Consider the following 115,343-nt stretch of genomic DNA (forward strand, 5'->3'; position numbering starts at 1 on the left):
TGCCGGTGTTGCGGATCGTGCGCTCACAGGCTTCGCGGATGATATCCAGCGAAAAGCCGTAAGAACTTGTCCATTTGTTGATAAAAGCAGTCTCGCGCTCGGTCAGATTACGACCGGAAATACCAAAAGCTTTCATGATCGCATAGTAAGACTGTGAATGGATATTGGTGGAATCCTTGGCTTCCTGCAAAGAGGAGATCCCACTTTCCTTCCAATTCAGGGCAACCTTGTTCATATAATGGAAGTTTGGATGTCCCTTCTCTACACAGCATTCCACAAGATACTCGATCATATCAACCGGAAAATGCAATTCTTCTGCCCAAAAGAGGATTTTTTCTACTTCGGTCAGGTTGAGCGGATGTCCGACATAACGCTCTGAGATATAGAGGAGTTCGGCAACATCATCCTGCTTTTTGAAAGCGGCGATCTGACGTGGCGAATAGTGGCGTGGCTCGTCCGGTGGGATCTGCAAAGCCTTTTCCTCTGTCTTAGGCTGATGCACATTTAGGTCTGCCGCAGACTTGTCCTGTCTGTCAGAAGGAAGCAGCATCATCTTGATGGTGGCAGAGGACTCTGTAGGCGCAGGATCCTTATGCTCATCCTGTCCCGGTTCTAAAAGACAGATGCCTGTCAGTTGATTGGCATCGTTGTATTCTAATTGCAATAAATGCATCTGTTCCCAATAGGAAAGTCCGCGGCGGATGTCATTTTCCGTGTAGTGGAACTTGTCCGCCATGGCAGAAGGATTAAAGTGTCTGTCACCGGAGGAAAGTACCCGAAGCAGGTAAAGATAGATCTTTACGAACTCGCCGCTGGCATCCGGCATAAAACAATCTATAAATGTATTTGACACACAAGTGGATTGATGACTTGTGGCAACATGTATCTGTATGTCTGTCATATCATAACCTCTCTTCATTAGCAATCAGAATTATAGCATATAAAATATGGGTTGAGAAGAAAAAAGTAATCCACAAATCCAGTAAAATCAAGGGCTGGCGGGAACTTGACTTTTGTGGATAAGTACAAAAAGAGCGGGCTTAAGGGCATAAATAATCCACAATTCTGTGGGGATAACTTACCCACAAAAATTGTGGATTATGTGGATAACTCTTATTTTAAGAGGTCTTCTCCAATATTTACAACGTTTCCGGCACCCATAGTTATCAACAAATCGCCGTTCATACATTTTTCTCTTAAAAAGTCCTCGATCTCCGCAAAAGAAGGGAAGTAATAGGCTTCTACCTGTTTTTCTTCCAGCAGGCGCAGGATATCCTTGGAACTTACGCCGTAAATGTCCTGCTCTCTTGCAGCATAGATATCAGCCAGTACGACTACATCTGCAAGGGAAAGTGCATCTGCAAAATCAGATAAGAATGCCTTGGTACGTGTATAGGTATGCGGCTGGAATACGCAGATGATACGCTCGTGCGGATAGTTCTGCGCTGCACTCAAAGATGCGCGGATCTCTGTCGGATGATGTGCATAGTCGTCAATGACGGTCGCTCCATGGAATTTGCCCTTGTACTGGAAACGACGATCAGCACCACCGAAACGATGCAGTCCTTCTGCAATCTGCTCCCAAGGAAGATCCATATCCTGACAAAGCGCGATGCAGGAAAGGGCATTGCCGACATTGTGCAGACCCGGAACGGAAAGGGCCACGCGAGGAAGATCCTCGCCCTTGTGTACTGGTGTAAAAGTGGCACAACCCAGTTCATTATAAGTAATGTCCTTTGGATAATAATCACAGGCATCGGTAAAGCCAAAGGTGATGACCTGGCAGGAAAGACCTTCTGTGATCTCCTGATAGTCCGGAATCTCACCGTTGATGATCAAAGCACCGTCTGCCTTGGTATTGCCTGCAAACTTGTGGAAAGAGGAACGCACATCTGCCAGATCTTTGAAGAAATCCAGATGTTCTGCTTCTATATTTAAAATAATGCTGTATTTCGGGAAGAAAGAGTGGTAACTGTTGGTGTACTCGCATGCCTCTGTGATAAAGAGGTCAGAGTTGCCAACATGGATGTTGCTGCCGATCGCCTTTAGGATACCGCCGACAGAGATCGTAGGATCTTCCTGTCCGCACAGGAGTACCTGACTGATCATAGAGGTCGTTGTTGTCTTGCCATGGGTTCCGGCAACCGCGATCGAGCGGGCATAGTGAGCCATGATCTGTCCGAGCAACTGCGCGCGTGTCAGCATAGGCACGTCTAATTCCTTGGCGCGGATAAACTCCGGATTGTCCGGATGGATGGCAGCCGTGTAGACGATGATCCTGGTATCGTCCGGGATATTGGCAGCCGCCTGCGGATAAGCGATCTGTGCGCCCAGTTCTGTCAGATGCTGAGTTAGAGGAGACTCCTTGCTGTCAGAACCGGATACACGAAAGCCCTCTTTTAAAAGGATCTCTGCAAGTCCGCTCATGCTGATACCGCCGATACCGATAAAGTGTACTGAAGTTGGTTTTGAAAAATCTATTGTATACATAATTTTGACCGTCCGTTTTCTTTGATTTCTTATTTATATTGCTCTTATATTATAACTTTCTCTCTTTAATTTGCAACAACCTATCATTTTTTTGACAGGATCAACATATTTTAGGAGAGATATATGGAATGATGTTCCTGTAATTGTATAAATTATCCAAAAAATTTCAGAAAATTACAAGAATTTAGGAATATTGTTGCAGAAAAAATAGTCAATATGCTATACTTTATATACAAATTACACCTGTAGTTTAGGGAAGGCTATAAAGTGAGCTGACAGACATGAGGAAAGACGTGAGGTGACAGACTATGATTCGCAAAGAGATGATTGCCATGCTTCTGGCAGGTGGACAAGGAAGCAGATTAGGAGTGCTGACTTCTGACGTGGCAAAACCTGCGGTGTCCTTTGGGGGGAAGTACCGCATAATTGATTTTCCGCTGAGTAATTGTATCAATTCGGGGATTGATACCGTTGGTGTTTTGACCCAGTACCAGCCGTTGGTGCTGAATTCACATATCGGTATCGGTATTCCGTGGGATCTGGATCGTAACAATGGTGGCGTGGCAGTGCTGCCGCCATATGAGAGGAGCGATACGAGTGAATGGTACACAGGAACGGCAAATGCCATTTACCAGAACCTCAAATACATGGAGCGTTACAATCCGGAATATGTTCTGATCTTATCCGGCGATCATATTTACAAGATGGATTATGAGGCTATGCTGGATTTCCACAAGCAAAAGAATGCGGATGTGACGATCGCAGCCATACCGGTTCCTATGGAGGAGGCAAGCCGCTTTGGAGTTGTCTTGACGGACGAGGATAAGCAGATCACAGAGTTTGAGGAAAAGCCGGAGCATCCGAGAAGCAATCTGGCATCTATGGGTATCTACATATTTAGTTGGCCGGTCTTACGGGATTCTTTGATCGCCATGAAAGATCAGTGCAACTGTGATTTTGGCAAGCACATCATTCCTTATTGTCATGAGGGCGGCAAGCGACTGTTTGCATATGAATTTAATGATTATTGGAAAGATGTCGGAACACTTGGATCTTATTGGGAAGCCAATATGGAATTGATCGATCTGATCCCGGAGTTCAACTTATATGAAGAATATTGGAAGATCTACACCAAGCAGGACATCATCGAGCCACAGTATATTGCAAAGGATGCAGTGGTGGAACGCTCGATCATCGGTGCAGGAGCGCAGATTTACGGACAGGTATCCAACTGTGTGCTTGGTGCCGGCGTTACCGTAGAAGAGGGAGCCGTGTTAAAGGATTCCATCATCATGAAAAATACCTATATCGGTAAGGACGCCTATGTGGAAAAGGCGATCATCGCAGAGAACTGTACAATCGGTGAGGGCGATGAGATCGGTGTGGGAGAAGAAGCCGAGAGCAAGTTAAATGCAAAGATCTATGCCTTTGGACTGGCGACGATCGGGGAGCATTCTGTGATTCCGCCGCATGTAAAGATCGGAAAGAATACAGCCATCAAGGGTAAGACAACAATGGACGATTATCCGGACGCAGCACTTCCAAGCGGCGGATACATCATTAAGGCAGGTGAAACATCATGAAAGCATTAGGAATTATTTTAGCGGGCGGCAATAGCAGCAGAATGCAGAACCTTTCAGAAAAGAGAGCCATTTCTGCAATGTCGGTAGCATGCAGTTATCGCTGTATTGATTTTGTACTCAGTAACATGACCAATTCCAACATTCAGACGGTGGCAGTCCTGAGCCAGTATAATGCCCGGTCTTTGAATGAGCATCTCAATTCCTCTAAGTGGTGGAATTTTGGTAGAAAACAGGGAGGGCTTTTCCTCTTTACACCGACCGTCACCTCAGACAACTCTTGGTGGTATCGCGGCACGGCAGATGCTATGTGGCAGAATATTGATTTCCTCAAGAAACGCCATGAGCCATATGTAGTCATCGCCAGCGGTGATTGTGTATCCAAGATGGATTTCAATGAGATCCTGGAATATCACATCGCAAAGCAGTCAGACATTACCGTTGTCTGTGCAAAACTGCCGGAGTGGGAAGATCCAAAGCGTTTCGGCCTGGTCAAGTTGGATATGGAAGGCAGGATCATGGAGTTTGACGAAAAGCCTATGGTTGCAGACTCCGATATCGTATCTACCGGTGTTTATGTGATCCGCCGCAGAACCCTGATCGAGTTGTTAGAGCAGAGCAATGAGGAGGGACGTTACAATTTCGTTACCGATGTCTTGATCCGCCAGAAGGGCTTGAAAAAGATCTATGGATACATGCTGGACGGTTATTGGAGCAATATCGCATCTGTGGAGAGTTACTATCGCACCAATATGGACTTTTTGAAAAAGGATATCCGCGATTACTTCTTCCATCAGGAACCGCAGATCTACTCCAAGGCATATGATCTGCCGCCAGCCAAATACAATGCAGGCTCCAAGGTCAGCAACAGTCTGATCGCGAGTGGCTGTATCATTAATAGTACAGTGGAGGATTCCGTACTGTTCAAGAAAGTCTTTGTGGGCAACAACAGTGTCATCAAGAACTCCATCATTATGAATGGAGCCTATATCGGTGACAATGTATATATTGAGAATTGTATTGTGGAGAGTTCGGAGACCCTGCTGAGTGGCAGCAAGTATGTCGGTGAAGGTCAGATCAGGATCGTTTCCGAAAAGAAAAAACGTTACGAAGCACACCAGGCAAATGGGGAGGGGTAAGATATGCAGATTACAGATGTACGAATTCGTAAGATTGAAAAAGAAGGCAAGATGAAGGCTGTGGTATCCATTACGATTGACGAGGAATTTGTGATCCATGATATCAAGATCATTGAGGGCGAAAAAGGCATGTTTATCGCCATGCCAAGCCGCAAGACAGCTGAGGGCGAGTACAAAGACATTGCCCATCCGATCAAGTCCTCTACGAGAGAACTGATCCAGAATCTGATCTTGCAAAAGTACAACGAGGAGTTGTTACATAGCGAAGCAGTATAGAAGATCCGCATAGGAATGTATATGGGGATGAACGCAGGTCGAGGGCAGCCTTGACCTGCGTTTTTGTATTTTTGTCATCTTGCAATTTTTGGCACGGTCAGCTAAATTGTATATCAGTAGAAATCACGTTATCAGGCAGGAAATGAGGATGATCGTATGTATGTAATAGTTGGATTGGGAAATCCGGGAGATAAATATGCAAGAACCAGACATAATGTTGGCTTTGATGTCATAGACTTATTGGCAGAACAGAATGGTATTTCTGTGACGGAACGAAAACACAAAGCTCTGATCGGAAAGGGCAGGATCGCAGGACAGGCGGTCATTCTGGTCAAACCGCAGACCTTTATGAATTTAAGTGGCGAGAGTGTGGGCGATATCCTGCATTTTTACAAGTTGGATCCGGCACAGGATCTGATCGTGATCTCAGATGATGTGGCACTGGATCCGGGAGCCTTGCGTATCCGCAAAAAAGGAAGTGCGGGCGGTCACAACGGCTTGAAGAATATCATCGCCCACTGTCATACCGAGGAATTTATGCGCGTGCGCATCGGTGTAGGCAAATTGCCGCCAAACGGAGATATGATCGCACATGTGCTGGGGCGTTTTGCACCGGAGGACAGACGTCTGGTGGAATTGTCCTATGAGCGCGCGGCGCAGGCGATCGACTGTATCTTGTCGGAAGACGTGGATAAGGCGATGAGCCGCTATAATGGAAAAGTGGAAGTATCATGAAAACATTTTTAAAACCTTTTGAGGAGATGCCGCAGATCGAGGAACTGCGGGAACATCTAAAAAAAGATAAACGCATCTACGAGGTATCGGGGCTGATCGACAGTCTGAAACCGCATCTGATCTATGGCATCGGTTATGATGTGCCGATCAAACTGATCGTTACCTTTGACGAGATGCGGGCAAAGCAGATCTATGAGGGTTATCAGTTTTTTGATGAAAACACTCTGTATTATCCGGCAAGAGATCTGCTCTTTTATCAGTCGGACATTCACAGCAACGCTCTTACCAGAGAGCGTCTTTCTGTCGTACAGGCACTCATTGAGCATAGACCGGTCACGGTCGTAACGACTATGGATGCCCTGATGAACCGTGTGCCGCCCCTTTCCTCTTATGAACGGGGCATTTTTACCATTGATCTGGAAGAGACGGTGGATCTGGATGAAATGCGAAAGAAACTGGTCATGCTGGGCTATGAAAATGTGACCCAGGTGGAACATCCGGGAGAGTTTGCCGTGCGTGGAGGGATCGTGGATATCTTTCCTTTGACAGAAGAACATCCCATCCGTATGGAGTTGTGGGGCGATGAGATCGATTCGCTCCGTTATTTTGATGTCGCAACGCAAAAGTCCATCGACTCCGTAGAACATGTGACGGTCTATCCGGCGATGGAACTTGTGCTGACCCAGGAGGAGATCGAGACCGGTTTAAAGCGTATGGAGGCGGATGCGGAAGAAATGTATCAGAAGTATCGCAGTCAGATGCGCACGGAAGAAGCACACCGGATCAAGACTGGTGTGGAACAACTGGCGACCGAGACCAGAGAATGGGGACTGGGGCTTGGTCTGGAGACACATCTGAATTACTTTGTCAGCCAGACGGAAAGTCTGCTTTCCTATTTTCCGCCGGAGACTCTGGTCTTTTTAGATGAACTGGTGCATCTGGACGAAAAGGGAAAGGTTATTGAACAGGAGTTTTCGGACAGTATGACCAGCCGTCTGGAAAAGGGCTACTGCCTGCCGGGACAACTGGAAATGCTGCTGACTACCAAGAGCGTCTTTGCTATGCTGCAAAAACATCCGGGTGTGGTCTTGTCAACTTTGGATAGCCGCGAGGGACTGCTTTCCATTGCAGGGCATACCGGCGTGCGTGCGGTCTCTGTGGGCGCCTACAACAATCAGTTTGAACTTCTGGTCAAAGACCTGAAAAGATTTAAAGACCGCAAATACCGTATCCTTTTGCTCAGCCCATCGCGGACCCGTGGTAATCATCTGGCAGAAAACCTCATGGATCAGGATCTGAATGCCTTTTTCTCGGAAGACTACGACCATGAAATCTATCCGGGTGAGATTATGGTATCTGTGGGAAATCTGGCGCGGGGCTATGAGTTCCCGGAGTCATCTTTTGTCATTTTGTCGGAGCAGGACATTTTTGGCAGCAGGGCACGACGGAAAAAGAAGAAAACCCGCAAATATGAGGGGGAACAGATCGCCGGTCTGTCAGATCTGACGATTGGGGACTATGTTGTTCATGAAAATCATGGCTTGGGTATCTATCAGGGATTTGAAAAGATCGAAGTGGATAAGGTCGTCAAGGATTATATCAAGATTTCTTATGCCAAGGGCGGCAATCTCTATATTCCGGCGACCCAGTTGGATGCTATTCAAAAATACGGCAGCCAGGATGGCAAAAAGCCAAAATTAAATACACTGGGAACCCAGGACTGGGTCAACACTAAAAATCGTGTGCGTGCAGCAGTCGGCGTGGTTGCCAAGGAATTGGTGGATCTTTATGCCCTGCGCGAGCAGAATCAGGGCTATGTCTATGGACCGGATACCGTCTGGCAGCAGGAATTTGAGGAAACTTTCCCTTACGAGGAGACTGACGGACAGTTGGAGGCGATCGCGGCAGTCAAGCAGGACATGATGAGCAGCAAGATCATGGACCGCCTGATCTGTGGGGACGTCGGCTATGGCAAGACGGAGATCGCTATCCGTGCAGCCTTTAAGGCAGTGCAGGACGGCAAGCAGGTCGTTTATCTGGTGCCGACGACCATCCTGGCGCAGCAGCATTACAATACCTTTTTAAAGCGTATGTCCCACTATCCGGTCAATATTGGACTGCTTTGCCGCTTTGTCGGTGCAGCAGAACAGAAAAAGACGATCGAAGGTCTAAAGACCGGACAGATCGATATTGTCATCGGAACCCACCGCCTGCTCTCCAAAGATGTTTCCTATAAGGATCTGGGACTTTTGATCATTGACGAGGAACAGCGTTTTGGTGTCAACCACAAAGAGCAGATCAAGCAGATGAAAAAGACGGTCGACGTGCTCTCCTTATCAGCGACACCGATACCGCGAACCTTGCATATGAGCCTGATCGGCATCCGGGATATGAGTGTCTTGGAAGAGGCACCTATGGAGCGCCAGCCCATCCAGACTTTTGTTTTTGAATACAATGAAGAAATGATCCGGGAAGCCATCGTCCGTGAAATGGCGCGTGGCGGGCAGGTCTACTATGTCTTTAACCGGGTAAAGCAGATCGCGGATGTTGCGGCAAAGATCGAAGAACTGGTGCCGGAAGCCAATGTGGCATATGCGCATGGCAAGATGACGGAGAGCCGTCTGGAAAAGATCATGTATGGCTTTATCAATCAGGAGATCGATGTTCTGGTATCAACGACTATCATAGAGATCGGGTTGGATATTTCCAATGTCAATACTATTATCATCCATGATGCCGACCAGTTGGGACTGTCCCAGTTGTATCAGCTGCGCGGTCGTGTGGGAAGAAGTAATCGCAGTGCCTATGCATTTTTGATGTATAAAAGGGACAAAATGTTAAAAGAAGTGGCAGAGAAACGTCTGGCTGCCATCAAGGAATTTACGGATCTGGGAAGCGGCTTCAAGATCGCTATGCGGGATCTGGAGATCCGCGGGGCAGGCAACCTTCTGGGACAGGAACAGCACGGACACATGGCGGCGGTCGGCTATGACCTCTACTGTAAGATGCTGGGCGAGGCTGTGAAAAAAGAAAAAGGCGGCATGGTGGAGGAGCACTTTGACACGACGATCGATCTGGATATCGATGCCTATCTGCCGGAGACTTATGTTGCCAGTGAGGAACAGCGCCTGGATCTTTATAAGAGGATCGCACTCATCGATTCCGAGGAAGGACGCGATGAGATGTTAGATGAGTTGATCGACCGTTTCGGAGAACCATCCCGGTCTGTGCAAAACCTTTTGTTTATTGCCATGCTCCGTATGGAGGCTCACAAGGCATTTGTCACAGACATTGTACAAAGACCGGAGGAGATCGTTTTTACCCTCTTTGAACGCGCGGCGATCGATGCCAGCGGGATCCCGGCAGTCATTGAGAAGAATAAACCTTATGTGACCTTTACGGCGGATGCCAAACATCCGGCTTTCCATTATTTTTACAAGAAAAATTCAAGGATCAAGCCCAAGGATCTGCCGGATCTGGTCATGACATTTGTAAAAGAATTGCAGGGCTTGGCATTAAATCAAAAATCGGAGAATTAGGCGACACAAAATATTCAAAGGTTTAGAGGTTGCCCCTTACCTGCAAAATGGCTATAATAGCAAGGTAAGCCGAAAACAAGGAGATAAAGTCAGTATGAAAAAAAGAAATATTCTTGTTGCTGCAATGACGTTGACGCTTGCGGGAGCGACCCTGCTTTCCGGATGCGGTCTGAATGCAGATGCAACACTTGTAAATATCAATAAAGGAGAGGACAGCATATCATTGGGTTACGGCAATTTCGTTGCCAGATATACACAGTCCTTGTATGATGCCACATATTTACAGTATATGGGTACGGATATGTGGACAAAGGAAGATGATGGCACGACGCTTGAGGATAACGTCAAGAAAAATGTCATGAAGTCCATGAAGGAAGATTACCTCTTGGAACAGCATGCCTCTGATTATGATGTGACCCTTTCCGATGATGAGAAAAAGTCCATCAAAAAGGCAGCTAAGGCATTTATCAAGAACAATTCGGAAGATACACTGGACGCTATGACGGCGACCGAGGAGATCGTAGAAAAGTATCTGACTAATCAGACGATCGCATCCAAGGTATCCGAAGCCATCAAGGAGTCGGCAGATGTGACAGTGACCGAGGAGGAGGCTGCACAGCGCACGATCACTTATGCTTATTTCGGATCCGTGACTTATAAAGATTCCTCTGGCAATACCGGATATTATACCGATGACCAGAAAAAGGAATTAAAGGCAAAGGCAGAAGCCCTTACGACTTCAACCGATCTGGAGACAGACGGTGAGGCAGCGGGCGCGACCATCAAGACAGCATCCTACGGAAAGGATGACACTTCTTTGGATGAAGCCGTGATCGCAGCCGCAGATGCTCTTTCCGAGGGACAGATCTCATCTGTTGTAGATGTAGGAAACGATGGTTACTATGTCATCCGCTTAGATAGCGCGTATGATGAAGAAGCAACCCAAAAAGCGATGACAACGCTTGAGGAGAAAAAGCGCAGTGACTATTTAGAGTCTGTCTTGAAGGGCTGGAAAAAGGAAATTACCTGGACGACCGATAAGAAGCAATGGAAGAAAGTACAGTTCGATACTTTCTTTGAAAAGGTAACGGCAGCAGACACAACGGCAGAATAATGACAGGCAAAAGCAAGGCGCAGTCCTTGCTTTTGCTTTTTTTGAAGTAAGGGATAGAAAATGAAGTTCTTGGGAAAATATTTAAAAGATTATAAAAAAGAAAGTATATTTGCACCGCTCTTTAAGATGCTGGAGGCAATTTTTGAACTCCTGGTTCCGCTGGTAATGGCATCCATTATCGACGTAGGAATCGCAAACCGGGATAGGGACTATGTGATCCATATGTGCCTGCTTTTGATCTTGTTTGCCATCTTGGGCCTGGCATTTGCCATCACGGCACAGTATTTTGCGGCAAAAGCAGCCATCTACACGGCTTCTAAGATGCGTGCAGATCTTTTTCACCGCATCATGGATATGTCAGCGGCAAGCCATGGCAGTGTGGGAACATCGGCACTTACAACACGTATCACATCGGATATCAACCAGATACAGAGTGGTATCAATATGTTCCTGCGTCTTTTCCTGCGCTCTCCGTTTATCGTGTTTGGTGCGATGATCATGGCACTGATCGTTGATGTCAAGTCGACCCTGATCTTTGTGATCGTGATCGCCCTCTTAGGGCTGGTCGTCTATGGTATCACCAAGTCGACCCTGCCGATCTTTAGCCGGATCCAAAAGAAGATGGAACGCGTCTTTTTGGCAGTCGGTGAAAACTTAGAGGGAGCCCGTGTGATCCGTGCCTTTGGTAATCAGGATCAGCAGAAGCAGGCATTTGGGACGCAGACAGAAGACCTGTATGCCGACCAGATGCGTGCCGGCAAGGTTTCTGCACTTCTGAACCCGATCACCTATGTGATCGTCAATCTTGGTGTTGTGGCAGTCATATGGTTTGGCTCTACCCAGGTCGATATGGGGATCCTTGCCAAGGGACAGGTCGTAGCACTTGTCAACTACATGTCACAGATTTTGGTAGAACTGATCAAATTGGCAAACCTGATCGTGGTACTTATGCGTGCCTACGCTTCGGTTACCAGAGTGGAGCAGATCATGGAAATGCCATATGATGAGCGGACTTATGTGACAGAGACACAAAAGGCGTCGGAGGCGGATGCAGTATCTTATGAGCAGGTATCCTTTGCTTATCCACAGGCGGGCGAGATGGCGATCCGGGATATTGATTTTAAGGTGCCGGATCATGGAACCGTTGGTATCATCGGCGGCACCGGCTCCGGTAAGTCTACCGTTTTGCACCTGCTCAACCATATGTATGATGCCAGCAAGGGAAAAGTATTGATCTACGGCAAGGATGTACGCAGTTACAAGGAAAAAGAACTGACAAAGATCGTAGGTCTGGTACCGCAGCGCGGTGTGCTTTTCCATGGAAGCATCCGGGACAATATCCGTTTCGGACGGGAGGATATTACAGATGATATGATCGCGACAGCCGTCCATGCAGCCCAGGCAGACAACGTCATCGAAAGCAAAGAGCATGGTCTGGATGAGGAGATCCTACAGGATGCCAGAAATCTTTCCGGCGGACAGAGACAGAGACTGACGATTGCCAGAGCCCTGGCGGGACAGCCGAAGATCCTGGTCCTGGACGATTCGGCTTCTGCACTGGATGTGGCAACGGACGCAGCACTGCGCAAGGCGATCCGCGGGCTGCCTTGGCATCCGACGACCTTTATCGTATCGCAGCGTGCTTCCTCTGTGATGGAAGCGGATCAGATCTTAGTCATGGAAGATGGCTGTATCGTAGGCAAGGGCAAACACGAAGACCTGCTGCGGGACAATGCCATTTATCAGGAAATATACTATTCACAGTTTCCAAAAGACGAAAAAGAGCAAAACTCGTAAGAGGAAGGGTCAGCAATCATGAGTACAAAAAATGAAATCAAACAATCTCAAGTAATCAAACGTGTTCTGGTGGAATTAAAGACCTACCGTTTACAGATCGTTCTCAGCCTGATCTGTGCGGTACTGACAGTCATCTTCACCCTGCTGGTTCCGGTACTTACGGGAAAGGCGGTCGATTGTATGATCGGCAGCGGGCAGATCCAATGGGATGGACTGTATCAGATTTTAGAAAAGATGGCACTGGCGATCGTGGGTACTTGCTTTTTCCAGTGGCTTATGAACCGTATCAATAATTACATTACCTATGACATTACAAAAAACATGCGGCAAAAGGCTTTCAAGAAGATGTTAGTCATGCCGATCAAAAATATTGATTCCCATTCCCATGGTGATTATATGAGTCGTATCGCTACGGATGCGGATGTCTTTTCCGATGGTCTTTTGATGGGATTTACCCAGTTGTTTACCGGTGTACTGACCATTCTGGGAACGATCTTTTTTATGGTGCGTGTCAGCTTGCCGATCGCATTGGTAGTTATTGTCCTGACTCCGGTATCCCTTCTGGTGGCAAAGTTTGTCGCAAGCAGGACTTATGCTATGTTCCAGTTGCAGGCGAAGCACCGCGGCGAACAGACTGCATATGCAGATGAAATGATCGAAAACCAGTCGGTTGTATCTGCTTTTTCTTATAATGAGAAGGCAAAAGAGGAATTTGATGTCTTGAATGACCGCCTGGCAGACAGTTCCTTAAAGGCGACTTTTTATTCTTCCATCACCAACCCGACAACACGTTTTGTCAACAGTCTGATCTACAGTGGTGTGGGTGTCGCAGGTGCCATTCTTGCGATCTTCGGCGGCATCACGGTCGGTGGACTGACCAGTTTCTTAGGCTATGCAAGCCAGTATGCCAAGCCTTTCAATGAAATCTCCGGCGTTGTCACGGAATTACAGAACGCCATTGCCTGCGCGGCACGTATTTTTGAGATCATTGATGCACCGGCAGTGGAGGAGAGCCGGGTAAATCATCTGTCAGATGTGGAAGGAAAGATCGTATTTGAGGATGTGGCGTTTTCCTATGATCCGAGCAAACCGCTCATTGAGCACTTAAATCTGACCGTAGAGCCGGGACAGCGTATTGCTATTGTCGGACCGACCGGAAGCGGTAAGACGACGCTTATCAACCTGCTTATGCGCTTCTATGATACGACACATGGCAAGATCACCATTGATGGTGTCGATATCCGGTCTATTCCGCGTGCCAACCTGCGTGAAAAATTCGGCATGGTTTTACAGGAGACCTGGCTGAAAGAGGGCACTATCCGGGAAAACCTTTTGTTTGCCAACCCGGATGCGACAGAAGAAGAGATGGTGCAGGCAGCCAGAACTTCCCATGCGCATGAATTTATCAAACGTTTGCCAAATGGGTATGATACTTATATCAAGGGCGATGACGGCAGTCTTTCGCAGGGAGAAAGGCAACTTCTTTGTATTGCCCGCCTGATGCTGGCATTGCCGCCTATGCTGATCTTGGATGAGGCGACATCTTCCATTGATACGCGTACGGAGATGAAGATACAGGAGGCTTTCCAGACCATGATGGAAGGCAGAACAACCTTTGTCGTAGCACACAGACTTTCCACGATCCGCGAAGCAGATGTGATCCTCTATATGCAGGACGGTAAGGTCTTAGAACAGGGAAATCATCAGGAATTGTTGGAGAAGAACGGATATTATGCGAAATTGTATCGCAGTCAGTTTGTATGTGGCAAATAGATTGACTTTTTCAAGTGACGCAAGATTTACTGGTGCATATGATGTAGTATGTGCTATAATGTCTTTTATCAATGGGTAAATATAGGCGAGAGCCTTTGGAATAAATGAGTAACGAGGTGTTATATGGAACAATTCGTAATCAAGGGGGGAAATCCGATCGTAGGGGAAGTAGAGATCGGTGGTGCCAAGAATGCAGCGCTCGCAATTCTTGCAGCGTCCATTATGACGGATGAGACAGTGACCATAGATAATCTGCCGGATGTGCGGGATATCAACATCATGCTGGATGCTTTGAGCGATATCGGCGCAGTGGTAGAGCGCGTAGACCGACACACAGCGCGCATCAACGGATCAACCATCGGACAGTTGAACGTAGATTATGAATACATCAAAAAGATCCGTGCTTCCTATTATCTTCTGGGAGCCTTACTTGGAAAATACAAAAGAGCAGAAGTAGCATTGCCGGGTGGCTGCGTGATCGGCAGCCGACCGATCGACCTGCATGTCAAAGGATTCAAGGCACTGGGCGCTGATGTGGACATCAGTTATGGCTTGATCTCTGCAAAGGCAGACCATCTGGTAGGCAGCCATATCTACATGGATAAGGTATCTGTCGGTGCTACGATCAATGTACTTATGGCAGCGGCACTTGCCGAGGGCAAGACCGTGATCGAAAATGCCGCTAAGGAGCCGCATGTCGTAGATGTTGCCAACTTCTTAAACAGCATGGGTGCCAATATACGTGGTGCAGGTACGGATGTGATCCGTATCGTAGGTGTGGAAAAGTTACACAAGACATCTTATTCTGTCATTCCGGATCAGATCGAGGCGGGAACCTTTATGTGCGCGGCAGCAGCGACCAAGGGTGATGTCCTGATCAAAAATGTTATTCCAAAGCATTTGGAAGCTACATCTGCCAAGTTGATCGAGGCAGGCTGTATGATCGAGGAATTTGATGATGCTGTTCGTATTGTTGCCAACAAGGGCTTGACTCATACCCAGATCACGACGCTTCCGTATCCGGGATTTCCGACAGATATGCAGCCGCAGATGACGGTTGTGCTTGGTATGGCGGATGGTACGTCTACCGTTACCGAGAGCATTTTTGAGAACCGCTTCAAGTACGTGGATGAACTTTCCCGCATGGGAGCAGATATCAAGGTGGAGAGCAATATTGCCATTATCCGTGGCATTAAGGAATACACAGGTGCGCGCGTGAGTGCACCGGATCTGCGTGCAGGTGCAGCCCTTGTGATCGCCGGGCTTGCAGCAGATGGCATTACCATCGTGGAAGATATTCATTTCATCCAGCGCGGTTATGAGGATTTCGAGATCAAGTTGCGCAGTCTGGGCGCACAGATCGAACGGACAAATTGCGAAAAAGAGATCCAGAAGTTTATGCTTCGGGTTTCCTAGATCAAAAGATAAAAAGACGGCTATCTTTGTCATGTATGTGATAAAGATAGCCGTTTTTGATTTTATAAGAAATGTTAAAGGATTGCCTTGATGAACAGATCCTTGTTGGCAGACTGGGATAAGTCAATCAAGCCATGCTCGACAGTGTCGACGATCGGACGGGATAAGGTATTTTTGTTGAGATACACGATCTGTCCGGCGGTGCCGTCACTTAGAAGGACACGGCTGTTGTTGTAGCAGGCTGCCACACGCTGCAAAAAGGTAAAGATGACTTTTGGGTTGTACTTCTGGAAACCGTCATCTTCAAAAGCGGCAATGACCTGAAAAGCACATTTGGGAGCACGGTAAGAGCGTGCTGCCGTCATGGCATCATATACATCAGCGATGGCAACGATGGAAGCAAAAGTATCGATTTCATCGGATTCCAGACCGCGTGGATAACCGGATCCGTCATAACGTTCGTGATGTTGTAAGGCTGCCAACTTGATACGAAGATCCAGGTCGGTGTCCTTTAAGATCTTGTGTCCCAGTTTGGCATGGGAACGGATGATGTCAAATTCCTCATCGGTCAGTTTGCCCTGTTTATTTAAGATCTCAGAAGGGATCTGGGTCTTGCCGATATCATGTAAAAGCCCTGCCAAGGTCAGGGTGTTCAAATCTTCCTTGGAGAACTGCATCCATTTACCGATGGCTCTGGAGATCAAAGCGACATTCAAAGAATGGGCGTAGACGGAATCATCGACAGAACGCATGGTATGTATCATGTCAAAAAGTTCCAAGGAAGTCTTGGAAGCAAATAAGGATGCTGCCTCGGACAGAAGATGGTCACATGCACCGTCAACCTGTCCTGCAATGATGAGATCAAAATCCTCTTTCAGAGAGATCATATTGCGTGTATAAGAGGTCTGAAATGCCTGAAACTGCGGCGTGGACTGTATGCGCTGTCTATGCGACGTTGTCTCGAGCGGATGGACCTGCGGGTGCGGAGTCTCTGTCTTTTGCTCTGTGACCGGTTTTGCGACCAGCTTTTGGGCAGGAGCCTCTGGCTTTGGCTCGGCAACTTCCAGTGTGACTGCCTGTTCGCGGATCTCCTGTGGGATCGAATTTTCATCGATCATAACGGTCTGGATCCGGTAAAAGGATAACTTGGCGATCAACTGTGATGTCAGACTGGCCCCGGCAGATGCGATGGTCTGTCCTCTTTTTGTAACGATCGGCTTGGCAACGACCATGCCGGCTTGTAATCGGTTTACGCTTACTTTTATCATATTATGTTCTTCCCCCAAAGGTGTGTAATTGCCTCGTAAATGAAAGAAAATTATACACACAGAAATATTATATATGTAATATCTCCCATCTGGCAATAGTTTTCTGACGATTTGCGTCGAAAGCCAAAGAAAAATGCCAAAATGGGCAAATATATACAGATTGCGGGGTAAGACTAGGGGACGACTACAAAATGCAGGAATTGTATAGGGGGATTTCTTGACAAATACCCATATGGGGTGTAAAGTCATCACTGATGAAAGTCACAGATTTGAAAATTCCATATCGTATTTTCTCTTATTCAGAGTGGCGGAGATACATAGGATCGATGAAACCACGGCAACCCCGGAAGATGGAAGGTGCCTACCTGAGCGAGTAACTCGAACAATAAGGGATTTGATTATCTTAGACAATTAAATCCGCTTATGGCGGATTTTTTTAATGCTTCTTTTAAGGCGTTAAAAAGGAACAAAAGGGTAATACAGAAAGGAAGAAGAAAATGGAAAAATTATTATTTACTTCAGAGTCTGTTACAGAAGGACATCCGGACAAGGTCTGTGATGCTGTATCAGATGCAATCTTAGATGCTTGTATGGAACAGGATCCGATGAGCCGTGTTGCCTGCGAGACAGCAGCATGTACCGGATTTGTACTTGTAACAGGCGAGATAACCACAAAGGCACAACTTGATATTCCTGCAATCGTTCGTAAGACGGTTCTTGATATCGGTTATGATGATGGTAAGAAGGGTATCGATGGCAATTCCTGTGCTGTTATGGTTGCATTAGACCAGCAGTCAGCAGATATTGCTATGGGTGTTGATAAGGCTTTAGAGGCAAAGAAGGGTTCTTTGACAGATGATCTGGATACCGGTGCCGGAGATCAGGGTATGATGTTTGGTTATGCTACCAACGAGACAGAAGATTACATGCCTTATCCGATTTCTTTGGCTCATAAGTTGGCACTTCAACTTACTAAGGTACGTAAAGATGGTACACTTTCTTACTTAAGACCAGACGGAAAGACACAGGTTTCTGTAGAATATGATGAGGCTGGTAAGCCAAAGAGACTTGAGGCGGTTGTCCTTTCTACACAGCATGACGAAGATGTAACACAAGAACAGATCCATGAAGACATCAAGAAATATGTCTTTGACCCGATCCTGCCGGCTGAACTGGTAGATGATGAGACAAAGTTCTTTATCAACCCGACCGGACGTTTCGTTATCGGTGGACCTCACGGTGATGCAGGTCTTACCGGACGTAAGATCATTGTAGATACCTACGGTGGAATGGCTCGTCACGGCGGCGGTGCTTTCTCCGGAAAGGACTGCACAAAGGTTGACCGTTCCGCAGCATATGCAGCACGTTACGTTGCAAAGAACATCGTTGCAGCAGGTCTGGCTGACAGGTGCGAGATCCAGTTGTCTTATGCGATCGGTGTTGCACAGCCTACATCTATCATGGTAGATACTTTCGGTACAGGCAAGTTATCTGATGAGAAGTTAGTTGAGATCGTTCGTAATCATTTCGATCTTCGTCCGGCTGGTATCATCAAGATGCTGGATTTGAGAAGACCGATCTACAAGCAGACAGCAGCATACGGTCACTTTGGACGTAATGATCTGAACCTTCCTTGGGAAGCTTTGGACAAAGTTGAAGATTTGAAAAAATATCTTTAAGATTCTAAAAAAAGTATAAAACTTTGATGGAATGCTTTTTTTGAGGGGATGAAGTGATATAATGAAGTCGTGGGATGAATGAGACATCCCACGACTTTTTTCTATATAAAGGATGGAATGGTTTATGAAGTTACGGACGCGACTTGTCATATCCTTTTGCATTATCATATTTGTACCGATTATCATGGCAGCCATAGGGCTATATGCCATCAATACGATCTTGCCAACGCTGAACATCCAATGGTCCAGTACCAGTTATGAGTATATCGCCCATTTGCCGGATTTTAAGAATCTGGTGGTCGATGTTATGATCTCTGTGATCCTGATCCTCTTTTTTACAGCGGCGATCTTAGTGATCTGGACATACAGCGGTATCATTTCCCGTCTGCGCCAACTCAATAAGGCGGCAGAGAATATCCGGGACGGCAATCTGGATTTTTCCATTGATACCAAGGGACATGATGAGATCAGTGAACTCAGTGAGAGTTTTGAGGCCATGCGCAAGCGCTTGCAGATGAATGCGCAGGAGAAACTGGATGCGGAGCAGGAACACCGTATGCTGATCTCCAATATCGCCCATGACCTAAAGACGCCGATCACGGCGATCAAGGGTTATTCGGAGGGGATCTTAGATGGGGTGGCGGACACACCGGAGAAGCAGGAACGCTATCTAAAGACCATCTACAACAAGGCAAATGAGATGAACACCCTCATCAATGAACTGACCTTATACAGCAATATCGATACCAATAAGATCCCATACAATTTCCACAAACTAAACGTCAAGGACTACTTCACCGACTGTATGGAAGAGTTGGAAATGGATCTGGAAAATCAGCACATGCAGCTGACTTTCTTTAATTATGTAGATGAAGATACCCTGATGATCGCTGACCCGGAGCAGCTTGGCAGGGTCATCCACAATATCATCGGCAATGCCATCAAGTATATGCGGGCAGAGGAGCCGTCCTTTATTAGTATGCGGATCAAGGATGTGGGCGACTTTATACAGGTCGAGATCGAGGACAACGGCAAGGGTATTTCCAACAAAGACCTGCCATATATTTTTGACCGCTTTTACCGGGCAGATGCTTCGCGCAATTCTGCGGCAGGCGGAAGCGGTATCGGACTTTCCATTGTCAAAAAGATCATTGAGGATCATGGTGGAAAAATCTGGGCAACCAGCAAAGAGAATGTAGGTACAGTCATGTACTTTGTTTTACGAAAATATCAGGAGGTACCAAATGAGTAGAGTACTTATTATCGAGGATGAACTAGCGATCGCGGAACTGGAAAAGGACTATCTGGAGTTATCGGATTTTGAGGTCGTGATCGAGGAGAATGGCGTCAAGGGATGCGAGCGTGCCCTAGCAGAAGATTTTGATATCTTTGTGCTGGATCTCATGCTGCCGGATATGGATGGCTTTGAGATCTGCCGCAGGATCCGTCAGGTCAAGAATACGCCGATCCTTATGGTTTCTGCCAAGAAAGAGGATATCGACAAGATCCGTGGATTGGGACTGGGCGCGGATGACTATATCACCAAGCCGTTTTCACCGAGCGAATTAGTTGCAAGGGTAAAGGCTCATCTGGCACGCTATGACCGTCTGGTGGGCAGCAATCAGCAGACCCAGGGCGATACCTTCCAGATCCGTGATATCAAGATCGACAAGTCGGCAAGACGTGTATGGATCCGGGGCGAGGAAACACAGTTTACGACCAAGGAGTTCGAACTTCTGGCATTTCTGGCAGAGCATCCAAATCATGTCTTTAGCAAGCAGGAATTGTTCAAGGAGATCTGGGATATGGATTCGGTCGGAGACATCGCGACGGTCACCGTTCATATCAAGAAGATCCGTGAAAAGATAGAATTGAATACCAATAAACCACAATACATCGAGACGATCTGGGGCGTGGGATATCGGTTCAAGGTATAAAGAAAGCGCAGCCGCCTATGGGGGCATAGCGGCTTGGCGCGGAAGGAGAAAGTATGGAGTTAGAGGTATTATTTGAGGATGAGGATGTGCTGGTCTGCTATAAGCCGGCAGGGGTCGCAACGCAGACCGCCAAGATGACAGAGCCGGATATGGTCAGCATGATCCGCAATTATCGTGTGGCAAAGGGCGAGAGCGACTATGTAGGGGTGATCCACCGTCTGGATCAGCCGGTCGAGGGAGTATTGGTCTTTGCAAAAAATGCGGCGGCGGCAGCCATTCTTGGCAAAGAATTAAAGGCAAGGCAGTTTGCCAAATATTATTACGCCATCGTGACCAGAGAGAATATACCGGAGACAGGCGTTTTGGAAGATTATGTTGTAAAAGATGGGAGAAAGAACCGTGCCATGGTGGTTACGGAAAGTAACCCAAGGGCAAAGAAAGCGCGCCTTTCCTATGAAGTGGTCAAGCGTCTGGATGATCGCAGCCTCTTGGATATCCATCTGGATACCGGTCGTTTCCACCAGATCCGCGTACAACTGGCAAGCCGTACGGCACCGATCTTAGGCGATGTCAAATACGGTGGCAGCCGTACCGGAGAACCGCTTTGTCTCTGCTCCTACCGCCTGCAGTTTACGCATCCGGTCAGCGAGGAGGGCATGGATTTTTCCATCAAGCCTCGTGGCAGAGAGTTCGGTGACTTTTTTGCATAAAAAGGAAGAATTTGCTACATACTGATCCTATGGAGCAGAATTATCATTTTATCAGAAATACAATTAAACTACTGGGAATCACCCTCTTGGTATATGCCTTTATGAAGTGGCTGCTGCCGATGGTGCTTCCCTTTTTTGTAGCCTTTTATCTGGCGGGCGCTTTTCGGCGGTCGGCATGCAGGAAAAAAGAGCATAAGACTCTTCTGATCCTGCGCAATCTCTTGATCGTGGGCGGTGTCTGCCTGCTGCTCTGGTATCTGGTAAAGGAATTTATGGATCTGTGGGGGCGGCGGGAAGAACTCTTGTATTGGGAGGGGGCAAAGGAGTCCGGTCTGTTCGGGGAAGCCTACGAAAAACTCATGGCAAAATTTAACACAGAACAGATGCTTGACCATTTTGTAGACAACGTGGCGTCACCTTTCGGCGGCATGCAGGATACCTTGGGCGGCATGGTGGCTCTGGCGGTGACCTTGGTGGCGACCATCCTTATGACCAAGGATTATGCCCTTTTACAGGAGCAGATTAAAAAGAATACCTTCGGGCAGGTGGTTGTGTCTCTGGCAAAAGATCTGTCCGTGGTAGGCGGCGATTATCTGCGCGCCCAGGGGATCATCATGCTGATCATCACGGCGATCTGTATTGTTGCCCTGCTCTTGACGGGCAACCCCTATGCGGTTTTGGTGGGCGTTTTTATCGGTTTTTGTGATGCCCTGCCTTTTATCGGAACATCACTGATCTTTTTGCCCTGGGCGGTCGTCATGTTCCTGCAAAAGAAGATCGGGCTTGGCATCTATTATCTTTTTTTGGCAGGGGGCACCAGCCTGCTCCGTCAGTATCTGGAACCAAAACTCATCGGCAGGAGCGTCGGTGCTGATCCTCTCATTGTTCTGGCATGTATTTATCTGGGACTGGAGATCTATGGGATCTGGGGTGTGATCTTAGGACCGGCAAGTGCATTTTTGATCTGGGAGATCTACCGTTTTACCTAAAAAATAAGGCAAAGTCCGCTGATGTCAAGCCTTGACAAGACTTGTGGATTTTTTTAGAATAAATGGTATTGATGAAAGATGAAGGAGGCCATGATGGCAAAGGATAAAAAATTAGTAGAAGCCATTACATCTATGGATGTTGACTTCGCACAGTGGTATACGGATGTTGTAAAAAAAGCAGAATTGATGGGCTATTCCAGTGTCAAGGGATGTATGATCTTCAAACCTGCCGGTTATGCGATCTGGGAGAATATCCAGCATGAACTGGATCGTAGATTTAAGGAGACGGGTGTAGAGAATGTCTACATGCCAATGTTCATCCCGGAGAGTCTGTTAGAGAGAGAAAAGGATCATGTCGAGGGATTTGCACCGGAAGTTGCATGGGTCACCTATGGAGGACTCAATCCATTACAGGAAAGACTTTGTGTCAGACCGACCTCAGAGACTTTGTTCTGCGATTTCTATAAGGATGAGATCCAGTCATACAGAGACCTGCCAAAGGTATATAACCAGTGGTGCTCTGTTGTCCGTTGGGAAAAGGAGACCAGACCTTTCCTTCGTTCCAGAGAGTTCTTGTGGCAGGAAGGTCACACAGCACATGCAACAGCAGAGGAGGCTGAGGAGCGTACACAGCAGATGCTGAACCTCTATGCAGACTTCTGTGAAGAAGTTCTGGCTATGCCGGTCATCCGCGGACGTAAGACAGACAAGGAAAAGTTCGCAGGTGCAGAGGCAACTTATACGATCGAGGCACTCATGCATGACGGCAAGGCTTTACAGTCCGGTACCAGCCACAACTTTGGGGATGGTTTTGCCAAGGCATTTGAGATCCAATATACCGATAAGGACAACCAGTTAAAGTATGTACATCAGACTTCCTGGGGTATGACCACCCGTCTGATCGGTGCTATCATCATGGTACATGGGGATGATTCCGGTCTGGTACTGCCACCAAGGATCGCTCCGGTTCAGGTGGATGTCATTCCAATCATGCAGAATAAAGAAGGCGTGCTGGATAAGGCACACGAAGTATTGGAGACCTTGCGTGCAGCAGGACTCCGTGCCAAGTTAGATGATACGGACAAGTCTCCGGGATGGAAGTTCTCTGAGCAGGAGATGCGCGGTATTCCGGTAAGAGTAGAGATGGGACCTCGTGATATCGAGGCAAATCAGGCGATCCTTGTTCGTCGTGATACCAGAGAAAAGATCACGGTATCTCTGGATACATTGGCAGAAAAGATCACAGAGATCTTGGATACCATGCAAACAGAGATGTTAGAGCGTGCAAGAGCACACAGAGATGCGCATACCTACGACGCACACAACTACGAGGAGTTCAAGGACATCGTAGCCAACAAGCCGGGATTTATCCGCGGAATGTGGTGTGGTGAGCAGGCTTGTGAAGACAAGATCAAAGAAGAGACAACAGCGACCAGCAGATGTATGCCATTTACACAGGAAAAGATTTCAGATGTCTGTGTATGTTGTGGAAAACCGGCTAAGAAGTTAGTTTATTGGGGCAAAGCATATTAATGAAGATCGTATTACCACAGGACGTAATCACAATTATAGATCGTTTGGAAAGTTGCGGACACGAAGCCTACGCGGGAGGTGGCTGTGTCCGCGACAGCATTTTAGGGAAAGAACCGGCGGATTGGGATATCACGACCTCGGCATCCCCCCAGGAAGTCAAGGACTTGTTTTCTCATACCATCGATACCGGTATTGCACACGGGACTGTGACGATCATGTGTGGAAAGACCGGCTATGAGGTGACGACCTATCGCATTGACGGCGAATACAAGGACGGCAGACACCCAGAGAGTGTCGCCTTTACCAATCTCTTATCCGAAGATCTCAAGCGGCGCGATTTTACCATCAATGCCATGGCTTACAATGACAGTCAGGGCTTGGTAGATCTCTTTGACGGCGTGGGCGATCTGAAACGTGGTCTTATACGCTGTGTGGGATGTGCGAGTGAGCGATTTTCTGAGGATGCCCTGCGGATGCTCCGTGCCGTGCGTTTTGCAGCACAGTTGGGATTTACGATCGAGCGACAGACCTACGAAGCGATCTGCACTCTGGCATCGACCATTGCCAAGGTGAGTACAGAGCGCATTATGGTAGAACTGGTCAAACTATTAACATCAGACCACCCGGAGGAGATGCGGGCTGTCTATGAGAGTGGACTCAGCCGCGTATTTCTGCCAGAGTTTGATGCAATGATGCAGACACCCCAGCATACCATCCACCATCAGTATTCGGTGGGAGAACATACCATACATGCCATCATGGGGGTTCCGCCAGACCGTATCTTACGACTGACCATGCTTTTTCATGATATCGGAAAGCCCCAGTGCCGTACGACCGATGCGGATGGCATCGATCATTTCCACGGACACCCGGAAGTGGGGGCGGAGATGACAGGGCAGATTTTGCACCGACTCAAGTTTGATAATGATACGATCCGCGCGGTCAAGCGCCTGGTCCGTTTTCATGATCTGCGTCCGGCGCTGACCAAAAAGAGCATCCGGCGCAGTATGGTAAAGATGGGGCTGGAATGTTTCCCACAGATTTTTACGGTCAAGCGTGCAGACGCTCTGGCGCAGAGTACCTATATGCGGGCGGAAAAATTAGAGGCGATCGACCGTTTTGAAGAACTCTACGAGGAGATCTTAGCAGACCATGCCTGCATACAGAAAAAGGATCTAGCTATCAACGGCAAGGAACTTTTGGCATTGGGTCTGCCCCAGGGAAAACAGATCGGTCAGGTCCTGGATAAACTCTTTGCCAAGGTGGTCGAAGACCCGGCATGTAATACCAAAGAGATCCTGCTTGCAGAGGCAAGAAAAGAGTTGGAACAGCAGGGATAGATAGGTATAATCTGAAGGATTCCTTCATAAGATGAACAGATATCGAAGCATCATGTTCGTCTTATGGAGGATTTTTTTATGTGTGAAAATATAGAGAAAACACAGGTTGTTATTCCGCGTCTGGGGCAGGGAGAAAATTTGCTGGGAGCCTATGCTCTGGAAGTTACGGGCGTGACAAAAGGAAGGGGGAGTCTTTTTATACATACGGCAGGGGCGGTCTATATGTTAAAGTCTTTTACCGGATCCATGGAAAAAGCACAAGGACTGGCGCAGGTGCTGGCAGAACTAAAGGCCTGGGATCCTGCGGTGGAGCAGATCCTGCCGACACAGGAGGGGGCATATGCGGTCCGGGAAGAAGGCGGACCGACCTATGTTTTAAAGTCTTACCAGCCCGGGCGGGAGTGTGACGTCAAAAATGCCTTTGAGGTCTTGGAGGGGGCAAGAAAACTGGCAGATCTGCACTTGCAGTTGGAAACGATAGAGACAGACAAAAAGGAGGTCTTTTTTGCGCCGCAGCATCTGCTGGCGGAGGAAGTCAGACGGCATAACCGGGAACTTAAGAACCTGCGGAATTATATCCGCAAGAAGAAAAAGAAGACGGGATTTGAAGACTTGTACGAGCAGGCATACGGGACTTTTTACGGACAGGGGGAGCAAGTGGAAGAAGAGATACTTTCCCTAAAGGAAGAATTACAGTTATGCCATGGCGATTATCACCATCACAATGTCTTGGATTGCAGCGGAACTTCGCACATACAGCATTTTGAGAGCATGCGCATGGACAGCGCCATGAGCGATCTGGCAAAATATACGAGAAAAGCCCTGGAAAAGAACCGCTGGAACGCGGAACTGGGCAGGCAGATGCTCATGACCTACCAGAGAGTCCGCCCTTTCCGCACGGGGGAATTGCAGCAACTCTATCTGCGCCTTTTGTATCCGGAAAAATTCTGGAAGATCGCCAATCATTACAATAACAACAAAAAGACATGGTCGTCCAAGCGTGACGGTGACAAATTGCGGCAGATCCTGGCGCAGGAGAAGGCACGTCAGGAATTTCTGGTCTTATTGTATAATCTGGCGGAATAGTTTATAATCGACCTATGAAAAACATAAGAAAAACAAGCGGTATTCTGCTGTGTCTGCTTGCTTGTCTTGGCGCTCTGAGTGCCTGTGGGAAAGAGGAATCGAACGAACCTTTTACCTATCGTGCGCCTGCCGCAAAGCAAGAGGAGGAGAAGGCAGACACGGAAGAAGATACGCAGGATTTTGTTATTGAACAAATGGATATGGTGGGAGAGACGATGACCCTGTATGCGCCGGAGTCTGAACGTCAGGTGCGCTATGCTTATACGCTGGGAACCCGTTTTATGGATAAGTATGGGGATTCTTATAGTTCGATCCATTTTACACCAGGGCAGGTTGTACAAATCGGGGACATTACGGCGGCATCTGCCCTGAGTAGCGTGAAGATGTCTGATCAGGTCTGGAATCAGACAGATGTCACCAATTACAAGATCGACATGGAAAAAGGGATCTTTACGATCGGGCAGACCCAGTACCGGATCACTTCCAATACTATGGCTTTTTCTCAGGATGCAAGCATTAGTTTGGATATGATCGGGACGGATGACACCTTGCAGGTTATCGGCAAGGACAAAGAGGTCTGGTCCGTCATTGTGACGACTGGGCATGGGTATATCCAATTGCAGAATTCTTCCATCTTTGTGGATAGTATGATCTGTATCGGCAACCGGATCTTTACTAAGATCACTGGGGATATGCTTCTGGAGGTGCCGGAAGGAACCTATGCCATCACGGTTGCCAACAAGGGCTATGGCGGAACCGGGACATATACCGTGGCACGCGGAGAGACAACGTTAGTTGATCTTGATCAGTTAAAAGGCAGTGGACCAAAAGTATGTCAGTTGACGGTTACATCTGAAGTGGCAGGTGCATCGGTCTACATTGACGGACAGCAGATCACGGTCGGACAGGCAGTGCCGGTTACCTATGGATCTCATACCCTAAAGGTTGTGGCAGAGGGATATGATGACTGGCAAAAGACACTGATCGTCAATTCCGAAAGTGCGACGATCTCACTGGATCTGGCAGAAAGTGAGAGCACGACAGGGGATAAGCAGAGTGAAGAAGATACATCAACATCTTCCGATACCGGTAAGAGCAGCGGTTCATCAAACAGCAGTACCAATAGTAACAAGTCTACCGGATCGACCAGCAAGAGTTCATCAAGTAGGAGCAGTTCGTCCAAGACTTCGGACAGCAGTTCTTCCAGTCTTACGGATACGGACTACCTGACGACCATTTCAAAGATGTTATCTACATTGCTTGACGAAAATTAGTCTGGCAATTATCATAAAAACAGAACACATATAAGGAGGATACTATGGGTTACAAAGAGCAGTATATGCAGTGGCTGGAAAGCGACTACATGGATGAGGCTACCAAGGAAGAACTGCGTCAGATCGCAGGAGATGAGAAGGAGATCGAGGAGAGATTCTACACGGAATTGGAATTTGGCACCGCGGGTCTCCGTGGTATTATCGGTGCAGGCTGTAATCGTATGAATGAATATACCGTGCGCAAGGCAACACAGGGGCTTGCCAACTACATCTTAAAGGTCGGCGGTCAGGATCGCGGCGTAGCGATCGCCTACGATTCCAGACATATGTCACCGGAATTCGCAGATGTAGCAGCACTTTGCTTAGCAGCAAACGGCATTAAGGCATATGTGTTTGAATCCCTTCGTCCAACACCGGAATTATCTTATGCTGTACGTAAATTACATACAATTGCTGGTATTAATATTACTGCAAGTCATAATCCACCAGAGTACAATGGCTACAAAGTATATTGGGAAGATGGTGCGCAGATCACACCGCCACATGACAGCGGCATCATGAACGAGGTTAAGGCGATCTCAGACTACGCTGTATGCAAGAAGATGGACAAGGATGCAGCCATTGCAGCAGGTCTGTATCAGACGATCGGTGCGGATATCGACGATCCTTATATCGAAGAGTTAAAGAAATTAGTCGTACATCAGGATGCCATTGATGCAGTGGGATCTCAGATCAAGGTCGTTTACACACCACTGCATGGTACCGGAAACATCCCGGTGCGACGTGTCTTAAAAGAACTTGGCTTTACCAATGTCTATGTGGTACCGGAGCAGGAATTGCCGGATGGAGATTTCCCTACCGTTTCCTATCCGAACCCGGAGGCAAAGGAAGCCTTCACTTTGGGACTGGCATTGGCAAAGAAAGTGGATGCTGATCTTGTTCTTGCGACAGACCCGGATGCTGACCGACTTGGCGTATATGTCAAGGATGCCAAGACCGGCGAGTATCATCCTCTGACCGGTAATATGTCAGGCTGTCTGATCGGCGATTATCTGATCGGACAAAAGAAAGAGTTACAGGGACTGCCGGAAGATGGTGTCTTTGTGCGTTCAATCGTCTCTACCAACATGGCAGATGCGATCGCAGACTACTACGGCATCGAATTGGTTGAAGTTTTGACCGGATTTAAGTTCATCGGTCAGAAGATCTTAGAAATGGAAAAGACAGGCAAGGGAACTTACCTCTTTGGTATGGAAGAAAGTTACGGCTGTCTGACAGGCACCTATGCAAGAGATAAGGATGCGGTTGTGGCTTCTATGGCTCTTTGTGAGGCTGCCGCATATTACAAGACCAAGAATATGACCCTCTGGGATGCTATGATCGCTATGTATGAGCGTTATGGTTATTATCAGGATGGCATTACAGCCATTACCTTAAAGGGCATCGAGGGCTTGGAAAAGATCGGACAGATCATGAATACCCTGCGTGCAGAGGCACCAAAGGAGATCGGTGCTTATCAGGTGACAGCCGTCCGCGATTATAAGAACGATACGATCACTGATATTGCTACCGGTGCCGTACGCCCGACCGGACTTCCAAGTTCCAATGTGCTTTATTATGAACTGACGGATGATGCATGGGTATGCGTCCGTCCTTCCGGTACAGAGCCAAAGGTTAAATTCTATTTTGGTATCAAGGGAAGTTCCCTGGCGGATGCAGATGCTAAGGCAGAGGCTATGAAAGCGGCTGTCAATGCCTTGGTAGAAAAGATGTTGTAGTATTCTTACACAAAGATTATTTATTATTTTGTATAATATGGCAAAACGTCGGGAAACCTTGAAAATATAAGGGCTTTGCCTTGACAAAAATAGGTAAAACCTTTATAAATATTTTTGTAGTTATTTTGGAGGCAGACCTCTGACATAATATTTTATTTTATATTCCATAGGAGGAAGTTAATATGAACAAAACAGAATTAGTTGCAGCTATGGCTAGCAAGGCAGATCTTTCAAAAAAGGATGCAGAAGCAGCATTAAAGGCATTTACAGATGTTGTTGCAGAAGAACTCAAGAAGGGTGAGAAGATCCAGTTAGTTGGATTCGGTACTTTTGAAGTATCTGAGAGAGCTGCTAGAACAGGAAGAAATCCTCAGACTGGCGCTGAGATGAAGATCCCGGCTTCTAAGGCTCCTAAGTTCAAGGCTGGTAAGGCTTTAAAGGATATGATGAACTAATTCATATTGTTTTATGAACATCTGGCTCAAAACTTCGGTTTTGAGCCTTTTTTGTATAAGCAGGAAGGAAGTAAGGACAATGCGCTTAGATAAGTTTTTGAAGGTGTCCCGTCTGATCAAACGCCGCACTGTGGCAAACGAGGCGTGTGATGCAGGGCGTGTCATGGTCAATGGCAAAGAGGCAAAGGCTTCGGTCAAGGTCAAGGTAGGAGACATCATTGAGATCGCCTTTGGCAACAAGCCGGTCAAGGTCGAGGTGCTGGCACTCTTAGATACGACCAAAAAGGAAGAGGCAAAGGACATGTTCCGTTACCTATAGGAATTGCTGTCATAAAGTTGGATTTCTGACATAGGATAGAGATATAAGAATGTATCAGGAGGAGATCCTATGGAAGAAAAACAGGTCATGACCAACCACAAATTATTGATGACGAACCGGAAAGGGATCAGCCTTACCGGGATTTTAGATGTGATCTCCTTTGATCTGCGGGAGATCTTATTGGAAACCTCGGAGGGGATGCTTACCATCAAGGGCAATGATCTCCATATCAACCGCCTGTCTGTGGAAAAAGGCGATCTGGAAGTAGAAGGCAGGGTAGACGCCTTGCTCTATTCCGAAGTTGTCTCCGCTAAGGCGATGGGCGAGAGTTTTTTAGGACGGATGTTTAAATAATGCATTTGTATTCTTTTGTGACGGAACAGGGACATATCCTCTGGGTCATGTTTCTTCTGGGCATAAGTCTGGGATTGGGATACGATCTGATCCGCACCCTGCGACGCATCAGCAAAATTACCAAAGAGGGGGCGGCTCTGGGCGATTTTTTCTATTGGATCGTTGCAGGTCTTGTTATTTGGCAGGTACAAAATGCAGAAACGGAGGGAATTTTACGTTTTTGTCAATTATTTATAGGTGCAGCCGGGATGATTTTGTATTATGCTATAGGTAGTAAGTTGGTAAGACGGATATTGTATGTCCCACTTGCTGTCATCTGTAAATTTTTTTCAAGCCTTTACCGCTATATGGGGAAAGGCTGTGATCGTCTGTTTGCCTTTCTGGCAAAATGGACAGAACAAAAAGAAAAAAGGGACGATATATGAGTAGAAGACCGAGAAAGAAAAAGAAAAATAAAAATAGCGCAGGAAGGATCTCTTTTCTCTGCATTGGTATATTCTTAGTGCTGGTGCTCTCCGTGCAGATGGTGCGCCTATACCAGAAGAATGAGGCCTTGGTGCAGACGGAGCAGACCAAGCAGAATGAACTGAGCGAGCAAGAGGACAAGCAAAAGGAACTGGAGGAACAGGAACAGTATATCCAGTCGGATGAATACAAAGAAAAAGTTGCCAAGGATAAATTGGGCTTGGTTTATGATAATGAGACGATTTTTCGCGAAAAATAGAACATAAAGATGATAGAAAAAAGATAAGCAGGACTTCCTTTGACAAATAATGCAGGGAAGTCCTTTTATAATAGCCTCTGCAAGTGAAATAGGAGGCACATTATGAAAGACAAGATTGCAAGAACTTTGATTTATCTGCTTCTGGGGCTGTTGGCCTGCCATATTAAGATGCTGGGATGCTATCCTTTTGTGGCAGTCATATTTGGGGCGTGTTATCTGAACGAGGAGAACAGGCGATTGTGTGTGCCGTTTTCCTATTTGTGGATGGTACTCTTTTTGCCGATCGCAGCCCTCTTTCGCTACGGCGTGACATTTTTAGTCTGGATGGTGGTACTTGCGATCTTCTGGCATATGCATATATTGGTGCGTCGCATGGGGCAGACAAGCCTTTTGGGCATGATCCTGGTGGCGATCACCTATGGCGGACGCGTGATGACGGCGACACAGACCATGACCTTTCCCTATGGGATCCTGCCAGTGCTGGAGGGGCTTTTGGTGGCTGGTGGAGCCTATTTTACCTGTCGGGGGATGGATCTTTTGGAGGAGGTCTGGCACAGTATGCAAAAAAAGACCGGTACCCGTGTCCTTCCCCTCCAGGCAAGAGAATATTCCAGAGCCATGAGTGGGCTGGCACAGAGCATGGAGGCGCTGGTAAGACCGAAAGAAGGGGAAGCAGGCATGGGATTTGTCGCCATGCAGCAGGAGTTGCGGGGACGGATCTGCGGAGATTGTGGACGCTACGAGACATGTCTGGCACAGGGGAGTGCCATGTCACTTGCCATGGAGCAGTTGTTTGCCCAGGCAGAAAAAGGACAAAAGATCGATCCGGTCTTACAGGAGAAGATCGGGCGGCAGTGCGAGCGGGCGGAACTTTTGATCCGGGAAGCACTGGGAATCTTTGAGCGTACCGAGTTAAATCTGGCATGGTATCGCCGCCTGTGTGAGCATAGGGAAATGATCGCCGGACAGATCGATGCCATGGCATATGTGATGGAAGACTGTATGGAGGCGGACAGGCTTTGCGATGACAAAGAACGCTGGCTTTTGGCAAAGATCCGTTTCCATTTGCGCGAGGTCGGGCTTAGGGTATGGAGTCTGCATTTTTACCGGCGGAAAAACGGAACCTGTCGGATCCTTATGGAACTGGCGGCGCGCGCCGGTGTCTGCATGACCAGCAAGGAGGTGCTGGCGATCATAGAGACCTGTACCGGACAAACTCTTATGATGGTTGAACAGAACCGCAGTATTGTGGGGCGCGAGCGGGCAGACTATGTCTTTGTGACAAGACCGAAACTGGAGTGCACCTATGGCGTTGCCAAGATGTTACAGCGGGGGCAGACGATCTCCGGGGACAGTTTCGGCACCAGACGCTTGGAGCAGGGAGTCTTTGTTATGGCACTATCCGATGGGATGGGCAGCGGAAGACAGGCACACGAGGAGAGTGATACGGTCGTCAGCCTTTTTTTGCAGTTTGCCGAAGCCGGTTTTACCATAGATATGGCATTGCGCCTGATGAATGCGGCAATGATCTTTGGCGCGGAGGCAGAACGATTTTCGACGCTGGATGCCTGTCTGGTGGACGAATATACCGGGATCGTGGATTGTTATAAGGTGGGGGCACATGTCTCCTTTGTGCGCCATAAAAGGCGGACGGAAGTGATCGAGGCGGACAGCCTGCCTATGGGAGCCAGTGCTTCCCTGGAGGCACTGCCTTTTCGGTCCTATCTGGAAGCAGGGGACTATCTTGTACTCGTTACGGATGGTGTGTTAGAATATTTGCAGGTTGAGGACGCGGTAGAGATGCTGCGTCAGTTGATCGAAGAACTGGCAGATACAGATGCCGTGACATTTGCACGAAAGATCATAGAGCGTGTCCTGCTCTTTACCGGAGGGACAGCGGCGGATGATATGACCGTGCTGGTCTTGAAGGCGTTGGAAAGGTAAGAAATGCAGCAGGCAAAATGGGAAGAAAGTGTTTGCAGATTCATAGAGCAGGAAGACCTCATACATCCGGGTGACGGTGTCTTGGTCGGCGTGTCGGGTGGGGCAGATTCTGTGGCGCTCTTACGCTTTCTATGGCAGATGCGTGACCGTCTGGGGATCTGTCTGCGCTGTATTCATGTAGAACATGGCATCCGGGGACAGGAGAGCCTGCGGGATCAATATTTCGTAGAAGAACTGTGCCGGGATCTGGGAATAGAGGAGCGGACCATATCGGTCAAAGACCGCCTGCAGGATGCGGTTTTAGCGCAGACGGCTGTGGAGGAAGCAGCGCGGGAGGCGCGTTATGCGGTTCTTACGCAGGAAGCCGAGGCTTGGGAAAAAGAACTGGGGCACCCGGTGCGCATTGCCTTAGCCCATCATGCCGGAGACAACGGAGAGACCATGCTTTTTCATCTGGTGCGGGGTACGGGACTGGAGGGCATGCGGGGCATGCCGGTCAAAAGGGGACGTATCATCCGTCCTTTCCTATCCTCAAGCCGGGCACAAGTGGAAGCCTATCTGGCGGGTCTGGGGCAGACCTACTGCCAGGACAGCACGAATACGGATATCCATTATGACAGGAACCGCCTGCGTCATCAGGTCATGCCGGAACTGCAAAAGATCAATGCTCAGGCAGGCGATCATCTGGGCAGGGAAGCCTTATATCTGGGGCAGGTGGCAGATTATATCCGACAGGTGGCAAAAGACCTGCTTGCCCAGTCTAGGCAGGGAGATCTGCTCTTGGCAGAACCTTTGAAAGACCAGCCTTCCTTTTTGCGGTGTCAGGTCCTATACCTGTGGCTGGCGGCTTATGTAGCCGGTCTGCGGGACATCAGCACGGCACATTTGGAAGCCTTGGATCAACTCTTTGCGGCGCAGACGGGGCGCAGAGTGGAACTGCCTTATGGCTTGAGCGTTGCCCGCACATACGAAGGCTTGGAAATGCGATATGGGGACAGTGGCCTTGAAAAAGAGGATCTTTGCCATACTTTTTCGGCGGAGGAGATCCAAGAAGGAATCCGTATCCCTTTGCCGGAGACAGGAAAATATATAGAGGTATCGAGTTTTTCCTATGATCCCAAGATGGAAATTCCTAGAAAATTCTATACGAAATGGTTCGATTATGATAAGATAAAGAATGCTATTCAATTACGCTATAGGCGTAAGGGAGACTATCTGACCGTGACGGCGTCTGGTGGTCGCAAGTCATTACAGGATTATTTTGTCAACGAAAAGGTATCCAGGTGGGAACGTGATCGGGTTCCGCTTTTATGCGATGGCGACCATGTGATCTGGGCGGTTGGTTATCGGATCAGTACGTATTATAAAGTAGACGATCATACAAAAAGAATATTAAAAATACAGATTTTGGAGGAAAATGAAAATGAGTGAGACAATCAGAGAGATGATCCCTGAGGCGGATCTGGCAGCAAGAATTGCAGAGTTAGGAGCACAGATCAGCAAAGACTATGAAGGAGAGAGCGTATATGTGATCTGTATTCTGCGCGGCGCATCTTTCTTTGCCTGCGAACTGGCAAAAAGGATCACCGTTCCGGTAACGATCGATTTTATGACAACTTCCAGTTATGGTTCCGGTACCGTATCTACCGGTGAGGTCAAGATCAAGAATGATGTCGAGATTCCGGTAGATGGACGCAATGTCCTGATCGTGGAGGATATCATCGACAGCGGCAACACTCTGCACTTTTTACAGGATGTATTTAAGGAGCGCAATGCCAAGAGCGTTCGTCTGTGCACCATGTTAGATAAGCCGGATCGCCGTGAGGTAGATGTGGACGTTGATTATGTCGGATTCACGATTCCGGATGAGTTTGTTGTAGGCTATGGTCTGGATTATGACCAGAAGTATCGTAATCTGCCATATATCGGGGTTGTAGAGTTATAAAGGAGGCAATCATTGAAAAAGAATAGAGTGGGTCTGGGCTTATATGTTGTGCTGATCCTGATCGTGGTATTTATCTGGTATTCCATTTCCAATCCACAGACGGCAACTTATACTTCCAGCCAGTTTGACAAGGCATTGGCAAAGGGCGAAGTGGCATCCGCAGTCATTCACCAGAATGAACAGGTGCCGACCGGATCGGTGACGATCACAACGACTGCCGGTGGGAAATTTACCGTCTATGTGTCTGATGTAGGCGAGTTGCAGGATACCCTGGATGAGGCAGGCGTTGACTACAGTTTAAATGATGTTCCCAACAGCGGCTTCATGGAGAGCCTGCTCCCAATGCTGATCGTTGTTGCGGTCGTATTCATCCTCTTTATGATGATGATGAATGCACAGGCACAGGTGGGTGGCGGAGCCAATACCAAGATGATGAATTTTGGCAAGAGCCGTGCTACGATGACAACGCAGGACAAGATGCCGGTGCGTTTTGCACAGGTAGCAGGTCTGAGAGAAGAAAAAGAAGAGTTAGAAGAGATTGTAGATTTTCTGAAAGATCCGGCAAAATACACCAAGGTGGGTGCCCGTATTCCTAAGGGACTGATCTTAGTCGGACCTCCGGGAACCGGTAAGACTTTGCTTGCCAAGGCAGTTGCCGGAGAGGCAGGCGTGCCGTTTTTCAGTATTTCGGGATCTGATTTTGTTGAAATGTTTGTAGGTGTCGGTGCATCCCGTGTGCGTGACCTTTTTGCAGAGGCAAAGAAGAATGCGCCTTGTATCGTCTTTATCGACGAGATCGATGCCGTGGCAAGACGACGCGGAACCGGTATGGGCGGCGGACATGACGAGCGTGAGCAGACCTTGAACCAGATGCTGGTCGAGATGGATGGTTTTGGTGTCAACGAGGGTATTATCGTGATGGCAGCGACCAACCGTGTTGATATTCTGGATCCGGCGATCATGCGTCCGGGACGATTTGACCGCAAAGTCTTTGTTGGACGACCGGATGTTGGCGGACGTGAGGAGATCCTGCATGTGCATGCCAAGAATAAGCCTTTGGGGGATGATGTGGATCTCAAGCAGATCGCACAGACGACCGCAGGCTTTACCGGAGCCGATCTGGAAAATCTCTTAAATGAGGCGGCAATCTTAGCGGCAAAAGAGGGCAGAGTTTATATCTGCCAGAATGATATCAAGAGATCTTTTGTCAAAGTAGGTCTGGGTACGGAGAAAAAGAGCCGTATCATTTCCGAAAAAGAGAAGAAGATCACGGCATACCACGAGGCTGGACATGCCATTCTCTTCCATGTCCTCCCGGATGTCGGACCGGTCTATTCGGTATCCATCATTCCGACCGGACAGGGAGCAGCGGGTTATACTATGCCGCTGCCGGAAAAGGATGAAATGTTCAACACCAAGGGTAAGATGTTACAGGATATCATCGTTTCTCTGGGCGGTCGTGTGGCGGAGGAGATCATTTTTGACGACATCACGACAGGGGCATCTTCGGATATCAAGAAGGCGACCCAGACAGCCAAGGATATGGTCACCAAGTATGGTTTCTCCGCAGAAGTCGGACCGATCAACTACGATAATGATGAGGATGAAGTTTTTATCGGCAGGGACTTGGCACATACCAGAGGCTATGGTGAGCAGGTTGCATCGACCATTGATGGCGAAGTCAAGCGCATCATTCAGGAATGTTATGCCAAGGCAACTGAACTGATCAAAGAGCATGAGGATGTTTTACACAAGTGTGCAGAACTCCTTCTGGAAAAAGAAAAGATCGGACGTGCAGAGTTTGAGGCTCTCTTTGGCGGTGATCCGATCCCGCAGCCGGAAGAAGAAGGCGTGGTTGTGGAAGGAATTTAAGTTGGGAAAAGGGCTTATGATTGTTATTTGAAAGACATTTTTGTACATGTTGCACAAAAACATCTATGCAAAATTAGTAACTTTGTGAACACTTATGGGTGGACGCATTATATAATAACAATCGTAAAAACCCCCCAATACATTATATAAATATTTTTGCTAACCCCATAGTAAAAATACCTTCTCCTAAAAAGACAGCGTTCGATAGCTGTCTTTTTTACTTTCTATTTTATTTTTTCTGTATTTGAGAAAAATCTAAAAAAATCCCTAGAAAAGACAAGATAAACTGAGTATGATAAAAGAAGATAACATGCGAGATAAGAGGATAAGAGTATGAATACAGAAGCAATTTACAGCGATGAGACAGGACAGTATGTGATCCCTATGGAGGCAAATCCGGGCGACCGGGTCACCATTCGTCTGCGTGTCGCACATGGGCATGCAAGGGAGATCTATCTGCTGGCGCAGGATACGCATTACCTGATGCGCCCGGCACAGGCAGGCGAGCGTTTTGATTACTATGAGACACAGGTGCAGTTGGGAGACCAGTCATTTTCCTATTGTTTTTCAATTCGGGAGAATGAGCAGGAGCAATGCTATTTTGATAAATACGGCGTGAGTCAGGAGATCCGACCGGAGTATGCCTTTCGCATCCTGCCGGGCTTTGCGACGCCGGATTGGGCAAAGGGCGCTATCATGTATCAGATCCTGGTGGACCGTTTTGCCAACGGAGATCCGACCAATGATGTGCTGGACAATGAGTACCATTACATTAAGACTATGAGCCGACAGATCAAGGATTGGAACCAGCTGCCAAATGCCGATTTTGGTGTGGCTGAGTTCTATGGCGGAGATCTGGAAGGGGTGCGGCAGAAATTATACTATCTGAAAAGTCTGGGAGTAGAGGTTATCTACTTCAACCCGTTGTTTGTCTCTCCTTCCAACCACAAATATGATATTGCAGATTATGACCATATCGATCCCCATTATGGCAAGATTGTCTTAGACCAAGGGCAGACCCTGCCGGAAGGTGCAAGGGACAATGCCGGGGCAAGTCGTTTTATCAATCGTGTGACGGCAAAGGAAAATCTGGAGGCATCCAATCAGTTCTTTGCGGATTTTATCGCAGAGGCACATGCCAGAGGCATCCGTGTGATCCTGGATGGTGTCTTTAATCACTGCGGATCTTTTAACAAATGGCTCAACCGGGAAAAGATCTATCGTCCTGACAAGGGCTATGCACCGGGAGCCTATGAAGCAGCAGACAGCCCATATCACGATTATTTTCATTTTTATGATGAAAACCAGTGGCCGGATAATGGTACTTACGAAGGCTGGTGGGGGCATGATACACTGCCGAAACTCAATTACGAGGGCTCGGAGGATCTCTACCGCTATATCTTGGAGATCGGGAAAAAATGGGTATCTCCACCTTACAATGCAGATGGCTGGCGACTTGATGTTGCAGCAGATCTGGGGCACAGCCCAGAATTCAACCATCAGTTCTGGCGTGATTTCCGTAAAGCAGTCAAGAGTGCAAACCCGGATGCCATCATTTTGGCAGAGCATTATGGGGATGCGTCTTCATGGTTACAGGGCGATGCCTGGGATACGGTCATGAATTATGATGCTTTTATGGAGCCGATCTCTTATTTTGTGACTGGAATGGAGAAACACAGTGATGCCTATGAGCCGGGAGCACAGGGCGACAGTGAGCGGTTTGAAAATGCCATGCGTTATTATATGACCAAATTTACAGGTTCCTCTCTTTATACAGCCATGAACCAGTTGTCAAATCACGACCATTCTCGCTTTTTGACCAGAACCAATCATAAGGTGGGCAGAGCCTCTGCGCTGGGGGTGGCGGCAGCATCCGAGGATATCAATATACCGCTTTATAAGGTGGCAGTCCTGATGCAGATGACCTGGCCTGGAGCACCGACCTTATACTATGGGGACGAGGCAGGCGTGTGTGGCTTTACCGACCCGGATAACCGTCGTACCTATCCGTGGGGGAACGCTGATTATCCTCTGGTTGATTATCATCGGGATATGATCATGGTGCATAAGTGCAGCAGTGCCTTGCGGCGCGGCTCCTTTAAATTCCTAAAGCGGATGAAGAACTTTATCTCCTATGGACGTTTTAACGAGCAGGAACGCTATGTGGTGGCTGTCAATGTAGGCGCGGAGACCCTAGAGGCAGATGTACCGGTCTATCTGGCTGAGGTGGCAGATGGTTTTATGGTACAGGCGATGCTCACCAACGAAAAAGGATATTCGATCATGCCAACCAAGTATGCCGTCAAGGACGGTATGATGCATGTTAGTCTAACGGCAAACAGCGGTATGGTCTTTAAGCAGGAAGTATAGAGAAGAAAGTGCAGGTGGCGAAGTGAGGACAAGAGAAGAAGCCTTAGTCTATGGGCTGTCATTTCCGGGAACTTATCAGGAAGCACCCTTCCATGATACGAATTGGCAGTTGGTGCGGGTGCAGGGCAGTAAAAAGGCGTTTCTATGGACTTATGAAATGGATGGACTCATCCATTTGAATGTCAAGGTGGATCCCCAGTGGCGGGATTTCTGGCGGGATGCTTACGAGGCTGTCCTGCCCGGCTATCATCAGAATAAAGAGCACTGGAATACCATACGGCTGGATGGAACCATACCAGATGACGATATCAAGCGAATGATCGCTGAAAGTTATGATCTGGTGACGGACAGTCCGACCAAGCGTATATATGAAGCCGTCAAGCGGATCCCAAAGGGGCATGTGGCAACTTATGCACAGGTGGCAAAGATGGCTGGCAATGAGAAAATGTGCCGGGCGGTCGGAAATGCCCTGCACAAGAACCCGGATCCGGACCATATTCCCTGTTTTCGTGTTGTCAATGCCAAAGGACAACTCTCCGGTGCATTTGCTTTTGATGGACCAGAGGAGCAGGCAAGGAGACTTCGGGCGGATGGTATTGTGGTAGAAAATGGCAGAGTCGATCTGGAAAAATATGGGATGAAAGACCCACAAGACGAATAAAAAAATTCTTGCGTGCGTAAAAAGCCTGTGCTATAATCTTATTTTGTCAGGACATGAATTTGTTTTGAAATGGGTGGTTTCCCGAGTGGCCAAAGGGGACAGACTGTAAATCTGCTGCATCTTGCTTCGGTGGTTCGAATCCACCACCACCCATTGCACGTAAGATGCTAACTTCGTCTGACGACTCGTTACCATCTAAGTGCTCGTAACAACACTTGACTACTAAGTTCGGACTTCACTTGCGTTCGTTCTCACTAAGGGTCAAGTACGTATCGCACGTAAGATGCCAACGGCGTTTCACTTGTTGTCATCTAAGTGCTCTAACAGGCCGCAGTGGCGGAACTGGCAGACGCGCAGGACTTAAAATCCTGTGGTGGTGACATCGTACCGGTTCGATTCCGGTCTGCGGCAGTTTCTGTAAGGAGGACTTCTTTCTGAATAGAAAGAGGTCCTCTTTTGTATAATAGGCAATTTATAGCAATAGGAGGGATCGGCGCATGGCAGAAAAAGGCGCAGACAATCGGAAAGAAAAAACTTCCCATCGGATACGCTACGGAAGCCTTATCGTCATGCTGGCGGTACTGATTTTGGGCATCGTATATCTGCACGGAATGGTGCAAAGGTCGGAAGAAAAAGCACCGGCAAGTCAGAGTGAAACGCCCGGAGCGGGGCAGGAGACGACCATCTTAGAGAGCATCGAGGATCTGAAAGCAGGGCAGATTCTAGATGCGGCAAGCCTTGATCTGAATGATCCGGACAAATATTTTACTTCAAGTCAGCTTACTGAGGAACAAAAAGAAGATATGAAGGGAAAATCTTATATAGATAACCCGGATATTTCTTACGACGACCTGTCTTGCCTTAAGGTCTTACATTATAATTATGAGCATGAGATACAGGTGGGAGAGATCGTTGTGAATACAAAGGTCGCAGAGGATTGCCGACAGATCTTTTTAGAACTTTTTCAGGAGGGATATGAGATCCATTCCATGTATCGGATCGATCGGTTTTACGGAGACGATACGACGCGTGATGCCGAGCAGGCTGATATCGACTCTATCAATCAGGATAATACCTCCGCTTTTCATTATCGTAAGATCGCAGGGACAAATGTCACATCTGAGCATGCATATGGCATGGCGATCGATATCAACCCTCTGGAAAATCCTTATGTGCCTGCAAATGATGTGACGGCGGCGGGAGCCAGCCCTTACTTGCAGTATGATCTTTATAAGGATCGAAGCAATCTTCGTCCGCACATGATCACGCATGAGGATATCTGCTATCAGATTTTTACAAGGCATGGTTTTACCTGGGGCGGCGATTGGAAGGGAACAAAAGATTATCAACATTTTGAAAAGGAAATGTAGCGAATGAAACGATTGACCATAGGTATTCTGGCACATGTGGATGCCGGAAAGACAACCTTATCGGAAGCCCTTTTGTATGAGACGGGGGCGATCCGTAGCATGGGACGGGTAGATCATGGGGATGCCCATCTGGATACCGATGCCATGGAGAAAGCGCGTGGAATCACCATTTTTTCAAAAATGGCACGCTTTGCGTATGGAGATGCGGAATATGTACTTTTAGACACACCGGGACATGCGGATTTTACAGCGGAGATGGAGCGTACCCTGTCGGTACTGGACTATGCCATTCTCGTGATCAGTGGGATTGATGGTGTGCAGGGACATACGCGTACCCTGTGGAAACTTTTGCAAAATTATAATGTTCCATGCATCCTTTTTATCAATAAAATGGATGTGAGTCACAGAGGCAAGGAAGAATTACTTTCTCATTTGCAGGAAAAATTAGCGGATGCCTGCATGGACTTTGGGGCTTTTTATGGGAATGCGCCTATGAGCGATCGAGACAAGGAACATATCGCCCTGTGCAGTGAACCGCTCTTGGATGCTTTTTTAAATACCGGTGACCTGGATCAGAAACTCCTGGTGGAGGCGATCGCAAAAAGACAGATCTTTCCGGTTTTATTTGGGTCTGCCCTCAAAGTGCAGGGAGTAAAGGAACTTTTGCGCCTCATGCAGGACTATATGCGTCAGCCGTCCTGGGGGCAGGATTTTGCTGCCAGATGCTTTAAGATTGGACGGGACGAAAAGGGCAACCGTCTGACTTATCTCAAGATACTGGGCGGGGCAATGCAGATCAAAGATAACCTGTCATATACCATTCCTTTTGCGGGGACAGACGGAGATACCGAGGAAGAAGGAGCAGAGGAGAACTGTTTGGAAAAGGTAAACCAGATCCGCCTGTATTCCGGGGAACGTTACGAGTGTGTAGATCGGGTGGAGGCAGGCGAGGTTTGCGTTATTTTAGGCTTGATCCGGTCTTATGCAGGTATGACACTGGGTGACTGCGCGCGGGAAGAACATGCGATCATAGAACCGGTACTTTCCTATGAAGTGATTCCGCCGGAAGGTTGTGCGCCTCATGTCCTGCTATCTTATATGCGGCAGTTGGAGGAGGAAGATCCGACCCTTCGTGTGACCTGGCAGGAGAGGGCAAGACAGGTGCATGTGCATCTTATGGGACCGGTTCAGACGGAAGTCCTGCAGCAGCAGTTGAAAAAGAGATACGGTATTCTGGTTACCTTTGGTGCAGGAAAAGTGCGTTATAAGGAGACGATACGCGGTGCGGTAGAGGGTGTGGGGCATTTTGAACCCCTGCGTCATTATGCGGAGGCGCATATACTGATCGAGGAACTGCCGCAGGGAAGCGGCATGGAATACGCCATGGACTGCCCACCGGATGTCCTGGATCTGAACTGGCAGCGCCTGATCTATACACACCTTGCGGAGCGAACACACCGGGGCGTTTTGACCGGATCTCCTCTTACAGATGTGCGCCTGACTGTTGTGAGTGGCAAGGCACACAAAAAACACACGGAGGGCGGAGATTTTAGACAGGCAACCTATCGGGCAGTTCGACAGGGACTGCGCAAGGCGCAGAGCGTGCTCTTAGAGCCATATTACCGGGTGCGGATCGAGATGCCGCAGCAGGCGCTGGGACGTGTTATGACGGATATGAGCAGGATGTATGGCAAGTTCGACGCACCAATCTTAGAAAATGAGACAGCCGTCTTGCAGGGAATCGCGCCGGTAGCCCTCATGCGGGACTACGGTGCAGTGCTGGCGCAGGTAACCGGTGGTCTAGGGCAGATGACACTTGCTTCGGAAGGCTATTTTCCGTGCCACAATCAGGATGAGGTGGTAGCAGAGATTGCCTATGACCCGGATAAGGATCTGCGCAATACCTGTGATTCGGTATTTTGTGGTCACGGGGCAGGCTATCTGGTGCCTTGGTATGAGGTCGAGGACAAGATGCATATGCCGATGGCGTCCTATCTGTATGAGAAAAAGCAGGAAGCGAGCATGGATCAGGTCATTGCGGCAGCCAAGGCGAGGGCGGAAGCCATGCGGCAGGGACAGCCCCAGGGCTATGACGGTTACGGCGGACTGGAGTCGGATTTGGAAGAGATCTTTGTCCGTGAATTTGGGGAGATCAAGCGGCGATTGCCGGGCGCAGAGAAGCGTGTGATCGATGCAGACAAAAAAGACCGGATGCAGGAAGCACGCGAAGCCTATCAAAAGGCACACGCCAGGGACAAGAAGGTTGCGATCAGAAAGAAATATCTTCTGGTCGATGGATATAATGTCATTTTTGCATGGAAAGAGTTAGATGAGATCGCCAAGACCAGCATTGACGGAGCCAGAGGCAGACTGCTGGATATCATGTGCAATTATCAGGGGCATGTGGGACAGGAAGTGATCGTTGTTTTCGATGCCTATCGGGTGCGTGGTCATGTGGAAGAAGTGGTGGATTATCATAATATCCATGTAGTCTACACCAGGGAGGCGGAGACGGCAGATGCCTATATTGAGCGCACGACCCATGATATGGCGGATAAATACGAGGTGACGGTGGCAACATCGGATCGTCGAGAGCAGATGATCGTCATTGGCGAAGGGGCAAGGCGATTTTCGGCAAGGGATCTGGAAAAGGAAGTAGAACGCGTCAATCGGGAGGCTATGGAAGCATTCAAACCGCTGGAATGAGACAATTTTTGACAGACAAGCCATAGGAGTATGTGGTATACTAATCTACATGGTATGAGACGTTTATAAATGAGGTAGCAATATGAAAATAATTCATTGTGCAGATCTGCATCTGGATTCCAAGATGGAAAGCAATCTGGATCGGGAAGCCGCCGGCATGCGACGGGATGAATTGCTGGATACTTTTGAGCGTATGGTGGCGTATGCAGCAGAGCAGAACGTGCGTGTGATCCTGATCGCCGGAGATCTGTTTGATAAGCCCAATGTACGAAAGACGGCAAAGACCCGTGTGATCGAGCAGATCAAGGGGCATCCGCAGATCGATTTTTGCTATATCAGGGGCAACCACGATCAATTGGATTTTGTGGAGGAATTATCCGAGCAGGAGGATATCACCAACTTAAAACTCTTTGGTACGGACGAATGGACATCCTATGATTATGGGGATGTGGTCATTACCGGCATGGAACTGGTCAAGGAAAACAGTCAGACCTTGGGCATGAATCTGGTGCTGGATCAGAACCGTGTCAATATTGTCGCTTTGCATGGGCAGGAATCGGACTATCAGGGCAATGACCGGACAGAGGTCGTAAACCTATCTATGCTGCGGGGCAAGTATATCGATTATCTTGCTTTGGGACATATCCATTCCTACAAAAAGGAAAGGCTGGATGACCGCGGCGTTTATTGTTACAGTGGTTGTCTGGAAGGGCGTGGCTTTGATGAGTGCGGAGAGAAGGGCTTTGTCCTTTTGGATATCACCGAGGGCAAGATCCATACGGAATTTGTGCCAATCGCAAAAAGGATGCTGCATGAAGTCAAAGTAGAGGTCGATCCGACGATGGATATGGCGGCGATCATCCGTGCTGCCAAGGAATGTGTGAAAGATATCTCATCGGAGGATCTGATCAAGATCATCGTGACCGGTGAGACAAATATAGATACCGATATTGATTGCGAGCGCCTGCGCCGCAGTCTGGATCAGGACTTCTTTTTTATCAAGGTCTATGATCGCACATCGGTACAGATCGATTATGAAAGTTTCCGTAATGACAAGTCTCTCAAAGGAGAGTTTGTCCGTCTGATGGAAAGACAGCATATGTCGGAAGATGAGAGAGCAGCCATTATTGAGTTGGGCATGAAAGCAATTATGGGCGAGGACATAGAAGTATGAAGTTAATTTCCTGTTATATTACCGGATTTGGGACAATCAAAGAATGGTCTTACGATTTTTCTGACGGCATGAATGCCCTGTGTCAGGAAAATGGCTGGGGAAAGACGACCTTTAGTGTGTTTTTGAAAGCCATGTTCTACGGCATGGACTATTCGGCACGCACCAAGATGCTGACCGAGCGCAAGCATTATATGCCTTGGGATGGCGGTGTCTGTGGCGGTTATCTGATCTTTGAGGCAGAAGGCAAGCGCTATCGGGTCGAGCGTAGTTTTGGCAAGACGGATAAGGATGACACCTTTACTCTGATCGATACCAATACCGGGGCAGCTTGTGACGATTTTTCACAGAATTTGGGTGAGGAACTCTTTCAGGTAGATCGGGATTCTTTTGAAAAAAGTATCTTTATCCCGCAGGCATCGGTATCAACGGCGATGACGGACAGTCTGAATGCCAAGATGGGAAATCTGGCATCGGCAAAGGACGATATCAACAATTTTGATGAGGCTTTGAACCGTGTCAGTGAAGTGCGTAAAAATTATACCAGGCGGAGTAAGGTCAACAACGGCAAGATCAATGTCATCAAGGAAGAGATCAGCAGATGCAGTGAAGTGATCGATAAGAAGGCGGCGATCTTAGACGGCTACCGCAAGCAGTTTGACAAGTTAGAGGAAAAGAAAAAGTCCTTAAATTGGATGGAGGCAGAAAAGAACCGTATCACGGAAGCCATCCGCACGCAGAGCAAGCGCGAGCAGGATATGGGGGCATATCGCCAGCAAAAAGAATTTTTGGAAAAACAGCAGGAAGAAATGAATGTCCTGGATGATTTCTTTGCGACCGGATTGCCAAGTGAGGAAGAACACGCAAAACTGGAAGATGTGGAGCGTCAGTATGACATGAGCCGGCGGACAGAGAAAGACTTAGCGATCAAATTGCCGCCGGAGCAGCAGATCAAGAAGTGGGAAGACCTCTTTGGGGACCAAGTACCGGATGAGGAGGATCTTTCCAAGTGGAAGGATATGTCTGTCCGCGTGCAGGAATTGCGGATGCAGGGAGAACACTCCAAGTTGTCTGAGGAGGCAACGGCACAGTTAGATCAGTTAAAATACTTCTTTGCCAATAAGGTTCCGACGGAGGAAGAATTATCCCAGATAGAAAAGGACGTTGTGGAACTGTCGCGTCTGGATGGTCGTATCGTGGAGCAGGATGAGAATTATCGAAACATCAAGGCACGTGTGGATATGGCACAAAAGACCGGCAGGACAGCGGGCAAGACGGCAGGGGTTCTAGTGCTTTTTATTTTATTTGCAGCCTTACTCCTGGGAGGATTTTCTTTCCGGATCCTTGCCCCGGAAGCAGACGGCAGTACGATCTATCAGATTCTTTGCTTTGTCGGCGCAGCAGCGACAGGAGTAGCCGCTATTATGCAGATCGGCAGAATACGATCTTTACATCGCAACAAGCAGGAAGACTTGCAGGGACAACTCGCAGAGGCTGCGGAGGCACTGGCACAGAGCCGGGAAACAAGAGAAGTCTTAGCAATCCGTTGTAAAGCATTTTTGGCTGATTTTAAACTGACACCGGCAGACAGCATGCAGCAGATGGTTTATGAGATACGTGTTAATCTGGATCATTATGTGCGCCTGCGGGATGAGGAGCATCAGGCGACAGCGCAGACAACAGATGCCGTAGAGGAAATGGCTGATCTGCGCATGGAACTTTATACTATATTAGACCGATATGCCCAGGTATATCACATGGATCTTTACCATGAGGGCAATGAGGCAGACCTTTTAGAACAGTTGAAGAAAGATAAAAATGCCTATGAGGAATACATTCACTGCCGTAAGCAGTTGGAATTGATCCGTTTGACCATGGAGGAACAGAAGCGGCTTTTGGAAAAATATCTGGGCAGATTTCCGTTGGAAGAAGGAACTTCCCTGCAGGAACAATTGCATCTGATCCGGAGCAAACGGCAGCGTTATGGTCAGTTACAGGAAGAGATCGCTAGTTTGCAGGAAAAGATCCAGGCATTTGCCGAGGATAATCAGGTAGAGGAGATCGCGCTTTCCGTCGAGCAGTTACAGGAGAAACAGGTACAGATCGATGAGGAGATCAAGGATATGCAAAAGGGCATCACACAGGATCGAGAGTCGCTGCACCAGTTGTCAGTCGAGTTGGACGGCATTGAAGATGCGGAGAACCGTCGTGATGTACTTCTGGAGGAAAAGGCAGAGTGCGACCGCAAGGTAGACCTGCTTACCAAGACCGAAGAATATTTAAAGATCGCCAAGGAGCAATTCCTGTCTACTTATATGCGGCCTTTGCGTCAGGGCATGGAACACTATATGGCGATTCTGGATGATAAATATAAGGACTCCGTCAAGGATATGGATTTTGATATTACCATGGATCTGTCCGTGCAGGTGCTGAGTCAGGGAAGCACCCATTCCAGTGATTATTTGAGCCATGGCTATCAGGATCTGGTAGGGCTTTGTGCCAGATTTGCCCTGGTGGATGTCTTGTATCATAAGGAACAGCCGGTGATCGTACTGGATGATCCTTTTACCAATTTAGACCAGCAAAAGATTACGCATGCCTTAAAACTTCTTGCTGACATAGCAAAGGAGCGGCAGATCGTTTACTTTACCTGTCACGAAAGCCGCATGCCATCTTAGTCTGGGATGATGATTTTCCCGCCTGTCAGATACCGAAAAAGTTCTTGACAGGCAGGGGGATTTTCGATAAAATCAACTTGTTGTTGTGAAACGACGAGCCCAGTTAGCTCAGTTGGTAGAGCAGAGGACTGAAAATCCTCGTGTCTCTGGTTCGATTCCGGAACTGGGCATCTGCGGGTGTAGTTCAATGGTAGAACATCAGCCTTCCAAGCTGAATACGTGGGTTCGATTCCCATCACCCGCTCTTAAGAAAAGCCTTGATTCGATATGGATCAAGGCTTTTTACATTTATATCTTGTAGTCTGGGAAACGCAGACAGAAAAGGGGCAGATGATGGATAAAAGAGAAGCACCGATCGCGGTGTTTGACTCTGGCATGGGTGGAGTCAGTGTTTTGCGTGAACTGATCAAAACGATGCCGGAAGAAGATTTTTATTATTTTGGTGATTCTAAGAATGCACCGTATGGGACAAAGAGTACAGAAAAAGTGCGCGAACTCACCATTGCACATACAGAAGATTTTATGAAAATGGGAGCCAAGGGCGTTGTGATCGCCTGCAATACGGCTACCAGTGCGGCGGTGCGCGTCTTGCGCCTCATGTACCCGGAACTGCCGCTGGTAGGGATCGAGCCGGCAGTCAAACCGGCAGCAGAAAAGTATCCTCAGGGCAATATCCTTGTGATGGCGACACCGATCACGATCCGGGAAGAAAAACTGCATCATTTGATTGAAAAATTTGGCGGTCATGCTAACGTGATGCCGCTTGCCTGTCCGGGACTTATGGATTTTGTGGAAGCGGGCAATATTGACAGCCCGGAACTCTATGGTTTCCTGCGCGATCTGTTGGAACCCTATCAAAAGAATCTGGATGCGGTCGTTTTGGGATGCACCCACTATCCTTTTGTGCGCAAGGTCATCGAACGGATCGTTGGCGATCAGGTGGAGATCTTTGACGGCGGTGCCGGGACAGCGCGGGAAATGCGCAGACGGCTTGCTGTGGACGGTCTTTTGCGGGAAGCGACCGGAAGACAAGGAAAAATCGAATTTCACAACAGTGATCTTACCAAAGAAAGAGAAGATTTATTTGAAAAATTATTGCACTACTAGGCAGTAAGATTATGGGAATAAGAGGCGAATTCATCAAGGTGTGGAAAAACCCATAAACGCTTGCATTAGGAATATGATAGGAGTAAAATAATTGCGGTTCAAAGGAAACCATATGGTTTTACAAATATATAAAATGAAAGAAAGAAAAGGTGAGCGTTATGAATTACGAATTTTTACTTTGGATTGCTTTGATTTTAATTTCGACAAAAGTATTGGGACTGCTGTGTAAGGCAGTACATTTGCCGGAGGTTGTAGGAGCACTCTTGGCAGGTGTGATCTTAGGACCTTCTGCACTGGGACTTATGTCTATGGAGGGCGATACCGGTACACTGCTTACATATGTGGCAGAGATGGGCGTTATTTTCCTTATGTTCTCCGCAGGTCTGGATACAGACTTAAAGGAATTAAAGGCCAATATCGGAGCCTCTTTTGTTACGGCATTGATCGGTGTTATTGTACCTCTGATCGGTGGTATGATTGGTTATGCCCTTTACTTTGGAGAAGATCTGAGCAATTACGATCAGATGTTACAGAGTCTTTTCGTCGGTGTTGTACTGACGGCGACTTCCGTTAGTATCACGGTAGAAACTCTGCGAGAGATGGGCAGATTGTCCGGCAAGGTCGGTATGACGATCTTGGGTGCAGCCATTATCGATGATATCCTGGGTATGGTCGTTCTGGCTGTTGTTTCCAGCATGAAGGATACTTCCGTAAAGCCAACAACCGTATTGATCAAGATTGTATTATACTTTGTATTGATCCTGATCCTCTTTATGGTTACCAGCCGTCTGGAGTTTGCGATCGAAAAAAATGACCACAAGAGACGTGTGGCAATCTTTGCCATTGCATTCTGCTTTATCTTAGCCTATGTATCAGAGATCGGTTTTGGTATCGCGGATATTACCGGTGCATACTTTGCCGGTGTTATGTTATGCCAGTCAAAGATCAGAGATTATGTTGATGTCAAGATCCATGATGTATCAACTGTATTCTTCTCATGTATCTTCTTTGCCAGTGTAGGTTTAAAGGTTACCCTTGGTGGTATGACCTTAAAGGTATGGATGTTTGCAGTGATCCTGACACTTATCGCTATCATTTCCAAGATGGTAGGATGCGGACTTGGCGCAAAGATCTGCAAGTTTACATGGAAAGAGTCTTTGCAGACAGGTGTTGGTATGATTTCCCGAGGTGAGGTTGCCCTGATCGTTGCAGAAAAAGGACGTCAGGTCGGACTGATCAGCGAAGATCTGTTTGCACCGATCATTCTGGTCGTTATTGTCACCACACTGATCACACCAATCCTTTTGAAGGTAGTGTTTAAGGGTGATGAGCCGGCAGAAAGTGCAGTAGAGAAAGCATAAGTCTGGGGAATAAATAAGAAATGGAATCCGACAGATGTGGCATGTGATATTGCCCGGCTGTCGGATTTTTTGTATAAAAGGCACATTTTTTTTATGTATTTAAACATACAAAAACAACAAAGTGTATGATAAACACACATAAATGCTTTTTTGATGGTGGGAAGATGTCATAGAACCTATTATATTAATCCTAGAAAAAATAATTTTTAGGAGGTCAATGATGGCAAGTCAAGAAATGGAAACATTAAAAACAGGAATGAAGATGATGATGGAGAAAGGCTTTGCACCAAAATTTGACGGAAAGATGGATCCTTTGAATTTGCGTGAAGTGGTCTTCGCAGCGCAAAAACGCATGCCGGCAGAACCAGGCATAGAGTTCCTTCCGGTTACCTACGGTGGAGTGACCGGAGAGATCAATCGACCGGAGCAAAAGAAAGATGACTATATCATTATCTATATCCATGGCGGCGGGTTGATCTGTGGTAATGCCTTTTCGTCCAGAGGTTATGCCTCTATGCTGGCGGCAGAAACGAAGCGGGATGTCTATACACTGGATTACCGGCTGGCTCCGGAAAATAGATTCCCGGCGGCTGTGGATGATGCCTTTGCTTTTTATCAGGGAGTTTTGGAGGAACACAAGAATACACCGATTTTCCTGATCGGGGAATCAGGAGGTGCCTACCTATGTATTACAACCATGATGAAGTGTCGTGATGAGGAGGTTAAGAAACCTGCAGGCATTGTACCATATTCTGCACCGATTGATTTCGCTGGGCGCATTGATCGTCATTTTGAGGGCAATAAAGACTTTACAGTGACGCCGGACGGCTTGGAAACACTGAAAGATATGCTTTTGGAAGAAAAGGATCTGGATAATGTGTATGCCAACCCGTATCTGGATGATTTGCATGGCTTTTGTCCGGTGCTCTTAGCCTGGGATGAATCGGAGTCTTTGGCAGTGGATCAGAAGATAATTGTGGACAAGTTGGAAAAACAGGGCAGCCCTTGTCAGTATAAGTCTTATCCGGACTGCTTTCATGCCTTTGCAACAGCAGGACGTGGCACGGAAGAAAGCCGTGAAGTTCTGCGCGATACCATAGCTTTTTTTGAAAAATACAAAACACAGGCTTAGACAGGTTTGTCAGCTACAGAAAAGTGACGGGATGAATAGTTCTGTAAAAGATTTTGAAAGGCTTCTTCTGCCTCGGGTGACTCCAGGCGGAAGAAGTTTTTTGCCATATTATAAAAAGTCTGGAAAAAGAGATTGATAAAATCTGTGTCAAGGCTGGAATCCAGATTCAGATAGTAGAGCATATAATCTATGGTCATTCCGGCGAAGAGACTGGCTTCTAAAGGTGAAATCTGATGAAGATTTTTCCCCAACATCTCTTCCAGATATTGACGGATCCGGTCTTTGAGCGGAAGAGAACTAGACTGTATGGAAAAAATCTTTTTTAAAATGGAGCGGTTTTTTTGAAAATAGGCCTGCAGTGCGATAGCATAATCATTGAGATCCGGATTTTCCATGGCGCCGACAGACTGTGCCACAGCGACAAACTCGTCCAGGTACTTGGCCTGCAGACGCTCAACGATCTCGTATTTATCGCTGAAGTGTTGATAAAAGGTAGAACGGTTGATCCCGGCTTCTTCAATAATCTGAGCCACAGTGATTTTTTCAAAACGGTTCTTTTCCAGCAGAAGTAAGAGAGCATTGGTAATATCCCGGTCGGTGCGCTCAAATTGTTTGATTCTTTTCATATGATTCTCCTATCTTATATCTATAAAAACCATACATCCTGATTGGTGGTTGAAATAGCAGTTGCACCGGCATCGATAAGTGCGTAGACGTCTTCCTTTTCACTGATCAGACCGCTGGAGATCAGCGGCTGGTGGTTCATTTTATGGATGCGGCGGACGACACTTGGCATTGGCCCGGGCAAGACTTCTATAACGTCAGGCTTTGTGTTTTTTAATTGTTTCTCAATGCTGTCATATGCCATGGAATCGATAAAAAAGAAACGCATAATGGTACACAAGCCCAAATCCTTGGCTCTGGAAATCAGGGGGGCTTTCGTGGAAATGATGCCGTCAGCTTTGGTAAATTTTGAGATATAGTCAACGGCTGCTTCTTTGGAACTCAGCCCCTGAATCAGATCCATGTGTACAAATGCCAGTTTGCCACTGCCTTTTACCTTTTCTACGATGGAAGGGATGGTAATGATATCGCCGTAAAGAATGAAGATGATCTGGCTGTCACAGTCCAGACAGCGGGTAAGTCCTGCATCATCTTTGATGGCTGCAATGATGGGAGAGTCCTCCAATGCCTCTTTAAATTCCTTTTTCATGTGAATACTCCTTGTAAAATCAACCTACTATTGTCATGATTGTAGCACAAAACAAGTAGAAAAGCCTTATAGCCTGTCTGGACAAAGACAAATAAGTGCATCCTCCATATCCTGTGGCAGAGCTGCGGTAAAGGTCATAGGTTCCTTTGTGATCGGATGAATAAAGGACATGCGATAGGAATGGAGTGCCTGCCGCTTCATATAGCGCATATCGGGATTGTAGAGATAATCGCCGATCAGAGGATACCCGATGTATTTCATATGTACGCGGATCTGGTGTGTGCGACCGGTTTCCAGTTGCAGGGAGACTAGGGCGTGATCGTTTAGTGCCTTTTCGACTTTATAATGGGTGATGGCACGATCGCCACACGAAAAATCGACCTCTCTTGCAAGGATGGTTCCGTCTACCCGGGCAAGGGGAGCATCAATGGTGGCGGTGGTGGGATCCGGGATGCCACTGCAAATGGCAAGATATTCCCGTCGCACCTCCTTTTTTGCCACAGCATCGGACAGGATACTGGATGCTACTAAATGCTTTGCAACGATGGTAAGACCGGATGTGTCGCGATCCAGACGGTTGGTGCATCGGAAAATAAAAGGCTTGCCCTGTTTCTCATAGTAATATGCCAAAGCGTTTGCAAGTGAATTCTCGTAATTTGCCATGGAAGGATGAATGGGCATGCCGGCTGCCTTGTTGAGAACAATGATATCCTCATCCTCATAGATAATATCCAGTGGCAGGTCTACGGGAGGGATCTTTTCAGAAGAAGCCTCCTCATTGATCTGGACGCGCAAGTGGTCGCCGGCATGGACATTGTCCTTCATATAGACAAATTGGCCGTTGAGCAGGATGTTTTGAGGCATGCGCTTGATGAGTGTCAGATTCTGACCGGAGAAGCCCTGCCGCCTTAAAAATTGCTCGATGCGTATACCTTCATCTGCTCTTGTGATCTGATAGTCAATCGTTCGTTTCATGTATCTATGCCTGCCCTAAATTTTTCAATGCCTTTTTGAATTGGACGGTAAAGAGGATGATCGTAAAGGTGACGGCTAAGATGTCAGCAATCGGTTCCGCAGTGTAAACAGCCCTGGTCTTGTCGGCAAGAAAATGTGGCAGAATGTAAATGAGCGGGATCAGGAGCACAAATTTACGCATGATAGCAACAATGATGGAGCAGACTGCATTGCCGGTGGAAACAAAGGTCATCTGGCAGGCGATCTGGATACCCATCATAAAGAGTGCACCACAGTAAATGCGCAGAGCCTTAGCGGAGAAGGCTAAAAGGCTGGCATCGTTTGTAAACATACCGGCAAAAATCTGCGGAAATGCCTGCACGCAGATCCAGAGGATGACAGAGTAGGTCAGGCTGGTGATCAGCAGGAGTTGGAAACTCTTTTTGACACGGGCACTGTTCTTGGCACCGAAATTGTAACTGGTGATCGGCTGGGCACCCTGTGCGACACCCTGCAATGGCAGCATGGCAAACTGCATGACACTGGTCAGGATGGTCATGGCACCGACTGCAACGTCACCGCCGTATTTGAGCAGAGAAGAGTTAAAGCACATGGATATGATACTCTCTGTAGACTGCATGATAAAGGCAGAAAGCCCTAAGGCAACACAAGCCGGCATGAGGGAAAGTCCGCTGCGCAAGTTTGCCTTGCGGATACGTAGTAAGGTCTTTTTCCCGAGCAGAAAATAAATGCACCAGATACAGGAGCATGCCTGGGAAAGAATGGTAGCAAGGGCAGCACCGCGAACACCCATATGCAGGGCAAAAATAAAGATCGGATCCAATATGATATTGATGACGGCACCGATCAGGACAGTCATCATGCCGTCTTTGGCAAAGCCCTGTGCTGTGATAAAGGCATTTAAGCCCAGAGTCATCTGGACAAAGATAGTGCCGAGCGCATAAAGGCTCATATAAGAAGTCGCATAAGAGATCGTGTTCTCGCTGGCTCCAAAGAGTAGGAGAAGATCACGGTTCCAGATGAGGATGACGATGGTAAGTGCCAGTGAGATCATGATCTGTAGTGTAACACAACCGCCGAGGATCTTTTCTGCAGATTCGTGATCGCCTTTTCCCATGGCGATGGATGCACGCGGTGCAGCGCCGGCAGAGACAAGGCATGCAAAGGCAGATACGATCATGATGATAGGCATGCAGACACCTACGCCGGTCAGGGCAAGACTGCCTTCACCCGGGATGTGACCGATATAAATGCGGTCAACGATGTTGTAGAGCATATTTACCAACTGGGCAATGACGGTTGGGATAGCCAGTTTAAATAACAATTTACCGATAGGCTGGGTTCCTAAAAATTCTTTATCCTGATTCATAGTGTTTATCCTTTCCTGTATAAATCCATAAACGCATAAATCTTATTATAGCATAGATACACAGGACGACACCTACATTTTTTACCGGATTTGGACAGTATTTAGATAAAAAAAGGAGAAGCCGTCCCCCAACGGCTTCTCTTTTATCTCCCTTATTAAAACCCCTTACATTTTACTCCGTATCTTCTCAAAAAAGACTTCTTACTTTACGTCTACATTCTTTGTCGCTACGACATCAACACCTGTGTCACAGACATTGGCAAGAACAACATCACCAATGGCAACCGGTGCAGGAACAACTACATTTTCCAGAGCCTTGCAGATATCAAAGATCATGCCTTTTGGAATATCTTCTTTGGTCTTGCAGGAAACCATGTTGATCTTACCACCTTTGACGCGGACAGAAGATGTTACGATTCTGGTAGGATTCGTACATTCTTTTCTGGCATATTTATCGCCGTTTGGACAAGTGTTTCCGGTCACTTCTGTAACTTGACCATTTTCTAATGTAACCTTAAGGCTGCATCCCATAGGACAGCCGATACAAATCAATTCTCTTGTTTCCATCCTTATGCCTCCTCAATCTTGATTGTAATGTTCTCAATGTCAGGGTACTCTGCCAACTGTGATTTCTTCAGAACAACCTGCTCCATTTCACCCGGTGCCATAACCGGACGTTTTCTCTTGGAGATCAAGGTATCTCCAAAGTAGGTAGCGATCGCGCAGCCCTTGAAGACCTGACCTACACGGAAACGAACCGTTAAAGTGTCATCCATTACTTCCGGACGTACATATTTTGGAACGGTATAGCGGACACCGTCAACCGGCAGGATCTCGATCTGCTTTGCAGAAGTAACTTCGCCTTCCTTGATGTATTTTGCAGCATTCTTTCCGGCATTGGTTGCTTCCTGTGAAACAAAGTCAACCAGATCATGTACATGAAGTACGTTACCACAGGCGAATACGCCCGGGATGTTGGTCTCTAAACTGTCATTTACAACAGGACCGGAAGTGATAGGACTGAGGTCTACACCTGCGGTCTTGGAAAGTTCGTTTTCCGGTAAAAGTCCACAAGACAGAAGCAGGGTATCGCAATCGTAGTGGATCTCTGTGCCAGGGATCGGCTTGCGGTCCGGTCCGACCTCGGCGATGGTAATGCCTTCTACACGTTCTTTACCCTGAATGTCAACAACGGTGTGAGATAAGTAAAGCGGAATATCGAAGTCATTTAAGCACTGTACGATATTTCTCTTCAGACCACCGGAATAAGGCATCAGTTCGGCAACAGCGAGAACCTTTGCTCCCTCTAAAGTCATACGACGTGCCATGATCAGACCGATATCACCGGAGCCTAAGATGACAACGCGGCGGCCAGGCATATAGCCTTCGATATTAACAAGACGCTGGGCGGTACCTGCTGAGAAAATACCTGCCGGACGATAGCCCGGGATATTGAGCGCACCACGGGAACGCTCGCGGCATCCCATAGCAAGTACAACAGCCTTTGCCTCTACGGTAAACATACCATCGGTAGAATTCATGGCGGTAACAACCTTGTCATTTGAGATATCCATGACCATGGTGTTCAACTTGTACTCGATGCCACGTTCCTCTACCTGGGCAATGAAACGTGATGCATATTCCGGACCGGTCAATTCTTCTTTAAAAGTGTGAAGTCCGAATCCGTTATGGATACACTGGTTTAAGATACCACCTAATTCACGATCTCTTTCAATAATTAAAATACTGTCAATTCCATTATCTTTTGCAGCGATAGCAGCAGCAAGACCTGCAGGACCACCACCAACAATGACTAAATCATATTTCATTTTCGTGCTCCTCCTTATATCTTCTTGTTGTAACCAAATACGATCTTGGCATCTTTACCATTCTTAGTTACATCAAACATGCTCATTGGAACTTCGCGCTCCAAAATCTCCATTGTTTTCGGTGAGCAGAAGCCTGCCTGACAACGTCCCATGCCGGCTCTTGTTCTACGCTTTACAGCGTCTAAGGATCTGGCACCTAAGGTTCTGTGGATCGCATCTAAGATCTCACCTTCTGTGATCATTTCGCAGCGGCAAATGATGTTTCCGTACGCCGGCTGCTTTTTGATGAGTTCATTTCTTTCTTCGATAGAAAGGGTTGCCGGATTGAGGATGCCCTTGCGGTGTCCGTTGAAAGAAGGATTCTTTTCTAATCCCAACTTTTCTGCAACCTGTGTGGCTACCATTTCGCCGATGGCTGGTGCGGAAGAAAGACCAGGAGACTCAATACCGGCTGCGTTGAAGAAGCCTTCTGCATCTTCTGCTTCGCCAATAACGAAATCACCGCCAATTTCATGAGCACGAAGTCCGGCAAAGGATGTGATGACCTGACGGAGAGGGACGTTCTTGACAGACTGTGCACTGGTTGCTCCCAAAGAACCAAGTCCTTCTGCTGTCGTGTTGATACCTTCTTTATTGTCTACATCTTCTGCGGTAGGTCCGACTAAAAGGTTGCCGTGTACGGTAGGTGTAACCAGAACACCCTTGCCCATCTTGCTAGGCAACTGGAAGATGGTGTGGCTGACATGGTTGCCTGCGCTCTTGTCAAGCAGCATGTACTGACCGCGGCGGGCGATGATCTGTAACTTGTGTTCGCTTACCATATTGTTGAATTTGTCAGCGTAAACACCGGCTGCGTTGACAACGACCTTAGCCTCGATCGTGTCTTTGTCGGTCTTGATCAGGTAATGATCATCAGACTTTGTGATGTCTGTTACTTCTGTATTTAGGAAAAATTCTACGCCGTTGTCGGCTGCATTTTCTGCAAATGCCATGGTCAGATGGAACGGACAAACAATGGCACCGGTAGGAGCGAAAAGTGCTTTGACAACATCATCAGCAAGATTTGGCTCCATCTGGATGAGTTCGTCACGGTCTAAGATGCGAAGATTCGGAACACCGTTTTTCTTTCCTTTTTCTAATAATTCGTCAAGAAGAGCTGGATCCTGATCCTTGGTACAAACAACGAGAGAACCGTTTCTCTTAAATGGGAAATCCAGATCCTTGGACAACTGATCCATCATCTCGTTTCCTCTGACATTGAGTTTTGCCTTTAAGGTTCCCGGGGTAGCATCAAAACCTGCGTGAACGATAGCACTATTGGCTTTTGATGTTCCGTTGCAAACGTCTTCGTCTCTTTCAATGACACATGCGTTTACTTTGTACTTGGATAATTCTCTTGCGATGGCACTGCCGACTACGCCAGCACCAACAATTGCTACATCATACATATGTAACGACTCCTTTCTTTGCATAAAAAAAGCAAGATAAATAAAGCGAATTCTATTCGCCTATCTACCTTGCTCTCATCTCTGGTAATTTATTTATTTTGTGATATGATTATAGCACGTAAAAATGGTGGCTACAATACCCAAATGGAAAAAAATGGGTCATATCTAAAAGTTATTTTTTTAACGAGGTGTCAGATGGCAAATGTAGGAAATCAGAAGCAAAAACTTCTTTATATAATGGAGATTTTTCTGCGGGAGACGGATGAGGAACATCCGATCACGGCGGCGCAGATCATTGAGAAATTAGAGGCAAGGGAGATCGTGGCAGAGCGGAAAAGTATTTATCGCGATATCCGTGCCTTACAGGATTATGGGATGGATATTGAAAAAGCCCCGGAGCAGAATGGCTTTTATCTGGCAGAGCGGACCTTTGAACTGGCAGAATTAAAACTGCTGGTAGATGCGGTGGCGGCGTCAAAGTTCATCACAGAGAAAAAGTCGCGCGAACTGGTGCAAAAGATCGAACATCTGGGAAGCGCCTATCAGGGCAGACACCTTCACCGTCAGGTCGTTGTGTCGGATCGTGTCAAAATGGCAAACGAGCGTATCTACTACACGATCGACGAGATCTATCAGTGTATTGATAACAACCATAAAATGACCTTTCAGTATCTGGAATGGAATGATAAAAAAGAACAGACTCTGCGCCATGGAGGAAAATGGTATGAGGTCAGCCCGGCTTTTTTGCTGTGGGACAATGAATATTATTATCTTGTGGCATGGGATGAGGAGGCATCTGCGGTACGTCATTACCGTGCAGACAAGATCCTGGGCGCAAAAGAGATGGAAGATAAACGCAGCAAAGAAGTCCTGGCGATCGAAGACCAGAAAGCAGACTATGCCAAGAAGCGTTTTAGTATGTTTGCCGGAGCAGCGGAGATCGTGACCCTGCGTGCGCCAAAATACATGGCAGGCGTTATGATCGACCGCTTTGGCACAGAGGTAAGGATGCGCAGAGAGGACGAGGATATCCTGGTGCGTACCGAGGTGGAGGTCAGTCCGCAGTTTTTCGGCTGGATCACAGGTCTGGGACCGGGGGTTCAGATTCTGGGACCGGAGACAGTGCGCAGGTCTTATCAGGAGCATCTGGAACAAATTCTTTCTGCTTATAAATAAGTTATCCTTTACATCAATACTTGCTTATGATACTCTTTTAACATATTAGCACGCTAAAGTATATAGGCTGCTAGGAATAAGTATAGGAAGAAAGAGGACGCAGGTATGAAGATGAAAAAGGTTATGGCAGGACTTTTGGCAGGTTTGATGGCATTTTCTATGGTGGCATGTGGCAATAAGTCTGCAAGTGCAGAAAAAACAGATGCAAAGGACACCAACAATGATGGAAAGTTTGTTGTCGGTTTTGATCAGGATTTCCCGCCTTTTGGATATGTAGGCGATGACGGCGAATATACAGGTTTTGATCTGGAACTGGCAGCGGAGTGCGCAAAGCGTATGGGACAGGAGATCGTTTACCAGCCGATCGATTGGGACGCCAAGGATATGGAACTGGAGTCGGGAACGATCGACTGCATCTGGAATGGCTTTACCATGGATGGACGTGAGGACAAATACACATGGACAGATCCTTATATGGATAATTCACAGGTTGTCGTTGTCCGCAAGGACTCCGGTATTTCCGGTCTGGATGATCTGGCAGGCAAGATCGTGGAAGTGCAAAAAGAGTCCAGCGCACAGTCAGCTCTGGAAGAAAATACAGACTTGTCCGGTTCCTTTGCACAACTTTTGACAGTGGGCGAGTATAATACAGCCATTATGGATCTGGAAAGTGGGGCAGTGGATGCGATCGCCATGGATATTTTTGTTGCCAAGGATCAGTTGGCAGACAAAGGAGACGAACTTGTGATCCTGGATGAGCAGATCTCATCTGAAAAATATGCGGTTGGATTTTTGAAGGGCAATACAGAGTTGCGCGACCAGGTGCAAAAGACTCTGGAAGAAATGGTCGCAGACGGCACTTTTGCCGAGATCTCCAAGAAATGGTTTGACTCCGATGTTTGTATTTTGAAATAATCAGGTGATGAAATGAGTTTACAGTTGATACTATTGCAGTTGTCAGAGGGCATGTTATCGACCATCTGGATCTTCGTGCTGACACTGCTTTTTTCCCTTCCTTTGGGGCTTGTGATCGCGTTTGGACGGATGTCACGCAATGTCATCCTGCGCAATATTACAAGGATCTACATATCGATCATGCGAGGGACACCGCTGATGCTGCAACTTCTGGTGGTCTATTTTGGACCCTACTATATCTTTGGCATCAGTATCTCGTCCTCCTACCGGGCGTATGCGGTCATCATTGCATTTGCCCTAAATTATGCAGCCTATTTTGCGGAGATCTACCGCAGTGGCATTGCCTCTATGCCAAAAGGTCAGTACGAGGCTGCCAAGGTGCTGGGCTATAGCAGGACGCAGACCTTTTTTACCATCATCCTGCCACAGGTGATCAAGCGCATCCTGCCATCTGTGACCAATGAAGTGATCACCCTGGTAAAGGATACGTCACTGGCATTTTCCATTGCCTATGCGGAAATGTTTACGCAGGCAAAGGCACTGGCGGCATCGCAAAAGAGCATGGTGCCGTTTGTGGCTGCAGCCGTTTTTTATTACATTTTCAATTTTGTTGTGGCGGCGATCATGGAATTCTTCGAGAAGAAGATGGCATATTACCAATAGGATAGGAAGGATATCTGGATGAATATATTAGAATTAAAACACGCAAAAAAGTCTTTTGACGGCGTGGAAGTTTTAAAAGACATTGATCTGTCGGTATCCGAGGGACAGGTGGTTTCTATCATAGGACCTTCCGGTTCCGGCAAATCCACCCTGCTTCGCTGTGCGACTTTTCTGGAGACGCTGGATGACGGTAGTCTGTCTTATCAGGGGCAGGAAGTCGTGCACTCAGAAAATGGCAGGGCGGTCTATGGGAACAAGGCACAGATCAAACAGGCAATGGGAAGTTTTGGGTTGGTTTTCCAGAATTTCAACCTTTTTCCGCATTTTTCGGTCTTAAAAAATATCACGGATGCACCGATCCGTGTGCAAAAGCGTCCAAAAGAGCAGGTGGAGGCAGAGGCACGGGAACTGCTGAAAAAGATGGGGCTTGCGGATCGCGCAGATGCATATCCCTGCCAGTTGTCCGGCGGGCAGCAACAGCGCGTTTCCATTGCGCGTGCGCTGGCACTCAAACCGGCGATCCTCTTTTTTGATGAACCGACCAGTGCACTGGATCCGGAACTGACGCTGGAGATCTTAAAAGTCATCAAGGAATTGGCGGCGGAGAAGATGACTATGGTCATTGTGACACATGAGATGAATTTCGCCAAAGATGTCTCTGACCGGATGATCTTTATGGATAAGGGACTTATCGTTGAGGAAACGACACCGGAATTACTCTTTAAATCGGAAAATCAAAGGACGAGGGAATTTTTGGGAAAATATCACGATCTATCATAATAGGGCAAAACAAACAGGCTGCATCACAACCGGATGCAGCCTGAATTACTTGTTCCAACCTTATATATGCGCCTCTGGATCAAACTACTTGGGCTGCTTTTGGTAGTGATGCAGGATCAGTTTGATCTCATCCTTTAGGATGTCCTGTCCCTCCGGTGAAAGATTGCCGCAAGCCTGCAAGATGGCAACGGCATCATCAGACAGGTCCGGCATAGAATTTTGTGGTGGTGTGTAACCGAGCAGATAGTCGCAGGTCGTGTTGAAATAGGCTGCCATACGCATAAGAATATCATAACTTGGCTGACGTTTGCCCGAAAGATATCCGCTGAAAGTTGACGGATGGATATGTAGCGATTCACAAACCTGTTTTTTACTGGTATTTTGCAGTTCCATGAGATTGGTGATACGTTCCCCTAAAAGCATTGATGACATAAGTGCCTCTCCTATCATTTATCATTAGTAACTAAATAAATGATAGAACAGGAGAATTTGAATTTGCCCGGATTTCACATAACGCATAAGGGGAACGCAAAACGCCACGAGCGATTTAGATATATCCTCCATCCATGGAAATGACCTGCCCGGTCAGATAGGTCGGCATCTTTATCACTTGCAGTACAGCCTCGGCGACTTCTTCCGGCTGGGCAAAGCGGCCAGCTGGAATTTCTGCCTCCAGGGCGGTACGTTCTTCTACGCTTAGGAAGCCGTTCATGTCGGTATCGATGACACCGCAGGCAATGGCATTGACGGCGATCCGGGATGGCGCCAGTTCTTTTGCCAGAGCCTTTGTAAAAGCATGGATACCACCCTTGGAAGCGGAGTAAGCGATTTCACAGGAAGCCCCGACATTGCCCCACATGGAAGAAATATTTATGATCCGACCGCTCTGCTTCTGCACCATGGTGGGTACAAATGCCTTGGCAGTGTAGAAGCAGGAGGACAGATTGACGGACAGGATCTGATCCCATTCCTCGACCGACATATCGGTCAGGAGTCCGATATGGGAGATACCTGCATTATTGACAAGCACATCGATCTGCGAAAAATGAGCAAGCATTTCCTCAGCAAGAGCCTTTACAAAAGAGGGATCACCGACATCCCCGGTAAAGGTCAGGACTTCGATATGATAGACGAAGCGCAGATCCTCCGCCAGATCTTCCAGCATCTTTTGATTTTTCCGGCAGACCAGTCCCAGATGATAGCCCTCTTTGGCAAGGCTTGTGGCTATGGCGCGTCCGATCCCGCGGGAGGCACCGGATACAAATGCAACTTTATACATGATCGTTCTCCTTTTGATACTATCTAAATTTATTTTCACTATAACAAAGAGCGGAATAAAGCGCAAATATGGGGATATGTTGCAACTAACTGTATGAACAATTTATAAAATAAATTTTATTTTTTCTGAAAACTACTTGTCCTAAAAACGTAATATGTTATAATTGAACCATGATATTCACACGGTATCAAATATAATGTGAAAAGGGGATGGACATCATGAGAATTACAATCACAGGGAAAAACATTGAACTTACCGATGGACTGAAGGAGGCAGTGACAGAGAGACTCTCCAAACTGGAGAAATATTTTGCACCGGAGACTGAGGCGCATGTGACATTGAGCGTAGAGAAGGAACGCCAGAAGATAGAGGTGACCATACCGGTCAAGGGCAGCGTTATCCGTGCAGAGCAGGTTAGCAATGATATGTACGTTTCCATTGAGGTTGTTGTGGAGACGATCGAACGCCAGTTAAAGAAATACCGTAACAAGATCGTGACAAAGCAGCAGAGTGCTGAGAAGTTCTTTGCACAGGAATATCTGGAAAAAGATACGGATGACGATGATGAGATCCGTATCATCAGAACCAAAAGATTTGGTATTAAGCCAATGTATCCGGAAGATGCCTGCGTGCAGATGGAATTATTGGGACACGACTTCTTTGTATTCTTGAACGCAGAGACAGAGGAAGTAAATGTTGTTTATAAGAGAAAGGGCAATACATACGGCTTGATCGAACCGGAATTTTAAAATCTTGCGGATAGCCGTCTGCTTTTGCAAAATGCCATTAGGTCTGCAGATTCCCGGGATGCTATAATATCCCCATCAGGGGGAGGATGAGCATATGAAAGAACAGTCTATGGGACGGATTCTACGCAGGATCCGCATAGAACAGGGGATGACACAGGAAGCATTGGTGGAGGGTATTTGTACCGCCGGTTATTTATCACGCGTAGAAAATGGAAGCCAGATTCCGTCCAGACAGATCTATCAGTTATTGATGGAGCGTCTGGGGGAGTCTGGCTATTCTTATGCCTATTGGCAGGAAGAGGAGGAAAAAGAGCAGACCTGCCGCGAACTTTTGCACGCTTTGCAGACATGGCAGAAAGAGCATGTGGATGAGAAACTTCTGAAATTACAAAAAATGAAAGGGGCACAGGACATCCGGGAGCGCCAGTTCTATGGCATGGCACATGTGATCTGGCTTTATATGAATGAAGCGATCCCACAGGAAGATTACCTGGGCTGCTGCCGCACCATCTGGGAGAGTGATGCGCAGGGAAAGGCCAGAAGGCGACAGGGGATGGATAAGATAGAATTTGCGGAAATGTCGGAAGTGCAGCTCTGGATCCTTAACAATCTTGCCATCGGACATATGTGGCGTGGGGAATACCGGGAAAGTGCATCCATCTTGCTGCGTCTTTGCCGCTATGGGCAGAAGTCTGCAGAGGATGTGCGCTTGTCCTGGAGTGTGCGGGCAGCGCTCTGCCATAATATGGCGGTCTGTCTGCTGGAGATGGAAAAGCCCAAGGAGGCTCTGTATTTTTGCGACCAGGCGATTGCCATCCTGCAAAAGGAAGGCGGACTTTCTTCCGTATTATATGTGCTCCGCCTGCAGATGGAAGCCTACCGGATGTTGCAGGATATGGATGCTTATTATCGGGCGCAGACCTTGCTGCATCACCTGAACTGTCATCTGGTCAAGGAAAAGGGAAGCCGGGCACAGATCGAAAAAAGACTATGGGATAGAAGAACCTTGTTTGTGATTTTTTGAAATGCTATAATAGGGGCATCATTTTAAGAAAGCAAGGAGTTAAGATATGAATATCGTAGTTTTGGCAGGCGGACTGAGTACTGAGAGAGATGTATCCTTTAAATCAGGAGATATGGTTTGCAAGGCTTTGCGGAGTCTGGGACACAAGGTTTTGCTGTTGGATGTATTTCTGGGTTACCATGATACAGAGGAAGATATTAGTGATATTTTTGAACATACAGAGGAAGCAAGTGTGGAGGTGTCAGATATTCCGGATACGGCACCGGACATCGCGGCGGTCAAGGCTTCCAGAGCAGACCAGTCAGACTGCTTCTTTGGACCGAATGTGATCGCGATCTGCCGTAAAGCGGATGTGGTCTTTATGGCATTGCACGGCGAGAACGGTGAAAATGGTAAGGTGCAGGCAGCCTTTGACCTGTTTGGCATCCGTTATACGGGAAATGGCTATTTGAGCAGTGCGATCGCTATGGATAAGGGAATTTCCAAAGAATTTTTTAAGTCTTACGGTGTTCCTTGTCCCCAGGGATTTTCCCTGAGCGTGGAGGAGGCAGACGCACCGAGACAGCCACTGGCTTATCCGTGTGTGGTAAAGCCGGCTTGTGGCGGATCTTCCATCGGTGTTTCTATCGTGCACAATGAGACGGAGTACAAAAAGGCATTAGCGGATGCTTTTGTCTGGGAAGATCAGGTTGTCATAGAGGATTATATCCAGGGGCGCGAGTTCTCTGTCGGTGTTATCGAGGGTAAGGCACTCCCGGTCATTGAGATTGCACCGATCCAGGGATTTTATGATTATAAGAACAAGTATGCAGCAGGCAGTGCGGTAGAGACCTGTCCGGCAGATTTACCGGCGGATATTACGGCACAGATGCAGCGCTATGCCGAAATGGTTGTGGAAGCCCTGGGCTTGGAGACCTATTCCCGTATGGACTTTTTACTCAATGAGAAGGATCAGATCTTCTGTCTGGAGGCAAATACACTGCCAGGCATGACACCGACCAGCCTTTTACCGCAGGAGGCAGCCGTTATAGGCGTAGACTTCCCGGCACTCTGTCAGCAGATCATTGATATCTCGCTCAAAAGATTTGAAAAGTAGAGGTAGACATAGCATGAGAAATATGACATTAGAAAAGATTGCACAGGCATTGGGCGGCAGGCTTTACGGCGCAGAGGGATCTGATCTATCCGATCGAGAGGTGCAAGGCGTTGTCATTGATAACCGTCAGGTCGAGAAAGATTATCTCTTTATACCGATCCGTGGGGCGCGTGTGGATGGACATTCCTTTATTGGGGATGCCTTTGCCAAGGGGGCGCTTGGCGTCTTATCAGACCGTGTCTTAGAAGATGCAGCAGGACCTTATATTGTAGTAAAAGATACCGAGCAGGCACTGAAAGATCTGGCGGCATATTACCGGGAACAGATCGATGCCTATGTCATTGGCATTATCGGCAGTGTGGGCAAGACCAGTACCAAGGAAATGGTTGCTTCCGTCTTAGGACAGCACTTTTCGGTCTTAAAGACCCAGGGCAATTTTAATAACGAGATCGGTCTACCGCTGACCCTCTTTTGTATCCGTCCATCCCATCAGGTTGCAGTCGTTGAGATGGGAATTTCCGATTTTGGCGAGATGGATCGATTGGGTGTCATGGCAAGACCGGATATGGTCATTATGACCAATATCGGACAGTGCCATCTGGAAAATCTGAAAACCAGGGATGGTATCCTCAAGGCAAAGACAGAAGTTTTTGCCCATATGCCGGCAAGCGGGCGAGTCATTTTAAATGGGGATGACGACAAATTGCAGCAGGCAGATACCTTGGGCATGGAGAAGCATTTCTTTGGTTTGCAGGGGCAGGAGTTTTTTGGATCTGCGATCGCAGGACATGTGGATCATGTGGATGCCTTGCTTCATACACCGCAGTGGGAACATGCTGTCAGCATTCCGATCCCGGGAGAGCACAATGTCTATAATGCACTGGCGGCGACCGCAGCAGGCACACTTCTGGGCTTGTCCGAGCAGGAGATTCTTGCGGGGATAGAGCAGGTGGAGACCATAGCCGGACGCAACCACTTTATCGAGGCACATGGCATGACTGTGATCGATGACTGCTACAATGCCAACCCGGTGTCCATGCGCGCTTCCTTAGAGGTGCTGGGACATGCGGCAGGACGCAAGGTCGCTATCTTAGGCGACATGGGAGAACTCGGTGAGAACCAAGAGATGCTCCATTATCAGGTAGGGCAGGTTGTTGCGGAAAATGGCATTGACCTGCTTTTGACAGCAGGAAAACTTGCTGGACAGATTGTACGCTATGTGCAGGAACATGGAGACAAAACGCAGGCGATCGCCTATGCTGACAAGGAAGCCCTCTTGGCAGACCTGGATCAGCACATAAAAAAAGGAGACACCATTTTGATCAAGGCGTCTCACTTTATGAACTTTACGGAAATCGTAAAAGTAATTACAGAATAAGATCTTTATCTTCAGAAAGCATATCTGCGATAACACTTTGTGTGTAAGCGCCGATGTGCTTTTTTTGATCCGCTTCTAACTGATCCGGATAGATCGGCTTGCCATAGTGAAAGACAACGGTCGTCTTTTTGACAAATGGCATATGGTTGCGCAGGATCTCATCGGTGCCTGTGATGGCAACCGGGATAATGGCACAACCGGTCTTGGTGGAGATCTTGAAAGTGCCCTCCTTGAAAGGTGCCATCTGACCGGTCTTGGTACGCGTTCCCTCCGGGAATACAAAGATGGAGATACCACGCTTGATATCATCGATGGCTGCGAGGATCACACGCAGACCGTCTCTGGGATTGGTACGATCCAGAAAAAGGCAGTGAAGCCTGCGCATCCATACGCGCAGGAGTGGGATTTTCTCAAGATTATCCTTGGCGATAAATCCGGTCAGCCCCGGACAGTGTGTATAACCGATCACGACATCAAAGATGCTACGGTGGTTGCCAACATAGACGACGGCTTCCTCGGCAGGGATATTTTCTGCGCCCTTGACGATGACATCAGTGCCGCAGATGCCGATGATCGTGGAAAAGGCCCACTGCACAATGCGCAGACTGCTCAACTCGGCTCCTTTTTTATTGATCTTGCCATAAAGCCATTCGATGCCAAGCACAGGAATGCCAACGACTAAAAAGAGAAAGGCAAATAATAATGCCATAATGGCTCGTAACATAGTAACCACCCTCCGTGTCAAAAACTTTTTCTTAATCATAAATCATATATTCCAAAATTACAATCTTCATATTCAAAAAGTCACCGCATATAATTTGAAAAAAACCATGGGGTAATTTATGAAGCGAAGATGCTTACTCATTTTTTGCTGCCTTTGTCTCTTGCTGATGGCAAGCGGATGCAGTTTACAGACCAAGGAAAAGAAACTGCGAGATGTGGAATATACGGTTCTGGGAACCGACCATATCCCACAGGAATTGCGGGAAAAGATCGATCAGGTCAAGACGGAGGAATTTCAACTGACCTATGATGACGGACAGTATCTGTATCTGGCGAAGGGGTATGGTACGCGCGAGAGCAGCGGTTATAATATCAGCGTAAAAGATTTATATCTGACGGAACATACCATTGTCTTTGAAACGCAGATCAGCGGCCCGACGGAAGGGGAGGATGTCAGCCGGAGGGAAACAACGCCGTATATCGTGGTAAAGACGGAGATCTTAGACGGTCAGGTGGTCTTTCCATAAGAGGGCAAAGTTATTTGTAAAGATAAATCGTTCGTGATAAGATAAGGGCAATAGAGGGAGACGTACAAGGGAGGATAAGGGATGACAAGAGAAGAAACAAAAGCAGCCGTGAAGGCGTTACTGATCTCGGATGAGGATTTTGCAGCAAGACTGGAAGATACGATCAAGCCATGGGTGGCAGAACATCTGCAAGAGGAATACTTTACCAGTTTTGATGGTACGCGCATACATACGCATTATGCCATCCATCCAAAGGAAAAGGCATCCATCGTGATCTCACATGGATTTTGTGAATTCGCAGGGAAATTTCACGAGGTCATGTATTATATGTATGAAATGGGCTATTCCGTCTTTTTCATCGAGCACCGGGGACATGGATTTTCAGACCGTGCGGACTGCATCCATGAGTGGGATCGCGTCTATGTCAAGGACTATGGGGAATATGTGCAGGACATGCATGAATTTATGGAACAGGTGGTAAAAAAGCACAGCCTGACACATAAGTATTATCTGTATGCACATTCCATGGGCGGTGCCATTGGAACCCTGTTTTTGGAAAAATACCCGGAGGTCTTTGAGAGGGCAGTATTGTCCAGCCCAATGTTACAGGTGAATTTCGGCAAAAACCCGACCTGGCTGGTCAAGGTGCTGATGGTGCTTTCCAAGATCCTGCGCTGGGACTTAAAATATGTGCCGGGCCAAAAGGGCTTTGACCATGTATATGTGTTCGCAACCAGCAGTTCGACTTCGGAACCGCGCTATGCCTATATTTTCAACCAGCGTGAGCAAGTGCCGCAATATACGAGTTATGGCGGTACCTATGCCTGGACCAGGGCATCCATCAAGGCGACCAAGCAGATCGCACGGGATGCAGGAAAGGTACAGATCCCGGTATTACTCTGTCAGGCAGGCAGGGACACCATGGTAAGAGCGGAAGGACAGGAGTATTTTGCAAAAAATAGCGGAAATACCCGGATCGTGCGTTTTCCGGACTCCAAGCATGAACTTTTTACGGCGACCTATGACATCATGTTACCGTATTACGAGGAAGTCTTTGACTTTTACGCTGAGAAGTGATATAATACCACAGATGCGTTTCGCAAGACGAGACCATGTTAGGAGGTACATTGTTCATGGAACATTCAGATTTTGATAAAGTACGCGCTTCTGTTAAGCAGCAGTGTGGCAACAAGGTCGTGATTCAGCTGGATAAGGGACGCAACAAGGTAGACATTCAGGAAGGCATTATTCAGGAAGCCTATCCAAGCGTGTTTACGATCCTGACAGATGATACCGAGGAGAAGCCTTCTCAGTTGTTATCTTTCAGTTATACGGACATCATTACAAAAGAGATTCGCATGAAGTTATGTTAATTTCATAAGAGCAGGGAACCGGGCAGATCTGTCCGGTTCTTTTTTATCAATAAGAAAATAATCATATCCGTCTGTTTTGTCTCATATCTTATATACAAATACGACAAATGGTGGGAATGGTATGGAGTTAGAGACAAAGGTAATACATAAAAATAAAATGCCAATCGAGGTCATGTCGCAGTTGATCGCAGAGGAGGATTACAATCTGCCGGAGTATAAGCCGGACATCAAGTATGTGATCAAGAGCCATGGAAATATCGTGGTAGAGGAGGTCGTGCCGGAGGAGGAATATGTCAGCGTCAAAGGCAAGATGCAGTTTGCCATTTTGTATCAGGGAGAAGGTGGGGAGAGCCTGGTAGACCAGGTAAACGGATCCATCTCTTTTACGGAGCGCCTGCATGTCGAGGGGGCTATGCGGTCGGAAAACGTGACCGTGAGAACACAGATGGAAGATCTGGGCGTGGTTGTGATCAATTCACGCAAGTTGTCTCTGCGGGGACTGGCAAATGTGACTGTCTGCATCTGCGAGGGCGTGGAACTGGAACTGCCGCTTTATTGTGAGTGTCCGGCAGAGTACCAGGTGCAAAAAGAAGAAAGACGTATCTTAAAATACGTGGAAGGACGGGGCGATCGTCTGCGCTTTAAACAGGAAGTGACCCTGCCCAAGGAAAAACCGGATATCCATATGCTTTTGTGGCAGGATGTCCGTTTGGAGCAGATGAGCATACGACAGAATAATGAGGGGGTGGAGATCGCCGGTATGTTATATCTTTTTGCCCTGTATGAGACAGGGCAGGAGGAAAAGTATGCCTGGTATGAGACCAGCCTGCCGGTCTCTGCGCAGATGGAGTGTGACATTCCGCTGACGGATGGCTTCTTTCTGGTAAAACAGGTGCGGACCCAGACCATGCTGGAACCGAGAGAGGATCTGGACGGTGAACTGCGCAATCTGGCGGCAGAGTGCAGTATGGAGGTGGAACTCTTTATCTGGCAGGAGGAGGAGATCGCCCTTTTACAGGATGCCTATTGTATGGCGAGAGAGTTACATGTGCACCGGCATGAGGAAGAACTCTGGCAGGTGGCAATGAAAAATGAGGCACTTTTCACAGCCGAGGGGCGGCAGACGATCAGCGCCGGAAAGGAAGTTCTTTATCTGTGTGATACGCAGAGCCAGGTGCATTTACAGGAAGTGCATCTGCAAGGAGGCAACATTGCAATCAAGGGAGTCTGTGAGGTGGAAGTCCTATATGCGACAGCAGGTGAGACCCCGCCTTTTGCCAATGAGCGCATGACGATCCCTTTTGCCGGAGAGATCGAAGCCGGAAATGTCCGTGAGGGAGATTATATAGATGCCGAGGCCCGGGTTTACCGCACCCAGTCTTCCATGGCTGATGCCATGGCACTGCAATGCCGGGTGGAGATCCAGGTGACCATCATGGCGTTTGAGCGCAACCGCTTGCAGATCCCGGATGATCTGGTGGAAGAACCTCTGGATCTGGAAAAATTACAGAAAGAGCCGGGCATGATCGGTTATGTCGTGCAGGAGGGGGATGATCTGTGGTCGATTGCCAAACATTTTCACACGACCAGACAGGAATTGATGGAAACCAACGATCTGACGCAGGAGACCTTGCAGAAAGGACAAAAACTGCTGGTGATGAAACATATTTATCTGATGTCTTAAGATGGTTTTCTAGTATTTTCCGGTTGCAAATGCTTGCGCTTTTTTCTATTATAATATAAGGAACACTGCGTCTGTAAAAGAAGGGAAAGAGGCGCAAGCATAAGAACAAATGAGGTGCACATGAAAAAAATTACTTTACATAAAGGGGGACGGGGAGTGCTGGCGGTATGTCTGGCAGGATCCATGCTTTTCACACGTCCAATGCAGGTGAGCGCTGTCCGCAGTATCTCCGAGATCGAGGAAGAGCAAAGCAGTATCCAGTCAGAATTGAACGGACTGGATGCAGACATGGTTTCCCTGGTTACAGACATGACCAATCTGGAATCCCAGATCACCAGCAAAACACAGGAGATCGCAGATGCCGAGGCTACCCTTGCCGAGGCGCAGGCAGCCGTAGATCAGCAATATGCTTCCATGAAAGTCCGTATCCAGTATATGTACGAGAACAGTGACGAAAATATCATGACGGTTCTTCTGGAGTCCGGCAGTATTTCGGACTTTTTGAACCGTCTGGAAAATATCAATGCGGTCTATACCTATGACCGTACGGTCCTTGGAAACTATCAGGCGGCAAAGGATGAGGTGGAAGATCTTAAGGCTTCTCTGGAGGAAGAAAAGGCTTCCTTAGAGGCAAATAAGACACAACTTGCCAACCAGCAGGCACAGTTAAATGCCATGATCTCAGAGAAGCAGGGAGAGATGGCAGACATCAAGTCAGAACTTGCCGATGCCAAGGCTCTGGCAGCCAGACAGGCAGAACTGGAACGCCAGCGTCAGTTGGCGGCACTGACCAACAATACCAACAGCTCCAATAATGGAGGCAGTGGAAATACGGGAGGCAATACAGGGGGCAGCACCAACAGCGGCGGCAATCTGAATCCGTCAAATACAACGGGTGTCAGCGGAAGCGCCGTGGTAGCCTTTGCCAATCAGTATGTCGGTTATCCTTATGTATGGGGCGGAACAGACCCGAATACAGGGGCAGACTGTAGTGGATTTGTATATTATGTTCTCAAAAATTTCGGTATCAATTACGGACGTCTGACCTCTTACGGATGGCGTAGTGTCGGACAAGAAGTCAGTGTCAACAATATGCAGCCGGGAGACATTGTATGTTATGCAGGACATGTGGCGATCTATGCCGGCGGCGGTCGTATCGTTGAGGCACAGAGTACCTCTGCCGGTATCACCAATAACCGGTCTGTCTATTGCCATAATATCATTACCGTTCGACGTGTGTTATAATACAAAGGCAGGATATGGGGAGAAAGGCGCATAAGATGAAACGGATGGCGAGAAATATTATCATTGCGATCATTATAGTGGCTGTCATCTGCGGTCTGGTATATTCCTGGCAGAGCCGTCAGCAGTTGGACTATCGGGATTGTCTGGAAGAAACGGCATTTACGGTAGACGGTCAGGCGGTGCAGATGAAATGGCTGGGATTTTATGTTGTCTATGAGGAACGCGAGGTAGAAAAGCAGGCGCAGATCTATCATGCCGACAATACAGCTGATTACTGGAATCTCCATGTGGATGGTCATTTTATCCGGCAGGATGCCAAGGACACGATTATGCAGATGGCGATCCATGATTATATTTATTATCAGAAGGCACAGGCAGAAGGGATGACGCTGGATGCCTCCGAACAACGCAGTCTGGAGAATACGATCTCGGATTTCTGGATGGATCTTTTAGATGATCAGGTGGACAACCTTCCGGTGACAGATGAGTATATCGTCGAGACTATGCAAAGGATTGCGCTGGCAGAAAAATATCAGGCAGCCCTGGCTGCAAAAAAAGACAGGTCATACACCTCTTATTCCTGGAATGGCGGCTACTATAAGAAATGGCTGGCAAAACAGGATGTAGAGATCAATGATAAGATATGGGACCGTGTGTCGGTTGGGAATATCACCTTAAAACACGACAAAGTAAATTATGTAAACGGTCAGGATGAAAAGGATAGTGATGAAAATGAAAATCGGAAGAAATGATCCATGCTGGTGTGGAAGCGGAAGAAAGTACAAACAGTGTCATGAGGCGTTCGATCATAAGATCGCGTCCTTTGAGAGAGCGGGACATATCGTGCCACCGCATGAGATTATCAAGACACCGGAGCAGATCGCGGGGATCAAGGAGAGTGCCAAGATCAATATTGCCTGCTTGGATGAGGTGGCAGAGCAGATCCATGCCGGTATGAGTACACAGGAAATCGATGATATTGTCTATCGCGTGACGACAGAGATGGGAGGCATCCCGGCACCTTTGAACTATGAAGGATTTCCAAAGAGTGTCTGCACATCCATCAATGATCAGGTATGCCATGGCATTCCGTCGGAGGATGTGATCTTACAGGATGGGGATATCATCAATGTAGATTGTTCTACTATTTTGAACGGCTATTTTTCAGATTCTTCACGTATGTTTATGATCGGCGATGTCAGCCCGGAGAAACGCAAACTGGTCGAGGTTACAAAGGAGTGTGTGGAACTGGGGCTAAAAGAGATCAAACCATGGTCATTCATGGGAGATGTCGGAGCCGTTGTTTGTCAGCATGCAGCAGAAAACGGTTATACCGTTGTGCGCGAGATCGGTGGACATGGTTGTGGTCTGGAATTCCATGAGGAACCATGGATTGGCTATCATACAAAGCCGGGAACGGAAATGCTGATCGTACCGGGTATGACCTTTACCATTGAGCCTATGGTTAATGCCGGAACAGAGCGTATTTATACGGATCAGGAGAACGGCTGGGAAGTCTACACTTTAGACGGAGAGCCGTCTGCACAATGGGAATATCAGGTTGCTGTGACAGAAGACGGCGTGGAGGTGCTTTCTTACTAGATGAACAAGCGTATTTTGTTTGTGCATACCAGAGAACTCTGTTATTATTCCGGGTCTTACTTTTTGCAGCAGATGCAGAAAGAGGTCGCAAAACTCGGCATAGAAAGCCAATATTTTAGCCTGGGACAGGATCCTTCCTCTTTGGAGGGGATTCTGGGCAGGCATTATGATGGGGTAGTGGATATCAATTCCAAACTACCCTATTTTGTATTGGAGGATGACCGGCGTTTTTTGGACGTTCTGGGTGCACCTTTTTATAATTATATTGTGGATCATCCCCTCTATCATCATCCGGGGCTGACTTTTCCTTTGAAAGATTATCATGCCATTGCCATTGATCATTGCCACAAGTCTTACATGGAAAAGTATTATCCGCACTTGCAGCAGGTGGCTTTTTTACCGATCGGGGCGACGCAGAGCAGACTTGCAGATGTCATCCCTTACGAAAAACGGCAGATTCCCCTTTTATTTCTGGGAACTTATGAATCGAAAGATGGCATGCTGGAAAAGTTCAGGGCTTTGTGCAGGAAGACCTTTGCAGACCAAAAGATCCGGCAGGAATTTTATGATCTTGGCATGGCGCTTTTGGAAGTCATGCTGGCGGGCAAGGAATCGGCAAATGGAGAGCGGGTAGAGATACCAATGGAAGAAGCCCTGGCGGGCATTGTGGATCAGGAAAAATTGCAGGCAGGGGCTTATGGCACCAGGGATTTTGCGGTTCTTATGAATTATCTTTACCTGATCGATAAATATGTGCGCAATGCCAGAAGACACAAGGTACTTTCTTATGTGGCAGACCTGAAAGTGCCGCTGACTCTTGTCGGGGAGGGCTGGGAAAAAGTGCCGCTGGCAGGGCAGGCACAGGTAAGGCTTCTAGGGGCGAAGCGGATCGAGGAGACCTATGATCTGCTGGCAGATGCCAGACAGGTGCTGGATGTCAATCCGCTTTTTGCCGACGGCGTGCACGATCGTGTGACCTCTGCCATGATAAACGGCTGTCTGTGCTGCAGCGACATGTCCGTGACTGCGGATCCCGCCATGGGGGACGGCAGACATTTCTGTCATTACAGTAACTGGAATCTGGATCCGCTGGGTTATGCCCTGACCGGAATGCCACTGGGGCAGCAGGAAGAAATGGCTGGGCGGGCAAAGACCTATGCCGTAGACCATTATTCTTGGCAGGCACATGCAAAGAAACTCTTAGACCTGATGCAGATCAGACCATAAAGGAAAACATACAAAAGGCGGGCAACCATACATCTGTGATGGGCACCCGCCTTTAGTAATGTTCTGTTGTCGTATTGTCCAATGGACGATACCTCTCTTTCTTTTCAATTATCTATTGCACTCGTTAATATGTATCTCCTATCTAACAAGCCCTGTAATTGCATATGCTTCTCAATTTCTAATAATTTTATTAAGGACTAAGACTGTCCGCGCCTGAAAGTGCTACTACCTTGTTAAATAAGATTCTGATCTATACCAATCAGAGTGGTTAAGATAAGGATGAAAATTCTGGTGGTCTGTACCTCCTTTGCTTAAATTTTATCGCTGATACGAGAAACGTTCTATTCGTTGTGCTCGTTCTTTGTTTGTGACTATATAATATCTCATAATTATCATATTGTCAATAATAAATTAGAAAATATTAAAATAAATATTAAGATGTCGCAATATTCAGAAAACTACGAGTGAACCATAAGAAGGGGATTGCATATGATAGATTACGGAGGTGGCATATGGAGCAAAAGGAGATTGTGGCAGAAGAAAAGGTCATCGACAAAAGTACAGGAGTAGGTATCCTGATCGTGGATCAAAGGCAGGTCTACATGGCAAAATTACTGGAAGAAAGAGGCTATCGTCTGATCACATGGGATCTGCGCGAAGGTCAGATGCCGCGGGGCAAAGATCCTATCTGGTGCGCGGGAGTCCTGATCCTGCCGGTCCCGGTCAGTCGTGTGCAGGATTTGGCGCGTCTGGAACAATGCCTGATCATGCACAGATACGACATAAAAATGTGTATTGGCGGGGCATTTCCGCAGGAGTTGAAAGAACTTTTGGATCAATATGAGATCCCATGGATGGATGTTCTGACGGATTCTGGGGTGGCGATGAAGAATGCGATCGCTACGGCGGAAGGATGCATTGCTGAACTCAGCCGTCTCATGCCGGTCAATATTGAAGATGCCAACATTATTGTCATGGGCTTTGGAAATTGCGGCAAACCGATCGCGGAGAAACTTTATTGCATGGGGGCGCATGTTTCTGTGGTGGCACGGAGTGAAAAAGCCTTATCCATGGCGCATTACTTTGGCTTTATGGATTATCCCATGGATGCAGCCATTCCATACACAGAGGCAGATGCCATCATCAATACGATCCCGGCACTTGTTATCACAAAAAAGGAGATCGATCTTTTACATGAGGATGCGGTCGTGTTAGACATTGCATCAGCGCCGGGAGGATGTGACAGTGCCTATTGCAAGGAAAAGCATGTGCCTTACAAACTGGCATTGGGACTGCCGGGACTGTATTGCCCTAAGACCAGCGCCATGATACTGTTAGAAGCCATGCCTTTTGGCTATAAGCCGAACCGGGAGAAATGGAAGTCATAAATGAGAGGAAGAGAAATGGATTTTTCAAAATACACCATTGGATTTGGTATTACAGGTTCTTTTTGTACGCATGAGAAGATCAAAAAAGAAATACAGAGGCTGGTGGATCTGGGGGCGACGGTCATTCCTGTCTTTTCCTATCAGACACAGTCCTTGGATACCCGTTTCGGAAAGGCGGCTGATTTTATGCAGGAGGTCGCCGAGATGACCGGAAACAAGGGGCTGCGTACCATTACGGAGGCAGAACCCATCGGACCCAAAGGACTTTTGGATGTCATGGTCATTGCGCCATGCACGGGAAATTCCTTGGCAAAACTGGAGGCGGGGATCACGGATACGCCGGTGCTCATGGCGGCAAAGGCGCATTTGCGGAACAACCGTCCGCTTGTCATTTCCATCTCGACAAATGATGCCTTGGGGATGAACTTTAAAAATATCGGAAAACTCATGTACATGAAAAATATATATTTTGTGCCTTTCGGACAGGATGATTATGCCAAGAAGCCGTCCTCCATGGTGGCAAAGACCAAATGGCTGCCGGAAACGATCGAGGAGGCACTGCGGGGAAGGCAGATCCAGCCGGTACTGCGATGAAAAAATCCCATCAGGAAAGATTGACCTGATGGGATTTGTCTGTTTTAAAATTATGAAGGTAATTGATAGGAAACCTGATATTCCCGCAGCCAGAAGTCGATCTGCAGATAGTAGGCGAGCAGTTGCGGTCCTGCCATAAGTTGACCGAACCAAGGCTTGCCGTAATCTTTTGGCGCACTGCAGAAGACCAGGACCTTATCCGGGTCAATGAAATCCAGGATCGGATGATTGCCCTGTGCGATCAGTTTTTTCATTTCCTTACACAGCATCTGTTCATATTCCGGGTGATAATTCTTAGGATATGGACTCTTTTTCCGCTCGGCGACCTCCTTCGGCAAAAGTGGGGCGGCGATCTGACGCAAGAGGTGCTTGACCTCGCCGTCCTTTGCCTTCATTTCCCACGGCACATTGTAGAGATATTCTGCCAGACGGATGTCTGCAAATGGGCAGATGGCTTCCATGCCCGCCAGCGCAGCAACACGATCCATGCGGTCTAGGAGTGTCTGCATGAAATATTGTGTCGTCAGGGCAAAGAGACGGCGGTGGCGGCGGTTCTCCGGCGTATCATCCGGCAGGTAAGAGACCTGGGAACAGGAGGCGTCATAGACCTGGGCAACGTATTCCTCCATGCCCAGATGTTCTAAGAAGTGGTCGCGCAAAAGCATCTGTCTTGGCTGCAGATCCATGGTCCAGGGAAATGTGTTAGCAGACCGCATGGGCTCCTTATGGTACCAAGGGTAGCCACAGAAGATCTCGTCCGCGCATTCCCCGGTGAAAGCCACTTTGGAGCGCGGGGCGATCTGCTTGCAGAAATAGAGCAGGGAAGAAGAAATATCAGCCATGCAGGGACCATCGTGCGCCAATACTGACTGTCCCAGAAGGGATGCCTGCACCTTGGCGTTACATTCTAAAAAGGTGTGGTTGGTATGGAAGTGCTCTGCCATGGCAATGACATAAGGACGATCCAGACTTGGCTGGAAGTCATTGGCAGAAAAATATTTGCTGCTGTCCGTAAAGTCAAAGGAATAGGTGGTCAGTGGCACGCCGTTGTTCATATTTTCTCGATTGGCAAGGGCGGTGACTACCGAGGAGTCCAGACCGCCGGAGAGCAGGCAGCATTGGGAAGCATCTTCGTTCCACTGACGATGCAGGGCTTCGGATAAGAGATGGGAAGCATGGTCTACGGTTTCCTCATAGGATTCCTCATGGCGGCTTGCCTGCAAATGCCAGAAGGTATTTTCGATGATCCGCCCCTGGCTGTAGATGATGGTCTTTCCGGGGCGGACTTCATGGATATCCTGATAGACGGTTGCACCCGGAAGGTGTGCAGGTCCCAGAGAAAATACCTGATGCATACCGCGCAGATCCATGCTGGCATGCACGCTCGGATGGGCAAAGATGCCCTTGATCTCGGATGCAAACAAAAAGAGATCTTTCTGCTGGTGATAAAATAAAGGCTTTACCCCCATGGGGTCTCGGAAGAGGACGACCTTGTGGAGCCGTACATCCGCGATGGCAATGGCATAGCCGCCCCGCAAGAGTGTTGCAAAGCGTTCGCCGTAAAGATGATAGAGCGTAAGCAGGATATCCGGCCGGCTCATATTTCTAGCGGAAATATTCTGACTCTCCAACTGGGATGCCAGTTCATCATAATTGTAGATGCCGTCATCGCAGACGATATGCAGATGTCCAAGCCCTCCCTTGCCCTGTGTTGGGACATTTTTCCGGCTCATTTGATTGGTGTATAGGGCATTATACATGAGCACGCCATCGCTGGTGGTCATGCGATATGCCTGATCCGGTCCACGGTGGGACAGGCTCTTTAGTATCTTCTCAGCGGTCTGTTCCAGTGCGCCCAGACGCTGCCCCTGCCTGAATTCAGGCGAAAAAAATCCGGCAATACTACTCATAGTTCCTCCAATAAAAAATTACTGGAATAATATATGAGAGATTGCCGGAAAAAATGCAGGATTATGCCTGCTGTGATGCAGCGTAGGCTTCTGTTACGGCTTTGGCTAACTGATCGCCGCAGGAAGTGCCACGCCCATTGCAGGAAATTCCGCTGATGCGTCGTACGACTTCGTCAACGGTCATGCCCTCTACCAATTTTGGAATGGCTTGCAGATTGCCGTTGCAGCCGCCGGTAAATTTGACATCTTTTACAATGTCGCCATCTAATGTGACTTCGATCTGAGAAGAGCAGGTGCCCTTGGTCTTATATAAGTAACTCATATGATCTTCCTCTCTTTCTTAATACATGTATCTGATTATACGACCGACGAATGAGATTGGCAAGATGTAAAAATCAAGGCTTTTTATTGTTTCCATAGAAAAAGAGTGTTACAATAACGCCATATGGGTGCAATCCTGCCCCAAGCAAGTAATGAGTGTTTAAGGAGAAGAACATGGGACTGTTTGACAAGATATTTGGAACACATAGCGAACATGAGTTAAAGCGCATCTATCCGATCGTGGACAAGATCGAGGGGATGCGAGAGGATATGGTCGCATTGAGCGACGAGGAATTGCGTGCCAAGACAGATGAATACAAAAAGCGTCTGGCAGATGGCGAGACACTGGATGATCTTTTGCCGGAGACTTTTGCGACCGTGCGTGAAGCAGCGCGCCGTGTGCTTGGCATGGAACATTTCCGTGTGCAGTTGATCGGTGGTGTCATCCTGCACCAGGGACGTATTGCTGAGATGAAGACAGGTGAAGGAAAGACTTTGGTTTCTACCCTGCCTGCATATCTGAATGCCTTGGAAGGAAAGGGCGTGCATATCGTCACGGTCAACGACTATCTGGCAAAGCGTGATGCGGAGTGGATGGGAAAGGTACATGAGTTTTTAGGATTGACGGTCGGCGTTGTCTTGAATGATATGTCAAGAGAAGAAAGACAGGCTGCCTACAACTGCGACATTACCTACATTACCAATAATGAACTGGGATTTGATTACCTGCGTGACAATATGGTAGTCCGCGAGAACCAACTGGTACAGCGCGGTCTGCATTATGCCATCATCGATGAGGTCGATTCCGTATTGATTGATGAAGCGCGAACACCGCTTATCATTTCCGGACAGAGCAACAAGTCCACCAAGTTATACGAACTGTGCGATATGCTTGCCAAGCAGTTACAGCGTGGCGAAGACCTGCCGGAATTTTCCAAGATGGATGCCATCATGGGAATCGAGCAGGAAGAGACCGGAGACTTTATTGTCAATGAAAAGGACAAGGTTGTCAGCCTGACCCAGGAAGGAACCAAGAAGGTCGAGGAGTTCTTCCATATTGACAACTTATCTGACCCGGAAAATCTGGAATTGCAGCACAACGTCATTTTGGCACTGCGCGCCAACAACCTTATGTTCCGCGATCAGGATTATGTCGTATCCGACGATCAGGTTTTGATCGTAGACAGTTTTACCGGACGTATCATGCCGGGGCGTCGTTATTCTGATGGTCTGCATCAGGCGATCGAGGCAAAGGAACATGTGCAGGTCAAGAGAGAGAGTATGACTCTTGCCAACATTACCTTCCAGAATTTCTTTAATAAATATGATAAAAAGAGCGGTATGACCGGTACGGCGCTTACCGAGGAGCAGGAGTTCCGTGATATTTACGGCATGGACGTTGTGGAGATCCCGACCAACAAGCCGATCGCGCGTAAGGATCTGGATGATGCCGTTTATAAGACCAAGAAAGAAAAGTACCATGCAGTCGTAGAGGAAGTCAAAGAGGCTTATGCCAAGGGGCAGCCGGTACTGGTTGGTACCATTACCATTGATATTTCAGAGGAGATCAGCCGACTCCTCAGCAAAGAGGGCATTCCGCACAATGTATTGAATGCCAAGTTCCATGAAAAAGAAGCCCAGATCGTCGCAGAGGCAGGTCGTCACGGGGCAGTTACCATTGCAACCAATATGGCGGGTCGTGGTACGGATATCAAGTTGGATGATGAGGCGAAGGCAGCCGGTGGTCTGAAGATCGTCGGAACAGAGCGTCATGAATCTCGCCGTATTGACAACCAGTTGCGCGGTCGTGCCGGTCGACAGGGAGATCCGGGACAGTCTCAGTTCTTTATCTCTTTGGAAGATGATCTGATGCGTCTGTTTGGATCTGAGAAGTTGATAAATATGTTCAATTCTCTGGGTGTTCCTGAGAACGAACAGATCCAGCACAAGATGCTCAGCGATGCCATCGAAAAGGCACAAAAGAAGATCGAGAGCAACAACTTTGGTATCCGTAAGAACCTCTTGGAATACGATCAGGTCATGAACGAGCAGAGAGAACTGATCTACGCACAGCGCCGTCGTGTGCTGGAAGGCGAGAATATGAAGGATCAGATCCTTTCCATGATCGCAGACAAGGTCAGCGAGAGTGTCAATATGTGCTGCACAGATGAGGTTGCAACCGAGGATTGGGATCTTACAGAATTAAACCGTGTGATCCGTCAGATCATCCCATTACAGCCGATCACTTCTGAGACCTTAGAGGGTATTAAGAATACCAAGCAGTTGATCGAGAAACTGACGGATGAGGCAAATGCCTTATATGCAGCCAAAGAAGCGGAGTTCCCGGAGCCGGATGCCTTCCGTGAGATCGAGCGTGTCATTCTTTTGCGTGTGATCGACCGCAAGTGGATGGAAGAGATTGACGATATGGAGCAGTTGCGCCAGGGTATCGGTATGCAGGCTTTTGCCCAGCGTAATCCGATCGATGAATATAAGATGGCAAGTTATGATATGCTGGATGCCATGAATGATGCTATCCGTACTGAGACGGTACAGATGCTGTACCGCATCCGCATTGAGAAAAAGGTAGAGCGCGAGGAAGTTGCCAAGGTTACCGGTACCAATAAGGATGAATCAGCAACAAAGGCACCAAAGAAGCGGGCAAATGTCAAGGTATATCCGAATGATCCGTGTCCTTGTGGCAGTGGTCTGAAGTACAAGCAGTGCTGCGGACGCAAGGCATAGGATAGATGCAGGGCTTCCTGCAAGTTGTGAAGCCCATGAATGAAGAAAATGACGATTGAAGTCAAAAAAAGAGGAACTACATTTCCACTGTGGGGTGTAGTTCCTTTTTTGACATAAGCCAAGATATTTTGCATGCAGGTCATCCGCAAGATGCAGGAATGTTTGCATGTTTACGGAGCACTGGTCTCCTCGACGACCGGATCCGGCTTTGGCGGATAGGTGAAGCCTTCGCCCACAACAGCACTGACACGGTTGACGACCATAAAAGCGGTTGGGTCCATTTGATGCACGATACGCTCAACGCGGCTCAACTGACGGCTGGAAATAACGGACATGACAACTTCCACATCCTTGCCCAGATAGCCGGAGCGGCCTTTCATCATGGTAACACCGCGGTCAAGATCTTGTAAGATGAACTGGCGGATCTCGTCGCTCTTGTCGGAAACGATCTGGACTTCCACACGGTTCTTTCCGATCAGACTGATCTTATCAATGAGAACGGAATATACGATAACCAGTACGACACCATATAAGACATTGTCACCCGGGGTCTGCAAAGCCTGTAAGGCGAGGATGATGACATCGACGATATAGACGCCGACCGAGAGTGGAATGCGCAGGTATTTGTTCATCAAAAGAGAGGGGATATCCATACCACCGGAAGATGCTCCCGCACGCAGGACAAGACCGACACCGGCGCCGATCAGGATACCGCCCATGATGGTGCATAAGAAAATATCATTGGTAACTGCATGCCCGTGCAGCGCCTGTTCCATAATTGCCATTGCCAGCGGATAGCAGAAGGTGCTGAGGATCGTTGAGAGGGCAAAGCGTTTGCCCAGAAAAATGAGCCCTACAACCAGCATGACAGCGTTGATGATAAAGACATAGACGGAAGTCGGTATGCCGGTCTGCCGGCTCAAAAACAGTCCGATACCGGAAGTGCCGCCGGTGATCAGACCGGAACCGGAAACAAACAAAACAAAGCCGGCTGCGTCTAAGATATTTCCTATCAGGATCATGAGTAATCGAAGCAATTCTTTAGATTTCCTATTCATGTTACGTCCCTTTCTATACTATATGTGATAGAATGCTATGGTTTCCCACACGTTTGCTATTATATGACAAATGGGTACAAAATAACAATAGTAGAACAAACATTCGATTTTTCCTGTACTTTTGCCAGTCTTGATGTTATATTATAGGAAGAATATGTGCAAACTAGATAGTCAGGAGTATGAAGGATATGGATCATTTTGAACTGCATTCCCAATTTGAACCGACCGGAGATCAGCCGCAGGCGATCGCAGAACTGGTCGCGGGCTTTCGTGAGGGCAACCAGTGTCAGACCCTGCTTGGTGTGACTGGCTCAGGAAAGACCTTCACCATGGCGAATGTCATACAGGAATTGAATAAACCGACACTGATCATTGCGCATAATAAGACGCTGGCAACGCAGTTATATGGAGAATTTAAAGAATTTTTTCCCAATAATGCGGTGGAATATTTTGTCTCCTATTATGATTACTATCAGCCGGAGGCATATGTTCCTTCGACCGATACCTATATTGCCAAGGATTCCTCCATCAATGATGAGATCGACAAGTTGCGTCTGTCGGCTACGGCAGCCCTGACAGAGCGGCGCGATGTCATTATCATATCTTCGGTATCCTGCATCTATGGTATTGGTAGCCCGGATGACTACCAGAATATGATGGTTTCCCTGCGGCCGGGGGATGAGAAGGATCGGGATGAGGTGATCCGACAACTGGTAGATATGCAGTATATGCGCAACGACATGGATTTTACCCGTGGTACTTTTCGGGTGCGTGGTGATGTGCTGGAGATCATTCCGGCGGATACCTCGGATTATGCCTATCGTGTGGAATTTTTCGGGGATGAGATCGATCGTATCACGGAACTGGATGCTCTTACGATGGAAGTACGGTGTGAGATGAATCATGTCGCTATTTTTCCTGCCTCCCATTACGTCGTACCACAGGACAAGATCAACAAAGCCTGTGTCGAGATTGAGGAAGAGTTGGAGGAGCGCGTGCGCTTTTTCAAGGGAGAGGACAAATTGATCGAAGCGCAGCGTATCGCGGAGCGTACCAATTTTGATGTGGAAATGCTGCGTGAGACAGGCTTTTGTAGTGGCATTGAGAATTATTCCCGTCATCTGACCAATCAGAAGCCGGGAGAGCCGCCACAGTGCCTTTTGGACTATTTTAAGGATGATTTTCTGATCATTGTGGATGAGTCCCATATCACCCTGCCACAGGTGCGCGGTATGTATGCCGGAGACCGGGCGCGGAAGACGACCCTGGTAGATTATGGTTTCCGTCTGCCGTCGGCGCTGGACAACCGCCCTCTGAATTTTTCGGAGTTTGAGTCCAAGATCGACCAGATCTTATTTGTGTCGGCAACACCGGCAGAGTATGAGGAAGAACATGAGATGTTGCGTGCGGAGCAGGTTATCCGTCCGACCGGTCTTTTGGATCCGGAGGTAGAGGTGCGTCCGATCGAGGGACAGATCGACGACCTGATCGGCGAGATCCGCAAGGAAACGGCACAGCGCAACAAGGTGCTCATTACTACGCTGACCAAGCGGATGGCGGAGGATCTGACCGATTATATGGCAGAACTCGGTATCCGTGTCAAATATATGCATTCCGACATTGATACCATGGAGCGCGCGGAGATCATACGAGATCTGCGACTGGATGTCTTTGATGTTCTGGTTGGCATCAATCTGCTCCGTGAGGGACTGGATATCCCGGAGATCACGCTTGTGGCGATCCTGGATGCGGACAAGGAGGGCTTCTTACGTTCCGAACGTTCTCTGATCCAGACCATCGGTCGTGCAGCGCGAAATGCATCCGGCCATGTTATCATGTATGCGGACAAGATCACAGACTCTATGCGGCTGGCATTGGATGAGACCGCCAGACGTAGGCAGATCCAGCAGGCATACAATGAGGAGCATGGCATCACACCGCAGACCATCCAGAAATCGGTACGTGATCTGATCAGTATTTCCAAAGAAGTTGCCAAGGAAGAGATGCAGTTTGAGCGTGATGCGGAAGAGATGGATCGCGGGGAACTGGAAAAACATATCGGTCAGATCAAGAAGAAGATGGAAAAGGCTGCGGCAGAACTTAACTTTGAGGCTGCGGCAGAATATCGTGACCGCCTGATCGAACTGAAAAATATGCTGCGGGATATGTAGCAGATAAATATTAAGATAGAGATAAGATAGAGGTTTAGAATCATGAAGGACACAAGAAAATACATCAAGATCAGAGGAGCCAATGTGCATAATCTTAAAAATATCAGTCTGGATATTCCCAGAGATTCCTTTACGGTATTGACCGGGCTCAGCGGATCGGGAAAGTCATCTTTGGCTTTTGATACCATCTTTGCAGAAGGACAGAGACGATATATGGAGTCTTTGTCTTCTTACTCCAGACAGTTTCTGGGACAGATGGAAAAGCCGGATGTGGAGAAGATCGAGGGATTGCCGCCGGCGATATCCATCGACCAGAAATCGACCAACCACAACCCGCGTTCTACGGTAGGGACGGTGACGGAGATCTATGATTATTTCCGTCTGCTCTATGCGCGTATCGGTATTCCTCACTGCCCGAAGTGTGGACGGGAGATCCGCAAGCAGACCGTTGATCAGATGGTCGATCGTATCATGGCACTGCCGGAACGTACCAAGATTCAGTTATTGGCACCGGTTGTGCGCGGGCGAAAGGGAACCCATGAAAAACTCTTTACCAAGGCAAAAAAGAGTGGCTATGTGCGTGTGATCGTGGATGGCGATTTATATGATCTGTCTGAGGATATCGTTCTGGAAAAGAATATCAAGCACAATATCCAGATCGTTGTCGACCGTCTGGTTGTCAAAGAGGGCATTGAGAAGCGTCTGACCGATTCGATCGAAAATATCCTGCACCTGACCTCGGGATTAGTCGAGGTGGATGTCATCGACGGTGAGAACTTCATGATGTCCGAAGGCTTTGCCTGCCCAGATTGCGGTATCAGTGTAGATGAGGTGGAGCCGCGTAGTTTCTCTTTCAACAATCCTTTTGGAGCCTGCCCGGAATGCTTCGGACTTGGCTTTAAGATGGAGTTTGATGAGGATCTGATGATCCCGGACAAGCGCCTGAGTTTTAATGAGGGCTGTGTCACGGTCATGGGATGGCAGTCAGCATCCGACAAAAAGAGTTTCACGCATGCGATCCTGGTTGCACTGGCAAAGGAATACGGATTTTCTTTGGATACGCCTTACAAGGACCTGCCGGAGGAGATACGCCATCAGTTCATCTATGGATTTGACCGCACTGTGCCGGTGCATTATAAGGGGCAGCGCGGTGAAGGCGTTTATGATATCTGTTTTGAGGGATTGATCGCCAATGTGAACCGCCGCTATCGTGAGACTCATTCGGAGACCATGAAAAAGGAATATGAGGAATTCATGTATATCTGTAAGTGCCCGCTGTGTAAGGGACAACGTCTGAAAAAGTCCTCTCTGGCGGTCACTGTAGCAGATAAGAATATCTTTGAAATGACGGAGCTGCCGATCCGCGACCTGCAGGTATTTTTGCAGGACATGCAGTTGAGTGATCAGCAGGAAAAGATCGGGCACCAGATCTTAAAGGAGATCCGGGGACGCGTTGGTTTTTTGGTGGACGTAGGTCTGGATTACCTGTCCTTGTCCAGAGCGACCGGGACACTTTCCGGAGGAGAGGCACAGCGTATCCGTCTGGCGACCCAGATCGGTTCCGGTCTGGTAGGTGTTGCCTATATTTTGGACGAACCGAGTATCGGTCTGCATCAAAAGGATAATGACAAACTTCTGGCATCTTTGAAAGGTCTGCGTGATTTGGGCAATACCCTGATCGTGGTCGAGCATGACGAGGATACCATGCTGGCGGCAGACTGTCTGGTGGATATCGGACCGGGGGCAGGCAAGCATGGCGGCGAGGTCGTAGCGATCGGTACGCCGGAGGAAGTCATGGCAAATCCGAATTCAATCACCGGGGCATATCTGAGTGGCAAAAAGACAATTCCGGTGCCAAAGGAGAGGCGGCAGCCGACAGGATATCTAACCATCCGTGGGGCAAAAGAGAACAACCTCAAGAACATTGATGTGCAGATACCGCTTGGCGTGATGACCTGTATTACCGGTGTGTCCGGTTCGGGAAAGAGTTCGCTGACCAATGAGATCCTATATAAGCGTCTGGCAAAAGAACTAAACCGTGCCCATAAGGTGCCGGGCAAGCATGATGATATCGAGGGGATCGACCAGTTGGATAAGATCATTGATATTGACCAGTCGCCGATCGGGCGTACCCCACGATCCAATCCGGCAACTTATACCGGTGTGTTTGATATGATCCGTGATCTTTTTGCGGCGACAGCAGATGCCAAGGCACGCGGTTACAGCAAGGGACGTTTCAGTTTTAATGTCAAGGGCGGACGCTGTGAGGCATGTTCCGGAGACGGTATCATCAAGATCGAAATGCATTTCCTGCCGGATGTCTATGTGCCGTGCGAGGTATGCGGTGGCAAGCGCTACAATCGCGAAACCCTGGAGGTCAAGTACAAGGGCAAGTCTATCTATGATGTTTTGGATATGACGGTGGAAGAAGCCTTACATTTCTTTGAACATGTGCCATCTATCCATCGTAAGATCCAGACCCTTTATGATGTAGGTTTATCCTATGTAAAATTGGGACAGCCGTCTACGACACTTTCCGGCGGAGAGGCGCAGCGTATCAAACTGGCGACCGAACTCAGCCGCAGGAGTACAGGACGTACCATCTATGTATTAGATGAGCCGACCACGGGGCTCCATTTTGATGATGTAAATAAACTCGTTACCATTCTGCGCAAATTATCCGAGGGTGGCAATACGGTGGTCGTGATCGAGCACAATCTGGATGTGATCAAGACGGCAGATTATATTATTGATATGGGACCGGATGGCGGAGACCGCGGAGGCAGGGTTGTAGCCTGCGGCACACCTGAGGAGGTGGCACAGCATCCGACTTCATATACAGGACAATATGTAAAACGTTATCTGGAAGCAGATAAGAAGCGCTTATAAGGGCAAAACAAGGGCAATCCCTAAGAAATACTCCGGGATTGCCCATGTTCTTTCTGCAAGATGCAATAAAAAAGGAACCGCAAAAGCGATTCCGTTATTTTTGGGGAGTGCTCCGGAAGCAAAGCCTCCGGAGCTGAGTTATGAAAAATATATTAGCACTATTTGCTAGTACGATTATTATAATATCCAAGAAATGTGTCCATTATGTGAAAAAAGAATAAAAAAATAAAAAATAAATATAAAGATTTGTTTAAGGTTATCTTCAGAAAAAATTCATTGAAAAATGGTAACATTTGTATATAATTGAAATTAGAATGCAAAACTATCATTAGGTGGACTAGGTTCACGTTTCATATACAAACTGAAAGGAGAAACAGTATGGTTTCAAGTGATATCGGAATTGATTTGGGTACAGCAAGCATCCTGGTTTACGTTAGAGGAAAAGGTGTCGTATTAAAGGAGCCGTCCGTGGTGGCTTTCGATAGAGATACCAACAAGATCAAGGCGATCGGTGAAGAAGCACGTCTGATGTTAGGTAGAACACCGGGCAATATCGTAGCCGTTCGACCACTGCGTCAGGGAGTTATTTCAGATTATACAGTAACAGAAAAAATGATCAAATACTTCATTCAGAAGGCAATGGGCAAGAAGAGTTATCGCAAGCCTCGTATCAGTGTCTGCATCCCGAGTGGTGCTACCGAGGTAGAAAAGAGAGCGGTAGAGGATGCAACCTATGCAGCAGGTGCCAGAGAGGTTTCCATCATTGAGGAGCCGATCGCAGCAGCAATCGGAGCCGGAATCGATATTTCCAGACCATGCGGAAATATGATAGTAGATATCGGTGGTGGTACGGCAGATATCGCTGTGATCTCTTTGGGTGGTTCTGTTGTCAGCACTTCCATCAAGATCGCAGGGGATGACTTTGATGAAGCCATTGTCCGTTATATGCGTAAGAAACACAATCTTCTGATCGGTGAGCGTACCGCAGAAGACATCAAGATCAAGATCGGTACCTGTTATCCACTCCCGACACCGGAGACCATGGATGTCAGAGGACGTAATCTGGTCACAGGTTTGCCAAAGACCATCGAGGTTTCTTCTGAGGAGACCGAGGAGGCACTGCGTGAGCCAACCTTACAGATCGTAGAAGCCATCCACTCTGTACTGGAAAAGACACCACCTGAGTTGGCGGCGGATGTTGCTGACCGTGGTATCGTTCTGACCGGTGGTGGAGCATTGCTTCGCGGCTTGGAGGAATTGATCGAAGAGCGTACCGGCATCAATACGATGACGGCAGAAGAGGCAATGACTTGTGTTGCTATCGGAACCGGTAAGTTCGTTGAGTTCCTTTCTGGCGATCGTTCTGAAGATTAAATTTCAGATCTTATATAAAAAATACGACAGATCTATCCGATATATAGATAGAAGTCAATATCTAGTTTTGCTTGCGTAGGAGGAATTATGGTAAAAGGGCTGTACACCGGATATACCGGCATGGTCAACGAACAGAAACGCTTGGATGTGATTGCCAATAATCTGGCAAATTCTGCAACGACCGGATACAAAAAAGAAGGTATGGTAAATCAGTCTTTTGATCATCAACTGGCGATCAAGATCAAGGATACATCGAATTATGATATGCCGCAGCGTATCGGTTCGATCAGTCTGGGCGTGAAAGTGGGAGAGACCTTTACAAACTGGGATCAGGGCAGTTTTCAGATCACAGACCATATGTCTGATCTGGCACTTTCCGGTGAGGGATTTTTTGCCATCGCTTTTACATCCAAGGACGGAGAGACTTCTATCAAATATACCAGGGATGGTGCTTTTTCTGTAGATAATCAAGGATATCTGCGCACATCAGACGGAGATTATGTCCTGAATCGGATCGGTGCGCTGAATTCCGATGATGCACTTGCCAATTATGTACGGATTGACCCGGATCAGTCTTACGAGATTGATGAACAGGGATTTATCTATCAAAATGGTCAGGTTGTAGACCGTATCGGTGTGGTGCGGTTTGCAGATAATAATTTTGTTTCAAAATATGGCGAGAATCTATATGATCTGGTTCCGGGCGGACAGGTCATCGCCAGCGATGCTTCCGTTGAGCAAGGATGCCTCGAAGCTTCCAATGTCAATGTGATAGATGAAATGGTCGACATGATCACGGTTGCCAGAGCCTATGAGGCTGGGCAAAAGGTGATTCAGACCGAGGACTCTACACTGGACAAGGCAGTCAATAGCGTAGGACAGGTGTAAAAGTCCTAACTTGACAATGCCGATGAGACTGCATGACAATATTCAGTCATGCTGACAGAGAATTTGGAAAGGAGATGCATTCATTATGATGAGAGCATTATGGACAGGTGCGTCAGGAATGAAGGCGCAGCAGACGAACGTTGACACGATCGCCAACAATCTCGCCAATGTCAATACCGTGGGATATAAGTCCCAATCTACGCAGTTCAAGTCACTTTTATACCAAACCCTTCGTACAGAGACGACAACAGCAAACGGAGAAAATAAACCTACGACAGCACAGGTGGGGTTGGGTGCAAGAGTGGCATCTACCAATACAGACTATACACAGGGAACCATGCAGGCGAATGCCAGCAAGACGGCATTGTGCATTTCCGGTTCCGGCTTTTTCGCAGTGCGCGGTGCAGACAATGGAACCTATTATACCAGAAGCGGTGATTTTACATGGGCACTGGATAATATGGGCAATCGTGTTCTGGCTACATCTAAGGGACAGGAAGTCTTGGATTATCAGGGCAATCCGATCATGTTGCCGGATGGCGCTTCGGGTGATGCGGTTTCCTTTGGAACGGATGGTTCTGTGGCATATAAGGCAGCAGACGGCACCTATATACCGACCGGGCAGCAGGTGGCATTGTACCAGTTCAACAATCCAAAAGGATTGGAAAAGACCGGGGACAGCCTTTTTGAGGCAACCCAGGCTTCGGGTGTACCGCTGAGTGAGATTGCGACCGCCGGCGTGACCAGAAGTACGATCGCACAGGGCTATTTGGAAGCATCCAATGTCAATGTGGCAGATGAGATGGTCAATCTGATCGTGGCACAGAGAGCCTATGAGATGAACTCCAAGGCGATCACGACCTCCGATACCATGTTGGAACAGGCAAACAATCTCAAGCGATAGGAGGAGATAGGGTATGAGTTTTTCAGTAGATGGTTTATCTTCTTATTACGATACGGTTTCTTCCAATGCACAGTCGTCCAGCAGGTCGGACAAGGCAACCAGCGCACTTTCCGGGCTTTCTTCTGATTCCTCAGAGGAGGATCTGGTAAATGCCGTAGAGTCTTTTGAATCCTATATGTTAGAACAGGTCATCAAGCAGATGAAGGACAGTGTGACTTCGGATGATGATCAGGATTCGACCATGAGCCAGTATACCGATATGTATATGGATGCGACGATCCAGCAGCTTGCAGGCGAGATGGTATCAGAATATGGCGGTAGTCTGACAGACCAACTGGTCGATCAGATGAAGCGCAATTACGGAATAGAGTAGGATAGGACTACATAATCGATGGAAGATTTACAAGGCTATGTGGAACACATCGTGTTCCGCAATGCGGATAACGGTTATACCGTTCTCAATTTAATAAGCGAAGAAGATGAAATTACATGTGTAGGAATCTTCCCTGTCGTCACGGAGGGGGAGATTCTTTTATTACATGGGGAATATACATCACATCCGACCTATGGCGAACAGTTTCAGATGAAATCCTATGAAACAAAGGCGCCGGAAGATGTCCTTTCCATGGAGCGTTACCTGGCATCCGGTGCCATCAAGGGAATCGGTGTGGCACTGGCATCCCGTATCGTGCGACGGTTCAAAAAGGACACCTTCCGCATCATGGAAGAAGAACCGGAACGGCTTGCGGAGATCAAGGGGATCAGCGAGCGTATGGCGATGGAGATTTCCAGTCAGATGGTAGAAAAAAAAGACCTGCGGGATGCTATGATCTTTTTAGAAAAATATGGCATCACGAGCAATCTGGCGGTCAGGATCTATCAGGCATATGGACAGGAAATTTACAGTGTTATTCGTGAAAACCCCTACCGCATGGCAGAGGAAGTGCCGGGGATCGGCTTTAAGATAGCAGATGAGATCGCTGAGCGTGTGGGTATTCGTACCGATTCGGACTTTCGTATTCGGTGCGGGATCCTCTATTGCCTGACAGGGGCATCGACACTGGGGCATACTTATCTGCCGCGGGAAGAATTGCTCCGCTATGCCAATCAGTTGCTTGGCGTTGCATCGGAGCACATTGAGGAACATGTTATGAATCTTGCCATGGATGGCAAGGTGGAATTAAAGGAAGAGGGCGTGTATGCCAAGAACTTTTACCGTATGGAACAGGTGTCGGCAGGACTTTTACACGCTTTGAATGAGACCTATGATGTGACACCTGCCAAACTGACCCAGGCGATCGCGAGAATCCAGAAAGAAGAAGATATGGAATTGGATGAGTGGCAGGCAGAGGCGGTCAGACAGGCGGCGACGCATGGCCTCTTTATCCTGACCGGTGGACCGGGAACGGGAAAGACGACGACGATCCGAGCCATGATCTCTTATTTCGTGGGCGAGGGCTATGATATTTTTCTGGCAGCACCGACAGGGCGCGCGGCAAAGCGGATGAGTGAGACTACCGGATATGAGGCAAAGACCATCCACCGTTTACTGGAAGTCAATGGGGCGATGAGCGAGGCGAAAGATGATGCCAAGGCGGTCGGCGGTTTGTTTGAACGCAACGAGTCCAATCCTCTGGAGGCGGATGTCATAATCATTGATGAGATGTCTATGGTGGATATCACTCTCCTGTATGCTCTGTTAAAGGCGATCGGGCATGGAACGCGTCTGATTCTGGTGGGGGACATCAACCAGTTGCCGAGTGTTGGACCGGGCAATGTTCTGCGGGACATCATAGCGTCAGAGTGCTTTCCGGTCGTGACCCTGCAAAAGATCTTTCGTCAGGCGAGCCAGAGCGATATTGTTGTCAATGCGCATAAGATCAACGACGGCCAGCATATCGTACTGGATAATAAGAGCCGGGACTTCTTTCTGCTGAAACGTTATGATGCAGATGTCATCATCAGTGTTATGCTACAGTTGGTCAAACAAAAAATGCCAAAATACGTAGACGCGACACCGTATGATGTTCAGGTGCTGACACCGACCCGCAAGGGGTTACTGGGGGTAGAACGTCTCAATGGCATTTTGCAGCAATATTTAAATCCACCGGGAAAGGGAAAGAAAGAGCATCAGGTGGGTGAGCGGATCTTCCGTGAGGGTGACAAGGTCATGCAGATCCGCAACAATTACCAGTTAGAATGGGAGATCCGCAGCCGTTATGGACTGGCAATCGACAAAGGACTGGGCGTATTCAATGGGGATGTTGGGATCATTCAGGAGATCAATGACTACAGCAGCACGGTCAGTGTACTCTATGATGAAAATAAATTGGTGATATATCCTTTTAAGGGATTGGACGAACTGGAATTAGCCTATGCGATCACCATTCATAAATCGCAGGGAAGCGAGTATCCGGCGGTGGTCATGCCTTTGCTGCCGGGACCGCGTATGCTTATGAACCGGAATCTTTTATATACGGCTGTGACCAGGGCGCGCAAGTGTATTACCATTGTGGGGGATGAAAATGTATTTTACCGGATGATCGATAATACGACGCAACAGCGTCGGTATTCTGGATTGAAAGAAAGATTAAAAGAGGCCTCGCTCATATAAGCGAAGCCTCTGAAAAATATCTTTTATTCTGCTGTATCATCACTACTGATTCTTGTAGTGGTGGATCCAATTTCGTAATTTGCAAAATAATCATTGATCTCGTGGAAAGATTTTGGAAATGTCATTCCAAGACTTTCGGCACGAGATGCGTTGTAGAGTTTGACGTTCTCGGCAGGAGAATTGGTGATCTTGATATCACCCGGATCTGCCCCGTCGACTAAAATGCGGTAGACCATCTTGCCTGCGGCATAGCCCATAGCATAAGGGTCTTTATACATAGATACCAGCGTTTCTTGTCCGAGTGAGGCATCACCACCGACGGTTCTGGTACCGGATGCCGTGGCGATATCAACGATCGTCTGGACTTCGCTGGTCAACTGGCTTTCGGCAGGAAGGAAGAGAACGCTGCACTCGTTGCAGGCGTATTGTACTATGTCTTCTAAGGAAGCATCCGCTGCAAGCGGTTCTGCGTTGGCTATGGATAAGTCCGGCGTCCAGGTAGCAGAAGTGCTGGCAACGTGAGCACTGCTTGGAGAAAAGATACCACTCAAAAGATCATTCCCTGCGAAGGAAACTACGTCATTATTGCTGCCTTCTGTGACAGAAGAAGCGATCTGCTTGGTTGGAGCAATGGCGGTCGCATCGGTCAGTTCATCACTGATGCTGCTGTCGATATCATCCGAAGGAAGTGCGTATTCTTTCCAAGGGATACCTGCCTGATCCAGATATTTTTCTAAAAGAACATTCTGGTAAATGCCGTCCGTATCTTCCGGGTTATACAAAAGCCCGACAGACTGCAGATCCGGTGTTGCCTCGATCAGGAGTGATAATTGCTCCTCCAGATTTGGCTTGGATGAAATACCGGTCACATTGGTACCTGTTTTTTTGTTCCAGGAGGAATCAGAGGCGGTGGCTAAGTGAAGGACACTCTGGTAGTCCATAACAGCAGCGCCGACGATCGGAATGTCCTCGGTTGCCGTGGCAGCGGAAGACAGGCTCTTTTTGCCATTGGCAAAGATCAGATCTGTGCCGCCGGTGACATAATCTGCGCAGATGCTGTCCGTGCCGATCGTATCGTTGGCGACCATGGTCGTGACATTGACATGAGCAGATCCGAAAAGATCTGTCAGGGCATCGTTAAAGCCCTGTGAGATATTGTTGTAATAGTCGCTGTCTTCATCCTGACAGAGACTGATATTATATACTGTGTCATCTTCTTCCGGCAGGGGGGTATAGCCGGAGGACTTGTCCTTGCCGCAAGCCGGAAGTGATACTACCAGAATGGCGGCGAGCCCGGTGCAGGCAAAACGTTTTATATTTAGCATAGTTAGAAAAACCTCCATATGAAACTGTTATACAGCATTTTTAAATAACTCTGAAATTACATTTTAAAGAGAGGGGAGAAAAAAGTCAATGAGGGGTCATAGAAAATACACACTGCCAGGCAAATTGCTGGAGGGGATCCGACAGGAAATCTTCCCGGAACGCTGTCCGGGATGCAATGAGATCCTGTTTGCCAAGGAGAAAGAAAAGGGATTTTGCCAGGCATGTGCCGGGAAAATCATTTATATAGGAGACGGGGGCTGCGTCAAATGCGGGAAAGCCCTGACAGATCTTACGCAGGATCTGTGCGGGGATTGCGGGAAAAAAGCGCATGCATTTGTGCAGAACAGGGCGGTCTATGCCTATGACGGTCCTATGAAAGAGGCTATGTATCGCTTTAAATATAGTAATTGCCGTGCATATCGGCGTATTTTTGCAAAGGATGCCTGGCGTATCTACGGTGACTGGCTCAGAAATTTGGAGGTGGATGCGGTCGTTCCGGTGCCTATGTATGCGGGAAAAGAGCGGCGGCGCGGCTACAATCAGGCAGAGGTTTTTGCAGGGGAGATCGCAACTCTGATGGATTGCAGGATGGAAAGGTCACTGGCTGTGCGGACCAAGAATACGGCACCCCTTAAGAACCTGAATGATCAGAGAAGAAAAAAGAATTTGGAAAATGCTTTTAAAATCAGAAAAAATGGTGTAAAATTAAACAAAATTCTGTTAATTGATGATATCTATACGACAGGGAGCACATTGGATGGCGTGACCGAGGCTCTTTTGGCATCGGGCGTGCGTCAGGTCTATTGCCTGACGGTCTGCGCCGGCAGGGAAAAACATGTGTGACCGGGAGGAGGAAAATATGGACGTACGAAATTGCAGACAATGTGGCAGATTATTTAACTATCTGGGAGGACCGCCAATTTGTCAGGCATGCAGAGAGGCTGTAGAGGAGAAGTTCCAGCAGGTCAAGGAATATGTGCGCAATAATCCGGGTTCCAACATCCAGATGGTAGCCGAGGATAATGATGTCACGGTACAGCAGATCCGTCAGTGGATCCGTGAAGAACGCCTGGAGTTTTCAGCAGACTCACAGGTGGGAATCGAATGTGAGGGCTGTGGTGCTTCTATTCGTACTGGACGTTTTTGTGAGGCGTGCAAGAGCCGTATGCGTGGGGATTTTAGCAACGCGATCCAGAAACCGGAGCCAAAAGAAGATCTATCCAAGAACAAGGCTCTGCGTGATGCAGACAAGATGCGTTTCTTAAAAAAATAAATATGAGCAGGATCATACCCCTTTTCACTCGGTTGGATAAGGGGTATTTTTGTGTTTTTCTTGTGTATTCCCCCTGCGAGGTTGCGCCGAGATTTGATTATGTTATAATGTGATGTAGTGGTGAGTAGTGTTTGTATGCGCACGAGCAAGGAAAATGCAGGAGGAAGCCAGATGCTAAGCGAACAGCGTGTCATGCATATGACAAAGATGGCGATGATCGAAGACAAACAAGGCCGCAAACTTGGTCCGGCAATACATTATCGCAAACGTGATTATCTTTCTCTTTGTACCTTGGGCGGTGTCTTTCTGGGTACTTTGATCTATGCGGCACTTTATGCAGGTCTTATTGTCCTGCTGGCCAGCACTTTGGTAGTCAATATCCATCTGGTCGGATTGATACTTGGCATTTTATTGGGATTGGTTCTCTATATATTATATATGTACTATTATCTTCGTATGGTGCGCAGACACGCAGCCAAGCGATATGACGAGGGTGTGACGCTTTTGCGCCACTTGCGCAAGGACTATCGGGAACTGCGCGAGATGTATCAGGAAGAGGACCTGTCGAAAATACCTGAGGGATGGGACTAATATGACATTTTTAATACAGATACGAACGAAGATCAGGCATTTTATCATAACAAGAGAAGAATGGGTGGTACGCTTGCTCCGCTTTGCGATCGTGCTGGCTGTGCTCTTGGTCATGAATCGGTGCTTTGGTTATCAAAAGATATTGAATCATTGGTGGGTCTCTGTGGTGATCGCGGGTATCAGTATGCTGCTTCCGCTGGCAGGGTCTACTTTTATTGTGATTTTTGTGGGACTCATGCATCTGATGACCTTGTCGACAGATGCAGCGGTCATAGCCTTGGTTCTGCTGGCGATCAGTTATGCGGTATCTGCATATTTTCGGTCAGATGATACTTATAATATGATGGTCATACCGGCTTGCCGTTATCTCAATATCCCCTTTGTCGTACCCATGGAAGCGGGTCTGATGCGCAGCATACATGAACTGCCTACGATCATATGCGGAAGTGTATTATCATACTATCTGAAGACGGTCGTGGAAAATGCCTCATCTTTTCTGGATCCCAATACGGATCTGAGCGCGGCAGAGTTATTACAGGGACAGATCCTAAACAACAGCATGTTTTACATCTATTTGGTGGCGATGACGGCAATGTTTCTGGTGGTCTACACCGTGCGGACTAAGGGCATAGAGCATGCATGGCTGGTGGGCGTACTTTCCGGTGTAGTCGTTGAATTTGTGCTGATGCTGGCAGGCATCCTCTTTACCGGAGAAAAGGAAAACATTCCGCTTCTGGTGATCGGCAATGTTGTGACCCTGATCGTGGGACTTGGCATGGTATTTTTTGCCAGAGGATTTGATTATACACGTACCGAGCATGTACAGTTTGAAGATGATGAATATTATTACTATGTGACGGCAGTGCCAAAGATGCACATACCGGAGCAGGAAAAAGAGATCAAGCGTATTACTTCCGAGACATTACCGCTCCCGGTGGATGATCTGGAAGAAACAGAAGAGACGCAGGACAATTAAGAAAGGGGTGAGATGATATGGACAACATCATAAATAGTCTGGATGCATTCTTTGGAGATTATTTTGGAATCAATTTTCCGAATGTGCAGATCACGGATATCGTGGAAATTATCATCATTGCTTTTTTCATTTATCAACTTTTGATCTGGGTGCAGAACACAAGGACTTGGATGCTCTTTCGAGGTCTGCTGGTTGTTGTAGCATTCTTTATTTTGGCAGCCCTGTTCCAGATGAGTACGATCCTCTGGCTGGGCGAAAAACTCCTGAATGTGGCACTGATCATGGTGATCGTTGTGTTCCAGCCGGAACTCCGTAAGGCTCTGGAAGACCTGGGGCGACGACGGCTGTTTACTTTTCTTGCCAATCTGGGTGTTGGCAAGAGTATTTCCAAGCGTTTTGAGGATAAGACCATCAATGACACGGTCATGGCATGCTTTGAGATGGGAGCCGTCAAGACGGGAGCCTTGATCGTGGTAGAAAACCAGATGCGCCTGGATGAGGTGGAAAGAACCGGTATCACACTGGATGCCGTTCTGACCAGGCAGCTTCTGATCAATATCTTCGAGAAAAATACACCCCTGCATGACGGCGCGATCATTGTACGAGGCGATCGTATCGTGGCTGCGACCTGTTATCTGCCGTTGTCCGAGAATATGAATTTAAGCAAGGCACTCGGTACAAGGCATCGTGCGGCGCTGGGCATCAGCGAGGTCTGTGATGCGCTGACGATCGTGGTTTCCGAGGAGACTGGCGGGGTATCCATAGCGCAGAACGGACATCTGACGGAGAAAGTGACTGACGATCAGTTAAAAGAAAAATTGATCGAGTTGCAGAATCCGGTAAAAGATGTAGACGAGAATAACAAACCGCGTTTGGGAAGGAGGGCAAAAGATGAAGCAGAGCATAACTCCTAAGATCAAACGAATGTTTTTAAATAACTGGGGACTGAAACTGTTAGCACTTTTCTTTTCCATCCTATTGTGGCTGATCGTTGTCAATGTGGACGATCCGACCCAGACCAAGACTTTTACGACGAGTGTAAATGTGGTCAATGCGGATGTTCTGACCGATGCCGGACGCTACTATGAGATCCCGGAGGGTGGCAATACCGTCAGTTTCCGTGTGACGGCAAAACGTTCTGTGATGGAACGGTTGTCGGGATCTGATTTTACGGCAACGGCTGACATGAACTATTTAGAGGATGATTCCCGTGTTCCTGTGACGATCACGGTCAACAATAACAACAGCAGTATTACGGTCTCAGCCAAGAGACTGTATCTGCAAGTCATCATCGGTAATAAAATGACGACTAAGCATGATGTGGAAGTCGAGACCAACGGCAATCCGGCGGAGGGCTGCGTGATCGACAAGACGGAAGTGGATCCATCCAGCGTGACCGTATCGGGACCGGAAGATGTGGTCAGCACCATTGCGAAAGTGGTTGCATATGTTGATGTTGACGGTGTCAATGAAGATTTTGATACGGATGCATCCTTGCATTTTCTGGATAAAAACGGTAATGAGATCGATCAGAGCCGACTGAATGTAAACCATGAGACGGTTAAGGTCAGTCTTACGATCTCCCATATCAAGACAGTAGCGGTACAGGTGCAGACGACAGGAAGTCTGCCACAGGGATTGTATCTGGAGTCTGTCAGTGTGGATCCGGACACAATCGAGATCACCGGAGAGGCAGATGTGCTTAATGAGATCACGGAGATCACGATCAGTGGCAGTGCACTGGATCTGTCCAAACTCACATCGAGTCTGACGACTACCGTGGATCTCAATACTTATCTGCCGAGCGGAGCCAAGGTCGCAGACAGTAATGCTGCGCAGGCGACGGTCAAGGTCAACGTATCCGGGGATGAGACAAAGACTTATCGTGTGCCGACTGCCAATCTGACGATCAAAAATCTGGAAGATGGCAGCAAGGCAGTATTTGATGCTACAACAGTAGAAGTAAAGATTACCGGAAAGGCATCGGATCTGGCAGACCTTGTCGCAGAGAATATCACAGGGTCGGTGGATGTCAGTGGTCTGGGAGCCGGTAAGCATACGGTGTCTGTCACGTTGGATCTGGACAGCGGGATTTCAGCGACGGCAGCAACGACGAATATAACAATCACAACGGAGTAAGAAGGAGTTAAACATGGGAAGATTATTTGGAACCGATGGCGTAAGAGGAGTTGCCGGTTCAGAACTTACGATCGGACTGGCTACGAAACTGGGGCAGGCGGGAGCATATGTCCTTACCAAGGAGCAGGCACACAAGCCAACGATCATCGTAGGCTGTGATACGAGAATATCCGGTGGTATGCTGGCAAGTGCTCTGATGGCAGGCATCTGTTCTGTCGGTGCAGATGCGATTTTCGCCGGTGTTATGCCGACACCTGCGATCGCGTATCTGACAAGAAAACACAAGGTGGATGCAGGTGTTGTTATCTCTGCGTCTCATAATCCAATGGAATTTAACGGTATCAAATTTTTCAATGGCGAGGGCTATAAGTTGTCCGACGCTCTGGAGGATGAGATCGAGGCTCTGATCGCCAACGATATGAAGGATATCAATCTGCCGACCGGATCCGGTATTGGCAAGATCGAATACCGCTTCGATATGATTCGCGAGTATGTGGACTTTATGAAAAAGACAGTTCCGGTCGATCTTTCCGGCATGAAGATCGTGATCGACTGTGCAGAGGGCGCGTCTTATAAGACCTCCGTGGAGACCCTGCGTGAACTGGGAGCGAATCTGGTAGCCATCCATACAAACCCGGATGGAACCAACATCAATTCCAATTGCGGATCGACCCATATGGAAGAATTGCAGGCGAGAGTTGTCTATGAAAAGGCAGCTCTTGGTCTGGCTTTTGACGGGGACGCAGATCGTATGCTTGCCGTAGATGAAAATGGCAAGATGGTAGATGGCGATGAGATTATGGCGATCTGTGCCAACTATATGAAGGAAAAAGGAAGTTTAAAACAGGATACGGTCGTTGTTACGGTCATGTCAAATCTGGGATTTACCCTGATGGGGCAGGAGAAGAATCTTCACATCGAAAAGACAAAAGTAGGCGATCGCTATGTTTTGGAAAATATGCTTGCAAACGGTTATAATTTAGGTGGTGAGCAATCCGGTCATGTGATCTTTCTGGATGACAATACAACAGGTGACGGGCTCTTGAGTGCACTTCATCTGTTGCAGGTCATGGTGGATACCGGCAAGCCATTATCGGAACTTGCCAAGGTGATGGAAGTCCTACCACAGGCACTGGTGAACGCCAAGGTGCCTAACCATAAGAAAGAAAGTTTTATGGAGTATCCGGAGATTGCCAGTGCCGTGAAAGAACTGGAGGATAAGTTTGCCGGAGAGGGACGCGTCTTGATCCGTCCATCCGGAACCGAACCGCTTGTCCGCGTTATGATCGAGGGCAAGGATCAAAAGCAGATTGAAGAAGAAGCCAAGAAATTAGCAGAACTGATCATGAATACAATGTTATAGGAGGTTGTCATGGTTACGCAGAAGGTACAGATTATCAATCCCACAGGCCTTCATTTAAGACCAGCGGGAATCTTTTGCCAGGAGGCAATGAAATACACATCCAGTATCACATTTCATTATGGAGCAAGTGGCACAGCCAACGCTAAGAGTGTCTTGAGCGTGCTTGGCGCCTGCATCAAATCCGGTGATGAGATCGAGATCGTCTGTGAGGGCGAAGATGAAGAAGAAGCCCTGAAGGCATTGGTGGCATTGGTAGAAAACGGATTTGGAGAATAAGGGTAAAAAGGCTGATTTCTTGCCGCAAGTATAAGAAAGAAGGAATTTAGAAATGTTAAATTATAAGAGATATAAGAGAAACCCGGTTTTAAATTTCCCGGAGCGTACCTGGCCGGATAAGCAGATTGAAAAGGCACCGATCTGGTGTAGCGTTGATCTGCGTGACGGTAACCAGGCGCTGATCGAGCCGATGAATGTAGATGAAAAGATGGAAATGTTCGATCTTTTGCTTCGTTTAGGTTTTAAGGAGATCGAGATCGGTTTCCCGGCTGCATCACAGATCGAATATGATTTCTTACGCAAGTTAGTAGCAGAGAATAAGATCCCGGATGATGTCAAAGTACAGGTGCTGACCCAGTGTCGTCAGGAACTGGTGGACCGTACCTTTGAAGCTATCCAGGGAATCAAGAATGTTGTGGTTCATATCTACAACTCCACATCTACTCTGCAAAGAGATGTGGTATTCAACAAGAGTCAGGATGAGATCATTGACATTGCCATCGCAGGAACACGTATGGTCAAAGAGCATCTGGCAGATTTTGACGGTAATGTGCAACTGGAATACTCACCTGAGAGTTTTACCGGTACAGAGGTAGATTTTGCCCTTCGCATCTGTACGGCTGTGCAGAAAGAATGGGATCATGCGACGGATGCACCGATCATTTTTAACCTGCCTGCAACAGTGGAAATGAATACACCGAACGTATATGCCGATCAGATCGAATGGATGAGTACCCATTTTGAGGATCGTGATAATATCATCTTAAGTGTGCATCCGCACAACGACCGTGGTACCGGTGTTGCCATCACGGAATTAGCACTGCTTGCCGGTGCAGACCGTGTTGAGGGTACTTTGCTCGGCAATGGCGAGCGTACCGGTAATGTGGATATTCTGACGGTTGCTTACAATATGTTCTCCCAGGGTATCAATCCGGAATTGGAGATCGAGGATGTCAAGGAGATCGTTGAGATCTATGAGAGATGCTGCAAGATGCATGTAGATATGCGTCATCCTTATGCCGGCAAACTGGTATTTACCGCTTTTTCCGGATCCCATCAGGATGCCATCAATAAGGGCGTCCATGCGATGCAGGAGCGCGGAAATGAATATTGGGAAGTCCCGTATCTTCCGATCGATCCGGCAGACATTGGCAGAAAATATGAGCCGGTGGTTCGTATCAACAGCCAGTCCGGCAAGGGCGGCGTTGCCTTTGTGATGGATACCGTCTATGGCTACAAACTGCCAAAGAAGATGCAGAGAGAATTTGCAGATGTCATCCAGTATATTTCCGAGCAGGAAGGCGGCGAGGTTGAACCGCAGAAGATGATGGAAGCCTTCAAAAAAGAATACTTTGAGAACAAGATGCCGTTTGAACTCGTCTTTGTGGATATCGATGACAATATGGCAAATGATGAGACACATGTATCTCTCGATTTTAAGTACAATGGCAAGGCAATCCATTCCGAGGCAGATGGTAACGGACCGATCGATGCGGTAAAACTTGCAGTCAAGCAGTGTGTACCGCAGGTTGATTTCTCTGTGCTGGATTATAGCGAACATTCTCTGGGCAAGGGCTCAGGTGCAAAGGCAGCAGCCTACATTGAGATGCGTGACAACCGCAGCGGAAATATCACCTTTGGCGTGGGCGTTAGTTCAAACATTACGAGAGCATCCATTCGCGGTATGTTCTCTGCCATGAACCGGCTTGCAAAAAAGGCAAATGATTATGTATAGACAGAAAGGGTAGATGATATGAAAAAGGTACTTGTGACGGGCTGTAACGGACAGCTTGGACGAGCAATTCAAAAGGAATATGCAGGTCAGGTGGAATTTATCCTGACAGACGTAGCAGAGGGAGAGAATATCACTTCTTTGGATATTACAGATATTGATGCAGTCATGACCTTGGCTTTGGATAAAAAGCCGGATGTCATCATCAACTGCGCAGCTCTGACCAATGTAGACGGCTGTGAAAAAATGTGGGATCTTGCTTACAAGATTAATGCGATCGGACCGCGTAATCTTGCGATCGCTGCAACGACAGTAGGGGCAAAACTGGTACATGTTTCTACCGACTATGTCTTTGCCGGAACAGAGCGTGCGCCACGTACAGAGTTTGATGAGCCGAATCCGATCAGTGCCTATGGCAAGACCAAGTTAGAGGGCGAGCATTTTGTACGTCAGTTTGCAGAGAAGTTCTTTATTCTTCGTACCGCATGGCTGTATGGCGATGGCAAGAATTTTGTTAAGACTATGGTACGTGCATCTAAGACACATGACGAGGTGTCTGTGGTATGCGATCAGTTTGGTTCTCCGACTTCAGCAGTAGAACTTGCCAAGATGATCCATTTCCTGGAAGGAACAGACAACTATGGTATCTTCCATGCGACCTGTGAAGGTGAGACAAACTGGGCAGATTTCACCGAGGCATTCTATAAGAAACTGGGAATCAAGACTAAGGTCAATCACATTACCAGTCAGGAGTATGCCAATATGAACCCGGATGCAGCAAAACGTCCGGCATATTCAAATCTGGATAACTACATGCTGCGTCTGACAACAGATCAGTTTGCCATGGCAAATTGGGAAGATGCATTAGATGTCTATTTAAAAGATTTTGACATGGAGAATTGCTAATGGAATCGCCACTCGTCAGTGTTTGTATCCCGGCATATAACAATGCGGATACGATCCTGGAAACCATACAATCCGTTCTGACACAGACTTATCAGAATCTCGAATTGATCGTTGTGGATGATCGGTCAACGGACGATACCTATCAGGTGGTGAAGACTTTTGCAAAGCAGGCAGGGGACGATCGCCTGCATCTTTATCAGAATGAAAAAAATCTTGGTATGGCAGGCAACTGGAACCATTGCATGGAACTTTGCAAGGGGGACTTTATCAAACTCTTATGCGCGGATGATCTGATCCATGAAACTCTGCTGGCAAGAGAAGTGGAGATCATGGAGAGGTATCCGGAGGCAAATCTGGTGCAGACGGATACGCGCTTTGTGGACATGCATGGCAAGACCACCGGCTATTATAAGCGCTATCACGCAAGTGGTCTTGTGGAGGGCAGGAAAGCCTGTCGCTTCTCCGCTTTTACCAGAGATTATCTGGGGGCGCCGCTTGCCAATCTGATCCGTAGAAGTGCCTATGAGGCATGGGGCGGTTTTGATCCCTCTTTTGTCTATATCATTGATTATGATTTCTTTATGCGCATTTGCTGTAAGGGAAAGATCTATATATTACATGAGCCGCTCAATTCCTTCCGTATCCGAAACGATTCGAATACCAGTCAGGTTATGAATGGCGACAAAAAAGATGTCTATCTGGAAGAACATAAAAGATTGGTAGAGCGATATGCCAAGGAACTACACCTGTCTAGATGGCAGGTGAATCTGAGTGTTATGATACGCCGGCTGATGAGTTTTCTCGGAGGCATTTATCTAAAGATTTTTGTGAGGTAACAATGAAGAAACGACTGGTGATCATACCGGCATTTAATGAGGTCGGTTCGATCGAGAGGACAGTAGAAGATATCAAAAAAAATGCGCCGAGTTTTGACTATGTCATCATCAACGATCATTCCATGGATGGTACCAAGGAACTATGCGATCGGCTGGGCTATAATATGGTAACTCTCAGTATCAATTCCGGTATTGGTGCCGCCGTACAGACAGGATACTTGTACGGACACCGGTTTGGCTATGATTATGCGATCCAGATTGATGGAGATGGGCAGCACGATGCCAAGTTCCTGGAAAAGATGGCAGATGTCATGGAGGCTGAGGAGATCAATATGCTGATCGGTTCCCGTTTTATTGAGGGAGAAGGTTTCCAGTCGACAGGACTTCGTCGCGTAGGCATCCATTTTTTTACATGGCTGATCCGCCTTTTGACGGGGAAGACCATAACAGATCCGACCAGCGGTATGCGCATGGTGGATAAGGAAGTCATGCATATGTTTGCCAACGATTATCCAAAGGATTACCCAGAGCCAGAGACTGCTGTGACTGTGTTGAAGCGAGGCTTTGTGGTAAAGGAGATCCCGGTCGAGATGAAGGCTAGAGAGTCCGGCAAGTCATCCATATCCTTTAAAAAGTCGATTTACTATATGATTAAGGTGCCATTGGCGTGTATTATGGCTGCCATAGGTGATTAAGAGGAGGCTATATGAGTCTGAGATTACAAGTGGTCATTGCTATTGGTGCGCTGATCGCTATTTTATATATTGGAAATCTGGTTCGCATCCGGCGGCTGGAATTGAAATACGCTTTGATCTGGTTTTTTGTGGGACTTTTGCTGCTGATCTTTGATCTGTTTCCGGGACTGTTGACGATTATGTCACAGACACTGGGGATCACACTTCCGATCAATATGCTGACATTTTTGGGACTTTTGTTTGTCCTGATGATTATTTTCAGCCAGACGATCGTTATTTCCAATCTGACCAGAAAGTGTAAACGCTTGACACAAGAGGTTGGCTTGTTGTATAAGAAAGTAGAGGATTTGGAAGAAACGGCACACGAAGAAAGGACAGTTTCAGACAGAGAGTGCAAAAAGCCGGGGAAAACGCAAAATCCGGTTGAGATAAAATAAGGTTCGTAAAAAGGAGAAGATTATGAGAACATACTTAGTAACAGGTGGAGCAGGATTTATTGGAAGCAATTATATTCATTATATGTTCCGCAAATATGACAATGAGATCCGTATTATCAACGTGGACAAGTTGACCTACGCAGGAAATCTGGAAAATTTAAAAGATATTGAGGACAGGGACAATTACACCTTCGTCAAGGCTGATATCTGCGATAAGGAAGCGATCAGCAAGATCTTTGCAGAAAATGATATTGACCGTGTGGTTCATTTCGCAGCCGAGTCTCACGTAGACCGTTCTATCAAGAATCCAGAGGTTTTTGTACAGACGAATGTCCTTGGTACAGCCGTTATGTTAAATTGTGCTAAGGCTGCTTGGGAGTTGCCGGATGGAACTTTCAAGGAAGGTAAGAAATTCTTACATGTGTCTACAGATGAAGTATATGGCTCTTTGGATGATGATCCAAGCGCATATTTCTACGAGACAACACCATATGACCCACATAGCCCATACTCAGCAAGTAAGGCATCTTCTGATATGCTTGTAAAGGCTTATATGGATACCTACAAGTTCCCTGCAAATATTACAAACTGCTCCAACAACTATGGTCCTTATCAGTTCCCGGAGAAGTTGATTCCGCTTATCATCAACAATGCATTACAGGGCAAGAAGTTGCCGGTATATGGGGATGGCAAAAATGTACGTGACTGGTTGTATGTAGATGATCATGCAAAGGGGATCGATATGGTCCAGGAAAAAGGTAAACTTTTCGAGACTTACAATATCGGTGGCCACAATGAAAAGCAGAACATTGAGATCATCAATATCATTATCGAGACGTTGCAGGAAATGCTTCCGGCAGATGATCCGAGACGTGCCAATGTCAGCACAGACCTGATCACATATGTGGAAGATCGTAAGGGACATGACAGAAGATATGCCATTGCTCCTGACAAGATCAAGAAGGAAGTAGGCTGGGAACCGGAGACTATGTTTAAGGATGGCATAAAAAAGACGATCGCCTGGTTCTTTGAGCATGAAGATTGGATGAAGAACGTTACTTCCGGTGATTATCAGAAGTATTATCAGGAAATGTATAAGAATGAATAATGCAGTCGTTATTGTAACTTATAATCGCGTAGAATTATTAAAGGAATGTCTTGCCTGCGTATGTGGGCAAACCATTCCTTTTTCGCGTGTTATTGTGGTGGATAATCACAGTACGGATGGAACAGCAGAATTCCTTGCTGCCCGGGAGGATCTGGACGTGATACGGGAGCCGGAGAATCTTGGTGGCGCAGGTGGATTTTATGATGGTCTGCAGCGTGCAAGTCAGGTGGAATATGACTGGGTGCTGATCATTGATGATGATGCAATGATCGCACCGGACTACATGGAAAAACTTCTGGACTATGCAAATGCGCATACAGGTATTTATGGTCTTGCGGGAAAGGTTGTGACCGAGGGACATATTGATCTCAGCCATAGAAGGCGAATTATCAATCGCTTGCTTTATGTGGAGAGCAATGTTGCTAGCGAGGAATATCAAAAGGAGAGTTTCTCCTGCGATGCTGCGACTTTTTGCGGACTTTTGCTACAGGGACAGAAGATGCGGGAGATTGGTCTGCCCCAAAAGGGATATTTTCTTTGGTACGATGATATTGAATATTGCCTGCGCTTGCAGGAGTGCGGTGGTGTGACGGTGGTGCCGGCAGCGGTGCTTCATCATAAAACAGTGCTTTCCAAGGAGGGCATGGTGACCAAAGGGGTCTTACATCGGATCGGCTGGCGGCAGTATTATGGTTATCGCAATCGTTATGATACGGCAAAACGGCATTTGGGAAGCCTGTCTGCCTGGGTGATCTTGTGGCAGTATCGGGTCTTTTGGCTTCTCAGTTTTTTTATGACCTGGAAGAAAGAGACGAGAGAACAGGGCAGGAGCAACCAAAAGATCCTGCATGATGTGATAAAGGATTGCAAAGCGGGAAAACTGGGGAAACATCCGGAGTATCACTATTAGATAAATAAAGTAAGATTGGGAAGAACGTTTTGAAGAAGGAAGTAAAATGGGATCGTACAGCACTGATCGTTGAGGTATGCTGTATTGTCTTAGTGGGGTTATTGGATCTGTCCCTGTGTTGGATGGACGGTATGCTGGCATACCATAAGGTGTTGGTGGTGCTGGTTAATGTTGTGGGGATCATAATCTTTCCATGGCTTTTGCTGCATTTTGCATGGACACGCGATGCCGTGGAAAAAGCCTTGGCAGATTTGGAACAAGGCTGGCAGAAGATCAGGAAGGATCATCAAAAGATTATCAAATATGCAGCCTATTATGTTGGTTTGTGGCTTGGGCTGGGAGTTATTGTCCGGATCGCAACGCATGGGACAGTTTTCCCATGGTGGAAATACTATTTTTTTGCAGGGTGTGCCAGTCTGATCCTGACATTCTGGCTCATGCGCAGGCAGATGGCGGAAAAGACGGAAGGGGCATTTGCTGTAACGGCACTGATCCTGGGGCTGACTTTTATCCTGTCGTCGCCAAGGATTGTGGGTGTGTGTTGGGATGACGAAACACATTTTGTACGGACAATCTCTATTGTCAGTATGTTTGATTCTGTAAAGTATGAAGCAGAGAACAAGTTGGTTGAGGATTTTCCGCAGTTGAACCAGCAGATTATGGATAAAACATATTCCTATGAGTCATTGCGGGAATACAGTCAGACATTGGATGGGCTTTATGACAGAGCACATGCAGACAATCAGGAAGTCTTACGTCCCTATGATGAAGCAACGATTGGCTATAAAAGTCTGGGTGGAATTTATTCCATTGCATATATTGTGCCGGCGATCGCGATCATTATTGGAAAAGGCCTGCATCTGAGTTTTGCCCATGTTTTTTTACTAGGGAAAATAAGTATCTTACTGGCATATACAATGATCATTTATTATGCGATCAAGCGCTTGCGTTATGGGAAGATCCTGATGTCTGTGATCGCTCTTTTACCGACTTCCATGGTACTTGCATCATCCTATAGTTATGATTGGTGGGTGATTGCGTTGACATTGGCGGGAACCTCCTACTATATCGGAAATCTGCAAAGGCCAGAGGAGACCTTGCAATATCGGGATCTCTTTATGATGGTCGCCTGTTTTGCGCTTAGCATCATGCCCAAGTGGGTTTACTGTGTGATGCTATTGCCACTGTTTTTCTTCCCAAAGGAAAAATTTAAAGATAAGCGGCAGAGAGGGGTATGGTACGCTTTTCTGATCGGCGGTATGGCAATCATATTTTTCCTGTTTGTACTTCCGGTTCTGCATCATGGGCTCGGAATGGGAGACACAAGAGGCGGGGAGGGGATCAATGCCAGCGAACAATTATGGTGGATCTTACAACTTCCGGGCAGTTATCTGCAAAAGCTGATCGGTTTTATGGCAGGTTATCTGGGATTTAATGTAGCACCGCTTTACACAACGAATATGGGATACTTAGGGCAGGGAGATTATGGAATTCTTCTCCTGATCCTTATTGCGGTGATTCTGTATCTGGATCGTGGTGAGGAAAAGCGAAAAGTTACATGGCTTAGGATCAGTCAGTGGGCAACGTTCCTTATCCTGGTGGCGGTGATTGTAACCGTGTTTTATCTTGTTTATACACCAGTAGGAGGACAAGTCTTACAAGGGTGTCAGGGAAGGTATTTATTGCCGGTGCTGTTCCCATTGGCTTACTCTCTGGGAATTGATGGCATAAGCATTAAGTTTGATAAAAACCATATGGTCATGGCTGCCCTGGGTTTGACATCTCTTGTGTTTTTGCTGGATTATTACACGCTATATATTTCATATTTGTAAAAGGGCAGAAAATGGATGGAAAGGTAAGAGTGTGAGAGCAGGATGCAACATGTAACAGCAGTAGTAGTCACATACAATCGGATAGATTTGTTGAAAGAGTGTCTACAGGCTCTTCGAGAGCAGAAAGTAGACCGGGATACACAATTAGATATTTTTCTCGTGGATAATGCCAGTACGGATGGCACAAAAGAGTGGATAGATGGCATGGTATCGGCAGGCGATGCCGAAGACAGGCGGATCTATGCGACCCATCTGGCAGAGAATACGGGTGGAGCCGGTGGATTTTATACCGGTATGAAATGGGCGTATGAACATGGGGCAGATGCGATCTGGATCATGGATGATGATACGATACCGCAGGCAGATGCCTTGCAAAAATTATTGGATGGCATGATGTGCGCTGGAAATGAGGTCGCACCGCAGGACGAGATTGGTTTTGTCTCATCAACGGTCCTTTGGACAGATGGAAGTCCTTGCCAGATGAACCGTCAGCATTATGTGGGACAGGAAGTGACTGTGTCCGGCAAGGGTGCAGAAGAAAGTGCCTTGACCCTGCAGGCGGTGGATAGTGCAACCTTTGTTTCACTTCTCTTTACAAGAGTGGCAGTGGAAAACAAAGGGCTGCCGGTCAAAGAGTATTTCATCTGGGGCGATGATAAGGAATACACGCTTCGGATTTCGGAGACTTATCCATGCTATCATGTCAAAGAAAGCGTGGCTATCCACAAAATGAAGACCAATGCCGGAAGTAATATTGTGATTGATGATATAGAACGTGTGCCAAGATATTTTTATGCATTTCGTAATGATCTGTGCACGGCAAAAAGGCATGGGACAAAAGAAGTCTGTATTTACTTTGCGGCATTTTTCCTAAATATGCTGCGCATCCTGTTTAAGAGCAGGGTTGGAAAGAAAATGCGCATTGCTACGATGTGGAAAGGAATGACGGCTGGGATGCGTTTTGCACCGGAGATAGGAGGATGGAAACAGTGATTATTCAAAAATTGATCGGACCAAGCAAGGAAGTTTGCAATGAGTGGGGAATGTACTTTCGGAAGGTAGACGCGGAAGGAAATGATGTTACAAACTACCCATATGATGATGGGGATGCTATGTTCCATAAGATGATTGATGGTGTGAAAGCATCGGAAGTGGCAGCAGAATCTTTCCCACTTGAGATTAAGCAGGGAGAGATATTATCCCTGGATACGTATTTCAATGCTTTTTCCATTGGAAAATGGAAGAAATACACCAAGTTGTCGAATCTGGCATTGGAGATCGTGACCAGTGGTCCGGTAGAGGTCAGAGCCTATCAGACGGTTGGCATGGTAGAAACAGAGCATATGTGGCAGGAGTTCCCGGATGAGGAGACCATGTACAGTTTCTTGCACAACAAAAGACGGGAAATGGACTGCCCACAGGAAGCAGAAGCATTTGTAACGGACCAAGGGCAGCAGGCGATCAGGACGATCATTCATTTCTCCGAATTAGCCAATGAGGGCATTTACTATATTACGATGGCGCCGTGCGAGGATGCAGTTTCTCTTTTGTCGGGAGCATATACCACAGACGTAGAGAAAGAGGATGTCAATCCGGTGGAACTGGTACTTGGCATCTGCACTTTCCAGAGAGAAGAATTTTTAAAGAAAAATGTGAATCTGGTACTGGATAAGGTCGTCAATAATGCCATGTCGCCATTGTGCGATCATGTAGAAATTTATATATCAGATAACGGACAGACGGTGCCGCAGGATACCTTCCAGAGTGACAAGGTGCATCTTTTCCCGAATAAAAATGCCGGTGGAGCAGGCGGTTTTACAAGAACCATGATCGAGTCTCTTTTCCATCGCCAGGACTCGCCATTTACCCATATCATATTGATGGATGACGATATTATTCTTTCTACAGATGTGTTGGAGAGAACCTATCATTTCCTGCAATTCGTTGATGAAGAGCATCATGATATGATGGTTGGCGGTGAAATGTTCATGTTAAATCTTCGCTATAAGCAGTTTGAGGCTGGGGCAAGATGGCGTGGCACGCAGGTGACTTTTTACAATAAGATGTGGGATCTGCGCAGACAGGAATGTGTTGCCACCAATGAATGTGAAAATCCGATCAATTACAGTGGCTGGTGGTACAGTGTTATCCCGACCTCTATTATTACGGAAGATAATCTGCCGATACCTTTGTTTATCCATTATGATGATATGGAATATGGGGTGCGAAATGAGAAAAATGGCACAATTCTTCTGAACGGTATCTGTGTATGGCATCCACAGGGGATCAACAAGGCGGCAACGCGTATGACCTATTACGATATCCGCAATATGCTGATCGGCATGGCAGGGTCCGAAACCTGTGCAACAGCAGGCGATGTGATCCATCATTTATCAAACCGTATTGTCGGTGCCTTGAACCGTTATCGTTATGAAGATGCAGAGATCATCTATGAGGCTATCGATGATTTTTACAAGGGACCGGACTTCTTTAAGACATTGGATCCGCTTGAGAAGCACGCAGCACTGACCAAGTATAATTATAAATACGAGGAATTGTCTGCCTATGATCTGACCGAGGATATGGTAGAAGAAAATGGATTCCACAGCCATTATCTGGCATGGAGTGTCTGGGCGATCATACGCTGGATTCTTCCGAGCACAAGGGCGCTCAAGGTCGTCGGACTGCGCGATAGTGGCATTGCTTTTGGTGCTAAGAAGATCTTCCACTATGATGAAGAAAAGCGCAAAGGCTATATGACAGAGAAGAGTTATGCAAGAGGCTGGAAAGATTTTTGTGACTATCTGAAGATGACAAAGAAAATCAGAAAGAACCACGATGTCATGATGCAGCAGTGGGCAGAGGCGAAAAAAGAGATCACGAGCCTTGGATACTGGGAGAAGTATCTGGGGTTGTGACTATAGTGTGTATATATTTCTTCGATTGATGGTATAAAAGCCTGGTTGCATAGGTTAAAGTGAAGAAAAGTGAACATGAATTTGATAAACGAAGGGAGATGTATATGGTAAGACGAAGGAAAAAAATAAGATCGGGTCGTGTAATGTCAGTTTTTCTGCTGTGTGCGATCATGCTATTGGGGGATGCAGGGATGATGACGATTCAGGCAGCACCATCGACAGGCCGGGCAGCGAACCTGGTTGTCATTGTACGTTATCAGGGAGATACTGTGGGAGACGACGATACGGGTTATAATACACCATATACCTCACAGATCTCGGGAGCCCCGACAACTTATTGGGGCTTGTTGCAAAGGCGTTTCAATGGAGAGAATGACACCTTTGCGATCGGATCATTTCGGGAATATCTGTCGAGGCTTTCCGGTGGGGCACATCAGGTGGAGTCACTTTTCCCGCAGACTGTGTCAGGTGAAAGAGTGGAATATATCACGTTGGACAAGACACTGGCGGAATACCAGGGATCAAATGAGATTTCTCTGGTTGCTGAGGTCGCTCAAAAACTGACGGAAAAGTATCCAACTTATGATGGGACACTTCTGGATCGGGACGGTGATGGGGCAATCGACAACCTGATGATTCTGGCATCTGTACCAAAGACAGGGCAGTTTACACCGCACACAACCAATGCCGGAAATAGCTATACTTTTGCCGGCAAGACCATAGGTTATTATAATATACTTGAAACTTGTACAACGACACTTTCGTCGGGCACATTTTGGGATTCTTTTGATATTGCAACTGCAGCGCATGAGTATGTGCACACATTTGGTGTGCCGGATTATTACCGTACATCAGGAATGAATGGAACACCGGTTGGAATGTGGGATCTTATGGCAGGATCACTGGGCAGACCATCACTTTTGGCAACGACAAGAGAGAATATAGGCTGGACAAAGATTGCCCAAAAGACAGCGACAAGCTCAACCTACACATTGTATGATATGGATAGTGCATATGCGAATGGCGGAAAGAGTCAGGCTTATAAGTTTTATACACCATTTTCATCCAGTGAATATTTTGTGGTGGAATACCGTAGACCGGGCAAAAAGTATTCAGCGGACTTGGATCAGAACATGTCAGGAGCCGGGCTTATCGTATATCGTGTGAATCCGGCATATGCTACGGATGGAAATCTGCGTGGTAATGACTATATCTATGTATTTCGACCGGATGATACCGGGGGGAATGCATCCGCGGGCGATATTACAAAGG

99 protein-coding genes, 4 tRNA genes and 1 riboswitch (2 of these 104 running past the window's edge) are annotated in these 115,343 nt (G+C 47.5%); of the genes, 86 read left to right on the forward strand and 17 right to left on the reverse strand.

Annotated features, from left to right (window positions below):
• Window positions 1–901, reverse strand: partial view of a DnaD domain protein gene (locus tag DW183_RS07940; RefSeq protein ID WP_158573041.1) — the 5' portion only. It extends 230 nt beyond the left edge of the window; the window shows 901 of its 1,131 coding nt (coding positions 1–901); the start codon lies at window positions 899–901; its stop codon lies off the left edge, out of view.
• Between the two features lie 212 nt (window positions 902–1,113).
• Window positions 1,114–2,490 (reverse strand): UDP-N-acetylmuramate--L-alanine ligase, encoded by a 1,377-nt coding sequence (gene murC, locus DW183_RS07945; RefSeq protein WP_118281467.1) that lies wholly within the window; start codon window positions 2,488–2,490, stop codon window positions 1,114–1,116.
• Window positions 2,491–2,798: 308 nt separating this feature from the next.
• On the opposite strand from murC, the gene DW183_RS07950 reads away from it, so the two are divergent.
• The 9 genes from DW183_RS07950 to DW183_RS07990 all read left to right on the forward strand — a co-directional run bounded on the left by DW183_RS07950 (window position 2,799) and on the right by DW183_RS07990 (window position 15,859).
• The gene (locus DW183_RS07950; protein ID WP_118281468.1) at window positions 2,799–4,073 is read left to right on the forward strand and encodes a glucose-1-phosphate adenylyltransferase; all 1,275 of its coding nucleotides are present in this window, start codon (window positions 2,799–2,801) and stop codon (window positions 4,071–4,073) included.
• Window positions 4,070–5,209, forward strand: coding sequence for a glucose-1-phosphate adenylyltransferase subunit GlgD (gene glgD, locus DW183_RS07955; protein ID WP_118281469.1), 1,140 nt, complete (start codon window positions 4,070–4,072; stop codon window positions 5,207–5,209). Before DW183_RS07950 ends, glgD begins: the two co-directional genes overlap by 4 nt.
• Window positions 5,210–5,212: 3 nt before the next feature.
• Window positions 5,213–5,485 (forward strand): septation regulator SpoVG, encoded by a 273-nt coding sequence (gene spoVG / locus DW183_RS07960; RefSeq protein ID WP_118281470.1) that lies wholly within the window; start codon window positions 5,213–5,215, stop codon window positions 5,483–5,485.
• Window positions 5,486–5,641: 156 nt separating this feature from the next.
• Window positions 5,642–6,220 carry an aminoacyl-tRNA hydrolase gene (pth, locus tag DW183_RS07965; RefSeq protein WP_118281471.1) on the forward strand — a complete coding sequence of 193 codons (579 nt, stop codon included), beginning with the start codon at window positions 5,642–5,644 and terminating at the stop codon, window positions 6,218–6,220.
• Window positions 6,217–9,759, forward strand: coding sequence for a transcription-repair coupling factor (mfd, locus tag DW183_RS07970; protein WP_118281472.1), 3,543 nt, complete (start codon window positions 6,217–6,219; stop codon window positions 9,757–9,759). The genes pth and mfd overlap by 4 nt, the downstream gene beginning before the upstream one ends.
• A 94-nt stretch (window positions 9,760–9,853) precedes the next feature.
• On the forward strand, window positions 9,854–10,873 hold the full coding sequence (locus DW183_RS07975; protein WP_118281473.1) for a peptidyl-prolyl cis-trans isomerase: 1,020 nt from the start codon (window positions 9,854–9,856) through the stop codon (window positions 10,871–10,873).
• A 60-nt stretch (window positions 10,874–10,933) separates the two neighbouring features.
• Window positions 10,934–12,670: an ABC transporter ATP-binding protein gene (locus DW183_RS07980; protein ID WP_118281474.1), complete on the forward strand. Its 1,737-nt coding sequence runs from the start codon at window positions 10,934–10,936 to the stop codon at window positions 12,668–12,670.
• A gap of 18 nt (window positions 12,671–12,688) precedes the next feature.
• The gene (locus tag DW183_RS07985; protein WP_118281475.1) at window positions 12,689–14,443 is read left to right on the forward strand and encodes an ABC transporter ATP-binding protein; all 1,755 of its coding nucleotides are present in this window, start codon (window positions 12,689–12,691) and stop codon (window positions 14,441–14,443) included.
• Between the two features lie 123 nt (window positions 14,444–14,566).
• Window positions 14,567–15,859: a UDP-N-acetylglucosamine 1-carboxyvinyltransferase gene (locus DW183_RS07990; protein ID WP_118281476.1), complete on the forward strand. Its 1,293-nt coding sequence runs from the start codon at window positions 14,567–14,569 to the stop codon at window positions 15,857–15,859.
• 74 nt (window positions 15,860–15,933) lie between these two features.
• On the opposite strand, the gene DW183_RS07995 is transcribed toward DW183_RS07990, so the two are convergent.
• Window positions 15,934–17,127 carry an HD-GYP domain-containing protein gene (locus tag DW183_RS07995; RefSeq protein WP_118281477.1) on the reverse strand — a complete coding sequence of 398 codons (1,194 nt, stop codon included), beginning with the start codon at window positions 17,125–17,127 and terminating at the stop codon, window positions 15,934–15,936.
• A 292-nt stretch (window positions 17,128–17,419) separates the two neighbouring features.
• Window positions 17,420–17,519: riboswitch (SAM riboswitch) on the forward strand.
• 105 nt (window positions 17,520–17,624) lie between these two features.
• On the opposite strand from DW183_RS07995, the gene metK reads away from it, so the two are divergent.
• From metK to DW183_RS08155, 32 genes are all read left to right on the forward strand, one after another.
• A complete protein-coding gene (gene metK / locus DW183_RS08000; RefSeq protein ID WP_118281478.1) occupies window positions 17,625–18,806 on the forward strand; it encodes a methionine adenosyltransferase in 1,182 nt (393 codons plus the stop codon).
• Between the two features lie 124 nt (window positions 18,807–18,930).
• Entirely contained in the window at window positions 18,931–20,058 is a 1,128-nt protein-coding gene (locus tag DW183_RS08005) for a sensor histidine kinase (protein ID WP_118281479.1), read from the forward strand.
• A complete protein-coding gene (locus DW183_RS08010; RefSeq protein WP_118281480.1) occupies window positions 20,051–20,743 on the forward strand; it encodes a response regulator transcription factor in 693 nt (230 codons plus the stop codon). The genes DW183_RS08005 and DW183_RS08010 overlap by 8 nt, the downstream gene beginning before the upstream one ends.
• 53 nt (window positions 20,744–20,796) lie before the next feature.
• Window positions 20,797–21,453 carry an RluA family pseudouridine synthase gene (locus DW183_RS08015; protein WP_118281481.1) on the forward strand — a complete coding sequence of 219 codons (657 nt, stop codon included), beginning with the start codon at window positions 20,797–20,799 and terminating at the stop codon, window positions 21,451–21,453.
• An 11-nt stretch (window positions 21,454–21,464) separates the two neighbouring features.
• Window positions 21,465–22,442, forward strand: a complete 978-nt coding sequence (locus DW183_RS08020; RefSeq protein WP_147403372.1) for an AI-2E family transporter — start codon at window positions 21,465–21,467, stop codon at window positions 22,440–22,442.
• 93 nt (window positions 22,443–22,535) lie between these two features.
• A complete protein-coding gene (gene proS / locus DW183_RS08025) occupies window positions 22,536–23,975 on the forward strand; it encodes a proline--tRNA ligase (protein ID WP_118281483.1) in 1,440 nt (479 codons plus the stop codon).
• The gene (locus tag DW183_RS08030) at window positions 23,975–25,315 is read left to right on the forward strand and encodes a CCA tRNA nucleotidyltransferase (RefSeq protein WP_118281484.1); all 1,341 of its coding nucleotides are present in this window, start codon (window positions 23,975–23,977) and stop codon (window positions 25,313–25,315) included. Before proS ends, DW183_RS08030 begins: the two co-directional genes overlap by 1 nt.
• A gap of 78 nt (window positions 25,316–25,393) precedes the next feature.
• Window positions 25,394–26,401: a phosphotransferase gene (locus tag DW183_RS08035; RefSeq protein WP_158573042.1), complete on the forward strand. Its 1,008-nt coding sequence runs from the start codon at window positions 25,394–25,396 to the stop codon at window positions 26,399–26,401.
• A 14-nt stretch (window positions 26,402–26,415) separates the two neighbouring features.
• Complete coding sequence (locus DW183_RS08040; protein ID WP_118281486.1) at window positions 26,416–27,675, forward strand: PEGA domain-containing protein; 1,260 nt, start codon at window positions 26,416–26,418, stop codon at window positions 27,673–27,675.
• A gap of 44 nt (window positions 27,676–27,719) precedes the next feature.
• Window positions 27,720–29,453 carry a phospho-sugar mutase gene (locus DW183_RS08045; protein WP_118281487.1) on the forward strand — a complete coding sequence of 578 codons (1,734 nt, stop codon included), beginning with the start codon at window positions 27,720–27,722 and terminating at the stop codon, window positions 29,451–29,453.
• A gap of 182 nt (window positions 29,454–29,635) precedes the next feature.
• Window positions 29,636–29,908, forward strand: a complete 273-nt coding sequence (locus DW183_RS08050; protein WP_118281488.1) for an HU family DNA-binding protein — start codon at window positions 29,636–29,638, stop codon at window positions 29,906–29,908.
• Between the two features lie 79 nt (window positions 29,909–29,987).
• A complete protein-coding gene (locus DW183_RS08055; protein WP_118281489.1) occupies window positions 29,988–30,227 on the forward strand; it encodes an RNA-binding S4 domain-containing protein in 240 nt (79 codons plus the stop codon).
• Between the two features lie 69 nt (window positions 30,228–30,296).
• The gene (yabP, locus tag DW183_RS08060; RefSeq protein WP_118281490.1) at window positions 30,297–30,581 is read left to right on the forward strand and encodes a sporulation protein YabP; all 285 of its coding nucleotides are present in this window, start codon (window positions 30,297–30,299) and stop codon (window positions 30,579–30,581) included.
• Window positions 30,581–31,006, forward strand: coding sequence for a spore cortex biosynthesis protein YabQ (yabQ, locus tag DW183_RS08065; protein WP_118281491.1), 426 nt, complete (start codon window positions 30,581–30,583; stop codon window positions 31,004–31,006). Before yabP ends, yabQ begins: the two co-directional genes overlap by 1 nt.
• Window positions 31,003–31,305 (forward strand): septum formation initiator family protein, encoded by a 303-nt coding sequence (locus DW183_RS08070; protein ID WP_158573043.1) that lies wholly within the window; start codon window positions 31,003–31,005, stop codon window positions 31,303–31,305. Before yabQ ends, DW183_RS08070 begins: the two co-directional genes overlap by 4 nt.
• A 102-nt stretch (window positions 31,306–31,407) precedes the next feature.
• A complete protein-coding gene (locus DW183_RS08075; protein ID WP_118281493.1) occupies window positions 31,408–33,249 on the forward strand; it encodes a SpoIIE family protein phosphatase in 1,842 nt (613 codons plus the stop codon).
• Between the two features lie 3 nt (window positions 33,250–33,252).
• Window positions 33,253–34,680 (forward strand): tRNA lysidine(34) synthetase TilS, encoded by a 1,428-nt coding sequence (gene tilS / locus DW183_RS08080; RefSeq protein WP_118281494.1) that lies wholly within the window; start codon window positions 33,253–33,255, stop codon window positions 34,678–34,680.
• The gene (gene hpt / locus DW183_RS08085) at window positions 34,673–35,194 is read left to right on the forward strand and encodes a hypoxanthine phosphoribosyltransferase (protein WP_118281495.1); all 522 of its coding nucleotides are present in this window, start codon (window positions 34,673–34,675) and stop codon (window positions 35,192–35,194) included. Before tilS ends, hpt begins: the two co-directional genes overlap by 8 nt.
• 12 nt (window positions 35,195–35,206) lie before the next feature.
• Entirely contained in the window at window positions 35,207–37,066 is a 1,860-nt protein-coding gene (gene ftsH / locus DW183_RS08090; protein WP_243069544.1) for an ATP-dependent zinc metalloprotease FtsH, read from the forward strand.
• A 333-nt stretch (window positions 37,067–37,399) separates the two neighbouring features.
• Window positions 37,400–39,436, forward strand: a complete 2,037-nt coding sequence (locus DW183_RS08095; protein ID WP_118281496.1) for a glycoside hydrolase family 13 protein — start codon at window positions 37,400–37,402, stop codon at window positions 39,434–39,436.
• A gap of 22 nt (window positions 39,437–39,458) precedes the next feature.
• Complete coding sequence (locus tag DW183_RS08100; RefSeq protein ID WP_118281497.1) at window positions 39,459–40,097, forward strand: methylated-DNA--[protein]-cysteine S-methyltransferase; 639 nt, start codon at window positions 39,459–39,461, stop codon at window positions 40,095–40,097.
• A gap of 71 nt (window positions 40,098–40,168) precedes the next feature.
• Window positions 40,169–40,250, forward strand: a tRNA-Tyr gene (locus tag DW183_RS08105).
• Window positions 40,251–40,424: 174 nt separating this feature from the next.
• Window positions 40,425–40,508 (forward strand) — tRNA-Leu (locus tag DW183_RS08110).
• An 86-nt stretch (window positions 40,509–40,594) separates the two neighbouring features.
• Window positions 40,595–41,467: a M15 family metallopeptidase gene (locus tag DW183_RS08115; protein WP_118281498.1), complete on the forward strand. Its 873-nt coding sequence runs from the start codon at window positions 40,595–40,597 to the stop codon at window positions 41,465–41,467.
• Window positions 41,468–41,470: 3 nt separating this feature from the next.
• Entirely contained in the window at window positions 41,471–44,173 is a 2,703-nt protein-coding gene (locus DW183_RS08120; protein WP_118281499.1) for a translation factor GTPase family protein, read from the forward strand.
• A gap of 82 nt (window positions 44,174–44,255) precedes the next feature.
• Window positions 44,256–45,347 (forward strand): metallophosphoesterase family protein, encoded by a 1,092-nt coding sequence (locus tag DW183_RS08125; protein ID WP_118281500.1) that lies wholly within the window; start codon window positions 44,256–44,258, stop codon window positions 45,345–45,347.
• Window positions 45,344–48,022 (forward strand): AAA family ATPase, encoded by a 2,679-nt coding sequence (locus DW183_RS08130; protein ID WP_118281501.1) that lies wholly within the window; start codon window positions 45,344–45,346, stop codon window positions 48,020–48,022. Before DW183_RS08125 ends, DW183_RS08130 begins: the two co-directional genes overlap by 4 nt.
• A gap of 97 nt (window positions 48,023–48,119) precedes the next feature.
• Window positions 48,120–48,192, forward strand: a tRNA-Phe gene (locus DW183_RS08135).
• Between the two features lie 3 nt (window positions 48,193–48,195).
• Window positions 48,196–48,266 (forward strand) — tRNA-Gly (locus DW183_RS08140).
• A gap of 89 nt (window positions 48,267–48,355) precedes the next feature.
• The gene (gene murI / locus DW183_RS08145) at window positions 48,356–49,129 is read left to right on the forward strand and encodes a glutamate racemase (protein ID WP_243069545.1); all 774 of its coding nucleotides are present in this window, start codon (window positions 48,356–48,358) and stop codon (window positions 49,127–49,129) included.
• 158 nt (window positions 49,130–49,287) lie between these two features.
• Complete coding sequence (locus DW183_RS08150) at window positions 49,288–50,490, forward strand: cation:proton antiporter (RefSeq protein WP_118281502.1); 1,203 nt, start codon at window positions 49,288–49,290, stop codon at window positions 50,488–50,490.
• Window positions 50,491–50,710: 220 nt separating this feature from the next.
• On the forward strand, window positions 50,711–51,622 hold the full coding sequence (locus tag DW183_RS08155) for an alpha/beta hydrolase fold domain-containing protein (protein WP_158573044.1): 912 nt from the start codon (window positions 50,711–50,713) through the stop codon (window positions 51,620–51,622).
• On the opposite strand, the gene DW183_RS08160 is transcribed toward DW183_RS08155, so the two are convergent.
• The 7 genes from DW183_RS08160 to DW183_RS08190 form a co-directional block, all read right to left on the reverse strand.
• Window positions 51,619–52,248, reverse strand: coding sequence for a TetR/AcrR family transcriptional regulator (locus DW183_RS08160; protein WP_118281504.1), 630 nt, complete (start codon window positions 52,246–52,248; stop codon window positions 51,619–51,621). The genes DW183_RS08155 and DW183_RS08160 overlap by 4 nt on opposite strands.
• A 20-nt stretch (window positions 52,249–52,268) precedes the next feature.
• On the reverse strand, window positions 52,269–52,835 hold the full coding sequence (locus DW183_RS08165; RefSeq protein ID WP_118281505.1) for a glycerol-3-phosphate responsive antiterminator: 567 nt from the start codon (window positions 52,833–52,835) through the stop codon (window positions 52,269–52,271).
• Window positions 52,836–52,901: 66 nt separating this feature from the next.
• Entirely contained in the window at window positions 52,902–53,810 is a 909-nt protein-coding gene (locus DW183_RS08170) for an RluA family pseudouridine synthase (protein WP_118281506.1), read from the reverse strand.
• Window positions 53,811–53,814: 4 nt separating this feature from the next.
• On the reverse strand, window positions 53,815–55,179 hold the full coding sequence (locus tag DW183_RS08175; RefSeq protein WP_118281507.1) for an MATE family efflux transporter: 1,365 nt from the start codon (window positions 55,177–55,179) through the stop codon (window positions 53,815–53,817).
• A gap of 201 nt (window positions 55,180–55,380) precedes the next feature.
• On the reverse strand, window positions 55,381–55,746 hold the full coding sequence (locus DW183_RS08180) for a DUF1667 domain-containing protein (protein ID WP_118281508.1): 366 nt from the start codon (window positions 55,744–55,746) through the stop codon (window positions 55,381–55,383).
• A 2-nt stretch (window positions 55,747–55,748) separates the two neighbouring features.
• Window positions 55,749–57,008, reverse strand: a complete 1,260-nt coding sequence (locus tag DW183_RS08185) for an NAD(P)/FAD-dependent oxidoreductase (RefSeq protein WP_118281509.1) — start codon at window positions 57,006–57,008, stop codon at window positions 55,749–55,751.
• A gap of 14 nt (window positions 57,009–57,022) precedes the next feature.
• Complete coding sequence (locus tag DW183_RS08190; protein ID WP_118281510.1) at window positions 57,023–58,456, reverse strand: NAD(P)/FAD-dependent oxidoreductase; 1,434 nt, start codon at window positions 58,454–58,456, stop codon at window positions 57,023–57,025.
• Between the two features lie 195 nt (window positions 58,457–58,651).
• On the opposite strand from DW183_RS08190, the gene DW183_RS08195 reads away from it, so the two are divergent.
• The 4 genes from DW183_RS08195 to DW183_RS08210 all read left to right on the forward strand — a co-directional run bounded on the left by DW183_RS08195 (window position 58,652) and on the right by DW183_RS08210 (window position 61,990).
• On the forward strand, window positions 58,652–59,632 hold the full coding sequence (locus DW183_RS08195; RefSeq protein ID WP_118281511.1) for a helix-turn-helix transcriptional regulator: 981 nt from the start codon (window positions 58,652–58,654) through the stop codon (window positions 59,630–59,632).
• Window positions 59,633–59,743: 111 nt separating this feature from the next.
• The gene (locus tag DW183_RS08200; protein WP_118281873.1) at window positions 59,744–60,547 is read left to right on the forward strand and encodes an amino acid ABC transporter substrate-binding protein; all 804 of its coding nucleotides are present in this window, start codon (window positions 59,744–59,746) and stop codon (window positions 60,545–60,547) included.
• 12 nt (window positions 60,548–60,559) lie between these two features.
• On the forward strand, window positions 60,560–61,210 hold the full coding sequence (locus DW183_RS08205; RefSeq protein ID WP_118281512.1) for an amino acid ABC transporter permease: 651 nt from the start codon (window positions 60,560–60,562) through the stop codon (window positions 61,208–61,210).
• 18 nt (window positions 61,211–61,228) lie between these two features.
• Window positions 61,229–61,990, forward strand: coding sequence for an amino acid ABC transporter ATP-binding protein (locus DW183_RS08210; protein WP_118281513.1), 762 nt, complete (start codon window positions 61,229–61,231; stop codon window positions 61,988–61,990).
• A gap of 84 nt (window positions 61,991–62,074) precedes the next feature.
• Here DW183_RS08210 and DW183_RS08215 read toward each other — a convergent pair whose 3' ends face one another.
• Window positions 62,075–62,422: a helix-turn-helix domain-containing protein gene (locus DW183_RS08215; protein WP_158573045.1), complete on the reverse strand. Its 348-nt coding sequence runs from the start codon at window positions 62,420–62,422 to the stop codon at window positions 62,075–62,077.
• Window positions 62,423–62,537: 115 nt separating this feature from the next.
• Window positions 62,538–63,269, reverse strand: a complete 732-nt coding sequence (gene ymfI, locus DW183_RS08220) for an elongation factor P 5-aminopentanone reductase (protein ID WP_118281515.1) — start codon at window positions 63,267–63,269, stop codon at window positions 62,538–62,540.
• Between the two features lie 218 nt (window positions 63,270–63,487).
• On the opposite strand from ymfI, the gene hpf reads away from it, so the two are divergent.
• The 4 genes from hpf to DW183_RS08240 all read left to right on the forward strand — a co-directional run bounded on the left by hpf (window position 63,488) and on the right by DW183_RS08240 (window position 67,516).
• Complete coding sequence (gene hpf / locus DW183_RS08225; RefSeq protein WP_118281516.1) at window positions 63,488–64,018, forward strand: ribosome hibernation-promoting factor, HPF/YfiA family; 531 nt, start codon at window positions 63,488–63,490, stop codon at window positions 64,016–64,018.
• Between the two features lie 94 nt (window positions 64,019–64,112).
• A complete protein-coding gene (locus DW183_RS08230) occupies window positions 64,113–65,042 on the forward strand; it encodes a helix-turn-helix domain-containing protein (protein WP_118281517.1) in 930 nt (309 codons plus the stop codon).
• Window positions 65,043–65,088: 46 nt separating this feature from the next.
• The gene (locus DW183_RS08235; protein WP_118281518.1) at window positions 65,089–66,138 is read left to right on the forward strand and encodes a D-alanine--D-alanine ligase family protein; all 1,050 of its coding nucleotides are present in this window, start codon (window positions 65,089–65,091) and stop codon (window positions 66,136–66,138) included.
• 13 nt (window positions 66,139–66,151) lie between these two features.
• Complete coding sequence (locus DW183_RS08240) at window positions 66,152–67,516, forward strand: UDP-N-acetylmuramoyl-tripeptide--D-alanyl-D-alanine ligase (protein ID WP_118281519.1); 1,365 nt, start codon at window positions 66,152–66,154, stop codon at window positions 67,514–67,516.
• On the opposite strand, the gene DW183_RS08245 is transcribed toward DW183_RS08240, so the two are convergent.
• Window positions 67,506–68,240 carry a lysophospholipid acyltransferase family protein gene (locus DW183_RS08245; protein ID WP_118281520.1) on the reverse strand — a complete coding sequence of 245 codons (735 nt, stop codon included), beginning with the start codon at window positions 68,238–68,240 and terminating at the stop codon, window positions 67,506–67,508. The two genes, DW183_RS08240 and DW183_RS08245, sit on opposite strands and share 11 nt — an antisense overlap.
• 118 nt (window positions 68,241–68,358) lie before the next feature.
• Between DW183_RS08245 and DW183_RS08250 the strand changes: the two genes are divergently transcribed.
• From DW183_RS08250 to DW183_RS08295, 10 genes are all read left to right on the forward strand, one after another.
• On the forward strand, window positions 68,359–68,766 hold the full coding sequence (locus tag DW183_RS08250; RefSeq protein ID WP_118281521.1) for a protease complex subunit PrcB family protein: 408 nt from the start codon (window positions 68,359–68,361) through the stop codon (window positions 68,764–68,766).
• 81 nt (window positions 68,767–68,847) lie between these two features.
• Entirely contained in the window at window positions 68,848–69,843 is a 996-nt protein-coding gene (locus DW183_RS08255) for an alpha/beta fold hydrolase (protein ID WP_118281522.1), read from the forward strand.
• 56 nt (window positions 69,844–69,899) lie between these two features.
• Window positions 69,900–70,139, forward strand: coding sequence for a Veg family protein (locus tag DW183_RS08260; protein ID WP_118281523.1), 240 nt, complete (start codon window positions 69,900–69,902; stop codon window positions 70,137–70,139).
• Window positions 70,140–70,260: 121 nt separating this feature from the next.
• The gene (locus tag DW183_RS08265; protein WP_118281524.1) at window positions 70,261–71,823 is read left to right on the forward strand and encodes a DUF3794 and LysM peptidoglycan-binding domain-containing protein; all 1,563 of its coding nucleotides are present in this window, start codon (window positions 70,261–70,263) and stop codon (window positions 71,821–71,823) included.
• 120 nt (window positions 71,824–71,943) lie between these two features.
• Window positions 71,944–73,068, forward strand: a complete 1,125-nt coding sequence (locus DW183_RS08270) for a C40 family peptidase (protein WP_118281525.1) — start codon at window positions 71,944–71,946, stop codon at window positions 73,066–73,068.
• A gap of 44 nt (window positions 73,069–73,112) precedes the next feature.
• A complete protein-coding gene (locus DW183_RS08275) occupies window positions 73,113–73,820 on the forward strand; it encodes a hypothetical protein (protein ID WP_147403373.1) in 708 nt (235 codons plus the stop codon).
• Complete coding sequence (locus DW183_RS08280; RefSeq protein WP_118281527.1) at window positions 73,795–74,670, forward strand: methionyl aminopeptidase; 876 nt, start codon at window positions 73,795–73,797, stop codon at window positions 74,668–74,670. The genes DW183_RS08275 and DW183_RS08280 overlap by 26 nt, the downstream gene beginning before the upstream one ends.
• Window positions 74,671–75,897, forward strand: coding sequence for a hypothetical protein (locus tag DW183_RS08285; RefSeq protein ID WP_118281528.1), 1,227 nt, complete (start codon window positions 74,671–74,673; stop codon window positions 75,895–75,897).
• 512 nt (window positions 75,898–76,409) lie between these two features.
• The gene (locus DW183_RS08290; RefSeq protein ID WP_118281529.1) at window positions 76,410–77,285 is read left to right on the forward strand and encodes a dipicolinate synthase; all 876 of its coding nucleotides are present in this window, start codon (window positions 76,410–76,412) and stop codon (window positions 77,283–77,285) included.
• A 15-nt stretch (window positions 77,286–77,300) separates the two neighbouring features.
• Complete coding sequence (locus DW183_RS08295; protein ID WP_118281874.1) at window positions 77,301–77,879, forward strand: dipicolinate synthase subunit B; 579 nt, start codon at window positions 77,301–77,303, stop codon at window positions 77,877–77,879.
• A gap of 50 nt (window positions 77,880–77,929) precedes the next feature.
• Here the strand turns inward: DW183_RS08295 and asnB are convergent, their stop codons facing one another.
• Both asnB and DW183_RS08305 read right to left on the reverse strand, forming a co-directional pair.
• Window positions 77,930–79,789: an asparagine synthase (glutamine-hydrolyzing) gene (asnB, locus tag DW183_RS08300; protein ID WP_118281530.1), complete on the reverse strand. Its 1,860-nt coding sequence runs from the start codon at window positions 79,787–79,789 to the stop codon at window positions 77,930–77,932.
• A gap of 61 nt (window positions 79,790–79,850) precedes the next feature.
• The gene (locus DW183_RS08305; protein WP_118281531.1) at window positions 79,851–80,111 is read right to left on the reverse strand and encodes a TIGR03905 family TSCPD domain-containing protein; all 261 of its coding nucleotides are present in this window, start codon (window positions 80,109–80,111) and stop codon (window positions 79,851–79,853) included.
• Window positions 80,112–80,284: 173 nt separating this feature from the next.
• Here DW183_RS08305 and secA point away from each other — a divergent pair, with 173 nt between their 5' ends.
• Window positions 80,285–82,855 carry a preprotein translocase subunit SecA gene (gene secA, locus DW183_RS08310; RefSeq protein ID WP_118281532.1) on the forward strand — a complete coding sequence of 857 codons (2,571 nt, stop codon included), beginning with the start codon at window positions 80,285–80,287 and terminating at the stop codon, window positions 82,853–82,855.
• Between the two features lie 170 nt (window positions 82,856–83,025).
• Here the strand turns inward: secA and DW183_RS08315 are convergent, their stop codons facing one another.
• Window positions 83,026–83,913 carry a YitT family protein gene (locus DW183_RS08315; protein ID WP_118281533.1) on the reverse strand — a complete coding sequence of 296 codons (888 nt, stop codon included), beginning with the start codon at window positions 83,911–83,913 and terminating at the stop codon, window positions 83,026–83,028.
• Between the two features lie 188 nt (window positions 83,914–84,101).
• Here DW183_RS08315 and uvrB point away from each other — a divergent pair, with 188 nt between their 5' ends.
• The 7 genes from uvrB (at window position 84,102) to recD2 (ending at window position 94,753) form a co-directional block, all read left to right on the forward strand.
• Entirely contained in the window at window positions 84,102–86,084 is a 1,983-nt protein-coding gene (uvrB, locus tag DW183_RS08320) for an excinuclease ABC subunit UvrB (protein WP_118281875.1), read from the forward strand.
• Window positions 86,085–86,126: 42 nt separating this feature from the next.
• Window positions 86,127–88,973 (forward strand): excinuclease ABC subunit UvrA, encoded by a 2,847-nt coding sequence (gene uvrA / locus DW183_RS08325; protein ID WP_118281534.1) that lies wholly within the window; start codon window positions 86,127–86,129, stop codon window positions 88,971–88,973.
• Window positions 88,974–89,351: 378 nt separating this feature from the next.
• A complete protein-coding gene (locus DW183_RS08330) occupies window positions 89,352–90,347 on the forward strand; it encodes a rod shape-determining protein (RefSeq protein ID WP_118281535.1) in 996 nt (331 codons plus the stop codon).
• A gap of 87 nt (window positions 90,348–90,434) precedes the next feature.
• Entirely contained in the window at window positions 90,435–91,235 is an 801-nt protein-coding gene (locus tag DW183_RS08335) for a flagellar hook-basal body protein (RefSeq protein ID WP_118281536.1), read from the forward strand.
• A gap of 85 nt (window positions 91,236–91,320) precedes the next feature.
• Window positions 91,321–92,139 (forward strand): flagellar hook-basal body protein, encoded by an 819-nt coding sequence (locus tag DW183_RS08340; RefSeq protein ID WP_118281537.1) that lies wholly within the window; start codon window positions 91,321–91,323, stop codon window positions 92,137–92,139.
• 13 nt (window positions 92,140–92,152) lie between these two features.
• Complete coding sequence (locus DW183_RS08345; RefSeq protein WP_118281538.1) at window positions 92,153–92,512, forward strand: hypothetical protein; 360 nt, start codon at window positions 92,153–92,155, stop codon at window positions 92,510–92,512.
• 18 nt (window positions 92,513–92,530) lie between these two features.
• Window positions 92,531–94,753 carry an SF1B family DNA helicase RecD2 gene (recD2, locus tag DW183_RS08350; protein WP_118281539.1) on the forward strand — a complete coding sequence of 741 codons (2,223 nt, stop codon included), beginning with the start codon at window positions 92,531–92,533 and terminating at the stop codon, window positions 94,751–94,753.
• 23 nt (window positions 94,754–94,776) lie between these two features.
• Here recD2 and DW183_RS08355 read toward each other — a convergent pair whose 3' ends face one another.
• Window positions 94,777–96,078 carry an ABC transporter substrate-binding protein gene (locus tag DW183_RS08355; protein ID WP_158573046.1) on the reverse strand — a complete coding sequence of 434 codons (1,302 nt, stop codon included), beginning with the start codon at window positions 96,076–96,078 and terminating at the stop codon, window positions 94,777–94,779.
• 88 nt (window positions 96,079–96,166) lie between these two features.
• On the opposite strand from DW183_RS08355, the gene DW183_RS08360 reads away from it, so the two are divergent.
• The 19 genes from DW183_RS08360 to DW183_RS08450 all read left to right on the forward strand — a co-directional run.
• Entirely contained in the window at window positions 96,167–96,922 is a 756-nt protein-coding gene (locus DW183_RS08360; RefSeq protein WP_118281541.1) for a ComF family protein, read from the forward strand.
• A 16-nt stretch (window positions 96,923–96,938) separates the two neighbouring features.
• Window positions 96,939–97,352 (forward strand): flagellar protein, encoded by a 414-nt coding sequence (locus DW183_RS08365; protein ID WP_199642635.1) that lies wholly within the window; start codon window positions 96,939–96,941, stop codon window positions 97,350–97,352.
• 171 nt (window positions 97,353–97,523) lie between these two features.
• Window positions 97,524–97,943 (forward strand): hypothetical protein, encoded by a 420-nt coding sequence (locus DW183_RS08370; protein ID WP_118281543.1) that lies wholly within the window; start codon window positions 97,524–97,526, stop codon window positions 97,941–97,943.
• A 1-nt stretch (window position 97,944) separates the two neighbouring features.
• Window positions 97,945–98,919 carry a hypothetical protein gene (locus DW183_RS08375; RefSeq protein WP_118281544.1) on the forward strand — a complete coding sequence of 325 codons (975 nt, stop codon included), beginning with the start codon at window positions 97,945–97,947 and terminating at the stop codon, window positions 98,917–98,919.
• Window positions 98,920–98,936: 17 nt separating this feature from the next.
• Window positions 98,937–99,833: a diadenylate cyclase CdaA gene (gene cdaA / locus DW183_RS08380; protein WP_118281545.1), complete on the forward strand. Its 897-nt coding sequence runs from the start codon at window positions 98,937–98,939 to the stop codon at window positions 99,831–99,833.
• Window positions 99,811–101,058, forward strand: coding sequence for a CdaR family protein (locus DW183_RS08385; RefSeq protein ID WP_118281546.1), 1,248 nt, complete (start codon window positions 99,811–99,813; stop codon window positions 101,056–101,058). The genes cdaA and DW183_RS08385 overlap by 23 nt, the downstream gene beginning before the upstream one ends.
• A 13-nt stretch (window positions 101,059–101,071) precedes the next feature.
• On the forward strand, window positions 101,072–102,421 hold the full coding sequence (gene glmM, locus DW183_RS08390) for a phosphoglucosamine mutase (RefSeq protein WP_118281547.1): 1,350 nt from the start codon (window positions 101,072–101,074) through the stop codon (window positions 102,419–102,421).
• Window positions 102,422–102,430: 9 nt separating this feature from the next.
• Complete coding sequence (locus tag DW183_RS08395; RefSeq protein WP_118281548.1) at window positions 102,431–102,697, forward strand: HPr family phosphocarrier protein; 267 nt, start codon at window positions 102,431–102,433, stop codon at window positions 102,695–102,697.
• Between the two features lie 52 nt (window positions 102,698–102,749).
• Entirely contained in the window at window positions 102,750–104,432 is a 1,683-nt protein-coding gene (gene leuA / locus DW183_RS08400) for a 2-isopropylmalate synthase (protein WP_118281549.1), read from the forward strand.
• 18 nt (window positions 104,433–104,450) lie between these two features.
• The gene (rfbD, locus tag DW183_RS08405; RefSeq protein ID WP_118281550.1) at window positions 104,451–105,335 is read left to right on the forward strand and encodes a dTDP-4-dehydrorhamnose reductase; all 885 of its coding nucleotides are present in this window, start codon (window positions 104,451–104,453) and stop codon (window positions 105,333–105,335) included.
• Entirely contained in the window at window positions 105,335–106,171 is an 837-nt protein-coding gene (locus DW183_RS08410) for a glycosyltransferase family 2 protein (protein WP_118281551.1), read from the forward strand. The genes rfbD and DW183_RS08410 overlap by 1 nt, the downstream gene beginning before the upstream one ends.
• 2 nt (window positions 106,172–106,173) lie before the next feature.
• Window positions 106,174–106,866, forward strand: coding sequence for a glycosyltransferase family 2 protein (locus tag DW183_RS08415; RefSeq protein WP_118281552.1), 693 nt, complete (start codon window positions 106,174–106,176; stop codon window positions 106,864–106,866).
• 11 nt (window positions 106,867–106,877) lie between these two features.
• Window positions 106,878–107,303: a DUF2304 domain-containing protein gene (locus DW183_RS08420; protein WP_118281553.1), complete on the forward strand. Its 426-nt coding sequence runs from the start codon at window positions 106,878–106,880 to the stop codon at window positions 107,301–107,303.
• A 22-nt stretch (window positions 107,304–107,325) separates the two neighbouring features.
• The gene (rfbB, locus tag DW183_RS08425; protein WP_118281554.1) at window positions 107,326–108,411 is read left to right on the forward strand and encodes a dTDP-glucose 4,6-dehydratase; all 1,086 of its coding nucleotides are present in this window, start codon (window positions 107,326–107,328) and stop codon (window positions 108,409–108,411) included.
• Window positions 108,404–109,321, forward strand: a complete 918-nt coding sequence (locus DW183_RS08430; RefSeq protein WP_118281555.1) for a glycosyltransferase — start codon at window positions 108,404–108,406, stop codon at window positions 109,319–109,321. Before rfbB ends, DW183_RS08430 begins: the two co-directional genes overlap by 8 nt.
• A gap of 29 nt (window positions 109,322–109,350) precedes the next feature.
• Complete coding sequence (locus DW183_RS08435; protein ID WP_118281556.1) at window positions 109,351–111,153, forward strand: DUF2142 domain-containing protein; 1,803 nt, start codon at window positions 109,351–109,353, stop codon at window positions 111,151–111,153.
• Window positions 111,154–111,195: 42 nt separating this feature from the next.
• Window positions 111,196–112,146, forward strand: coding sequence for a glycosyltransferase family 2 protein (locus tag DW183_RS08440; RefSeq protein ID WP_118281557.1), 951 nt, complete (start codon window positions 111,196–111,198; stop codon window positions 112,144–112,146).
• Window positions 112,134–114,071, forward strand: coding sequence for a glycosyltransferase (locus DW183_RS08445; RefSeq protein ID WP_118281558.1), 1,938 nt, complete (start codon window positions 112,134–112,136; stop codon window positions 114,069–114,071). Before DW183_RS08440 ends, DW183_RS08445 begins: the two co-directional genes overlap by 13 nt.
• Window positions 114,072–114,262: 191 nt before the next feature.
• On the forward strand, window positions 114,263–115,343 hold the 5' end (the start) of the coding sequence (locus tag DW183_RS08450) for a hypothetical protein (protein ID WP_147403374.1). The gene runs 2,177 nt beyond the window's last position; 1,081 of the gene's 3,258 nt are visible here — the first part of the coding sequence; the start codon lies at window positions 114,263–114,265; its stop codon lies beyond the right edge, outside the window.

Origin of the sequence: Roseburia sp. AM16-25 (assembly GCF_003473825.1) — a bacterium.
Classification (GTDB): domain Bacteria; phylum Bacillota; class Clostridia; order Lachnospirales; family Lachnospiraceae; genus Pararoseburia; species Pararoseburia lenta.

Excerpts from the sequence above, each read along its gene's own strand:
- DW183_RS08415 (WP_118281552.1), top strand. The coding sequence starts at position 106,174 with ATGAAGAAACGACTGGTGATCATACCGGCATTTAATGAGGTCGGTTCG.
- DW183_RS08340 (WP_118281537.1), top strand. The coding sequence starts at position 91,321 with ATGATGAGAGCATTATGGACAGGTGCGTCAGGAATGAAGGCGCAGCAG.
- asnB (WP_118281530.1), bottom strand. The coding sequence starts at position 79,789 with ATGAGTAGTATTGCCGGATTTTTTTCGCCTGAATTCAGGCAGGGGCAG.
- DW183_RS08445 (WP_118281558.1), top strand. The coding sequence starts at position 112,134 with ATGGAAACAGTGATTATTCAAAAATTGATCGGACCAAGCAAGGAAGTT.
- DW183_RS08315 (WP_118281533.1), bottom strand. The coding sequence starts at position 83,913 with ATGAATAGGAAATCTAAAGAATTGCTTCGATTACTCATGATCCTGATA.
- murI (WP_243069545.1), top strand. The coding sequence starts at position 48,356 with ATGGATAAAAGAGAAGCACCGATCGCGGTGTTTGACTCTGGCATGGGT.
- DW183_RS08235 (WP_118281518.1), top strand. The coding sequence starts at position 65,089 with ATGAATATCGTAGTTTTGGCAGGCGGACTGAGTACTGAGAGAGATGTA.
- DW183_RS07985 (WP_118281475.1), top strand. The coding sequence starts at position 12,689 with ATGAGTACAAAAAATGAAATCAAACAATCTCAAGTAATCAAACGTGTT.
- DW183_RS08410 (WP_118281551.1), top strand. The coding sequence starts at position 105,335 with ATGGAATCGCCACTCGTCAGTGTTTGTATCCCGGCATATAACAATGCG.
- DW183_RS08440 (WP_118281557.1), top strand. The coding sequence starts at position 111,196 with ATGCAACATGTAACAGCAGTAGTAGTCACATACAATCGGATAGATTTG.
- DW183_RS08150 (WP_118281502.1), top strand. The coding sequence starts at position 49,288 with ATGAATTACGAATTTTTACTTTGGATTGCTTTGATTTTAATTTCGACA.
- DW183_RS08015 (WP_118281481.1), top strand. The coding sequence starts at position 20,797 with ATGGAGTTAGAGGTATTATTTGAGGATGAGGATGTGCTGGTCTGCTAT.
- DW183_RS08115 (WP_118281498.1), top strand. The coding sequence starts at position 40,595 with ATGGCAGAAAAAGGCGCAGACAATCGGAAAGAAAAAACTTCCCATCGG.
- uvrB (WP_118281875.1), top strand. The coding sequence starts at position 84,102 with ATGGATCATTTTGAACTGCATTCCCAATTTGAACCGACCGGAGATCAG.
- DW183_RS08185 (WP_118281509.1), bottom strand. The coding sequence starts at position 57,008 with ATGAAATATGATTTAGTCATTGTTGGTGGTGGTCCTGCAGGTCTTGCT.
- DW183_RS08005 (WP_118281479.1), top strand. The coding sequence starts at position 18,931 with ATGAAGTTACGGACGCGACTTGTCATATCCTTTTGCATTATCATATTT.
- recD2 (WP_118281539.1), top strand. The coding sequence starts at position 92,531 with ATGGAAGATTTACAAGGCTATGTGGAACACATCGTGTTCCGCAATGCG.
- DW183_RS08255 (WP_118281522.1), top strand. The coding sequence starts at position 68,848 with ATGACAAGAGAAGAAACAAAAGCAGCCGTGAAGGCGTTACTGATCTCG.
- DW183_RS08095 (WP_118281496.1), top strand. The coding sequence starts at position 37,400 with ATGAATACAGAAGCAATTTACAGCGATGAGACAGGACAGTATGTGATC.
- metK (WP_118281478.1), top strand. The coding sequence starts at position 17,625 with ATGGAAAAATTATTATTTACTTCAGAGTCTGTTACAGAAGGACATCCG.
- DW183_RS08075 (WP_118281493.1), top strand. The coding sequence starts at position 31,408 with ATGAAAGACAAGATTGCAAGAACTTTGATTTATCTGCTTCTGGGGCTG.
- DW183_RS08155 (WP_158573044.1), top strand. The coding sequence starts at position 50,711 with ATGGCAAGTCAAGAAATGGAAACATTAAAAACAGGAATGAAGATGATG.
- DW183_RS08070 (WP_158573043.1), top strand. The coding sequence starts at position 31,003 with ATGAGTAGAAGACCGAGAAAGAAAAAGAAAAATAAAAATAGCGCAGGA.
- yabQ (WP_118281491.1), top strand. The coding sequence starts at position 30,581 with ATGCATTTGTATTCTTTTGTGACGGAACAGGGACATATCCTCTGGGTC.
- uvrA (WP_118281534.1), top strand. The coding sequence starts at position 86,127 with ATGAAGGACACAAGAAAATACATCAAGATCAGAGGAGCCAATGTGCAT.
- glgD (WP_118281469.1), top strand. The coding sequence starts at position 4,070 with ATGAAAGCATTAGGAATTATTTTAGCGGGCGGCAATAGCAGCAGAATG.
- cdaA (WP_118281545.1), top strand. The coding sequence starts at position 98,937 with ATGGACAACATCATAAATAGTCTGGATGCATTCTTTGGAGATTATTTT.
- DW183_RS08265 (WP_118281524.1), top strand. The coding sequence starts at position 70,261 with ATGGAGTTAGAGACAAAGGTAATACATAAAAATAAAATGCCAATCGAG.
- DW183_RS08260 (WP_118281523.1), top strand. The coding sequence starts at position 69,900 with ATGGAACATTCAGATTTTGATAAAGTACGCGCTTCTGTTAAGCAGCAG.
- DW183_RS08395 (WP_118281548.1), top strand. The coding sequence starts at position 102,431 with ATGGTTACGCAGAAGGTACAGATTATCAATCCCACAGGCCTTCATTTA.
- DW183_RS08355 (WP_158573046.1), bottom strand. The coding sequence starts at position 96,078 with ATGCTAAATATAAAACGTTTTGCCTGCACCGGGCTCGCCGCCATTCTG.
- DW183_RS08305 (WP_118281531.1), bottom strand. The coding sequence starts at position 80,111 with ATGAGTTACTTATATAAGACCAAGGGCACCTGCTCTTCTCAGATCGAA.
- DW183_RS08230 (WP_118281517.1), top strand. The coding sequence starts at position 64,113 with ATGAAAGAACAGTCTATGGGACGGATTCTACGCAGGATCCGCATAGAA.
- DW183_RS08210 (WP_118281513.1), top strand. The coding sequence starts at position 61,229 with ATGAATATATTAGAATTAAAACACGCAAAAAAGTCTTTTGACGGCGTG.
- DW183_RS08200 (WP_118281873.1), top strand. The coding sequence starts at position 59,744 with ATGAAAAAGGTTATGGCAGGACTTTTGGCAGGTTTGATGGCATTTTCT.
- DW183_RS07980 (WP_118281474.1), top strand. The coding sequence starts at position 10,934 with ATGAAGTTCTTGGGAAAATATTTAAAAGATTATAAAAAAGAAAGTATA.
- secA (WP_118281532.1), top strand. The coding sequence starts at position 80,285 with ATGGGACTGTTTGACAAGATATTTGGAACACATAGCGAACATGAGTTA.
- pth (WP_118281471.1), top strand. The coding sequence starts at position 5,642 with ATGTATGTAATAGTTGGATTGGGAAATCCGGGAGATAAATATGCAAGA.
- DW183_RS08285 (WP_118281528.1), top strand. The coding sequence starts at position 74,671 with ATGAACAAGCGTATTTTGTTTGTGCATACCAGAGAACTCTGTTATTAT.
- leuA (WP_118281549.1), top strand. The coding sequence starts at position 102,750 with ATGTTAAATTATAAGAGATATAAGAGAAACCCGGTTTTAAATTTCCCG.
- DW183_RS08370 (WP_118281543.1), top strand. The coding sequence starts at position 97,524 with ATGCTAAGCGAACAGCGTGTCATGCATATGACAAAGATGGCGATGATC.
- DW183_RS08010 (WP_118281480.1), top strand. The coding sequence starts at position 20,051 with ATGAGTAGAGTACTTATTATCGAGGATGAACTAGCGATCGCGGAACTG.
- rfbD (WP_118281550.1), top strand. The coding sequence starts at position 104,451 with ATGAAAAAGGTACTTGTGACGGGCTGTAACGGACAGCTTGGACGAGCA.
- yabP (WP_118281490.1), top strand. The coding sequence starts at position 30,297 with ATGGAAGAAAAACAGGTCATGACCAACCACAAATTATTGATGACGAAC.
- DW183_RS08360 (WP_118281541.1), top strand. The coding sequence starts at position 96,167 with ATGAGGGGTCATAGAAAATACACACTGCCAGGCAAATTGCTGGAGGGG.
- DW183_RS07995 (WP_118281477.1), bottom strand. The coding sequence starts at position 17,127 with ATGATAAAAGTAAGCGTAAACCGATTACAAGCCGGCATGGTCGTTGCC.
- DW183_RS08045 (WP_118281487.1), top strand. The coding sequence starts at position 27,720 with ATGGGTTACAAAGAGCAGTATATGCAGTGGCTGGAAAGCGACTACATG.
- DW183_RS08330 (WP_118281535.1), top strand. The coding sequence starts at position 89,352 with ATGGTTTCAAGTGATATCGGAATTGATTTGGGTACAGCAAGCATCCTG.
- DW183_RS08180 (WP_118281508.1), bottom strand. The coding sequence starts at position 55,746 with ATGGAAACAAGAGAATTGATTTGTATCGGCTGTCCTATGGGATGCAGC.
- hpt (WP_118281495.1), top strand. The coding sequence starts at position 34,673 with ATGAGTGAGACAATCAGAGAGATGATCCCTGAGGCGGATCTGGCAGCA.
- DW183_RS08125 (WP_118281500.1), top strand. The coding sequence starts at position 44,256 with ATGAAAATAATTCATTGTGCAGATCTGCATCTGGATTCCAAGATGGAA.
- DW183_RS08245 (WP_118281520.1), bottom strand. The coding sequence starts at position 68,240 with ATGTTACGAGCCATTATGGCATTATTATTTGCCTTTCTCTTTTTAGTC.
- DW183_RS08335 (WP_118281536.1), top strand. The coding sequence starts at position 90,435 with ATGGTAAAAGGGCTGTACACCGGATATACCGGCATGGTCAACGAACAG.
- rfbB (WP_118281554.1), top strand. The coding sequence starts at position 107,326 with ATGAGAACATACTTAGTAACAGGTGGAGCAGGATTTATTGGAAGCAAT.
- ymfI (WP_118281515.1), bottom strand. The coding sequence starts at position 63,269 with ATGTATAAAGTTGCATTTGTATCCGGTGCCTCCCGCGGGATCGGACGC.
- DW183_RS08215 (WP_158573045.1), bottom strand. The coding sequence starts at position 62,422 with ATGTCATCAATGCTTTTAGGGGAACGTATCACCAATCTCATGGAACTG.
- DW183_RS08295 (WP_118281874.1), top strand. The coding sequence starts at position 77,301 with ATGGATTTTTCAAAATACACCATTGGATTTGGTATTACAGGTTCTTTT.
- DW183_RS08160 (WP_118281504.1), bottom strand. The coding sequence starts at position 52,248 with ATGAAAAGAATCAAACAATTTGAGCGCACCGACCGGGATATTACCAAT.
- DW183_RS08240 (WP_118281519.1), top strand. The coding sequence starts at position 66,152 with ATGAGAAATATGACATTAGAAAAGATTGCACAGGCATTGGGCGGCAGG.
- DW183_RS08130 (WP_118281501.1), top strand. The coding sequence starts at position 45,344 with ATGAAGTTAATTTCCTGTTATATTACCGGATTTGGGACAATCAAAGAA.
- DW183_RS08120 (WP_118281499.1), top strand. The coding sequence starts at position 41,471 with ATGAAACGATTGACCATAGGTATTCTGGCACATGTGGATGCCGGAAAG.
- DW183_RS08275 (WP_147403373.1), top strand. The coding sequence starts at position 73,113 with ATGGCGAGAAATATTATCATTGCGATCATTATAGTGGCTGTCATCTGC.
- DW183_RS08195 (WP_118281511.1), top strand. The coding sequence starts at position 58,652 with ATGGCAAATGTAGGAAATCAGAAGCAAAAACTTCTTTATATAATGGAG.
- DW183_RS07950 (WP_118281468.1), top strand. The coding sequence starts at position 2,799 with ATGATTCGCAAAGAGATGATTGCCATGCTTCTGGCAGGTGGACAAGGA.
- DW183_RS08205 (WP_118281512.1), top strand. The coding sequence starts at position 60,560 with ATGAGTTTACAGTTGATACTATTGCAGTTGTCAGAGGGCATGTTATCG.
- DW183_RS08375 (WP_118281544.1), top strand. The coding sequence starts at position 97,945 with ATGACATTTTTAATACAGATACGAACGAAGATCAGGCATTTTATCATA.
- tilS (WP_118281494.1), top strand. The coding sequence starts at position 33,253 with ATGCAGCAGGCAAAATGGGAAGAAAGTGTTTGCAGATTCATAGAGCAG.
- murC (WP_118281467.1), bottom strand. The coding sequence starts at position 2,490 with ATGTATACAATAGATTTTTCAAAACCAACTTCAGTACACTTTATCGGT.
- DW183_RS08055 (WP_118281489.1), top strand. The coding sequence starts at position 29,988 with ATGCGCTTAGATAAGTTTTTGAAGGTGTCCCGTCTGATCAAACGCCGC.
- DW183_RS08165 (WP_118281505.1), bottom strand. The coding sequence starts at position 52,835 with ATGAAAAAGGAATTTAAAGAGGCATTGGAGGACTCTCCCATCATTGCA.
- DW183_RS08270 (WP_118281525.1), top strand. The coding sequence starts at position 71,944 with ATGAAAAAAATTACTTTACATAAAGGGGGACGGGGAGTGCTGGCGGTA.
- DW183_RS08430 (WP_118281555.1), top strand. The coding sequence starts at position 108,404 with ATGAATAATGCAGTCGTTATTGTAACTTATAATCGCGTAGAATTATTA.
- DW183_RS08035 (WP_158573042.1), top strand. The coding sequence starts at position 25,394 with ATGTGTGAAAATATAGAGAAAACACAGGTTGTTATTCCGCGTCTGGGG.
- DW183_RS07990 (WP_118281476.1), top strand. The coding sequence starts at position 14,567 with ATGGAACAATTCGTAATCAAGGGGGGAAATCCGATCGTAGGGGAAGTA.
- DW183_RS08345 (WP_118281538.1), top strand. The coding sequence starts at position 92,153 with ATGAGTTTTTCAGTAGATGGTTTATCTTCTTATTACGATACGGTTTCT.
- DW183_RS08170 (WP_118281506.1), bottom strand. The coding sequence starts at position 53,810 with ATGAAACGAACGATTGACTATCAGATCACAAGAGCAGATGAAGGTATA.
- proS (WP_118281483.1), top strand. The coding sequence starts at position 22,536 with ATGGCAAAGGATAAAAAATTAGTAGAAGCCATTACATCTATGGATGTT.
- DW183_RS08050 (WP_118281488.1), top strand. The coding sequence starts at position 29,636 with ATGAACAAAACAGAATTAGTTGCAGCTATGGCTAGCAAGGCAGATCTT.
- mfd (WP_118281472.1), top strand. The coding sequence starts at position 6,217 with ATGAAAACATTTTTAAAACCTTTTGAGGAGATGCCGCAGATCGAGGAA.
- DW183_RS08280 (WP_118281527.1), top strand. The coding sequence starts at position 73,795 with ATGAAAATGAAAATCGGAAGAAATGATCCATGCTGGTGTGGAAGCGGA.
- DW183_RS08290 (WP_118281529.1), top strand. The coding sequence starts at position 76,410 with ATGGAGCAAAAGGAGATTGTGGCAGAAGAAAAGGTCATCGACAAAAGT.
- DW183_RS08420 (WP_118281553.1), top strand. The coding sequence starts at position 106,878 with ATGAGTCTGAGATTACAAGTGGTCATTGCTATTGGTGCGCTGATCGCT.
- hpf (WP_118281516.1), top strand. The coding sequence starts at position 63,488 with ATGAGAATTACAATCACAGGGAAAAACATTGAACTTACCGATGGACTG.
- DW183_RS08190 (WP_118281510.1), bottom strand. The coding sequence starts at position 58,456 with ATGTATGATGTAGCAATTGTTGGTGCTGGCGTAGTCGGCAGTGCCATC.
- DW183_RS08365 (WP_199642635.1), top strand. The coding sequence starts at position 96,939 with ATGGACGTACGAAATTGCAGACAATGTGGCAGATTATTTAACTATCTG.
- DW183_RS08040 (WP_118281486.1), top strand. The coding sequence starts at position 26,416 with ATGAAAAACATAAGAAAAACAAGCGGTATTCTGCTGTGTCTGCTTGCT.
- spoVG (WP_118281470.1), top strand. The coding sequence starts at position 5,213 with ATGCAGATTACAGATGTACGAATTCGTAAGATTGAAAAAGAAGGCAAG.
- DW183_RS08385 (WP_118281546.1), top strand. The coding sequence starts at position 99,811 with ATGAAGCAGAGCATAACTCCTAAGATCAAACGAATGTTTTTAAATAAC.
- DW183_RS07975 (WP_118281473.1), top strand. The coding sequence starts at position 9,854 with ATGAAAAAAAGAAATATTCTTGTTGCTGCAATGACGTTGACGCTTGCG.
- DW183_RS08175 (WP_118281507.1), bottom strand. The coding sequence starts at position 55,179 with ATGAATCAGGATAAAGAATTTTTAGGAACCCAGCCTATCGGTAAATTG.
- DW183_RS08030 (WP_118281484.1), top strand. The coding sequence starts at position 23,975 with ATGAAGATCGTATTACCACAGGACGTAATCACAATTATAGATCGTTTG.
- DW183_RS08250 (WP_118281521.1), top strand. The coding sequence starts at position 68,359 with ATGAAGCGAAGATGCTTACTCATTTTTTGCTGCCTTTGTCTCTTGCTG.
- glmM (WP_118281547.1), top strand. The coding sequence starts at position 101,072 with ATGGGAAGATTATTTGGAACCGATGGCGTAAGAGGAGTTGCCGGTTCA.